At 61.3% G+C, this 106,475-nt stretch carries 99 protein-coding genes, 4 pseudogenes and 1 riboswitch; of the genes and pseudogenes, 53 read left to right on the forward strand and 50 right to left on the reverse strand.

Translation table 11 applies throughout. The features are described from left to right. Positions 1 to 273 precede the first annotated feature (273 nt). The 4 genes from FNU79_RS19790 to FNU79_RS09670 all read right to left on the reverse strand — a co-directional run bounded on the left by FNU79_RS19790 (position 274) and on the right by FNU79_RS09670 (position 3,448). A complete protein-coding gene (locus FNU79_RS19790) occupies positions 274 to 762 on the reverse strand; it encodes a transposase family protein (RefSeq protein WP_143720649.1) in 489 nt (162 codons plus the stop codon). Positions 763 to 956: 194 nt separating this feature from the next. Continuing rightward, positions 957 to 1,868 carry a diacylglycerol/lipid kinase family protein gene (locus FNU79_RS09660; RefSeq protein WP_185974661.1) on the reverse strand — a complete coding sequence of 304 codons (912 nt, stop codon included), beginning with the start codon at positions 1,866 to 1,868 and terminating at the stop codon, positions 957 to 959. 243 nt (positions 1,869 to 2,111) lie between these two features. Next, complete coding sequence (locus tag FNU79_RS09665) at positions 2,112 to 2,561, reverse strand: phosphatase PAP2 family protein (RefSeq protein WP_185974662.1); 450 nt, start codon at positions 2,559 to 2,561, stop codon at positions 2,112 to 2,114. 206 nt (positions 2,562 to 2,767) lie between these two features. After that, positions 2,768 to 3,448, reverse strand: coding sequence for a PHP-associated domain-containing protein (locus FNU79_RS09670; RefSeq protein ID WP_143720652.1), 681 nt, complete (start codon positions 3,446 to 3,448; stop codon positions 2,768 to 2,770). A 705-nt stretch (positions 3,449 to 4,153) separates the two neighbouring features. On the opposite strand from FNU79_RS09670, the gene FNU79_RS09675 reads away from it, so the two are divergent. From FNU79_RS09675 to FNU79_RS19795, 3 genes and pseudogenes are all read left to right on the forward strand, one after another. Then, the gene (locus FNU79_RS09675) at positions 4,154 to 4,675 is read left to right on the forward strand and encodes an IS5 family transposase (RefSeq protein ID WP_225430012.1); all 522 of its coding nucleotides are present in this window, start codon (positions 4,154 to 4,156) and stop codon (positions 4,673 to 4,675) included. A 60-nt stretch (positions 4,676 to 4,735) separates the two neighbouring features. After that, positions 4,736 to 6,169 (forward strand): ISL3 family transposase, encoded by a 1,434-nt coding sequence (locus FNU79_RS09680; protein ID WP_143720653.1) that lies wholly within the window; start codon positions 4,736 to 4,738, stop codon positions 6,167 to 6,169. A gap of 90 nt (positions 6,170 to 6,259) precedes the next feature. Further along, positions 6,260 to 6,382: pseudogene (locus FNU79_RS19795) on the forward strand (transposase); the annotation flags it as partial. Here the strand turns inward: FNU79_RS19795 and FNU79_RS09690 are convergent. Continuing rightward, complete coding sequence (locus FNU79_RS09690) at positions 6,341 to 6,715, reverse strand: HAD family hydrolase (protein ID WP_225430002.1); 375 nt, start codon at positions 6,713 to 6,715, stop codon at positions 6,341 to 6,343. The pseudogene FNU79_RS19795 and the gene FNU79_RS09690 overlap by 42 nt on opposite strands. Before the next feature lie 421 nt (positions 6,716 to 7,136). Between FNU79_RS09690 and FNU79_RS09695 the strand changes: the two genes are divergently transcribed. Beyond that, positions 7,137 to 7,646 carry a universal stress protein gene (locus FNU79_RS09695; RefSeq protein ID WP_143720656.1) on the forward strand — a complete coding sequence of 170 codons (510 nt, stop codon included), beginning with the start codon at positions 7,137 to 7,139 and terminating at the stop codon, positions 7,644 to 7,646. A gap of 57 nt (positions 7,647 to 7,703) precedes the next feature. Here FNU79_RS09695 and FNU79_RS09700 read toward each other — a convergent pair. Beyond that, positions 7,704 to 7,808 (reverse strand): annotated as a pseudogene (locus FNU79_RS09700) (IS6 family transposase); the annotation flags it as partial. Between the two features lie 116 nt (positions 7,809 to 7,924). Here FNU79_RS09700 and FNU79_RS09705 point away from each other — a divergent pair. Together FNU79_RS09705 and FNU79_RS19660 are read left to right on the forward strand one after the other, a co-directional pair. Then, a complete protein-coding gene (locus tag FNU79_RS09705) occupies positions 7,925 to 8,239 on the forward strand; it encodes a DsrE/DsrF/DrsH-like family protein (RefSeq protein ID WP_143720657.1) in 315 nt (104 codons plus the stop codon). Beyond that, positions 8,194 to 8,340 carry a DsrE/DsrF/DrsH-like family protein gene (locus tag FNU79_RS19660; RefSeq protein ID WP_263862370.1) on the forward strand — a complete coding sequence of 49 codons (147 nt, stop codon included), beginning with the start codon at positions 8,194 to 8,196 and terminating at the stop codon, positions 8,338 to 8,340. Before FNU79_RS09705 ends, FNU79_RS19660 begins: the two co-directional genes overlap by 46 nt. 449 nt (positions 8,341 to 8,789) lie before the next feature. Here FNU79_RS19660 and FNU79_RS09715 read toward each other — a convergent pair whose 3' ends face one another. Beyond that, complete coding sequence (locus FNU79_RS09715) at positions 8,790 to 9,341, reverse strand: PadR family transcriptional regulator (RefSeq protein WP_143720659.1); 552 nt, start codon at positions 9,339 to 9,341, stop codon at positions 8,790 to 8,792. Positions 9,342 to 9,400: 59 nt separating this feature from the next. On the opposite strand from FNU79_RS09715, the gene FNU79_RS09720 reads away from it, so the two are divergent. Next, positions 9,401 to 9,718, forward strand: coding sequence for an antibiotic biosynthesis monooxygenase family protein (locus FNU79_RS09720; protein WP_143720660.1), 318 nt, complete (start codon positions 9,401 to 9,403; stop codon positions 9,716 to 9,718). A gap of 598 nt (positions 9,719 to 10,316) precedes the next feature. Beyond that, positions 10,317 to 10,772: a pyridoxamine 5'-phosphate oxidase family protein gene (locus FNU79_RS09725; protein WP_143720661.1), complete on the forward strand. Its 456-nt coding sequence runs from the start codon at positions 10,317 to 10,319 to the stop codon at positions 10,770 to 10,772. Positions 10,773 to 10,790: 18 nt separating this feature from the next. Here FNU79_RS09725 and FNU79_RS09730 read toward each other — a convergent pair whose 3' ends face one another. From FNU79_RS09730 to FNU79_RS09745, 4 genes are read right to left on the reverse strand one after another with little or no spacing between them, the layout of a single operon-like run. Beyond that, the gene (locus FNU79_RS09730; RefSeq protein ID WP_143720662.1) at positions 10,791 to 10,994 is read right to left on the reverse strand and encodes a rhodanese-like domain-containing protein; all 204 of its coding nucleotides are present in this window, start codon (positions 10,992 to 10,994) and stop codon (positions 10,791 to 10,793) included. Positions 10,995 to 10,996: 2 nt separating this feature from the next. Next, positions 10,997 to 11,344, reverse strand: coding sequence for a rhodanese-like domain-containing protein (locus tag FNU79_RS09735; RefSeq protein WP_143720663.1), 348 nt, complete (start codon positions 11,342 to 11,344; stop codon positions 10,997 to 10,999). 1 nt (position 11,345) lies between these two features. Next, complete coding sequence (locus FNU79_RS09740) at positions 11,346 to 11,552, reverse strand: rhodanese-like domain-containing protein (protein ID WP_143720664.1); 207 nt, start codon at positions 11,550 to 11,552, stop codon at positions 11,346 to 11,348. Beyond that, positions 11,516 to 11,698 carry a hypothetical protein gene (locus tag FNU79_RS09745; protein WP_143720665.1) on the reverse strand — a complete coding sequence of 61 codons (183 nt, stop codon included), beginning with the start codon at positions 11,696 to 11,698 and terminating at the stop codon, positions 11,516 to 11,518. The genes FNU79_RS09740 and FNU79_RS09745 overlap by 37 nt, the downstream gene beginning before the upstream one ends. Positions 11,699 to 12,022: 324 nt before the next feature. On the opposite strand from FNU79_RS09745, the gene FNU79_RS09750 reads away from it, so the two are divergent. Further along, complete coding sequence (locus FNU79_RS09750; RefSeq protein ID WP_143720666.1) at positions 12,023 to 14,878, forward strand: cation-translocating P-type ATPase; 2,856 nt, start codon at positions 12,023 to 12,025, stop codon at positions 14,876 to 14,878. 52 nt (positions 14,879 to 14,930) lie between these two features. Here the strand turns inward: FNU79_RS09750 and FNU79_RS09755 are convergent, their stop codons facing one another. The 3 genes from FNU79_RS09755 to istA all read right to left on the reverse strand — a co-directional run bounded on the left by FNU79_RS09755 (position 14,931) and on the right by istA (position 18,001). Further along, a complete protein-coding gene (locus FNU79_RS09755; RefSeq protein ID WP_143720667.1) occupies positions 14,931 to 15,698 on the reverse strand; it encodes an SDR family NAD(P)-dependent oxidoreductase in 768 nt (255 codons plus the stop codon). 244 nt (positions 15,699 to 15,942) lie between these two features. After that, the gene (locus tag FNU79_RS09760; protein ID WP_124873566.1) at positions 15,943 to 16,326 is read right to left on the reverse strand and encodes a CBS domain-containing protein; all 384 of its coding nucleotides are present in this window, start codon (positions 16,324 to 16,326) and stop codon (positions 15,943 to 15,945) included. After that, positions 16,313 to 18,001: an IS21 family transposase gene (gene istA, locus FNU79_RS09765; protein WP_143720669.1), complete on the reverse strand. Its 1,689-nt coding sequence runs from the start codon at positions 17,999 to 18,001 to the stop codon at positions 16,313 to 16,315. The genes FNU79_RS09760 and istA overlap by 14 nt, the downstream gene beginning before the upstream one ends. Positions 18,002 to 18,043: 42 nt before the next feature. Here istA and FNU79_RS09770 point away from each other — a divergent pair, with 42 nt between their 5' ends. The 3 genes from FNU79_RS09770 to FNU79_RS09780 all read left to right on the forward strand — a co-directional run bounded on the left by FNU79_RS09770 (position 18,044) and on the right by FNU79_RS09780 (position 19,645). Further along, positions 18,044 to 18,754, forward strand: coding sequence for an IS6 family transposase (locus FNU79_RS09770; RefSeq protein WP_143720670.1), 711 nt, complete (start codon positions 18,044 to 18,046; stop codon positions 18,752 to 18,754). Between the two features lie 65 nt (positions 18,755 to 18,819). Next, on the forward strand, positions 18,820 to 19,038 hold the full coding sequence (locus FNU79_RS09775; RefSeq protein WP_143720671.1) for an integrase core domain-containing protein: 219 nt from the start codon (positions 18,820 to 18,822) through the stop codon (positions 19,036 to 19,038). A gap of 7 nt (positions 19,039 to 19,045) precedes the next feature. Continuing rightward, positions 19,046 to 19,645, forward strand: a complete 600-nt coding sequence (locus FNU79_RS09780) for an aldo/keto reductase (RefSeq protein ID WP_225430003.1) — start codon at positions 19,046 to 19,048, stop codon at positions 19,643 to 19,645. A gap of 252 nt (positions 19,646 to 19,897) precedes the next feature. Here the strand turns inward: FNU79_RS09780 and FNU79_RS09785 are convergent, their stop codons facing one another. Beyond that, complete coding sequence (locus FNU79_RS09785) at positions 19,898 to 21,301, reverse strand: transposase (RefSeq protein WP_143720672.1); 1,404 nt, start codon at positions 21,299 to 21,301, stop codon at positions 19,898 to 19,900. 94 nt (positions 21,302 to 21,395) lie between these two features. On the opposite strand from FNU79_RS09785, the gene FNU79_RS09790 reads away from it, so the two are divergent. Together FNU79_RS09790 and FNU79_RS09795 are read left to right on the forward strand one after the other, a co-directional pair. Continuing rightward, entirely contained in the window at positions 21,396 to 21,689 is a 294-nt protein-coding gene (locus FNU79_RS09790; protein WP_143720673.1) for a hypothetical protein, read from the forward strand. A 27-nt stretch (positions 21,690 to 21,716) separates the two neighbouring features. Then, entirely contained in the window at positions 21,717 to 22,364 is a 648-nt protein-coding gene (locus FNU79_RS09795) for a tyrosine-type recombinase/integrase (protein WP_143720674.1), read from the forward strand. Positions 22,365 to 22,466: 102 nt separating this feature from the next. On the opposite strand, the gene FNU79_RS09800 is transcribed toward FNU79_RS09795, so the two are convergent. The 3 genes from FNU79_RS09800 to FNU79_RS09810 all read right to left on the reverse strand — a co-directional run bounded on the left by FNU79_RS09800 (position 22,467) and on the right by FNU79_RS09810 (position 26,195). Next, entirely contained in the window at positions 22,467 to 22,814 is a 348-nt protein-coding gene (locus tag FNU79_RS09800; RefSeq protein ID WP_143720675.1) for a hypothetical protein, read from the reverse strand. After that, positions 22,811 to 23,404, reverse strand: coding sequence for a ParA family protein (locus FNU79_RS09805; protein ID WP_143720676.1), 594 nt, complete (start codon positions 23,402 to 23,404; stop codon positions 22,811 to 22,813). The genes FNU79_RS09800 and FNU79_RS09805 overlap by 4 nt, the downstream gene beginning before the upstream one ends. A gap of 895 nt (positions 23,405 to 24,299) precedes the next feature. Further along, entirely contained in the window at positions 24,300 to 26,195 is a 1,896-nt protein-coding gene (locus tag FNU79_RS09810; protein ID WP_185974664.1) for a transposase, read from the reverse strand. A gap of 27 nt (positions 26,196 to 26,222) precedes the next feature. Here FNU79_RS09810 and FNU79_RS19100 point away from each other — a divergent pair, with 27 nt between their 5' ends. From FNU79_RS19100 to hsdR, 5 genes are all read left to right on the forward strand, one after another. Next, on the forward strand, positions 26,223 to 27,587 hold the full coding sequence (locus FNU79_RS19100) for a hypothetical protein (protein WP_185974665.1): 1,365 nt from the start codon (positions 26,223 to 26,225) through the stop codon (positions 27,585 to 27,587). Between the two features lie 234 nt (positions 27,588 to 27,821). Further along, entirely contained in the window at positions 27,822 to 28,061 is a 240-nt protein-coding gene (gene mazE, locus FNU79_RS09820; protein WP_143720679.1) for a type II toxin-antitoxin system MazE family antitoxin, read from the forward strand. Beyond that, positions 28,058 to 28,477 (forward strand): type II toxin-antitoxin system VapC family toxin, encoded by a 420-nt coding sequence (locus tag FNU79_RS09825; RefSeq protein ID WP_143720680.1) that lies wholly within the window; start codon positions 28,058 to 28,060, stop codon positions 28,475 to 28,477. The genes mazE and FNU79_RS09825 overlap by 4 nt, the downstream gene beginning before the upstream one ends. Before the next feature lie 689 nt (positions 28,478 to 29,166). Next, positions 29,167 to 30,561: a replication initiator protein A gene (locus FNU79_RS09830; RefSeq protein ID WP_143720681.1), complete on the forward strand. Its 1,395-nt coding sequence runs from the start codon at positions 29,167 to 29,169 to the stop codon at positions 30,559 to 30,561. 406 nt (positions 30,562 to 30,967) lie between these two features. Beyond that, on the forward strand, positions 30,968 to 34,204 hold the full coding sequence (gene hsdR / locus FNU79_RS09835) for a type I restriction-modification system endonuclease (RefSeq protein WP_143720682.1): 3,237 nt from the start codon (positions 30,968 to 30,970) through the stop codon (positions 34,202 to 34,204). A gap of 21 nt (positions 34,205 to 34,225) precedes the next feature. On the opposite strand, the gene FNU79_RS09840 is transcribed toward hsdR, so the two are convergent. Beyond that, positions 34,226 to 37,609 carry an ATP-binding protein gene (locus FNU79_RS09840; RefSeq protein ID WP_143720683.1) on the reverse strand — a complete coding sequence of 1,128 codons (3,384 nt, stop codon included), beginning with the start codon at positions 37,607 to 37,609 and terminating at the stop codon, positions 34,226 to 34,228. Between the two features lie 149 nt (positions 37,610 to 37,758). On the opposite strand from FNU79_RS09840, the gene FNU79_RS09845 reads away from it, so the two are divergent. Further along, entirely contained in the window at positions 37,759 to 37,974 is a 216-nt protein-coding gene (locus FNU79_RS09845; RefSeq protein ID WP_143720684.1) for a hypothetical protein, read from the forward strand. Positions 37,975 to 38,052: 78 nt separating this feature from the next. On the opposite strand, the gene FNU79_RS09850 is transcribed toward FNU79_RS09845, so the two are convergent. From FNU79_RS09850 to FNU79_RS09860, 3 genes are read right to left on the reverse strand one after another with little or no spacing between them, the layout of a single operon-like run. Next, positions 38,053 to 40,056, reverse strand: a complete 2,004-nt coding sequence (locus FNU79_RS09850; protein WP_143720685.1) for a hypothetical protein — start codon at positions 40,054 to 40,056, stop codon at positions 38,053 to 38,055. A 57-nt stretch (positions 40,057 to 40,113) separates the two neighbouring features. Continuing rightward, positions 40,114 to 46,950 carry a PKD domain-containing protein gene (locus tag FNU79_RS09855; protein ID WP_185974666.1) on the reverse strand — a complete coding sequence of 2,279 codons (6,837 nt, stop codon included), beginning with the start codon at positions 46,948 to 46,950 and terminating at the stop codon, positions 40,114 to 40,116. Between the two features lie 44 nt (positions 46,951 to 46,994). Next, entirely contained in the window at positions 46,995 to 48,350 is a 1,356-nt protein-coding gene (locus tag FNU79_RS09860) for a hypothetical protein (protein WP_143720687.1), read from the reverse strand. A gap of 291 nt (positions 48,351 to 48,641) precedes the next feature. Here FNU79_RS09860 and FNU79_RS09865 point away from each other — a divergent pair, with 291 nt between their 5' ends. The 5 genes from FNU79_RS09865 (at position 48,642) to FNU79_RS09885 (ending at position 54,521) form a co-directional block, all read left to right on the forward strand. Continuing rightward, complete coding sequence (locus FNU79_RS09865; protein ID WP_143720688.1) at positions 48,642 to 50,117, forward strand: class I SAM-dependent DNA methyltransferase; 1,476 nt, start codon at positions 48,642 to 48,644, stop codon at positions 50,115 to 50,117. Then, on the forward strand, positions 50,114 to 51,133 hold the full coding sequence (locus FNU79_RS09870; protein ID WP_143720689.1) for a PDDEXK nuclease domain-containing protein: 1,020 nt from the start codon (positions 50,114 to 50,116) through the stop codon (positions 51,131 to 51,133). The genes FNU79_RS09865 and FNU79_RS09870 overlap by 4 nt, the downstream gene beginning before the upstream one ends. After that, entirely contained in the window at positions 51,123 to 52,775 is a 1,653-nt protein-coding gene (locus FNU79_RS09875) for a restriction endonuclease subunit S (RefSeq protein WP_143720690.1), read from the forward strand. Before FNU79_RS09870 ends, FNU79_RS09875 begins: the two co-directional genes overlap by 11 nt. Before the next feature lie 73 nt (positions 52,776 to 52,848). Beyond that, on the forward strand, positions 52,849 to 53,619 hold the full coding sequence (locus FNU79_RS09880; RefSeq protein WP_143720691.1) for a ParA family protein: 771 nt from the start codon (positions 52,849 to 52,851) through the stop codon (positions 53,617 to 53,619). Continuing rightward, positions 53,616 to 54,521 carry a ParB/RepB/Spo0J family partition protein gene (locus FNU79_RS09885; RefSeq protein WP_143720692.1) on the forward strand — a complete coding sequence of 302 codons (906 nt, stop codon included), beginning with the start codon at positions 53,616 to 53,618 and terminating at the stop codon, positions 54,519 to 54,521. Before FNU79_RS09880 ends, FNU79_RS09885 begins: the two co-directional genes overlap by 4 nt. A 317-nt stretch (positions 54,522 to 54,838) precedes the next feature. Here FNU79_RS09885 and FNU79_RS09890 read toward each other — a convergent pair whose 3' ends face one another. Both FNU79_RS09890 and FNU79_RS09900 read right to left on the reverse strand, forming a co-directional pair. Beyond that, positions 54,839 to 57,364, reverse strand: coding sequence for an ATP-dependent helicase (locus tag FNU79_RS09890; protein ID WP_225430004.1), 2,526 nt, complete (start codon positions 57,362 to 57,364; stop codon positions 54,839 to 54,841). 714 nt (positions 57,365 to 58,078) lie between these two features. After that, positions 58,079 to 58,819 carry a ZIP family metal transporter gene (locus FNU79_RS09900; RefSeq protein ID WP_143720693.1) on the reverse strand — a complete coding sequence of 247 codons (741 nt, stop codon included), beginning with the start codon at positions 58,817 to 58,819 and terminating at the stop codon, positions 58,079 to 58,081. Positions 58,820 to 59,257: 438 nt separating this feature from the next. Here FNU79_RS09900 and FNU79_RS09905 point away from each other — a divergent pair, with 438 nt between their 5' ends. Both FNU79_RS09905 and FNU79_RS09910 read left to right on the forward strand, forming a co-directional pair. Further along, the gene (locus FNU79_RS09905; protein ID WP_185974667.1) at positions 59,258 to 60,250 is read left to right on the forward strand and encodes a GGDEF domain-containing protein; all 993 of its coding nucleotides are present in this window, start codon (positions 59,258 to 59,260) and stop codon (positions 60,248 to 60,250) included. Positions 60,251 to 60,504: 254 nt separating this feature from the next. Beyond that, positions 60,505 to 60,942, forward strand: coding sequence for a cupin domain-containing protein (locus FNU79_RS09910; RefSeq protein WP_143720694.1), 438 nt, complete (start codon positions 60,505 to 60,507; stop codon positions 60,940 to 60,942). A gap of 38 nt (positions 60,943 to 60,980) precedes the next feature. Here FNU79_RS09910 and FNU79_RS09915 read toward each other — a convergent pair whose 3' ends face one another. Beyond that, positions 60,981 to 61,286 carry a non-heme iron oxygenase ferredoxin subunit gene (locus FNU79_RS09915; RefSeq protein WP_143720695.1) on the reverse strand — a complete coding sequence of 102 codons (306 nt, stop codon included), beginning with the start codon at positions 61,284 to 61,286 and terminating at the stop codon, positions 60,981 to 60,983. 166 nt (positions 61,287 to 61,452) lie between these two features. Here FNU79_RS09915 and FNU79_RS09920 point away from each other — a divergent pair, with 166 nt between their 5' ends. Then, on the forward strand, positions 61,453 to 62,925 hold the full coding sequence (locus FNU79_RS09920) for an outer membrane protein assembly factor BamB family protein (RefSeq protein WP_185974668.1): 1,473 nt from the start codon (positions 61,453 to 61,455) through the stop codon (positions 62,923 to 62,925). Between the two features lie 74 nt (positions 62,926 to 62,999). On the opposite strand, the gene FNU79_RS09925 is transcribed toward FNU79_RS09920, so the two are convergent. Then, the gene (locus FNU79_RS09925; RefSeq protein WP_143720697.1) at positions 63,000 to 64,661 is read right to left on the reverse strand and encodes a molybdopterin-dependent oxidoreductase; all 1,662 of its coding nucleotides are present in this window, start codon (positions 64,659 to 64,661) and stop codon (positions 63,000 to 63,002) included. Between the two features lie 417 nt (positions 64,662 to 65,078). Between FNU79_RS09925 and FNU79_RS09930 the strand changes: the two genes are divergently transcribed. Further along, positions 65,079 to 65,246 (forward strand): hypothetical protein, encoded by a 168-nt coding sequence (locus FNU79_RS09930; RefSeq protein ID WP_185974669.1) that lies wholly within the window; start codon positions 65,079 to 65,081, stop codon positions 65,244 to 65,246. Between the two features lie 481 nt (positions 65,247 to 65,727). Here FNU79_RS09930 and FNU79_RS09935 read toward each other — a convergent pair whose 3' ends face one another. Further along, positions 65,728 to 66,237: a polysaccharide deacetylase family protein gene (locus FNU79_RS09935; protein WP_143720699.1), complete on the reverse strand. Its 510-nt coding sequence runs from the start codon at positions 66,235 to 66,237 to the stop codon at positions 65,728 to 65,730. Between the two features lie 135 nt (positions 66,238 to 66,372). Further along, positions 66,373 to 66,579 carry a hypothetical protein gene (locus FNU79_RS09940; RefSeq protein WP_143720700.1) on the reverse strand — a complete coding sequence of 69 codons (207 nt, stop codon included), beginning with the start codon at positions 66,577 to 66,579 and terminating at the stop codon, positions 66,373 to 66,375. Between the two features lie 646 nt (positions 66,580 to 67,225). Between FNU79_RS09940 and FNU79_RS09945 the strand changes: the two genes are divergently transcribed. The 10 genes from FNU79_RS09945 (at position 67,226) to FNU79_RS09990 (ending at position 76,771) form a co-directional block, all read left to right on the forward strand. Continuing rightward, positions 67,226 to 67,648, forward strand: a complete 423-nt coding sequence (locus FNU79_RS09945; RefSeq protein WP_225430005.1) for a DUF305 domain-containing protein — start codon at positions 67,226 to 67,228, stop codon at positions 67,646 to 67,648. Positions 67,649 to 67,794: 146 nt separating this feature from the next. Further along, positions 67,795 to 68,232, forward strand: a complete 438-nt coding sequence (locus FNU79_RS09950) for a four-helix bundle copper-binding protein (RefSeq protein ID WP_143720701.1) — start codon at positions 67,795 to 67,797, stop codon at positions 68,230 to 68,232. A 686-nt stretch (positions 68,233 to 68,918) separates the two neighbouring features. Next, complete coding sequence (locus FNU79_RS09955) at positions 68,919 to 69,281, forward strand: hypothetical protein (RefSeq protein ID WP_143720702.1); 363 nt, start codon at positions 68,919 to 68,921, stop codon at positions 69,279 to 69,281. 36 nt (positions 69,282 to 69,317) lie between these two features. Next, positions 69,318 to 69,635, forward strand: a complete 318-nt coding sequence (locus tag FNU79_RS09960) for an NADH-quinone oxidoreductase subunit A (protein ID WP_143720703.1) — start codon at positions 69,318 to 69,320, stop codon at positions 69,633 to 69,635. Positions 69,636 to 69,664: 29 nt separating this feature from the next. Continuing rightward, on the forward strand, positions 69,665 to 70,519 hold the full coding sequence (locus FNU79_RS09965) for a complex I subunit 1/NuoH family protein (protein WP_225430006.1): 855 nt from the start codon (positions 69,665 to 69,667) through the stop codon (positions 70,517 to 70,519). After that, entirely contained in the window at positions 70,516 to 71,604 is a 1,089-nt protein-coding gene (locus tag FNU79_RS09970; RefSeq protein ID WP_225430007.1) for an NADH-quinone oxidoreductase subunit J family protein, read from the forward strand. The genes FNU79_RS09965 and FNU79_RS09970 overlap by 4 nt, the downstream gene beginning before the upstream one ends. Beyond that, positions 71,601 to 71,912, forward strand: coding sequence for an NADH-quinone oxidoreductase subunit NuoK (gene nuoK / locus FNU79_RS09975; protein ID WP_143720705.1), 312 nt, complete (start codon positions 71,601 to 71,603; stop codon positions 71,910 to 71,912). Before FNU79_RS09970 ends, nuoK begins: the two co-directional genes overlap by 4 nt. After that, entirely contained in the window at positions 71,909 to 73,810 is a 1,902-nt protein-coding gene (locus tag FNU79_RS09980; RefSeq protein ID WP_143720706.1) for an NADH-quinone oxidoreductase subunit 5 family protein, read from the forward strand. Before nuoK ends, FNU79_RS09980 begins: the two co-directional genes overlap by 4 nt. A gap of 37 nt (positions 73,811 to 73,847) precedes the next feature. Then, positions 73,848 to 75,335 (forward strand): complex I subunit 4 family protein, encoded by a 1,488-nt coding sequence (locus FNU79_RS09985; RefSeq protein WP_143720707.1) that lies wholly within the window; start codon positions 73,848 to 73,850, stop codon positions 75,333 to 75,335. A 2-nt stretch (positions 75,336 to 75,337) separates the two neighbouring features. After that, the gene (locus FNU79_RS09990) at positions 75,338 to 76,771 is read left to right on the forward strand and encodes an NADH-quinone oxidoreductase subunit N (RefSeq protein WP_143720708.1); all 1,434 of its coding nucleotides are present in this window, start codon (positions 75,338 to 75,340) and stop codon (positions 76,769 to 76,771) included. 9 nt (positions 76,772 to 76,780) lie between these two features. Here FNU79_RS09990 and FNU79_RS09995 read toward each other — a convergent pair whose 3' ends face one another. The 5 genes from FNU79_RS09995 to FNU79_RS10015 all read right to left on the reverse strand — a co-directional run bounded on the left by FNU79_RS09995 (position 76,781) and on the right by FNU79_RS10015 (position 79,788). After that, positions 76,781 to 77,869: a sensor histidine kinase gene (locus FNU79_RS09995; protein ID WP_143720709.1), complete on the reverse strand. Its 1,089-nt coding sequence runs from the start codon at positions 77,867 to 77,869 to the stop codon at positions 76,781 to 76,783. A 4-nt stretch (positions 77,870 to 77,873) separates the two neighbouring features. Further along, positions 77,874 to 78,545, reverse strand: coding sequence for a winged helix-turn-helix domain-containing protein (locus FNU79_RS10000; protein WP_143720710.1), 672 nt, complete (start codon positions 78,543 to 78,545; stop codon positions 77,874 to 77,876). 19 nt (positions 78,546 to 78,564) lie between these two features. Continuing rightward, positions 78,565 to 79,146: a DUF305 domain-containing protein gene (locus tag FNU79_RS10005; RefSeq protein ID WP_143720711.1), complete on the reverse strand. Its 582-nt coding sequence runs from the start codon at positions 79,144 to 79,146 to the stop codon at positions 78,565 to 78,567. 137 nt (positions 79,147 to 79,283) lie between these two features. Further along, positions 79,284 to 79,547, reverse strand: coding sequence for a metal-sensitive transcriptional regulator (locus FNU79_RS10010; protein WP_143720712.1), 264 nt, complete (start codon positions 79,545 to 79,547; stop codon positions 79,284 to 79,286). Positions 79,548 to 79,584: 37 nt separating this feature from the next. Continuing rightward, positions 79,585 to 79,788, reverse strand: coding sequence for a CopZ family metallochaperone (locus tag FNU79_RS10015; protein WP_143720713.1), 204 nt, complete (start codon positions 79,786 to 79,788; stop codon positions 79,585 to 79,587). 141 nt (positions 79,789 to 79,929) lie between these two features. On the opposite strand from FNU79_RS10015, the gene FNU79_RS10020 reads away from it, so the two are divergent. After that, on the forward strand, positions 79,930 to 82,467 hold the full coding sequence (locus tag FNU79_RS10020; protein ID WP_143720714.1) for a heavy metal translocating P-type ATPase: 2,538 nt from the start codon (positions 79,930 to 79,932) through the stop codon (positions 82,465 to 82,467). 181 nt (positions 82,468 to 82,648) lie between these two features. Here the strand turns inward: FNU79_RS10020 and FNU79_RS10025 are convergent, their stop codons facing one another. From FNU79_RS10025 to FNU79_RS10040, 4 genes and pseudogenes are all read right to left on the reverse strand, one after another. Continuing rightward, the gene (locus FNU79_RS10025; protein WP_143720715.1) at positions 82,649 to 82,894 is read right to left on the reverse strand and encodes an SHOCT domain-containing protein; all 246 of its coding nucleotides are present in this window, start codon (positions 82,892 to 82,894) and stop codon (positions 82,649 to 82,651) included. A gap of 163 nt (positions 82,895 to 83,057) precedes the next feature. Continuing rightward, positions 83,058 to 83,348: a hypothetical protein gene (locus tag FNU79_RS10030; protein ID WP_143720716.1), complete on the reverse strand. Its 291-nt coding sequence runs from the start codon at positions 83,346 to 83,348 to the stop codon at positions 83,058 to 83,060. 24 nt (positions 83,349 to 83,372) lie between these two features. Continuing rightward, entirely contained in the window at positions 83,373 to 84,080 is a 708-nt protein-coding gene (locus FNU79_RS10035) for a hypothetical protein (RefSeq protein ID WP_225430008.1), read from the reverse strand. A gap of 143 nt (positions 84,081 to 84,223) precedes the next feature. Then, positions 84,224 to 84,325, reverse strand: a pseudogene (locus FNU79_RS10040) (IS6 family transposase); the annotation flags it as partial. A gap of 187 nt (positions 84,326 to 84,512) precedes the next feature. Here FNU79_RS10040 and FNU79_RS19105 point away from each other — a divergent pair. From FNU79_RS19105 to FNU79_RS10055, 4 genes are all read left to right on the forward strand, one after another. Continuing rightward, positions 84,513 to 84,680 carry a hypothetical protein gene (locus FNU79_RS19105; RefSeq protein WP_185974670.1) on the forward strand — a complete coding sequence of 56 codons (168 nt, stop codon included), beginning with the start codon at positions 84,513 to 84,515 and terminating at the stop codon, positions 84,678 to 84,680. 61 nt (positions 84,681 to 84,741) lie between these two features. After that, positions 84,742 to 84,806, forward strand: a riboswitch (Fluoride riboswitch). A gap of 18 nt (positions 84,807 to 84,824) precedes the next feature. Further along, positions 84,825 to 85,220 carry a fluoride efflux transporter CrcB gene (gene crcB, locus FNU79_RS10045; protein ID WP_143720717.1) on the forward strand — a complete coding sequence of 132 codons (396 nt, stop codon included), beginning with the start codon at positions 84,825 to 84,827 and terminating at the stop codon, positions 85,218 to 85,220. After that, positions 85,217 to 85,555, forward strand: a complete 339-nt coding sequence (locus FNU79_RS10050) for a DUF190 domain-containing protein (RefSeq protein WP_143720718.1) — start codon at positions 85,217 to 85,219, stop codon at positions 85,553 to 85,555. The genes crcB and FNU79_RS10050 overlap by 4 nt, the downstream gene beginning before the upstream one ends. Further along, a complete protein-coding gene (locus tag FNU79_RS10055) occupies positions 85,552 to 85,881 on the forward strand; it encodes a DUF190 domain-containing protein (protein WP_143720719.1) in 330 nt (109 codons plus the stop codon). The genes FNU79_RS10050 and FNU79_RS10055 overlap by 4 nt, the downstream gene beginning before the upstream one ends. 316 nt (positions 85,882 to 86,197) lie before the next feature. On the opposite strand, the pseudogene FNU79_RS10060 reads toward FNU79_RS10055, so the two are convergent. Beyond that, positions 86,198 to 86,683, reverse strand: a pseudogene (locus FNU79_RS10060) (DDE-type integrase/transposase/recombinase); the annotation flags it as partial. Between the two features lie 156 nt (positions 86,684 to 86,839). Between FNU79_RS10060 and FNU79_RS19110 the strand changes: the two are divergent. Continuing rightward, positions 86,840 to 87,214: a hypothetical protein gene (locus FNU79_RS19110; RefSeq protein WP_185974672.1), complete on the forward strand. Its 375-nt coding sequence runs from the start codon at positions 86,840 to 86,842 to the stop codon at positions 87,212 to 87,214. A 253-nt stretch (positions 87,215 to 87,467) separates the two neighbouring features. Here FNU79_RS19110 and FNU79_RS10065 read toward each other — a convergent pair whose 3' ends face one another. Then, positions 87,468 to 87,659 carry a hypothetical protein gene (locus tag FNU79_RS10065; RefSeq protein ID WP_143720721.1) on the reverse strand — a complete coding sequence of 64 codons (192 nt, stop codon included), beginning with the start codon at positions 87,657 to 87,659 and terminating at the stop codon, positions 87,468 to 87,470. Between the two features lie 182 nt (positions 87,660 to 87,841). Here FNU79_RS10065 and FNU79_RS10070 point away from each other — a divergent pair, with 182 nt between their 5' ends. From FNU79_RS10070 to FNU79_RS10095, 6 genes are all read left to right on the forward strand, one after another. Beyond that, on the forward strand, positions 87,842 to 90,781 hold the full coding sequence (locus FNU79_RS10070; protein ID WP_185974673.1) for an ATP-binding protein: 2,940 nt from the start codon (positions 87,842 to 87,844) through the stop codon (positions 90,779 to 90,781). 207 nt (positions 90,782 to 90,988) lie between these two features. After that, positions 90,989 to 91,309 carry an antibiotic biosynthesis monooxygenase family protein gene (locus tag FNU79_RS10075; protein WP_143720723.1) on the forward strand — a complete coding sequence of 107 codons (321 nt, stop codon included), beginning with the start codon at positions 90,989 to 90,991 and terminating at the stop codon, positions 91,307 to 91,309. 183 nt (positions 91,310 to 91,492) lie between these two features. Then, positions 91,493 to 93,052: a serine hydrolase gene (locus FNU79_RS10080; RefSeq protein WP_143720724.1), complete on the forward strand. Its 1,560-nt coding sequence runs from the start codon at positions 91,493 to 91,495 to the stop codon at positions 93,050 to 93,052. 101 nt (positions 93,053 to 93,153) lie between these two features. After that, complete coding sequence (locus tag FNU79_RS10085; RefSeq protein WP_143720725.1) at positions 93,154 to 94,269, forward strand: serine hydrolase domain-containing protein; 1,116 nt, start codon at positions 93,154 to 93,156, stop codon at positions 94,267 to 94,269. 222 nt (positions 94,270 to 94,491) lie between these two features. Next, a complete protein-coding gene (locus FNU79_RS10090; RefSeq protein WP_143720726.1) occupies positions 94,492 to 96,024 on the forward strand; it encodes a serine hydrolase in 1,533 nt (510 codons plus the stop codon). 66 nt (positions 96,025 to 96,090) lie between these two features. Next, positions 96,091 to 96,489, forward strand: coding sequence for a hypothetical protein (locus FNU79_RS10095; RefSeq protein ID WP_143720727.1), 399 nt, complete (start codon positions 96,091 to 96,093; stop codon positions 96,487 to 96,489). A gap of 8 nt (positions 96,490 to 96,497) precedes the next feature. Here the strand turns inward: FNU79_RS10095 and FNU79_RS10100 are convergent, their stop codons facing one another. From FNU79_RS10100 to trxA, 5 genes are all read right to left on the reverse strand, one after another. Further along, entirely contained in the window at positions 96,498 to 97,304 is an 807-nt protein-coding gene (locus FNU79_RS10100) for a sulfite exporter TauE/SafE family protein (RefSeq protein WP_143720728.1), read from the reverse strand. Positions 97,305 to 97,384: 80 nt separating this feature from the next. Continuing rightward, positions 97,385 to 97,684, reverse strand: coding sequence for a rhodanese-like domain-containing protein (locus FNU79_RS10105; RefSeq protein ID WP_143720729.1), 300 nt, complete (start codon positions 97,682 to 97,684; stop codon positions 97,385 to 97,387). A 45-nt stretch (positions 97,685 to 97,729) separates the two neighbouring features. Next, positions 97,730 to 99,106 (reverse strand): MBL fold metallo-hydrolase, encoded by a 1,377-nt coding sequence (locus FNU79_RS10110; protein WP_143720730.1) that lies wholly within the window; start codon positions 99,104 to 99,106, stop codon positions 97,730 to 97,732. A 162-nt stretch (positions 99,107 to 99,268) separates the two neighbouring features. Further along, on the reverse strand, positions 99,269 to 100,549 hold the full coding sequence (locus tag FNU79_RS10115; protein WP_143720731.1) for a bifunctional metallophosphatase/5'-nucleotidase: 1,281 nt from the start codon (positions 100,547 to 100,549) through the stop codon (positions 99,269 to 99,271). A 51-nt stretch (positions 100,550 to 100,600) separates the two neighbouring features. Then, the gene (gene trxA / locus FNU79_RS10120) at positions 100,601 to 101,020 is read right to left on the reverse strand and encodes a thioredoxin (RefSeq protein ID WP_143720732.1); all 420 of its coding nucleotides are present in this window, start codon (positions 101,018 to 101,020) and stop codon (positions 100,601 to 100,603) included. Positions 101,021 to 101,110: 90 nt separating this feature from the next. Here trxA and FNU79_RS10125 point away from each other — a divergent pair, with 90 nt between their 5' ends. Next, entirely contained in the window at positions 101,111 to 101,386 is a 276-nt protein-coding gene (locus FNU79_RS10125) for a metal-sensitive transcriptional regulator (protein ID WP_143720733.1), read from the forward strand. Between the two features lie 24 nt (positions 101,387 to 101,410). Here the strand turns inward: FNU79_RS10125 and FNU79_RS10130 are convergent, their stop codons facing one another. The 6 genes from FNU79_RS10130 to FNU79_RS10155 form a co-directional block, all read right to left on the reverse strand. Further along, the gene (locus tag FNU79_RS10130; protein WP_225430009.1) at positions 101,411 to 101,632 is read right to left on the reverse strand and encodes a YgaP-like transmembrane domain; all 222 of its coding nucleotides are present in this window, start codon (positions 101,630 to 101,632) and stop codon (positions 101,411 to 101,413) included. A 21-nt stretch (positions 101,633 to 101,653) separates the two neighbouring features. Further along, on the reverse strand, positions 101,654 to 102,100 hold the full coding sequence (locus tag FNU79_RS10135) for a hypothetical protein (RefSeq protein WP_143720734.1): 447 nt from the start codon (positions 102,098 to 102,100) through the stop codon (positions 101,654 to 101,656). 115 nt (positions 102,101 to 102,215) lie between these two features. Further along, a complete protein-coding gene (locus FNU79_RS10140; RefSeq protein WP_143720735.1) occupies positions 102,216 to 102,461 on the reverse strand; it encodes an SHOCT domain-containing protein in 246 nt (81 codons plus the stop codon). Positions 102,462 to 102,593: 132 nt separating this feature from the next. Beyond that, positions 102,594 to 103,685 carry a multicopper oxidase family protein gene (locus tag FNU79_RS10145; RefSeq protein WP_225430010.1) on the reverse strand — a complete coding sequence of 364 codons (1,092 nt, stop codon included), beginning with the start codon at positions 103,683 to 103,685 and terminating at the stop codon, positions 102,594 to 102,596. A 239-nt stretch (positions 103,686 to 103,924) separates the two neighbouring features. Further along, positions 103,925 to 104,314, reverse strand: a complete 390-nt coding sequence (locus FNU79_RS10150; protein ID WP_143720737.1) for a DUF302 domain-containing protein — start codon at positions 104,312 to 104,314, stop codon at positions 103,925 to 103,927. 24 nt (positions 104,315 to 104,338) lie between these two features. Continuing rightward, positions 104,339 to 105,139 carry a hypothetical protein gene (locus FNU79_RS10155; protein ID WP_225430011.1) on the reverse strand — a complete coding sequence of 267 codons (801 nt, stop codon included), beginning with the start codon at positions 105,137 to 105,139 and terminating at the stop codon, positions 104,339 to 104,341. Positions 105,140 to 105,987: 848 nt separating this feature from the next. Here FNU79_RS10155 and FNU79_RS10160 point away from each other — a divergent pair. Continuing rightward, on the forward strand, positions 105,988 to 106,209 hold the full coding sequence (locus FNU79_RS10160; protein ID WP_143720738.1) for a hypothetical protein: 222 nt from the start codon (positions 105,988 to 105,990) through the stop codon (positions 106,207 to 106,209). The last annotated feature ends 266 nt before the right edge of the window (positions 106,210 to 106,475 follow it).

Here is a 106,475-nt window from a genome sequence, read left to right on the forward strand (position 1 = left end):
TCCTGGCATGAATGCTCCTTCGCGCTGTGATCAGCCTAACGGCTGGTCGGGGCGAAGTGGCTTGGCCGTTGGTCCTCTCTAGGGGGTTCATTCCACTGTACAGATCGGCGTATAGCACACGTTTCCGTTCGAGCGCTTCCTGACTGGATTGCTCTGCTGACGTTGGGCGCAGGGGGCTGTACGATCAGGCAGCATCTCAATGGGCTTTCCTGTGTCCATGTCAATGATCAGCGTGCCGTAGAGCGAGCCCTGTTTCAACGCAAAATCATCGACTCACACATGCTTGACGACCGTCGGCGGTTGAATAGCGGTCATGCAACGCATGACCCGGAGGTCGATGGTTCGGGATCGCTCAACCCCCCAGATCTGACCGACACGCCAACCGGCGCTGGCACCAACCTCGAGGGCCATGTCGTTGAGCGCCGTAATCAGTCGTTGCGTCATACGCGCTGAGCGTGGGGCAATATCGTCAATCCGTTCACAGAAGATATGTTTGGGACATGTTTCTTCTCGGCAGCGAAATCGCCGGACAGACAGCTGAAGGTGAACCACTCGACCCAGGCATGGCAGATCAGTCAACGTACGGTGGTAGTGGCTATGCAGGCTGGACGATGGCGTGTGGCAGCAAGGACATTGAGCCTGTCGCTCGGCTGGCCTTGCGAGGACGATTACCTTTTGTTGCTCTGGGCCGCACTGGAGGTCAGTGATTTCAAGTGTGCCACCTGGGAACAGGACATCGGCGAGTAGAACAGGTTGAGTCATGGTGCTTTAGAACAGCACAGTCAGGTGGCGGTGCACCAAAAGCGTGCAAGAGCCACAAAACCGTAGCAAGATCAAACAGCACAGAGCCATGGGGGAGGGTCTGAACGGGCAGACGTTGAACCCGACAATGACTGCGGCTCCCTGCATGATCAGCAGCAGCAGGAGAAACGTTGGCCATCGGCGCGAGGCTCGGTTCATTTTACGGCACTGTCTGAGGTAGGCACCCAGATTTCCAGAGCCCCCGGCCGTACCTCGATCTCTACAGCCGATTCTCCGAACCTCGGCGCTGTGTCTTCAGAAGGCCAGATTTCTGCGTCCAGATGCACGGGTGTTCCGTCCCAAACGATCCGAAGGTGGGTCACCGGTTGGGAAATTACATTTTTTCGCCGCTCCAGTTGCCCGGCGGCCAAGGCGACCAGGTCGGCGGCCACTGAACCGGCCCCGATGCCTTCGACGATCACCAGTTGCAGGACGCCACTTGACGGAGACGCTTCGGGCGCGAGACGTACGCCGTTGCTGATCGTCGGTGTGTTGACCACTTCAAGGATCAGGCAGTCGGCGTTCAGGGGAGTTTCGCTGAGACCTTCGATCTGACAGGGCACGGCGTGGCGGAGCAGAGTAGCGCCAGTAATGGCGGCCACGCCACGAAGCACACTTTTTGGAGCGTCGGGATCATACCGGTCGAGGAGGTCGGCCAGCATTCCTATGCCGAAGGATTCGAGGAACAGCCGTTCACCCCACGGTCCACGGGCCAGGCCGACATCAAACGGAATCCGTCGTGGCGTGCTGAGGCTCCGAGCGATGTCCAGGGGCGAATAGCCGGTGAGTCCCATTGACCGGGCAATGTTGTTGGATGTTCCTAACGGAATCAAAGCGAGGGCTGGTGCTTTGTCCGGTCGGTTGAGAATCGTACAGGCGACTGCGCGAACCGTTCCATCACCGCCCGCGACCACCACCAGGTCTCCCGGATGCTCTAGGGCAGTGGCCAAGTCTTTTTCACTGTGGGTCACGTGATACTCGGCGTCAAAACCTAGGCCGTGCAAGGCTTCGAGGATGACCTCTGGCGTGACATGCTTGGCTCCGCCTGCCAAACCATTATGAATCAAAGTCGCACGCATGCTCGATCATAGCTGACATAAAACTCTTGAAGCGCATGACTGAACATCGGAATTAGGTACAGGCTGAACACTGTCACGTCAGCGACTGGAAACTGGAAGGAAAATCTCTAGTCAACCGCTAGTTGAATCTGGATACACGGAATTTTCCGTGTATCTACCTTTTTAATCGCGTTCCTATCTATAAGATCAGTTTTCACAGTTAAAATTGAGATCAGTATCTTTTCAGATTTCTCAGGCCCGGTGACGCCCACAGGAAGCTTCTCGTCCTGGGCGTACAATCAGTAAGACCGCGCCGGCCCATTCTGCACCCATCAACCAGCCGCCTAGGACATCGCTAGGATAATGCACTCCCAGGTACAGCCGCGAGAGGCCGACCAGCACCAGGAAGCAGGCACCAGCCACAAGGACCACACGTCGCCACTTGGTCGGCCAGGCCAGCCAGATGCAAGCGGTGATGACCGTAAGCGAAATCAATGCGTGTCCGCTGGGATAACTGAAGTCGGTCTCTGGCGTCAGCACCTTCCACAATTGGGGACGAGCGCGGTGCACGAGCAGTTTGATGAGCGTACTCAGTCCATAAGCGCCGAAAGTCAGTGCAAGGATGATCCAAAAGTCCTGATGTCGCCAGGGCGACCGGCATCTCGGTGCGCTCCACGCGATGATGCCGGTCAGGGGGATCATGCCTCCGAGTCCTCCCAGCACCGTGAAGAGGAGCGCCAACGGGTGCAAACTCGAGGGGGCCAGCGTATGCAGAGTGAGCAGGATCGCATGGTCTACCGGATCCGTTCGGTAAAGACAGACCATCATGGTCAAAACACCTGCCGCCCCGAGCAGCATGGCCAGGACGGCAACAGATTGCCAGGCTCTCCACGGCCGCCGCGTCTGTGTCACTCCCGGGAGGCCACCATGAATCGCTCAGCCCAGACTTTGTTCAGAAAACTGGGAACGGGATGAACCCATCTTCCAGCTACCTCACCCGACCACAACGCTTCCATGAGGTCGTCGGGTCGCTGAATAAGACGGTCAACTGTTTCGATCCAGCCGTCCCCGATCTGCGTGAGAGTATGGGCATCTGAACCCCCCGACACTGGCAGGCGATGCTGCGTCGCCCAAACGGCCGCCACTCGGTTCCAGTGAGGAGCAGAGATTCGGGCGTTGAAGCTCTCTACGATATCGATGTGGTCTGCCAAGCGTTCACGGGCTTCAGAGCGCAATCGGTGCCGTTTGAGTGGGTCGAATCCATGCGGTAAAAGTACCAGTCCTCCCTGGGCATGAATGATCTCGGCGGTTTCTTCGGCGGACAACCCCGCTGGCACCACTTCCTGAAGGAAAAGGCCGATGATTTCTCCTTGGCGGGTACTGATCTCCTCTCCCACGATGATGGAGAGGGTGGCTTCCAGACCTTGATCGCGCACGCTCGCCCGAAGCTGCTGCGCGCCCCAGATCACGTTGTGATCGGTGATGGCCTGCACCCGGACGTTCTGTGATCGGCAACGGTCGGGCATGTCCGTGAGGCGCGTCTGACAGTCGTCGGACGCCTCGGTGTGGCAGTGCAAATCAACGCGCATGAATCTATTCTCCCAGAGGTTCTGACAAGGGTTATGTGGTTGTGTTGCCTTAACTTGGCCTGTGGCAGACGGAGGGCAGGGATGAGTGAAGTTCAGGCCACCCCTGCCGCGACGGTCAACCATGTCTGGAACGCTCGCCGCTGATTGCTTCTTGGGCAGAACGGACGCCCGTGAGGACACCTGCCCGCTTCTTCTTGCTGCAGCGGCAACACTGGTGCGGGAATGCTGGTGGAGATTGGTGATCCGGGCGTGCAACCTCAGGCCAAATTAAGGCAACACAACCCTAGGCATTCAGTGAGCGCACCATATATTCGTGGTTACCATCATGTCTACCCTCACTCGTGCCACGTTCTGCCAAGTAGTGTAGGCCCTCCTTATCGTCGAAGATTTGATACTGCGCTTGCTGGTCAGCAGATGAAACGCCGTGCTTAACAATCCTAACGTTGGTTCCTATTGTAAGCGTCGGGCATTCGGACTCTAGGACTGTGCCAGATCCCAAATCCGTGCCATCGTGAATCTTTACAAGTACGTATTCCATGAATAAATATACTCCTATTTAACCTGACGGCCTGAACCTGGTATGTCAAGTCAGTCAAGAAAAAGATCGTATCTGATTAAAGTGCGTCTGAAAACTCTGTCAGGAGGTCTAGCGCTGTCCTAGCAGTGCGCTGAAGGATGAACAGACAAGCGTACGACACCGACCTAATGGACACCAAATGGCTCATACTTGAATCCTTGTTTCCAGCCCCACAACATATGGGGTGCCCTCGAAGATGGTGGCTGCGAGACATCCTGGACGGCATTTTGTGTGTCATTCATGGTGGAAACGCCTGGCGACTTATGCCACATGATCTGCCGCTTTGGTCGACGGTGTATCACTACCACCGGGTCTGGCGACTCTGGGGTCTTTGGGAGCGTGTTCATACCGTGCTGCGGGAAGATGTAGATGTTCGCACCAGCGCTGGGCGTGATTCCACGCCCAGCGCCACCATCATTAATAGTCAGTCCGTACGGACGACGGGGGCGGAAGGCCCACGAGGGTATGACGGCGGGAAAAAGATTAGTGGGCGCAAGCAGTATACCCTCGTCGATACCTTGGGCTTGGTCATGGGGATCGTAGTGCATCCAGCTGATATTCAAGACCGCGCACGCGTGGTCTTTCTCTCCGACAGGATTCGTAATCGCTTTCCTCGGATGAAGCATGTTTGGGCAGACGCAGTGGAGTGAACCCAAAGCGCAGACCGTCACTTTTGATGATCGTTTCAGAAACCTAGCCTCCAATGGGGTATGGAAAACGAAGTACTTGTAGCGCTCTTTCTGACACATTTCCCTGGATTTCGGCTGGATCACGTGCAAGTCGAAGCCACGGTCGCGGTCGTGGCCACCAGCATCCAACCGACCTCGGGTTATCCAAAGTGTGGCACCTGCAGCTATCGAATTCACAGTCGCTATCGCCGGCATCTGACTGACCTCCCAGTGTGTGGAGCGGCGGTGACGCTAGAACTGGCCGTTCGCCGCTTCGTGTGTCAGAAGCCGCTGTGTCATCGACAGATCTTTTGTGAGCGATTTGTCGATGGCCTCACTGCTTACATCCGTCGGAGTCAACGGGCACGCGCGACCATTCAGCACGTGTCGGTCGTACTCGGCGGTAATGCGGGTGCTGCACTCCTGACCCGGATGCAGCATGACGTCAGTGCGTCCACCGTGCTGCGTGCAGCACGTCTGCTCTCTCCGATTGTGCCACAGGTGCCTGAGGTCATCGGTGTGGATGATTTTGCGTTCCGGCGTGGTCATGTCTACGGAACGGTCATTTTCAGTCTTGAAACATGCAGGCCTATCGATCTCCTTCCGGATCGAAGGGCGAGCACGCTGGCCACCTGGCTCAAACAGCACCCGCACATTAAAATCATCAGTAGAGGCCGTTCGTTGGAGTATGAAAAGGGGATTCGCGAGGGCGCACCGACGGCCCAGCATGTCCTGGATCGTTGGCATGTCCTGAAAAACTGCCGAGAAGCTCTGGAGCGTCAATTAGGCCGCGACCGTACGGCCATTCTTGAGATCTGCCAAGACCAAGTTCCGATGCCGCCGCCCCCACGAACCCAGAGTGAACAGCTTTGCAGGACAGAACATCAGCAACAACGCCAGAAGGTGTTTGGCCAGATTCATGCGCTTTCCAAAGGTGGCCGCAGTCAACGCGCTATTAGCCGAACACTTCACCTGAGTCGGGGCCGGGTTCGAGGTGCCCTGGCGGCCAAGATGCCACCACCGATCGATCGGCGGCAGCGCCTCCCAGGGATCTTGGAGCCATTCTTACCTTACCTTCAACAACGTTTTGGGGAAGGTGAGCAAAACGCCGGGCAACTCCTGCGGGAGTTGCGCGAGCAGGGGTTTCCTGGCTCGCGCAAACGTGTTGCGCAGTGGATACAGATACGCCGTACCACAGCAGCAAAGATTACGCCAGGCCCGTACATCGCGACCGCAGTGAAGAACGGGCCGATCCCACCGTTCGCTGAGACAATGAGCGGTGAGTCAGATCGGGCGTGGACGTTCCAGCACTTGATCTGGGTCATGCTCCGAGATCAGACCAAGCTCGACACCCAAAATCAACATGTGCTCGCGGCCATCAAAGCTCGGTGTGAGGTCGTGAGCATGGCTCACGACCTCACACAAGCGTTCACGCTGTTGATGCGTGAACGCCAGCTGCAGGCAGTCGAACCCTAGTTCCAATCGGTGAAGATGTGCGGTCTGCCAGACTTCGTGACGTTCGCCTGAGGCCTTGAACGCGATGTTGTGGCGCTGAAAGCGGCTCTCCTCCTGCGGTGGTCCAATGGCCCAGTCGAGGGAATTGTCAACAAGATCAAATTAATTAAACGACAGGCGTATGGCCGGGCCTCATTTCAACTCCTGCGACAGCGTGTGTTGATGGCCGTGTGACGAGCGATCATCAAAAGTGACGGTGAACCCCTCTGGGGGGTTCATTCCAGCCTGCGCATTGCGGACGGGGAAGAAGGAGGTGTTTTGCGTCCGTGCTGCCGTCACCACTGCCTGTGCGATGGGGTGTGCGCTGTGGCTTTCCAGCCCGGCGGCCCTGGCCGTTGCCCCCACCTCGTCGTCGGCCACCACACGGGCCACCGTCATCTTCGCCTGTGTCAGCGTGCCGGTCTTGTCGAAGGCGATAGTGTTCACACGGGCCAGGGCGTCCATTGCCGCGCTGCTCTTGAACAGCACGCCGCCGCGCGCCGCCGCCATCGCGCTGAGGCTTTTCATGGGGGACGTCTGATCGCCCCTCGGCGCGCCTGATTCGCTGACCACGCCTACACCCCTGTCCAAGGAGTTCAGACATGACCAGACCACCTGCGGCATCCTGACGCCTCTGCTGATCACTCTGCTCCTGGGGCCTCTACACCATCTGTTCGGCTAAACGCCCGTGCCCGCCTCGCTGGTGGACTGGTCGAAGGAGGTGTCGGAGAAGGCTGGCGGTAATGCTTTGGAAACAGGGGAAAGTCAGGCTGCGGGGTAAGGGCAAGCACCGTCTGAGCTTAAGGCAACGCGTCAGTGCCGCGCCCTGACGGTTCAGGTTCTGACTGGCGTGCTGGCCGAGCGTCTGGAGGCGCAGTTCAGTGGCCCAGCGGGGGTGCTGCGCACCTGATACACACCGCTTGATCTACCCCTGTCCAAGGAGACCCTCATGTTTGACCATATTCTTGTCCCGATTGACGGCAGTCCGCTCAGTGCGCTCGCCCTGCCGGTGGCTGCCGAAATGGCCCGTTGCCATCACAGTACCTTGACCGTGCTGTACGTCGTGCCCCCACCCCCCACGATCTACGGCGAATCCACCTACACTTTCGATAATACGAAAGCCAGCGCACACGCCAAAGCCGAGGGTCAGCGCCTGCTCGAAGACGCCCGCATGTCGATGGGATCGCCTAACATCCGGCTGCTGTGCCTGCAGGGCGGCAACCCACGAACCGCCCAGGCCATCGCCGATGTGGCCGAGCAGCAGCACTGCTCGCTGGTGGTGATGGGCACCCACGGCCGCAGCGGGCTGGATCGTTTCTTCTTAGGCAGCGTCGCCGAGGGCGTCATGCGCCGGGTCGGCGTGCCGGTGCTGCTGGTACGGGAACCGAAGACCACCGCCGCCGCACCGGATAAAGCAGACGAGTCGCACCGCGCCGCCGCCCCGGAGGTGAGCGCATGACCAGTCACCTCCTTCAGCCGATCACGCCCGGCCTGATCCGTGAACCCAACCTGTCCATTCCTGGACATCTCGGTAGCTCAGTGGAAAGCGATGGTATAGCCAGACAGCGTGCTGGATGATGGTTATCGGGAATTGGTGGCGATAGGGCCTGCGGTCAGTCACTGGCCACCACCATACCGACTAACCTGACAGAACCAGGATGACTGCCTGGCTGGCCGGCACCTCAAGAACAACGACCAGAACGTCTCGGTTTGCCTCCCTGCGCCTAACCGCGTGAATTGGCCGACAGTATCCACATCTTCTCCACGTTCTGGGGCCTGGACATCATCAACAAGAAGACCAGCGAGCACCTGAAATTCAGCATGCTGGGTAACACCGCCATGCACATGCCCGAGCTGGGCTACCTTCGCCCGGGCCTGGAACACATGAGCATGCCGCAGGTTATGGCCCAACTGCCCGGCATGACCGCCGTGACCACCAAGATGATGAAAAGCAGATCGCCGATCTGGACATCCCCACCGTGCCGGAATTCCTCGACCTATTGCAGGTGGCAGGCGTTCATATGTGGGCCTGCAAGATGTCCTTTGACATGATGAAAACCATCGAGGCCGACCTACACCCCGGCGTAAAAGCCGTGATCAGCGCCACCGACTTTATGGAAATCAGCGACGGCGCGCAGATGATGTTTATCTGAGACCCTGTCTGAAGCAGGGGTGACCTCCAGCGCCGGGGGGACTTGCCGCAGACCGAACTGGATGGTCACCTTTCAAGCCACTACCGTCAGGCGGCTGAGGCGCTGCTCCCCATGGAAGAGGCCCTCGCTACGCACGCCCCGTTCAGCGGCGACGTCATGTCGGCCGTGTTCCGGGCGTTCTACCGTGCCAGCGAACTCGCCCAGCTCAAGTCTGGAGAACTGGCTATGTTCCGCACCATCGAATGTTCCGCCCCGGCAGTTGGGAGAGGATCCGTGACGCCCTACCGGGCTGGAGCGCTCGACAGCGCCCGCCAGTGGACCGACCTGAACCCCGAGGAACGCCGGCACCGGGCTGTTGTCGCCCCCCAGCACCTCGACGCGGTCGCCCTGTGGTCTCTGGCGGAAGCACACGCGTACCTGTATGGCCTGGGTGTACCGAGAGGGCGTGATCAGGGCGGCGGGTGTGCGGCTTCCAGCTGGATGATGGCCTTGGCCAGCCAATCGCGGTCGGCCCGGGTGAGGACCGCGGCGCGGGCGTGGGCCAGGGTCACGCCCGCGTTGTGCGGATGATCCGGTGGGTGCTGCTGTCGGGCCAGGCGGTCGTTCAGCTCCTTCAGGCGGGCCCGCAGAGCGATCAGCAGGGCCAGCGGCGGCAGGTGATCCATGAACATCAGGGCGATGTTCCCCGGGGCGTACAGCGGGTCGTCCTGGGCCAGTGAGCGGGTCAGCAGGTGCTGAAAGGCGCTGCGGCCAGCGGGGGTCAGGCTGTAGACCTTGCGGCTGGGCCGCTGGCCATGCTGTTCGAGTCGGCTGTGTACCAGCTGGTGCTGTTCCAGCCGGTCGAGCAGCTGGTACGCGGTGGCTTTCTTCAGTTCGATGATGCGGTGGAAGTTGTTTTCGATAAAGTCGTGCAGTTCGTAGCCGTGCCGGTCCTGGGCATGGAGCAGGCCCAGCAGCAGCAGAGCGCGTTCATCGTCGGGGGGAGCGGCAGCCTTGACCATCACCTTCCATCCTACTATAGTAATGATTGACTAATCAGGAATAATTATCAGGAGGTCTTATGTACGTCGTCATGAACCGTCTTCCGATTCCCGCCGGGCACGCGCCTGCCTTCGAACAGATGTTCACTGCCAGCTTCGAGCACATGAAAGGTGTGCCCGGCCTGCAGCGGATCACCCTGCAGCGCCCCAGCAAGCCGGACCAGCCCTACGTCTCCACTATGGAATTTGAGAATGCCGACGCCTTCAGGGCCTGGATGGGCAGCCCCAGCTTCCGCGCCTCCCACGCCGTGCCGGACGGCACGCCTGAAGGAGCCATGGGCCGGGGCAGCGTCATAGAAACTTTCGACACCATCGCCGACCTGAACTTCACCAGCTAACAAACTCGAGTGCTAGGGGGTCGGAGAAGAAGCAAGAAGGCGTACGCTCAGGTATGGGTGGTGCTCTACAGTTGACGTCCAGAAGCTGTCCCTTACAAAGCAAGGGACGAGCACCCTTAGAAGCGGCGGAAGTCCTGGATCACCAACGTCAAAGAAGTGACCCTCTTGCGCGTTTTAGCCTCGAACGCCCGGGAAACCCCGTTTAGAGTTCGCACCTAACGGATGACCACGAACTACTCGCGCGAAATCAATATTTTCAGGTTGTAGCGATGAACCTTGGTGCTCATAATATCGCGGTGGGGTACTCCTGCGAACTCGTCCCAGACAGTAAAATTTCCAGGGTGTATGCGGGCGCTTGAGGCTGCAACGCGCAGAACGAACCAGCATCAAGCGTTTCAGACGTGGTTCGCCGTTGCGGCAAGGATAGTCTGAAGGGTTGTATTGCTTTAACCGGTGAGCGCCACATGGCCGTGACCATTCCGGAAGGGTCGGCACGGCCTCCCTCTGGCGCACAGATGCGGGGGATAGATATCAAACGCCGCATCCATTCCCTGCCTGTCCGCACCGGTCAGCACAGGATGAACAGGAGGAAACGAGTATGATCGGGACGCTGAACGGGCCGCAGATTGAGCGGCTGCTCCACTCGGAAATGATTGGTAGGATCGGCTGCCACGCGCAGGGGCGCACTTACGTCGTTCCCGTCACGTACGTGTATGAGGACGGCGTCATCTACGGCCACACGCGAGAGGGCCAGAAAGTCCAGATGATGCGAGAGAACCCTGAGGTTTGCTTCGAGGTCGACCACCTGGACGGCCTCTCGAACTGGCAGAGTGTCATCTGCCAGGGGCACTTCGAGGAACTGGCGGGCGAGGACGCGGCCCACGCCATGCAACGCCTGCTCGACCGCCTGATGCCGGTGGTCGTGAACGAGAGCAGCCACCCGCATGGATCGCTGGCCGCCGGTTCCACCAGCGGTCACGGCGCTCCTGGGACGGGTGCTGTAAGGTACGGCATCCGTGTGGCAGAAATGACTGGCCGCTATGAGAAGACCTGACGGTGGGATTGTGTTGCCTTAACTGGCTCCATGACAGAACGGGGCAGAGGTGTCCTGTGGTTCGGTACATCTCAGGTCTACACCAAGTCCGAGCTCGCCGAGGGGAATATTGACCGGGCCGGGAAGATGTCCTCCTAGGTACTCCTGCGGCTCACGAACGTCAATGATCCGTGCGCCGCGTTTGAGCCACTCGCCGACTTCATTGGGAAAGATGTCGTGCATGCTCAGCCCTGCTTCACGGGAAGGCCCGCACTCTTCCAGGCGGTGATGCCGCCGGACAGGTTCCGGGCGTCGTAGCCCTGGGTCTTAAGCTGCCGGGCCGCGATTCCCGAACGGTGGCCGCTGGCGCACTGGCAGACGATGACCTGATCCATCGGCAGGCTGTCGAGCTGACCCGCCAGCTGCTCAACGGGGAGGTGCTTGCTGCCGGGGACCCAGAGGGTCTGCCGCTCCGCCTTCGAGCGCACGTCCAGCAGCAGTGCGCCGCTGCTCAGCAGCTTGTGTGTCTCGGCGGCAGACACGGTGGTGCTGCCGGTCCCACCACCCAGCAGCCCTCTCAACCAGGCCACCATGTCAGGCCACCGCCCCGGACTGACAGGCCCAGGCGTCGTAGCCACCGTCCAGTTCGGCGACGTTCTCAAAGCCCTCGGCCCGCAGCAGGCTCACGGCGGCGGCACTCCTGCTGCCATCCTGGCAATACACCAGCACCGGCTGGTCACGGGGCAGTTCCGAGACGTGGGTCATCAGGCGGCCCGCGTGCAGTTGGTGGGCGTCCGGCAGATGCCCGGTGTCGTATTCGCCCGAACGTCGAGAAGATACGCCCGGTCCAGGTCAGGCCGCTGCTCCACCGGAACCGCCGCGTGTGGTTCCAGACTCAGCCCTTCGAACGAGGCCACGAAGCCCACCACCCGGTCCACGCCGACCATCTAGAGGCAGCGTCTCAACGCCTCCGCCTGCTCCGCGCTCCGGGCATAAAGGACGTCGCCTTGATGTCACTTCTCACGGATCACCCGACCTGCGCCGGACCAGCCCAGTTTTTGGAGAACCTATGCCGCCCACAGCCCTTGTCCGCCCGACCGCCGACGACACGCTTCAGCTGATTCAGAGCGACCACGTTGGTGGCCCAGAGCTGAGACCTGCTGAGCGCCGTCCAAGCGCGAAGAACGTCAGCAGCGTCCGGTTGAAACCCGCCCCGAGGGCGACTCATCCAGATGTTGCTTTACCGCTGCGCCCTAAGTGGCCGGACCGACATGACTGACCGTGGTACTCCGAGGGTGGCCAGCAGGCCTGAACAGCAGCTTGTTGATCCCTCCCGCCTGACCACCGAACAGGTGGGCCAGGCACAGCACGTCGACCCGGCACAGGGTCTCAGTGATGCTGAGGCGCTGATTCGGCTGGCTCGGCTCGGCCCCAACGAACTGGAGGCCGAGCCGCCCATTCCCGCGTGGCGGCGCGTCTTGGCGCAGTTCCAGGACGCGCTGGTGATCCTGCTGCTGGTCGCCACAGCCATCTCGGTCGGTGTGTGGCTGTACGAGCGCGGCACCGCCTTGCCCTACGAGGCGCTGGCGATCTTCGCCATCGTGCTGATCAACGCTGTGCTGGGCTACGTGCAGGAGGGGCGGGCCGAGCAGGCAGTGGCGGCCCTGCGCACCATGTCGGCGGCGAACGCGCGGGTGCTGCGCAGCGGTGAGCTCCGCTCGGTGCCCGCCCGCGAGGTGGTGCCCGGCGACGTGCTGTCGCTGGAGGAGGGCGACACGCTGCCCGCCGACGCCCGACTGACGCAGGCGGTGGCCCTGCGGACGCTGGAAGCGGCGCTGACGGGTGAGAGTCTGCCCACAGAGAAGGACACCCAGCCACTAGAAGAGGCCGTGAGCGCGCTAGGCGACCGTCACAACATGGTGTTCTCAGGCACCGCCGTGAGTAGCGGCAGAGGCCGGGCTATCGTGACTGCCACGGGCATGGACACTGAAATAGGACGAATCGCCGGATTGCTGAAACGCACCGCAGCCGAAGCGACTCCACTGCAACAGGAGCTCGACCGTACCGGCCGGACGCTGGGACTGGCCGTGCTGGTGATCGCCGTGGTGATGATCGTGACCATAGGGCTGGTTGACGGTGTGCGCGACTTCTCCGGCTTCGTGGACGTGCTGATCCTGGGCGTGGCTCTGGCCGTCGCAGCGGTGCCCGAGGGCCTGCCCGCCATCACGTCGGTGGTGCTGGCCCTCGGCACCCAGCGCATGGCCAAGCACCACGCCATCGTGCGTCGCCTGCCAGCCGTCGAGACCCTCGGGTCGGCCAGTGTGATTGCCTCGGACAAGACCGGCACGCTGACCCGCAACGAAATGACGGTCCGGGTGGTCGTGACGGCCAGCGGCGTGACCGACCTCTCCGGCAGCGGCTATGGGCCGAAAGGCGACCTGAGCACCACTGGGAGGCCACTGGGCCGGGGCTTCCAGCGCGAGGAAGTGGAGCGGGTGCTGGTCGGGGCCGCCCTCGCCAACAACGCGGCGGTGCAGCAGCAAGGCGGACGCTGGAGTATTCAGGGTGACCCCACTGAGGGGGCCCTGATCGTGGCGGCGCACAAGGCGGGCTTCACCTCGGAGAGGCTCCAGGCCCGCTTCGTCCGGGTGGCCGAGGTGCCCTTCTCCTCCGAGCGTAAACGGATAAGCACCGTGCATACGGACGCCAGACAGCCCGGCAAGCTGACCCTGTTCAGCAAAGGAGCGCCCAACGTGCTGCTGGAGCGCTGCACAGCCGAACTGATCGGCACTAGAGCACACCCACTGAGTGAAAAGCGCCGCGCGGCCATCCGCGCCGCAAACGAGGCACTGGCGGCCCAGGCACTGCGGACGCTCGGCGTGGCGACCCGCACGCTGCCGGGGAACGCCCTTCACCGCGAGGCCACCGAAGCCCTGGAGAGCGAACTGGTGTTCCTTGGCCTGATCGGCATGATCGACCCGCCGCGCACCGAAGCCAGAGACGCTGTGGCCCGGGCACGCCAGGCTGGCATCCGCCCAATGATGATCACCGGCGACCATCCCAGCACGGCGGTGGCCATCGCTACCGAACTGGGTATCGTGCAGGCAGGCGCGCAGGCCATGACCGGCGCGGAACTCTCGCAGCTATCCGATCTCGAGTTGGAACGGGTGGTGCAAGAGATCAGCGTCTACGCGCGGGTCGATCCTGAGCACAAACTGCGGATTGTGCAGGCCCTGCAACGCGGCGGGGAGGTCGTGGCCATGACTGGCGACGGCGTCAACGACGCGCCCGCCCTTCGGGCAGCCGATATCGGCGTGGCCATGGGAATCACCGGTACCGACGTGTCCAAGGAAGCCGCCGACATGGTGCTGACCGACGATAACTTCGCCACCATCGTTGCGGCAATCGAGGAGGGACGCGGCATCTTTGACAACATCCAAAAATTCCTGCGCTATCTGCTGTCATCGAACCTGGGCGAGGTCATGACCATGTTCTTCGGCGTGGTCTTCGCCTCCCTTCTCGGGCTGGTGGGCGGGCCGGGCGAGGTCGCGCTGCCGCTGCTGGCGACCCAGCTCCTCTGGATCAACTTGGTGACCGACGGTGCCCCCGCTCTGGCGCTGGGCCTCGGTCACGCCGACCCTGACGTGATGACTCGCCCGCCACGCCCCAAAGCCCAGGGGGTGATCACCCCCGAGATGTGGCGCGGCATCGTCTTTGTTGGCCTCATCGTTGCGGTGGGCACCTTGGGCGTGCTTGACGCCTCGCTACCTGGCGGGTTGATCACGGGCACAGGTACGCTGACCTTTGCCCGCACCATGGCCTTCACCACCCTGATGCTCTTCCAGCTCTTCAACGTTTTCAGTGCCCGCTCGGACACCCGCAGCGCCTTTCATGGCCTGTTCCGCAACCGCTGGCTGTGGGGCGCGGTGGCGCTCTCGTTGGGGCTGCACGCGCTGGTTCTGTATCTTCACCCGCTGCAACAGGCCTTCGGGACGACCGCCCTAGGTTGGAATGATTGGCTGGTGTGCACGGCCGTGGCCTCATCGGTGCTGTGGCTGCGTGAACTGACCAAACTCGTCAAGCGCAGCTGGACGCGGGGAGTGCTCGCCATTCGTCAGCAAGGGTGAGCAGGATGCGTTCAAGCATCTCTTCTCACCCTTGCTGATGCCCGAGTTCCGACTATTGCGCGGTGTACCCGCCGTCCACGACGACCTCAGATCCTGTCATGAAAGATGCGTCGTCGGAGGCCAAGAAAGCGATCACGGCGGCGACCTCCTCGCTGCGGCCCAGGCGGCCAATCGGGTGCAGGGCAACGAGTCCGGCGAGCACCTGATCGTGCTGTCCTGACCGGTCAGCATAGTCTTGCACCAGCGGCGTGTCGATGAAACCCGGATGCACCGAGTTCACCCGGATTCCCAGTTTCGCTACCTGGAGGGCAGTCGCTTTGGTCAGCAGCCGTACCGCCCCCTTGCTGGCATGGTAGGCCGCCGCGTCCGCCGACCCGACCAGGCCGTAAATACTGGAGATGTTCACGATCGCGCCGCCGCCGGTCGCCTTCATGAGGCGCAGGGCCTCGCGCGTACACAGGAAGACCCCGTCGAGGTTCACGGCCAGCAGCGCACGCCAGTCGGCTAGGGCGATGTTCTCGATAGGGCCGCTCGGCCCACTTGTACCCGCGTTGTTCACCAGTACGTCGATGCGCCCGTGGTGGGTCTCAATCTGCGCGAAGACGTCGCGCACGGCGGCCTCGTCCGCAACGTCGCAGGCGTAGGCTTGCGCAAATCCGCCCGCTCCGATGAGCTGATCAGCGGCCGCCTGCGCTTCCTCGTATTTGAGGTCCAGGATCATGACGGCTCCGCCCTCGGCCGCCATCCGGCGCGCGGTGGCCTCACCGATGCCCTTTGCACCGCCAGTCACGACACAGACCTTGTCCTTGAAACGGGTCATACGCGTCCTCCTGCTCCGTCTGGAGCTGTTGAAACTGCGGGATGTGATTTCAACCGTCAATGCCCCAATTTACTCAGGGTGTCCGTGATGACCACCACTTCCGGCAGGGTGGTGTGTTCCGAAACGGTGATGGTGCAGCCGTGCGTGCATGGCGTCTTTCACGAGCATGGTGGCCCTCCGTGCTGCCAGCCTGTGCCCGCGCCATTACTGCCGCGTTACGGGTCAGGACAGACGGTCATCGGCGTCATTTCCAGAGCACCACCGGCGGTGCCTCGACCAGCGTTTTGAGCAGATCCTTGACAGTCACGACCCCGACCAGCCGGTCCTGAGCGTCGATCACCGGTAAGCCGCGCACGTCATGTTGCAGCATCAGGAAAGCGGCCCGCTCAATGGGCATGTCGGGCCGGATCTGCTCGGTGGTGGGCACTGCGTACTCGCTGACCTGAGCATCGGGAGGTGCCGTGCCCAGGCGCAGATCGGAGGCCAGTAATAATCCCAGCAGCCGCTGACCGTCCACGACCGGCAAGCAGCGCAGGCCACTGGACTCCATCAGAAGCAGCGCCGGGCCAAGCGGCGTCTGCGCTTCTACCGAAATGATGGCGGTACTCATCTGTTCACGAACGCGCATGAGGAACTCCTTCCGGGTGGCGTCCGAACCCATTCAAGCTGAGAGGACTGTCCAGCGCGACCCATCTGAGAGCAATGTCGGGCGGCGGGCTTACCAAGCCATTACCGCTGCCGGAATGCGCTGGAAATTCCCCTGCATCTCCAGACGCAGAAGGTCCACTCAACAGGCGCAGATTGACCTGCTGCGCGAGGTGGCCGGACGGAACCGCCGCCGGCAAAGTGACGTCAGCAAACGTGGTCATCCTTGATTCAGGATGATTACCGTATGCTTGCCGATGAGGTTGACAGGTTGAGCGAAACAGGCGCACAGTCACTATTCTCAGACTCGGTGCGGCACTGGAGCCGGTCTGGGCATCCAGGCAACCCCCCCACAGAGCTGCCAGCTCCGTGAGCACCACGACGCCGAGGCCGAGCAACAGATGAGGGACTTCCACGACCCAGGGGGCATCACCGTGCAACAGCTGCTGCTGCATGGTCCCGATCGTGAGCAGGGCCAGCAGCGGCAGCCTAGCACCCGCCAAGTGGCCAGGATGTACAACGGCGAACCGAAACCGACCGCCCCGGCCAGCAGAAAACTGGTGCTGGGAAAACCTCCGAAAAAGGCCACCAGGAACGAGAAGGCGGCGGCATTGGGCATCGCCACATGCTGAATGAACCAGGCGTAGCCGACGTGCACGTCTGGGTGGGGGAGATCCCGCCATTCTTGGCCAGGGCTTTTCAGGAAGCCCGTGACGGCCATGCCCGCTTTGTCGACCACCCAGATGCACGTCGGATTGTTGACCTTCCCCCAACCTACGATCAACCACTCGTGGCCCACATACAGGCGCAGCGGCGGCAGGTCGGTTGAGATCATGCAGCAGATCCCAGATCGCCTCGTTGGCTTCGGGAACACTGAAAAAGGCGCGGTTGCGTAAGGGAGCTAGAATGCGCCGTTCAACGATCTGGACATGAACTTCCACCAGGGCTTTATCTCTGGGTTTGCGGACGCGGGTGGGAATGACGGCAACATCGTAATGCTGAGCGAATTCCTGATAACTGCGGTTGAGTTCCGGTTCGTAGCGGCTGGCGTGCGTAACGCCAGCCTTGAGATTGTCCGGCACGATCACCTCAGGAACACCGCCGAAAGATGCCAGCGCCCGGATGTGCGACGAGATCCAGTCGTCACTGTTTTGCGTTCGGGTGACTTCGGCGTAGGTGTAGTTGCTGGCCCCCAAGGTGGCCACGAAAACCTGTGCTGGATGGATAATTCCAGTACCTGGATGGGTAAGCGGGAGTGTGAGACCCGCATAATCGACGAATAGCTTCTCGCCTGCCCGGTGCGTCTGACGCATGGTCAGCCCCTGGGTGCCCTTCCACTTTCGGTAATTGTCGTTGAAGGTCGCGTACTGCCAACCATCGGGATGTTTCTGTCTGTACTCTTCCCAGAGCAGTTGCCGGGTCACACCTTTGCGGCGTAATTCCTGATCGATCTGTAACCAGTCCGGCTCGTGGGCGAGCCGGGTTACGGACTGATCCCGGCGGCAAAACAGGAGATCTTCGAGCTGGACATCGTCCAGCTCTGGGGGGAGAGGCCAAATGACATTCACCTGCTGGGCACGGATCACGTAATCCTGCACGGTACTTCGGGCCAGCCCCACACTTTGCCCGATCAGGCGGTCACTCAGACCCAGTTCCAACGGTTGTGTTGCCTTAATCGGGTCGGGCTAAGCTGACTCGCCATGACCGACCCGAAGCCCTACCGCCACCGTTTCACAATGACCATCATCCAGCACGCCGTCTGGCTCTACCACCGCTTTCCGCTCAGCTACAGAGATGTTCAAGAATTGCTGCACCAGCGTGGCATCCAGGTCAGCCACGAGACAATCCGCGAATGGTGCATTAAGTTTGGTCCCCTCTTCGCTGAACATCTTCGCCACCGGGAACCCCGGCGGGGTTCCCGGTGGTACTTGGACGAGGTCTGTACGAAGGTGGATGGTGTTCGACACTGGCTCTGGAGGGCCGTGGACGAATATGGCTTCGTGCTCGACATTTTGCTCCAGCGACACCGGGACACTGAAGCTGCAAAGACCTTCCTGATAAGGCTATTGGGTGAATATAACGTTCCAGAGGTCATTCATACCGATCAGCTTCAGAGCTACGGAGCTGCGATTCGTCAGGTCCCGAGCCTGGCTGACGTCGACCATCAGGAGGTGATCTCCAAGGCCCGTTGTAACAATATCGTCGAGCAGGAACATCGATCCACACGGCGACAAGAGCGCAATCAGCAGGGGTTCAGACGACGGAAACGCGCTCAAGAGTTCCTGAGTTTGCATGCCCGAATCACCAACCTCCACCATCATTCCCGCACCAGTGTTTGCGCCGTAGTGAGAACAAGTAATCAGAAACGAGCGTTCCAGACATGGTCAACCGTCGCGGCAGGGGTGGCCTGAACCTCAGGCTACCCCTGCCCTTCGTCTGCCGCAGGCCAAGTTAAGGCAACACAACCACGCCAAGTATGTCCAGAAGAGGCAATCCCTACGACAACGCTCGCATGGAAAGTTTCTACAAAACTCTCAAAACAGAGGAGGTCGATCTTCAAGATTATGCTGATCTGGACGATGCACAGCGCCATGTGAACCACTTCATCGGTAAGCTTTACAACCAAGAACGCCTGCATTCCAGTCTCGGCTACGTCCCACCTGCCGAGTTCGCCGCCCGCTATCATCCAGCCTAGAAGTGACTTGCCTGCTGGTCCTGCGCTTTGGGTTCACTCCAAGACGCTCGAAGCGTTGCACGATCTGGTCAAGCTCGGCATGGTGCGCTACATCGGTGCGTCCAATCACTTTGCGTATCAAATTGCACGGGCACAGTACTTGGCCGACTTCAAGGGTTGGACGCGGTTTGTGAGCGTGCAAGACCAGTACAACCTGCTTTACCGGGAAGAAGAGCGGGAGATGTTGCCACTGTGCCGTGAGGAAGGCATTGGATTCCTGCCGTGGAGTCCACTGGCACGGGGCTATCTGGCGGGTAATCGCCGGGGCAGTGAGGGACGAACCACCCGTGGGAGCAGCGACACCATGAGTAAGGCGTTGTTCGGCAGCGAAACCGACGAAGCGGTGATGAGCGCGGTGGAGGTTGTGGCCCAGGCGCACGGTGTGCGGCCCTCACAGGTGGCGTTGGCTTGGACCCTGCATCAAGAAGGAGTGACTGCGCCGATTATCGGGGCCAGCAAGATGAATCACTTGGAAGAAGCGGTGGCAGCCGAAGCGCTTAGTCTCAGCGCTGAGGAACTTCAGGAGTTGGCTGCCCCGTACCGGCCCCGCTCTAGCACCCTCTCGTGAAGAACAGCACCGTTTGATAAGAGTTCTTATCAAAAAATGAATATATAAAAGATGTAAGTCGTTTACTCGCCCAGTTCACGGCGGAGTTTCATCTCGGCCTTCTCGCGTTTGAGTTCCGCGACTTTACGAGCTACCTGCTTGCTGTAGGTATCGTCAGCAAGTAGCATCAAACAGGCTTCAACCAGATCCTGCATCTGAATCTTTTGGCCTGCAACAGCCCGTTGGTATAGAAACTCATCAGCGTAATCGGCTTCACGCGGTTAGGCACAGAGAGGCAAACCGAGACGTCCTGGTCGTTATTCTTGGGGTGTCAGCCAGCCAGGCAGTCACCCTCACCACATTGATTGCTGCGGCGACGGTGGCATGTTGAAGTGCTGTTTTTGCCAGTCCCACATAGCGGGTACGCCGGAGTCCAAACGCTCGAATCCCCTGAGAAAGCGTGCCCTCGATCCCTGCACGCACGTGATACCGGGCCAACCAAGTCGCGGACTGCTCCTCTTGTCGTGCCCAGAGCAGCGCTTCGTGCTGCTCCCTAGGATGCAGCACAATATGGCGTGGCGAGCTTTTTGCTCGTGTGCACAACGACCGAGCAGCACACGAGGAACAGTCGGATCGGCTGAATTGCAGTTGGATGATCTCGTTTCCGAAAGCGTCCTTTCCAGGACGCCATTTTGTCGAAGATTTGCCCTCTGGGCAGGTGGCCCGCTGCCGATCCCAATCGATCGAAAAATGCGGCAGATCATAACCCTGACCGGCTTTGGCTTGCCAACTGCTATTGACCCTCATTGGACCAATCAGGGTAATTTGCTGCTGCTGACTGGTGACCAGCAGTTCGGCATCGGTGTACCCGGCATCCACCAGATGCTCCTGAGGGCATAACTCTTTCTTGGCGAGTTTTTGTTGAATGGCATGTGTACTGGCCACATCGGGAATCTCGGCAAAGCAGGTCTCACTGTCCACAATCAAATGAACGCCGTCCTGATCGCAGGTCTCTGTGTAATGCACTTTGTATCCCAGCCATTTCACGCCCCGCTTATCGCTGAAATGGGCTTCCGGATCGTACGGCGAATGAACGCACTCACCCGTCGGCAGCCATTCCCCAGGCTCTTTCCAACGGCAAGCTTCCGCTTGCCGTTCAAAGTGGTGCTCCCAAACCCGTCGCAGTATCTGTACAGCACGACGTTCCCACAAGATGTTCAGCGACGGATCGGTGTCATACGCCCGAATCGCATCCAGCAAGGTGAAGCCGTCCTGACCCACCTGAAGGAGATAGGTCGTGCGAGCCGACGGGGCGTGTGGCAGGTGTTTTTCTTCGATCCGCCACGAATACCGGTCAAACCAGGCGGAAAAGAGCTTTCGCACGCTGAGCCGGTTGCCGCCGCTCAGCGTTTTCAGGCTCTCAGCGTCCAGTCGTGCGTTCCCCGCTTCGGCGCATGCTGCCACCCGCTTACCCCAGATGAGTGCGCCCAGGCGCTCGCGGTCTCCGTCATTCGCCAGATACTTGGGGCTTACCGTCTCGGAGAGGTCTCCGAGAATAGTCATTAATATTTCGCTGTATGTTCCTTCGCCGGTGCCGGCCTCCCCGTAGAGCCAGAGCAGCAAGCGCAGCGAAGCCGCGCCCGAGAGGGCGTATCCTGCCACGTCTTGCAAGGTCAAGACGAGGTCGCTATCACCGGCATAATCGATACTTTTATGACGCACTCAGGCGAACTGCCGCCGACTTTCACAAGTAACCTGTTAGCCTGAGCACATGACCATGGAGATCATGGCCGCACGACTGGATCTGAGTGGCCGCGCCGAACGTCTGGCCCGTTTGGATCCCGATGCCCTACGCAAAGACGCTCTACGCTGGGCACGGGACACGGATGAAGAGGGTTTGTGGTCATTGACCGAGTCTTTCCTGGTAACGCGGGGCAGTCGGGGAGCGCGGGTCAGCCCCCATACCCTGACGAGTTATCGCCAGGGCTTGCGAACCTTTCTGGCTTGGGCGGTGCCGGGTGGCGTGAGTTTACTGCGACCCCGACCTAACGACGGCTACTCTTAAGCCCGGCATCTGGAAGACAGAGGGTTAATGCCGGGCAGCGTCAAGATCAGGCTGGCCGCCGCGCGAGCGTTGTACGGAGCACTCCGCTGGGCCGGGGCCAGCGACGCCGCGCCGCTGACCGACGTACGGGCGGCGCGTGATCCGGTACCGGCCTGGGAAAAACGCAAGCCTTATAGTCAGGCGGACATAAAGAAATTACTGATACGAGCTGATCCACAGCAGACCGTTATCTTGCTGCTGGACGCGCACTGCGGCCTGAGGGTCTCCGAGATGCTGGCACTGACCCACACCGACGTGCACCTGGACGGCGAGCGGCCCTACCTCAGTGTGATGAGCAAACGGCAAAAACGTCAGGAGGTGCCGCTGAGTCAATCTACTGAGCAGGCGCTACGGCAGTGGCTGACCATGGCCCCACAACTTGGGATACAGGTGCTGACCCTGAAAACCCGCAAAGGCGTCAGTGATCAACTCCGCAAGCTGTGCGCAGTTTCTGAAGTCCGTTACGATGGGCGGCACGTTCATGGCCTGCGCCACACGGCGGGGACGGAGATTTACCGCCAGACCCGCGATCTGCTGGAAGTGCGCGACCACCTGCGCCACGCCAGCATGGACACCAGCGCCATCTACGTCAACCACGTCCGCACCCAGGACAAGGCAATCAACCGTGACTGGTAACCGCAGACCACTTCAGGTACTGCCAGCACACGCTGAACCAGCGGGCAGGCTGGGCAGGAAGCATCCAGATCGCCGATGCTGAAAAAACCAAAAATATGTAGATCAGCGGCGTACTCTCAACTCGGCAATGGCATCGATCCACTGCTCACGGGCATCCTGATACGTGGTCACCAGATACAGCAGTGCGCCGATGGCTTCTTCCTGCGTGACCTCCTCAACGAAGTGATCTTGCAGATCGAGCAGCGCTTGCAAGAATTGCTTGCGGGTCTGAAGATCCACGCGGGCATGCACCAATTTGGTGGGCCGAACACTCGGCTCGGCTTGCTGCTGTGACGCCAATCGTCGCGGGCGCGCTGGCGACTGAATACTCTCAGCACTGACCACTTCCGGGGTCAATGCCGCTTTGAGACCGCTGCCGACTTTGCCAAGCTCAGAGAACTTGCCGCTCACGCCAGCCCCCGGAAGACTTCCTCGCAGTCCTGCCAGCAGCTCTTGGCCAGGCGGTTTCCTCTGACGTCACGTACCAGTACCCCCTGTTCCGTTGCGTCCCTGAACGCTTCTGAGTAGCGCACTGTGGCCTGAATCGGTGCAGGACCAACATCTGCCAGGGCGGTACGGGCATCTTCGAGTTTGCGGCCTGGCCGGGTCATGGTGAGCACGACTCTGGCCTTCCCAAGTGCTGGGTCCACGTCTCTCAGAACATCCAGGGTCTGAACCAGCGTGGTCATCGTCATGAACTCGGCCGCCACCGGGATCACCACGACGTCGCTGCTCTTGTACAGATCTCGCATGGACGCCTGATCCATGCCGCCGCGTGAGTCAATGACCACATGCTCATGCCTCGGCGCTTCCCTGGCCAGTTCCATGACTCCGGCCACGGTAAAGGGCATCTTCCCACTACGGCTCCAGGTCGTGGCGTTGCGGGTTTCATCTTCATCCACCAGAAGAGTCTTTCCCTGTCTGGCAAGCATTGCGGCCAGATGAACAGCCAACGTTGTTTTTCCAACACCACCTTTACGACTCAACACGCCAATGATCATGTTGCAATCTTGACATAAATTGAGCTGAACAGTTGAAGATAGAATTTACTTGATAAGTGACAAATCAACAAACGAACAAAGTTACAACTTGGACTGAGTATAAAAATGGAAGTGATGGCACCTCATCAGGAAAGGTGGCATCTCTCGCGTATATATTCTTTGCTCTCCATCCCTCACTTCGTCCAACCAAATCCCTCACTTCGTCCAACTTTACGCCTCACTTCGTCCAACTTTGGAGACCAACTTCCCTCACTTCGTCCAACTTCTACTCCGGTTCAAGCCACGAACCTGTGGATAACTGCCCCAAATCTAGCCAAAACCCCGTTAGACCCACTCCAAAACTTGGACGAAGTGAGGGAAGTTTTTGGACGAAGTGAGGGATACCCTTGGACGAAGTGAGGCATATTCACCTTGGATCTCCCAAAAACACAGCGCATATACCACGCATACTTCTCCCTTGATTGATCAATCAATATCTTTAGTAGTACTTGATATGATCAATCAAGCATGCTGGACCCTCCACGAACCAACACTGAACCGATACGGGTCAATGAACTGGACCTAACCCGCGCTGGAATCATAAGTGTGCAAAAAGTGATGCCAAGCGGGTTTTGCATCAGCGGGCATAATCTTTGATTCAGAAATACCCTCTGAGTCATCATTCCTTTCACTGATTTCTGGAGAATGCTCACTAAAAACTCATATACTCTTGACATACCTCCACTGCCACGATTGAGCCGCCTGCATGCCACCTCCAACCTCTTTTCAGTCCAAGTAAGAACCATCTCCCATCTGAATCATGGGTCTGTCAAGAGTTTTTACAACACATCAGGCGACAGCAGTGATCCCAGAGGTCATCTGTGGCCCAGTATTTCTGAGGCACATGCCGGTACATCTACTCTCGCAGTTCGAGGTCACTTACCAGAGAATGCCAAGTCACGACCTGAATCATGATCTGCTCGTCTTCAGGCGACAGCACCAAGGATTCCACAGTTGCCAGCCTCCGATAGAGGTCTCCCACTGCCCGGTGAAGATCCGGACAGCGGGAGACCAGATCATCCACCCTCAGATCCATCAGAGTGACCTGGCGCTGCGCCTCACTGGGATCAAGGCGCTCCAACTGGGTCACCACGTAGCGGTGATGGACCACTGCGCGCCACCGCTCCAACTGGCTGATCGAGACGGTGAAATCGGGAATCCCTTCTGGTTGCCCGGAGTTGCAGAGCTGCCAGGCCGTCCGCTCAGCGGCAGGCAGACACTTGACGATTTCGTGTAACCAGCGCTCCCCTGCCCGGCGACGCGGATCTTGGGGACGGTGCAGCCACGCCCAGACGGGCACGGTCAGTTCAAGCAGTGGAGACTGCCGGGGCAAATTCCGGTCAGCCCTGGTGATCTCGGCAGACCATTTCTGCGGACTGGCTTCCAATGCCACCACCTGAGACACCGGACGTGCTTTCCAGATGACTGGAGCGGGAGGTTGAAGCGGTGGAGCGCGCCGAGCGTCCGCTGTCTGGTTGACGAGCTGAACCAGCGACTCAGGCACAAACCGGTGGCCCCGCCGCAGATTGCGCCGGATCTGAGCATTCACCAGTTCGGTATCGGCGTTGGTCGTTTTGGTTGTGGCGTAGGCCAGACAAGCGTCCCAGTATTGACGCAGCGCCCAAAGGATCCGTCCGAGCGGGGCTGAAACACCTGTGCTTGGGTCTTTGACCCGCTGGCTCCACTGCCGCACATCCTCTCTCCAGAGTTCCAAGCCACGCTTGAAGTCGCTCGGTGGACGGGTCACGTCGTACAGCTCATAAAGCGCTTCCCGGAAGAGATACGCCCTCCAGAGGAGCTGGGGCGGTGACGTCGCACTTTCTCCCCCCTCCACTTTCAGGAGCGCCCAGAATGCCAGGTCCGCTGGCGTCAAGTTTCGCCAGCGGCGCAGCACCAGGGTCCGCAGACTCAGGTACGGGTAGGCCGCCGCACCGAACTGGCGCAACGCCTGGGCCTGCCCGATCGCGTCATCCTCCCAGCGCTCCAGCATCACCCGCGCCGCCAGCGTCAGCACGTCCCGGTCCACCACCTGCAGAACATGCCGTTTGTCCACGACGAAAATGGCAGACGGCCACCGCGCCTTGGCTGCCTGAAACTGCTCGACGTTCATATCGAGTGCCACCTGCTTGGTCTCCGGCAGGTCAGTCATAAATCCTGGTAAATCCACCTGGTCGGCTTTGCCCTGGATGATGCTACTCACCTTCCGGAGGGCCAGGATGCGCCCGGTATCGAGATCGACCGCCACCAGAAAACGTGATTTGGCGATGTAGATATCATCAAGTCCGAGCCGTTCAATGCGGCTGACCTCGGGTTCAGGCACGGTCCGGGGAGACTGGTCTGCCGGTGAAGAAAGCCGCCGCCGGGCTGCGTCATGGAGCCGCTGGACTGCCGATGGGGAAAGCAGCAGCCGAGCCGCCAGGCCCCGCTGAGGTTCGAGTCCCCGTCGGCGAACAATGTAGCGGGCCAAAGCACCGGTCACTCTGCCCTGACGGTCCGGCAACTCGCACATCACCAGCAACCCGGTGTCCGGACAGGTCGCTCGCCCCTCGGTGATCGTCAATCGCACCGGATGGTCTCCGAATGGCAGGTGCAGCACGGTGATCGGTGGATCATGCCGCACGGCGTGCCTGCCCTGGCAGTGCGGACACAGCACGGTCTCGACTGCACGTACGACAACGTCGTATGGCCCGGTCTCGTCCCCCTCAGCGGGCAACAGCACCTCAACCAGAGTGAGTTGATCGCCCAGCGGCATGAATGGGATAGCATCCACCCACCCAATATGACGCAGCTGTATCCCGCCTTCACCGCCCTCCTCTACCTTCAGGAGTTGACCCGCACACTGAGCACAGAGCCGGTGGACTCCACGAACAACGCCCCACGGTCGTTTGCTCGCTGGATGCTGCCGGAACAGCAACTGCTGGCGGCCCTGACCGTTCACGGCGTGAGCGCGGACGCCATCGCCAAGGTGGTGCAACGCACCCGGAACGCCATCGAACGCCGGAATCAGGATATTGAGGCAGGAAAGACCCGGGCTGCGTCCATCAAGGATCTGCCGCTCAGTCCCCTGAAACTCAGCGAGCGCGACGTGGAACTGCTGATCCGCTGGGCTGAGCCGCCGCTGCGTAACCCACTCGGCTGGCAATACGGTGCGCCCTGGGTCACCGATGTGCTGGCTCCGTCGACGCACCCGGTTCTGCGGATCGTCGAAGTGCATCCGGATCAGTCGCCGCTGAAGACCACCGGACGGGAACCGAGGGACGCGGCGTATGAGGAGATGGCGGCGCGGGTCACCTGGGTCGATGTGGCTACCCGCCTGACGCATCAGTCCGGCCAGATCCTGCTGCCCTGGCCAGATGATCACCAGACCCAGCAGCTGGCCATCCGGGAGGCCCTGCGGCGCGCCAAGGGCAAATCACCGCCGAAACGAACCGTCCTCGAGTTCCCCTTCCGTGACCCCCGGCAACAGCAACAGGCGACGGTCCTGATCGACCGCCCAGAAGCCTGGTTCCTGGCGGACATCGCCAAAGTGCAGGCCCAGGTCGTCGTCCTGGTGATCCCGGCGCTGCTGGCTCCGGCGGACCCACGTCCACCGCCAGTCCCTCCGACCCAGAGACCTGTATGGCCTCACCTCCTGACGAAAGCGGAACTGCCCGCTCTGCTACGGGCTGTATCGCCAGCCGCCGCCAAAGTGAACTGGGCGAACCGGGAGCACCTGATCGAGCGTTGGAGTGAGAAGCGGCGAGTCGAGGTCATCCAGCAGCACGGCGTTCCCAATACGACCCACATACCTGCGAGACTGGACTGGCCAGCCCTGCGGATTCTTCCACCCAGCGGTCAGGTGGTGGCCCACCGAAAGGAATTGCTCGTCCGGGCTGCCGTCTGGTACAGCCTGACGCAGCAGCGGACAGCCCATTTGCCTGAAGACCTGACGCAGCACCTGGATACGCTACTGCCCCGTCATGCCTCAGACCATGTCTCGCTGATCTGTGACGCCTTGACCGGTCCCGGTCCAACATCCGTTCCCACATCTGAGGCCGTGCTGGCCCGGATCTGGGCAGATGTCCGACACCTCAGTGACCCAGGCCCAAGTGACCTTCAGTTCGCCGTCGGCACCCACGAGATCATGGACTACATCGGTCACTGACAGGTCAATACGGAGCGAAGAGCACAGGAGGAGCGCTCAAAGAACATCGAACTTCCTCAGACATGAAGAGAATTCCTTTCGAAAACGAATTTCCGCCCCATTGCCTGACGATTCTTTCGGCAAAAAGCTCACCAAATACGACTGTAGAAATTTTCAGCAATGGCTTCAGGTGAGCAATCTACCTACGTGACTTCTAGCCGCCTTACCATTATAGTCTTTCGTAAGGAGGAAGCCATGCGTGTAATTGCGACGATGACCAGCAAGGGGCAAGTCACGGTGCCCCGTGAGGTGCGCGAAAAATTGGGACTGAAACAGGGCGACGGCCTGGTCTTTGAGATCGAAGGGAACACCATCACCCTGCTCACGCCCCAGGAGGACAACCCGTTCGACGCCTTCATCGGCACCCTCCCGCCACTGCCTCAAGACGCCAGAAGTTTCTGGCGAGAGCGGCGTGATGGAGACGCCGAGGAGTGAGTCACTGCATCGACACCAACGTACTCAGCGCGCTGCTCAGTGCCGAACCCAACGCCCACCGCATTTCCAGTGCCCTGAATGTCCTACGTGCCGCCGGACCGCTGATCATTCACGGCAGCGTCTACGCTGAGTTGCTGGCCGCTCCAGGCAATACGCCGAATCACCTGGACGGCTTCCTGAAGCGGGGCCAGATTCAAGTCGATTGGGACACGGGTGAATCCATCTGGCAGGCGAGTGGCCGGGCCTACAGCGCATATGCCAAAAGAAGGAGCAAATCTGGCGGCGGTAAGCCCAGACGCATCCTGGCCGATTTTCTGATCGGTGCACATGCGCTCTCACTCGGAGCCGGTCTGGTGACGCTCGACGAGACCCACTACCGCAGCGCTTACCCGAACTTGCCGCTGGTGCTGCCCTAAATGATCGCATCAAATAAGATGAATAGCTACTTTGGAGAAAGCCTGTGCTCAAAGGAGATCTGGAGTGCGGGCCATCCATCTCGGAAGTGCCGAAGCTGTTTACTCGCTGACAGTCATTCTCACTCTTGGCTCTCAGAAATCGGACAGTCTTTGTCAGTCTTAAATTTGGCTCGTCTTCAGACCCATATCACCGTTTGCCAATAGCGATACCTTTGCGGGGAAAATGACCCATAAAGCCAATTTTGAGCGCTTGGACATCGACTGGAGAGTAGCGATACCTTTGCGGGATTTTTGTATTGAAATTCAATAACTACTGGCCTAGACAGGGTTGAGCCTGCTTTCACCCTGTAGCGATACCTTTGCGGGATTTGGGAAAAGAATAGCGATACCTTTGCGGGATTTGGGAAAGCTTCCCATAGCGATACCTTTGCGGGGAAAATGGCTGATACCCGTTCTGGACGTTATTTACACATTTCTTGAAGCCACAGGACTCCATTCAGACCATTAGCGATACCTTTGCGGGGAAACATTCCAAAACTAGCGATACCTTTGCGGGATTTGGAGACAAAATAGCGATACCTTTGCGGGGAAAAACTGGAAAAAGCCGTCTGGGACGCTCGTCAGATTTGTCCTTGTTGTTGTTTTTTTATATCTTTTAAAGTAGTTAAAGAACAACAACAGGAGCACGGATGCCGAACAAGCCAAAAACTCCAAATTTGCATGATGAGCTGAATTTTGCTCGCTTTGGCGTGATCAGCATGCACTCCCGAATCGATCAGCAAATCACCAGTTGGCAAACCGAGTTCACCGTCAACGGTCGAACATTCAGAATTGAGGCGATAACGCCAGTCGGACGTCCCCACGGAATCGATACCGATACATTGGTATCTCTGGAAACGCTCTTTGTCGCCAACGGCTGTCCTGAGGACAACTGGGTGCACACCACGGCTTATGAAGTTCGGGAGTTGATGGGGCTTGCCAACAACGGCGAGAACTATCACCGCCTGAGACAGAGTATCCGGCGGTTGTATTTCACCAGCATCCTGGTGGGTCGAAAGACTACCCTAACCAGATCCCAGAAGGTAGCCTGGGACAACGTCGGGGTGCGCTTTCTGGATGGACTGCGCTACAGAGATAGCGAGGATGATGGTGAACTGAGTACGCTTGACAGTGACGCGACTCTCAGTATCCGGCTGGGTGAGCAACTTGCCGCCAGTATCCGGGCCGGTATCTCACAGGTGCTAGACGGCCAACTGCTCTATCAGCTGGAGCAGCCGCCCGCTCGGGCGCTTTACCGCACCATGCAGGCGCACCGCCGTCAAGACGACGGTACTTTGCTGAGTGAGCTGCGTGTGCCCCTTACAGAGTGGCGACAAGCCACTGGACTGACTGCTGACCGTAGTGATCTGGTGCGCCGCGCTCTGGAGGCGGCGCACCAGGAGCTGATCGCCAACCGATATCTGGAAAGCGCAGTGATCGAAGGACGCGGTAAGAAGGCGGTCGCACATTACACCTTTGCGGACGTCAATGCCGCAGATCCGGTGCTGGTGGTGTTGCTGCGGCAGGCTGGTGTGGCTGTCACGCGGGCAACGATTCTGGCTAGCCGTTATCCTGACCGAGTGGAAACTGCCCTGCAATTTCTAGCCTCTCGTCAGCGCACTGTTGGGAGCGTCCGTAATCCGGGTGGATTGGTGGCCGATTTTCTGGAGCGTCCGGACAAGTACGAGATTCTTCAAGAAGTTGTTTCGCCTGAATCGCAGCTTCAAGAGCGCCGACAGCTTCTAAAACAACAGAAAGTAGCCGCTGAGCATTTGGTTCAGCAGCAAGCTGACGCACACCTTGAGCAGCTAAGAGCCGCTTCACCTACAGAACAGTGGGTGGCCCAGCGCTCGACTCTGCAATTGATGCTCAAAAAGCATTTAAGTGCCGCACAGTGGCAAGAGCTTGAGGCTTTAGCTCAGCGCGGTGACATCTTGGCGGTTGACCTGTCCAGTTCGCTCATTGAGGCGACGGCGAAGTCCTGTCTGTCAGACCGGATTGAACAGCTCAAGCGCCATCTCAGTCCCCTGCTGGCATTCCAATGACTGTGAGGATGGATGGAGAGGGACAGTGCATATGCTTGAATTGCCCTTGGGCCTCCCCGTTAGTGAGGGTGACCCAGTTTTGCGCTTCTTCCAGCATTTCCGTGCAATGGTGAGGGCTGAGTCTTTGTCCCAGTTTCAAAACCCGAAAACATGACGTCGAAGACGGTGTTGCACCACCTGAGTTCAGCGAACTTACCTCTGAAATGGTCTACTGCACAGAATCAGCGGAAGAACCGCAGAATCGGGGCAGGCCCATCGCTCAGGTGTGTCGTCGGCAGTAGATCCAAATTTCGGATGTGAGACTGAAGCTTGTTACTCGCTGGAGTTCCTGTGCTCGCGGCGTTCATTTCAGTCGATATCCCGTACCCTGTAAAGATGCACCGTTGTGTGAAGGACACTGGCCACCATGTCTGAGGGGAATTTCAGTTTTCTGGCCCTGCAGGAGCCGCAACTGGCGCTGGTGGGCGGTCTGGCTGAAAAGTACTGGCTTGACGACGCCAACACCGCCCTGATGAAGACCCGTCAGTTCGCTGAACTGCTGGCGCAGAACGTGGCGGCCCGCACCGGTCTGCTGTTGGTGCCCGGCGAGTCGCAGTTGGCCCTTCTCGAGCGGCTCACGCGGGAAGCGGTGGTGCCGCCGGAAGCGGCCCGCCTCTTTCACGAGATCCGCAAATCAGGAAACCGGGCCAACCACACTCTGGAGGGCGACTCGGCCCAGGCGCTCTCTGAGCTTCGGTCGGCCTGGATTCTGAGTCTGTGGTACTGGCGCACCTTCTTTGAACCGGACTATCCGGTCGGGGCCTTCGTGCCTCCCGAGCCTTCCCTCACTGCCGCCGAACTGCAACGCCAGCTGCTGGACGCTGAAGACGCCATCCGGCGTCAAGCCGAGCAGGTGACGCAGTTGCTTGCCGAGCGCCAGGCCAGTGGTCTTCAGCACATTGAACAGGTTGTGATCGCTGCCGGACTGGCCGCTTCCAGGATCGAGCTGACTGAATCACAGACCCGCGAGCGGATTGACGAGCAGTTGCGAACCGCTGGCTGGGAAGTGGATACTGTTCAGTTGCGTTACAGCAAAGGCACGCGGCCACAGAAAGGCCGCAACCTCGCCATCGCCGAGTGGCCCACCTCCAGCGGCCCCGCCGATTACGCTCTGTTCATGGGCACGACGCCCACCGCTGTGGTGGAGGCCAAGCGTAAGAACAAAGCAGTCGTGGGGAGCTTGGAGCAATCAGCCCGCTACAGCCGCACCTTCCGCCTGGACACGCCCGGACTGACGCTGCCCTATGGCCCCTGGGGAGAAGGACAGAACGCTTACCGGGTTCCTTTTCTGTATGCCACCAACGGACGCGCTTATCTGGCGCAGCTCCAGGCCGAGAGCGGGATCTGGTTTAGAGACGCGCGGCGCGGTGTCAATCCAGCCCATCCCCTCCCCGGCTGGCATTCCCCGGCGGAACTCTCAGCGATGCTGGAGCAGGACACTGAGGCGGCGGACAGCGTCCTGACCACCGAGCCGCTGGATTACACCGTCGGGTTGCGTCCTTACCAGAAAGACGCCATCAAAGCGGTCGAGCAGGCCGTCGCGGTCGGTAAGCGAGAGATGCTGTTGGCGATGGCTACCGGCACCGGCAAGACCAAAACGGCCATCGCCCTGATTTACCGGCTGCTGAAGGCCGGGCGCTTCCGACGCGTGCTGTTTCTGGTGGACCGCGAAACGCTGGGTGAGCAGGCGGGCAACGACTTCAAAACCACCCGCCTGGAAGGTACACGAACCTTTGCCGAAACATTTAACCTCACGGCCATCGACGACGGCTCCATCGATACTGCCACCAGCGTCCACGTCGCCACCGTGCAGGGTCTGGTACGACGCGTGCTGGGGGATTCTCCGCCGTCAGTGGGCACCTATGACCTGATCGTCGTGGACGAGGCGCACCGGGGCTACACTTTGGACAAGGAGCTGAGTGAGGCCGAACTGGGCTGGCGCAGTGAGGCCGATTACGTCAACAAATACCGGCAGGTGCTGGAACACTTCGACGCCGTGAAGGTGGCCCTGACCGCCACGCCGGCCCTGCACACCACCCAGATTTTCGGCCTGCCGGTGTTTGCTTACACCTACCGTGAGGCGGTGCTGGACGGCTACCTGATCGACCATGACCCGCCCATCTTGATCAAAACCGAGTTGAGTGAAAACGGCATCCACTGGAAACGCGGCGAGGAGATTGCCACTTACACGCCCGGCGCTGATGTGACTGAGCTGTACCAGGCCCCAGACGACATTGGCCTGGAAGTGCAGGACTTTAACCGCAAGGTCATCGCGCAGGGCTTTAACCGGGCGGTGGCCGCCGAGCTGGCCCAGCAACTCAATCCGCACGGCCCCGAAAAGACCCTGATCTTCTGCGCCACTGACCGGCACGCCGACGAAGTGGTGCAGCTCCTGAAAGACGCCTTCCGCGAGGTGTACGGCGAACTCGACGACAGTGCGGTGGTCAAGATCACTGGGGCCAGCGACCGCCCGCTGGAGCTGACCCGCCGCTACCGCAACGAGCTGCTTCCTACCGTGGCCGTCACGGTGGACCTGCTGACCACTGGCATCGACGTTCCGCGCATCAGCAACCTGGTCTTCTTGAGACGGGTGGGCAGCCGCATTCTGTTCGAGCAGATGCTGGGCCGCGCCACGCGCCGCTGCGATGAGATCGGCAAGACCACCTTCCGCATTTACGATGCGGTGCGGGCGTACGAGGCCATTGTCGACTTCAGCACCATGCAGCCGGTGGTGACGCAGCCCAAGCGCAGCTTTTCCACCTTGCTGGGCGACATTGCCAGTGCGCCTACCCGCGAAGCCCGCGCCCTGCTGCGCGACGAGCTGAGCGCCAAGCTGGGGCGCATCAAGAACCGACTGACGCCCGCCGCTCTCGACACCTTCGAGGGCGAGACGGGGCAGACCGTGGAAGCGTACTTGGCTGGCCTGCGCCAACTGGAGCCAGACGCCTTGCCCGCCTTGGTGGCCAAGCAGCAGACCGTCATGGAGATTTTGGACGGCGGGCGCATGCGGGGCGGCCAGCCGATCTTTATCAGCGACCACGAAGACCGCGTAACCGCTGTGGTGCAGGAGTATCCCGGCGGCGTGCGGGCCGAGGATTACCTCAGCGGCTTCACGCGCTATGTGCAGGACAACCGTGACCGCGTGCCCGCTCTGCTGACGGTGCTGACCAAGCCCGGCAGTCTGACCCGCAGCAGTCTGCATGAGCTGAGACGAGCGTTCGATCACGAGGGGTTCAGCGAGATCAGCCTGCAACGCGCCTTTGCCAGCGTAAAGCAGGTGGACGCCGCCGCCAGCATCATCGGCTTTATTCGCGCCGCCGCCGGGAACGAAGCGCCCCAGCCCTTCGATGCCCGCGTGGACGCAGCGCTGGCCCGCTTGCTGGGATCAAGGAGCTGGACGCAGCCGCAGCAGCAGTGGCTAAAAAAACTGGCCGGTCAACTCAAAGCCAACGGTGTGGTTGATCAGGAATCGCTTGATCAGCCCAGCAATCCGGTGGTCTTGCAGATGGGCGGCTTTGAGCGGCTCAGCAAAGTGATCTTTGGCGGTGAGCTGCCGCTGATTCTGACGCAGTTGCAGGAAGGGGTCTGGGAACGGGGAGCGTAATACGGTTGCTGTCCAAGAGCCCTACGCCAGCAGGCGGCTCAGGCTCAGGCGCTCAAGCCGTCCTTCCAGGCTGCCCAGCAGCAGATTGGCGCGGCGTCTGGCTTCCTTCACATCGTCCGGCTGCCCGTTGCGGGCCAGTTCGGCAGCGAGGAACGCCGCTTCCAGGGCCACGGTCGCAGGGGCCACCAGCCAGTGACGGGCATCGGCTACTACTTCGGCGCGGCCCTCATCGGTACTCTGACAGTGGACGATTTCTCTCAGCAAACGCAGGCGCAGGCGAGTGCGCCAAGCACCGGGCGGGGCCTTGGCGATCCAGCGGGCCGCATCATCAAAGTCGCCCGCGTGAAAGCAGGCTTCCGCCAAGAGCAAGGTATGAGATTCTTGCTCGTCGTCCGGGCCTGAGGTTTGTATCAGGGCGTGGGCGTACGTCTCAATCTCCTCCCCCGTCCCGCACAGCAGTGCCCGGCGCAGGGCCACCGTTGCCAGCAGATGTTCCATCTCACCTAGGTTGAGTTGTGCAGCTTCTATTTGTATTGCCGTCACTTCTCCAGCGTCCACTGGCTGGCCGCATAGCAAGTGGATGTTGGCCAGGAATGCTCGGCGGCGCAAAACCGTGCTGGGTAGACCGCGCTTCTGGGCGCTGACCAGGGCCTGCTCACAGTAGGTCAGCGCCTGTCCCAGATCACCTATGTCCAGACTGATCGCGCCCAGGTTCCAGGTTGCCGATTCATGTATTTCCGGCGGAAGATACTGGCTGGCGGCGGCAATTTTGAAGGCTTCACTGGCCTCGTCACGGTGCCGGATTTTCCAGAGTGCCGTTCCCAGATTGAGCGTGATCATGTCGGCCACGCTCAATGGACTGTGCAGTCTGGCGAGTTGCTGGGCCTCTCGCAACAGCGGCACGGCCTCAGCGGGTTTGCCGTGGGCAATGGCGGCCACGCCCCGGCCCAGCAGACCCCGCGCGATGGTCTGGGGATCGCCCAGCACACGGGCAACGGCCTCAGCCTGACCCGCATGATATTCGGCCTCACTGAAACGCCCCTGTGGAAAGTAGAGTTGGGTCAATGTGAAATGCACCTGGAAGCTCCAGCGGGTACGCTGCAAGGTGCCCAGGCGCAAGACCTCTTGCAGATGCATCTCAGCCTCCGTAAAACGGGCCAGGCGAATCAGTGACATCCCCCGTACCAGGTGCATCTGTGCGCCCAGCGGTCCCAGCAACGGCGCGTCCAGCAGCCGGTCGGTGATGGCAATCACTTGCTGAAACTCGCTTTTCTGGATGTTCAGCGCGGCGAGATGCACTTCGGCCTCGAGTTCAAGGGCCTCGTCGCGTTGCTGATCGGCCAATCGCCGCAGGGTGTCCAGGTGAGATTCAGCTTCTACCAGGTTCCCCAGGCCCAGGTGAAGCTGAAACGCCAGGGCGTGGGCGCGTGCCTGCACTTCCTTGGTCAGTTGCAGGGCCAGCGCCTCATCCAAAAAGCCCAGCCCTTCTGTGTGCGCGGCAATCGACTCCGCTTCCCTGGCTGCCCGCAGCAGCCACTCACCTGCTTGCTGGGGCTGCCCGGCAGCCAGCCAGTGTCCGGCCACCTCACGCGCCGCCGCTGGAGCCTCGGCCAGCGTGAGTGCGGCCTGGCGGTGTAGCAGTTGCTGGCGCTCGGAAGTCAGGCCTGCCGCGACACCGACCCGGTAGAGATCGTGGGCCAGGGCATATCCCCCGGAACGCAGCACCATCAAAGAGGCCTCTCTGGCCGCGCCAATAGCCGAGGCCAGCGCCCACGCGTCCAGCCCGGTCAGTACTTCCAGCATATCCAGCGGCACCGGACGGGCCATGATCGCCAGCGCTTCCAGCACCCGCTGCACTTCGTCGCCCAGCAGTTTGACTCGCGCTTTCACAGCACTCAGCACGCTGCCGGGCAAGTCCAGTTCGGCGTAGAACTCGGTGTGCTCGTCATGACGGGTCTGCCACTGGCCCCCTGCGTCATCGGTCAGATCGCCCCTCTCGCGCAGGTGACGCAAGGTTTCGAGGACAAACAGCGGATTACCCGCCGTGGCCGCGTGCAGCCGCGCCGCGAAACGGGTGCCGCCCTCGGTCCGTCCTAGCGTTCTGACCAGCGCCAGCACGTCGGTTTCTAGCAGGGGGGCCACCGTCAATCGGCGCAGTTCGCCGCGCCCTTCAAGTTCATCTACCAGAGCCGTCGCCGCCGCATTGTGGGCCAGTTCTGGGACGCGGGCGCTCAGCAGCACGCGGGCGCGGTCGCCGGGCGGCACCCGGAGCAGTTCGGCCAGCAAATACCGAACTGCTTCCAGGCTCAGATCATCGAAATCGTGCAGGTCATCGAGCACCAACAGGCCGCGCCTCAGACCCGGCAGGACGGCCCGTGACAGCGCTGCGAAAAGAGCCTGACGCTGCTCTGGGCTGGCTCCGGTCAGTGGGGAGGCCGCTGCGGGATCAGCATGCAGTTCGGGAATCAGCCGCGAGAGTAACCCTTGGTCCGTTTGGGCCAACGTGGGCAGGCGGCCCCGCTCCGAGAGGGAGCGGAGCGCCGCCGTCACCGCCCCCAGCGGCCACCACCGCGCTTCGGCAAGGCCGCGCACGATCAGGCGCGGGCGATGCTGAGCGCTGAACTCGTCCGCCAGGCGCGATTTGCCCACTCCCGGTTCGCCCAGCAGCAGCGCCGGAAGGTGGCTGCTCCGCAGTTCTCGCCACAGGGCCTCGCGTCCGATCAGCGGGGCCTGCAAGGTTTGTTCCGAGGTCTGTGTTGACACCTCGGTCCAGCGGCGCACCTCTGCACTTGGCTCAGCGTCCAGCTCCCGGCGCAGCCGCTCGGCATAAGCCTGGTAAGTGGCGCGGGCCATCTGTGTTTCACCTGCCTGAACCAAGAGCCGCAACCACTGGGCCTGGGCAGCTTCGTCCAGTGGATCCAGTTCAGTGATGGCCTGCGCCGCCCGCGCTGCGCCCTTCAGATCACCCTCGGCCTCATGTCGGCTCACTGAGGCGCTCAGGCGAAAGCGGACCGCCGTTCGGCGGGTTTCCCGAATGCTCTCCAGCCACTCGCCCAATTCGTCCGACTCGGCCACCTCACCGGACAGCAGCTCGGTTCCATTCAGATCGTGTGCCGGATCAAGTGCATCGATCTGCCAGATTCCGGCTTGCTCGACGGCGCTGCGCTCCAGGTGCAGGTACGCGCCAGCAGCCGTGTGGTTTAACCGGTAGAGTTCTACCCGCAGGTTCTGGCGGGCCGTGGAAGAGTCCGACAAAGGCCACAGCAGCGAGGCCAGTTCGGCGCGGGTCGTTCGGCCTTCAAGGCCCACCCGTGCCAGCAGCAGCAAGCTCTTGTGGGTGGCGAGTTTGACAGCTTGCCCATCCACCGTGACGCGCGGCGTGCCCAGCAAGGTCAGTTCCAGCATCCAAGAGCCTCCGCTTCATGAGAATTTGTCCAGAATAGCGTGGTGATCTGCTCTCAGTATGCGCCCTCATCGCGGCGGCTTTAGCCTTACCTCGCCTTGTCACGCCCTTGCCACGCTTGCGCCGTTACCCTTCGGCAAAGAGGTGAACCATGTCTTTAGCAGACGAGTCCAGCAGTTGGGAGGTCCACACCGACACGCAGTATCACCTGAGCGTTCGTAACCAAGCGGGACGCCTCACGGTACGGGTGAGCGCTGAACCGGACGACGCCGGACACGTCTTTTCCAGTCTTCTGCTGGCTTTTGATTACATTGAGCGCGATCTGGCTCCGTCCCAGCACTCACGCAAGGGAGCAGGACTCAGGTGAAAGTTCGCCGAACAGAGCATAAGCAAGGGAGGCAGCGGGACAATCACATCCGCTGCCTCCCCACCTGTCGTGCCTGCACTATTTGAAGGTGATGCTCGCTTCCTGGCCCTCAATGCCGCTGCCTTCGAGGGGAACGACTCGGTACAGATCTCCAGTCTTGGCTTGAACGTCGGTATATTTCGGTGAGGTCACCACGCTCAGGCGCTCCTGCCGATTCCCGCGCGTGCGGTACACGGCGTAAGAGGCCGCACCTTTGTCCGCCTTCCAGCTCAATACTGCGCCTCCACTCCCCGCACTGACGGTCAAAGCCTGCACCTGCGGCGTGGCCGCGATGTTGAGTGGCACACCCCCGGCCACGTTGGACGGATCGCTGCGCTTGCCCTTCGCGTCCAGCGCCGCCACCAGATAAGCATAGGCGAAGGGGGCCGCCACGTTGCGGTCGGTGAACGTTTTGGTCGCGCCGGGCAGCCGGGCCACCAGCACCAGATCACCTTTTGGATTCTGCCGGAAGACTTCTACTTGCGCTGGAACGGCGTCCGAGTAGGTCCAGCTGACTTTCAGGGCGCTGTTCTGGGCTTCCACACCCACCAGGGTGGGCGCGTCACCGCCAATGCGCGGCGTGATCACCGTCACCGGTTCGCCGGGTTTGCCGCTGACCCCCGAGGCGCTGACCGTGATGACCCGGAAGGTCATCCCGGTGCCGGGCGAGGCGTCCAGCCGCAGTTTGAGGGTGGTGGCGCTGATGGGCCGGGGCGTGACACTGACCAGTTGCTCGCTGGGCGTATCCGCCGCCGCGCCGCGCACCACCAGGTAACCAATGGGCCGCCCCGCTGCGGGTTTCCAGCTGAGGGTCAGGGTGTTGGCGTCTTCCAATTTGGCGCTCAGTCCGCTGGGGGGCGCGGGCAGAGCGGGATTGAGCGGCTGCGCTCCCCGGATGCTCAGCGGCCCGGTGACGCCAGCGGCCAGCTTGTAGCCCAGCCCGTATACGTAGCTTTTGGCTTCCTCAGTGGTGGTGTCGGTGTAAGTGCTGCTGCCCGCTGCCGCCTCGCCTATTGGTTTGAGGGTGTCGGGCGTGTCGCCCCGGTAAACTGTCAAGCCCAGAATACGGGCGTCCTTGACGGCGTTCCAGTTCAGTTTCACGCTGACGCGCCCGTCCGCGCTGAAGGTGATGATGGGTTCCACCAAACTGGCACGCGGGAAAGGTTCGGCGTCGCCCGTATCGGCCACCAGCACCGCCGTTCGGGCGCTCTCGCGTCCGAACAGATCGAGTGCGGCCACCTGATAGCTGTATTTGGTCTTGGGCTTGAGGGGCAGGGCGTCGTCTTTGAAGGTCACGCGGTCGGGCTGAGCGGGGTCTTTGGTGGGAAAGTAGGGCGAGGGTTGCAGCAGTTGCGGCGCTGCACCGTTCTCAGCGCGGTAAACGCGGTAAGCCATGACCTGCCCACCGGAGCGCTGCCAAGCCACCGTGACGCGGGTGCGCTCCGGCGTGGCGCTCAGCTTGCCCGGCGGCGTCACGGCGGGCGGCGCACCGGGCGTAACCGTGGCTGTTCCCACCAGCGTTTCCTTGCCGCCGCGCAGGGCTACGACGCGGTAGCTGTACGGGGTACCGTCCTTGAGGCCCGTTTCGGTGATCAGCAGGTTAAGGGTGCGGGCGATGCCGGGACTCGCTAGGGTTTGGAGTTGCAGGGCCAGCTTTTCAAAAGGATCGCTGACCGGGGCGGCGAACTTGGCTTTCAGGAAGTCGTACTGCTGGGCCGTGACCCACTCGTTTTTGATGGCGTCGGCCTTGGGAGCGATGCCGGGCAGGTCGCGGCTGACTTTGCCGCCGCCGCCCTCACGGGTCAGGCGGTAAGCGTCAGGCAGCTGATTGCCGGGCAACGTCCAGCGCAACAACGCGCCGCCGGGCTGGGGAAGGGCTGCCACGCCGGTTTTGGCCGGGTCGGGAGCGAGGCCGCCTTTTGGTTCGGTGACGGTCTGGGCACTGGCGGCTCCCAGCAGGAGGAGTGAGGCGGCCAGCAGGTGACGGGTTTTTAGTGAGGGAACAGCGTCGCGGCGCAGTTCAGGATGGCTCAAGGTCTTCATGGCGCTCCTTGTGCGGGCCTCTGGTCTGACTTGATCCAGAGGCCCGGTGCTGTGGGTCTAGAGGCCGAGGTGAACGTGTGTCTTGAAGTCCACGTCTGGTAGGCCGGGCAACGCGATCTGGACATGGGCTGTGCCGTCTACGTTGCTGCCGTTGCCGAGTTGGAAGTTGGCGTCTAAGCTGACCGAGGCGCTGATGGAGCCACCAAAGACGCAGAGGTGGGCGCTGACCGAGGCCCCGGCATACAGGCCCACATGCCCGTAAATGTATGGGTTGGGAAGCAAGACGATTGCGCCGTCCACGGCGGCAAACAGCCGGGCATCGAAGCTCCAACTGTAATTGCACAGCAGTAGGCTGCCGCTGTCTCCGGCATGGTAAATGTTCTCGATGGACGCCCCAGCCGCCAGACCGAACGAGCCAGGATCCACGAAGCTGGGGGCGCGGCCATCCAGAATGCCGGTCATCACGTAGCCGTCGATGGTGGACTTGATGATTGCCAGGTCCACCGTGACCGACACGCGCCCGGTGCGGTACAGCGCGGCGCACGCGGCGTCGTCGGTGGGATTGCAGTAGGCCGCGCCAATCTGGCTCTTGGGCCGGAAAGTGCCGATGTAGATATGCGAAGTCTTGGACAGCTCGATGCTGGCCGCGCCCTGAACCGTGACCACGCCGCCCGCCAGTGACAGCGGCTTGAGGTCAGAGCATCTCAGGTCGCCCACTTCGGCTGGCCCCACGCACAGGTCGACAAACAGGCCGTTTGCGTTCACCGTTGCAGCGAAGCGGGCCTGGGGATGGCCGCCACCGAAGTAGCCCCCAGCCGAGTTGATGCCCCCGGTCAGCAGGTAGCCGTCGCCGCCGAAGCTCAGTTTCAACGGGCTGCCGCTCAGCTCCGCGACGATGGCCGCGTGGAAGGTAGCGTCGTCCACGCCAGTAAATGAGGCCACCACGCCCGCCGCCAGGTGCAGCCCCGTGGCGTCATTGGGGCGTTTGTTCAGATCGCTGAAATAGATCTGGCCCTTGCCCCACTGCATGTTGTAGGCCAGCCCGCCGGTGATCTGGTAGATGGTGATAATTGACAGCGGAATGCCGTCGGCGGCCTTGCCGGTGGCCAGCAGATACCAGTAGCTCTTGCTGCCTTTGTGCCCGAACAGGCCCTTGACCTGCATGGAGAGCTTATCGCTGACGCCCACCGTGCCGCTGTCAAAGCTGATTTCCTGGGACGCGCTGCCTGCCGGGCCTGCGCCAAAGGCCTGTGCGCCCACGCCGGTCAGATTGGTCTGGCTGCCTTTGAGGGTGATATCGATCGGATTGCCTGTTGTCGAGCTGATTTGCTGCGCCATGTCGTCTACCTTCAGCTTCAGGCTGTAGGTCTGCGCATCGGCGCTCAGGACGAAACGTGCCGGGGCGGTGATGTTATTGCTGTTCTCGTCGGCGTTGCCCAGCGCCACCGAACCCGACAGAATCATCTGCCCGTCTGCGGGACTTCCACCCTTGAATGTCACGCTGTCCAGGGTGAGGGGCGTGCCCGCGACGGTGGGACTCGGGCCCTGAATCGAGGCGCAGGTGCTAAGAGACAACTGGGCCAGCCCACCGTCGATCAGTAGCGGCGAGCAGTTCACCTTGAGGCCGCTGCCGACGCGCGACAGATCGAAGGTACTTCCAAGTAGGGTGAAGCTCAGGAAGCCTTCCCTACCATTCACTGGGATGAAGCCTCCAGTCACCTCTTTGGCCGTGAAGCTGCCGTCGGGGCCGTAGGCACGGGTTAGGCCCGTTTTATCGAGGGTCACTGTTCCGGTTCCGCTGGGATTCATGTCCCAGCTTCCGGTCAACTTGCCGCCGCCCACGAAAGGCAGTGGCCCGAAGGCACCAGTCACCAGACTGCGGATCAAGTTGGTCTTGACCATGACCACCACGACTTCACTGGCGTCCATGGGAATGCCGCCTGAGAGCCGGGTCGAGCCGGGTACCACCTGGCCGTTCGGCCCCTCGATGTCCAGATTCCAGCCGCGTGTGCCGTAGCTAACTGGCACCTTCTTGACCAGTTGCACCGATAGTTTCTGCTCTTTTCCGACATCCTCCTCGCTGTCACCTTTGGTGGCGTCTTTGTTGTACACGGTGTCGATGGTGAGCTGGTTGGACAGCCACAGCAGCCCCTGCCACTTCGGCTCCACGTCCGGCACCAGCACGGCGCTGGGCGCTCCGCCGTAAGTTGTTCGCAACAACTCGGCCTGTGAAGATACCGAGGGGTTCACGGCGGCCAACAGGCCTCTTTTGGCCTCGCTCAAGCTCACCGATGAGTTTTGTGCTGCGCCCTGAGAACCGTTCGCAGCATATCCATCGGGTTCCACACTGCGCGAGCTGCTGAGATCCAGATAAACCGTCTGCATGCCGAAGACGTCCATAGACACGCCCGAATCACCCAGTTTCAGAACGCCTCCTAGAACATCCAGGAGTGCTGACTTGCTGATCGCTGCACTTGGGAAGGAGGCCACGCTCTTGCCGCCCACGATCCGCGCCGAGACAACGTCGCCGTTGTTGCTGAGGTACAGCTCCGGGAAGACCAGGAAATCGACCTGCTTACTCGACAGCACTTCCTGAAGCTGCTCGACGGTTTTTGCGGTGACCACGGGCACAATCGGAGCAGCGAAAGTCAGATCACCCACGCCGTTGCCTGTATAAACGCCCTTGCTGGCCGCCTGATCCAGTATCGTCCGGCCTTTCTCGGTGACGTACCCAATGCCTGCGCCGGTGCTGGTGGGCAGTTGCCCCGTCTGGGTGTATTTCAGAAACGGGCTGGGCGCACTCACGTCGCTGACGCTTCCGTCCTTGCTCTGGCCCTGGGCATACACGGTGCTGAGCATCCCCAGGCGCTGGTTGTTGACCGGGGTGGCGACGGGAATGCCCCCCGGAGTCAGCGTCAGGCTGATGGCCGGATCGAAGATCTGATTGATCAGCCCCTGCATGATTTCCTGCGGGCCTTTGGGGCCAGGGACGCCTGGTGTGGTGTAGTTCGGCGGCTTTTTGAAGACCGTCACCTGTTCAAGGTCCGGTGAAGTGACCACGGCTCCGTTCAGCACTGCGCCGCTGGGTGAGAAGGTCACCCGGCCCACACGCAGCCGCATGGGTGAGAAGGCGGGGAATTCGGTATAGACGGTGGAGAGTACGTAGGGACTGTCGTTGGCGGTCTTTGGCTGGGCCGTAAAGCTGCCCGACAGCAGGTAGGCGGTGTCGCCGTCCATCTTGACCTTGAGGTCAGACGCCGTAATCGGTCGCAGCGCCACCGGGGTCAGCCCGACGACAAAGGGAGAGTCGGCAGCAACTTTCAAGAAGGGCGAGAAATGGTCAGGATTGAACGGCGGGCCAGTTTGCGGCTTGTTGGCTCCGGTGATCTCGAACCTGAACTGATCCTCACCCTCGCCGACCACCAGGAACTTGGGCAGGCCGGGTTCAGTCAGATTGACGGTCTGGAGACTGATCTGACCGGGAAAGGCGGCCTTGCTGTCGCCAGTGACGCCCAGCACCTCGACGCGCAGCAGGTAGCGCCCGCTCTTGCCGGTGGGCAGTTTCAGCGCAGCGCTGTTCTGGCCGACTTGCAGCGGCACTTGCCGGGTTTCCAGGGTTAGCGGCTGGCCGTCGGGCTGATCCTTCACGTTCAGCGGCGTCCAAGTCCAGCGTAAGTTCACGGTGCCGCTGCCGGTCACGTTGAGCAGAGCCACCGAATCGGCGGGCGTCCCGACCTGAAGCTCGGCAGGCGTGGGAGCAGGAATGGCCGCCTTGGCCTGGGGCCGCACCTCAGTGCCGAAATCTTCGATTCCCACGGCGGCGTCAATCACGGCGACGACCACCACGGTTCGCTCGGCGGCCTGATCTGCTTTGAGCGTCAGCTTGACGGTGTAGACCCCGCTGACGGCGAAAATGTGCGGCACATCGGCGTCGGCCTTGACGCTCTGTTTGGGCGTGCCGTCACCGAAATCGAGGGTGTAGACGTACTGCGGATAACTCTGGATGTTGCCCACGTTGACGGTGCTGGGCGTTCCAGCACGGGCCGGGGTCACCGAGAGGGTGGGCAGCGGCACGCCAACCACCACGGGCAAAATTCCGAGCGGCTCACCCGTCTGGGCCAGACTGACCTTGACGATGAAGGTGGCGTCCTTGAGGTAGGCGTGTGTGCCCAGCGGTGAGTTACCATCCTTAACAGCGCCGCTTACATTGAGATTCTGAACGGTGCCGTCGCCCCAGTCGACTTTCAATGCCGTTCCGGTATTCAAATCGCCTACGCTGAGCGTCACCAGCTGATCCACCACCGGATTGGCCGGGTCAACAGCGAGGGCAACATTGCCGAGGGTCACCGTGATGGGCTGCACGCACGTCACACCCTGCGCTGATCCCTTGATAACGAAAGTGCCGACTTTGGCGTAGCTGTGCTGCTGGAGATTGGCCTTGGCCCCGTCGCCCGTGTTGGTCACGGCGCTGGACACTCCGGAAGTAGTGGTGCCGTCGCCCCAGTCGAGGCTGTAAGCCAGATTGGCGGGCAGGCCGTTCACCTTAATGCTCACCGGCTTCGAGAGGAGGGGTGAAACCGTCAGCACCTCCACTGAGCAGATAACGGGCAGTGCGGTCACGGTAACCGGCACAGGCGCAATACCGCTGACCGGTGCGCCGCCGCGTAGCAGGCGGACGATGTAAACTTCGGCTTTGCTGTAGCTGTGGCTCAGGCTGGCCGCCGCTGAAACCACCGAAGTGTCGCCCCAGTCGAGCTGATCGCCGGGCTGAAAGTCCGTGAGGGTTGCTGTGACCTGCTCCCCGACTTGCACGGCGTTGGGAGTAACGCTTAGGGTCGGTATGGGCAAGCTGACCACCACTGGCACCGGCGCAACTCCGACCACTGGTTGTCCGCTACGCAACAAGCGCACAGCAAATGTTCCAGCTCTGTTGTAGGAATGACTGAGACTGGCTGCCGCTTGAACGGTGGCGCTGTCGCCCCAGTCGAGCTGATCGCTCGGCTGAAGATTGGTCAGGGTCGCCGTGACTTTTTCGTCTATCTGCACGGCATTGGGAGAGACACTCAGGTTCGGTATGGGCAAACTGACCACCACGGGCACAGGTGCAACACCCGCTACGGGTTGTCCACCGCGCAACAAACGCACAGCAAATGTTCCAGCCTTGGTATAAGCGTGCTGAAGACTTGTTTCTGCTGGCACCACCGCGCCGTCACCCCAGTCGAGCTGATCGCCCGGCTGAAGATTGGTCAGGGTCGCCGTGACTTTCTCACCGGTCTGCACGGCATTGGGACTGACATTCAAGGTGGCCAGAGGCAAGCTGACCACCACCGGCACGGGCGCGGTGGCCGGATAGGGCCTGGCATTGGCGTCCAGCAGACGCGCTAGGAATGTTCCAGCCTTGCCGTAGGTATGGGTCAGGCTGCCCACTGCCGGAACCTTCGTGCCGTCACCCCAGTCGAGCTGATCGCCCGGCTGGAAGCCCGTCAGGGTCGCCGTGACTTTCTCGCCGGTCTGCACAGCGCTGGGAGAGACATTCAGCGTCGGAGTGGGCAGCGGGGCCGTGACCGTGACGATGGCGGGCGGCAGACCAGACAGAGGCGTGCCTGCTCTTAGCAGCCGTACGGTGAACACTCCAGCTTTGGCGTAGGCATGGTTTAGGCTTGGAGCCGCCGCAACCACCGCGCCATCGCCCCAGTCAAGCTGATCGCCGGTCTGGAGATTGGTCAGGAGCGCTGTTACATTTTCGCCGGTCTGTACAGCATTGGGTGAAACACTCAAGGTTGGGGTGGGCAAGCTGACCACCACTGGCACAGGTGCGACCTCGGAGTTGGGCTTCCCACCATACAGCAGGCGCACGATAAACGTTCCCGCTTTGCCATACGCGTGCGTGAGGCTCGCGGCGGCGGCCACAACCGTGTCATCGCCCCAGTCCAGGGTGGAGGGGAGCGGGATGCTCGTACAGGGATTGCAGGTGGGCAGATTGCCAAGCGCCGCCGTGATTTTTTCGCCGACCAAAGCGGCAGTGGGTGACACGGTCAGGGTGGTAGTAGGGACTGGATCTGTGACCGTCACGGTCACCGGGGGAACATTGAGAACGCTCTCTTTTGCCAAGAGTTGCACCGTGAATGTTCCCGCTTTGCTATAGGCGTGGGTCAGGGTGGCTTCTGCCAGCACCTGCGTTCCATCGCCCCAATCCAAAACATACGTGGGAACAGATGTCGTTCCCGTACTCACTGGCAAAGAGATGATCGCTGTCACTGCCTGGCCGGTCTGTACCGCCGTCGGCACCACCTTCAGAGTAATGATCGGCGCAGCAGTCACGGTGACGACAGCGGGTGGGACAGAGGGAATGGAACTCTGATTCCGGTCCGTTAAACGTATGGTGAAAGCTCCCGCCTTACTGTAGATATGGTTCAGGCTGGTCTCTGCCGAAACTGACATGCCGTCGCCCCAATCAAGGTGACTGCCAGGCACGATGTTGGTTAATGTTGCCGTGACCTTCTCGCCGACCTGCACGGCGCTGGGAGAGACGGCAAGTGTGGGAGCGGGAAGGCTAATGACCACCGGGATAGGTGCAACGGAAGTGACAGGGTTCCCATTGCGCAGCAGGCGCACCGTGAATGTTCCAGCCCTGCTGTAAACGTGCGTGAGACTCGCGGCAGCACCCACAACCGTGCCGTCACCCCAGTCCAGAAAATAAAAAGGACCGTCAACATTAGGAGGGACATAAGTCCCTGTCAGGGTAGCTGTGATTTTTTCGCCCACCAGAGCAGCAGTGGGAGAAACGCTCAATGTCGGGTTACCAAACGGAGACTGTGCTGAGGCCGGACTTCCCAGTCCCGTCAGACACAGCAGCGCTGCCAACAGGGCAAGCAGCCGGAAGATAAATTTCATAGAGAACCTCCCCACCACGGGCGGGCCGGACGCTGGCCCGCCCATCAGAAGGTGAACCGCAGGCCCACGCCCGCCTGGTAAGAGTTGACGGTGCCGGGCCGGAAACGTAGGTTGCCCGACACCTGAAGCGGCGCTGACACCTTGTAGAGCGCCTGCACGCCGATGTCCCCCGTCCAGCGTTCGGTGCCGGAGGGGGCGTAATTCAGGTTGCTGTTCAGGCTCACGGTGAGTGGGTCACGGGTATAGCCGACGGTGCCGCTCAGGCTGCCGCCTATTCCTAACCGCTGCGCTCCAGCAGCGTCTGGGAAAGGCGCGGCGTTGAGTGAGAGTTGCAGCTGGCTGTTCCAGGAGTCGCTGCTCAGGCTCAGGCCCAGGCTGGAGCGGTAGCTGGCCAGCCAGGCGGGCACCACTTGACCGCCCTGTGCGGTGACGCTCTGGCGCTGCCAGGTGGCTCCCGCACCCGCCTGAATGCTTAGCGCCTGGCCAGCCGGACGCGGCGGCGCGTAAGACAAGCTGGCGTTCAAGGTATGGGCAGGCGTCAGGCCGCCGCTGCCGGTATAGCCCACCTGCTCCGACCAGGGCGTGCCAGTCCGGCTGAGATTGACCCGCCAGGCCAGCGCCGCCGGGGTAGCGACACTGACGCCGAAAGCCGCCTTGCCCGCAACGGTCACGCCCACCTCGCCTGTCCAGTCCGGTAAGCGGGTGGTCGTGAGGCCGCTGTCGAGGGAGTAGCTGCCCGCACTGTCGAGCTTGGCCGCAGCCGATACTTTCTCGGTGGCGCTCAGGCTGGTGGTGCCGGAAGCATTCAGGCCGTAACGGGTGCTGGCCGGGACCACCTTACCCAGCGAGAGCCGCAACGTTTCGGTGTGGTCGGCGGTGGCCCCCAGCGTGACATTGCCGGGTCTCGGTCCCCCGAACTGCCCGGCCACCGATATTCTGGCCCGCGCCGCCAGATTGCGTGAGCTGAAGGTGGTGCTTCCTTCCACATCGGCGCTGACATTGGTCAGGGTGCCGCCCGTGCCCGCCGTCCAGGTCCAGGTCGGTGAAAAGGCCCCGCTGGCCGCCAGGTCGCCGCTCACCACCCGGTAAGTGGTATCCGACGAATCACCGTCGGCGTACACCAGCGTCGAAGTGATGCTGCGAAGCCCCCGCGTGGGCGCAGTGAAGCCCTGCTGCGCCAGCAAGACCGCCGTGCGTGACCCAGTGGTCAGGGTCCTTGAGGCGTCGTACTGGGTATAGAGCGTCCGCTGCCCTTGAGTGGAGGTCACGCTGAAGCTCTGGTGTTCTGGGCCGGCCCAACTGGCACTGGCTGAGAGTTGCCCGCCCAGCGCTTCACCGCTCCAGTCACCGTCGAAGCTCAGGCCATTCCAAAACGGCGTGGCGGGCAGAAAGTACCTCACCTGAAAGCTACCCTCGGCCCGCGCCGCACCGGCTAAAGCGCAGGCTAGAAACAGGACAACTCTTCTCCGTCGCCAGGCCGTCATGGTCCGCTCACCGCTGAATGTCCGCAAATCCCAGGCTGCTCCTGATCGCCGTTTTGCTGTGACGGCCTTCTAAGATGTCCACGCTCCGATTTCACATTCACCTCCGCACGGTGACCTTAAATGCAGGAGCGTGATATGAGCGTTGCAAACCGAGCGGGCGTCGAGCAAGGATGATCGCCGCGACCATGCGGCACAATAGACCCACCCATGACCCGAACCATCGACATTGTCCAGAAGCTCTGGAACCTCTGCAACGACCTGCGCGACGACGGCGTGACCTACCACCAATACGTCACCGAGCTGACCTACCTGCTGTTTCTCAAGATGGCCAAGGAGACCGGCCAGGAAGGTCAGTTGCCGGAAGGTCGGCGCTGGGATGACCTGAAAGCCAGAAGCGCCCCGGAGCGCCTCGACCACTACCGCCAGACGCTGCTCGACCTGGGCAAGCACACCGAGCCGCTGGTGCGGATGATCTACACCGACGCCAGCAGCTTTGTACGCAAGCCCGCCACCCTCAGCAAGCTGGTGACGGACATTGACGCGCTCGACTGGTACAGCGCCAAGGAAGAGGGGCTGGGCGACCTCTACGAAGGGTTGCTGGCCAAGAACGCCAACGAGAAGAAAAGTGGGGCCGGTCAGTACTTCACGCCCAGACCGCTGATCGACGCCATTGTGGCCGTGATGCAGCCCAGCAGTGACGACGTGATTCAGGATCCGGCGGCAGGCACGGGCGGCTTCTTGATCGCTGCCGACCATTATGTCCGTGAGCACGAGGACGTTTATGGCTGGCCGGAAGCCAAGCAGCGCGAATACTTCGAGAGCACCTTTCACGGCATGGAGCTGGTGCCCGACACCCACCGCCTGGCGCTGATGAACTTGATGCTGCACGGTCTGGCCAACGACCCAGAGCGCAGCGGCATCCGGCTTGGCGATACCCTCAGCAACGATTACACCAAGCTCGGCAAGGCCAGCTTGATCCTGAGCAACCCGCCGTTCGGGACCAAGAAGGGCGGCGGCACACCCACCCGCGACGACCTGACGTTTGTGACTAGCAACAAGCAGTTCGCCTTCCTGCAACATATCTACCGCGCTCTGAAGGTGCATGGCCGCGCCGCCGTGATCCTGCCGGACAACGTGCTGTTCGAGAGCGGGATCGGCAAGCAGATCCGGGCCGACTTGATGGACAAGTGCAGCTTGCACACCATCCTGCGGCTGCCCACCGGCATTTTCTACGCGCAGGGCGTCAAAACCAACGTGCTGTTCCTGACGCGCACGCCCGGCGAGAAGGGTGGCACCAAGGAAGTCTGGGTGTACGACCTGCGGGCCAACATGCCGCAGTTCGGCAAGCGCACTCCGTTTACCCGCGACTACTTCGCCGACTTCGAGGCGGCGTTCGGCGACGATCCCACCGGGGGGCCAGACGCCTTGGCCCAGCGGGTGGATACGGGCGAGGCAGGGCGCTTCCGCAAGTTCACCCGCGAGCAGATCAAAGAGCGCGGCGACAGCCTGGACATTTCGTGGCTCAAGGACGACAGCGCCGATCAAGGCGAGCTGCCCGAACCCGCTCAACTGGCCCAGGAAACGCTGACCGAACTGAGCGGCGCGATGGAAGAGCTGCGGGCCATTTTGCTGGAGCTGGGTGAGGATGAAACGGCGCTGGAGGAAGCCGGGGTGCTGTCTTGACCCAGGCGGGCGGGGCGGCAGGTGAGGACGACTTTGCCCCCGTCCTGACGCTGATCCGGCAGGCGCAGTCCCGCGCCCTACACAGCGTCAACCGCGAGTTGATCGGACTGTACTGGCAAATCGGCGAGCATCTTCAGCACAAGACCGAGGCGGACGGCTGGGGGCGCGGCACGGTCACGGCGCTGGCCGAGTGGATTGCGCGGCAGCAACCCGATTCGCGCGGTTTCTCGGCTTCCAACCTGTGGCGAATGCGGCAGTTTTACGAGACGTACCGCCAGCATCCGAAACTCGCGCCACTGGTGCGAGAACTGAGCTGGACGAACAACCTCACCATCCTGGGCCGGGCGGGCAGCGAGCAGGAGCGCGAATTTTACCTGCAAGCCGCCATTCGGGGCCGCTGGACCAAGCGTGAGTTGGAGAGGCAGATGGACGGCAGCTCGTATGCGCGTGCCCTGCTGAGTCCGGCGCAGCTCTCGCCCGTGTTGCAGGAACAGCAGCCCGCTGCCCCCGGCATCTTCAAGGACAGCTACCTGCTGGACTTTCTGAACCTGCCGCAGCCGCACAGCGAACAGGACTTGCAGCGCGGGCTGGTTAGCCACCTGAAAGACTTCCTGCTGGAGCTTGGCCCGGACTTCGCCTTTATGGGTGAGGAATACCGATTGCAAGTGGGCCAGCAGGACTTTTTCATTGACCTGCTGATGTACCACCGCCGTCTGCAAGCGCTGGTGGCCTTTGAGCTGAAGATCACGGCCTTTTCGCCCTCCATGATGGGTCAGCTCGACTTTTATCTGGAGGCGCTGGACCGGGATCACCGGCTGGCGCACGAGAATCCCAGCATTGGCGTGCTGCTGTCTCGCAGCGCCGACACGCAGGTGGTGGAGTACGCCCTAGCCCGCAGCGCCAGCCCCGCGCTGGTGGCCCGCTACCTGACCGAGCTGCCCGACAAGACCCTGCTGGAAGCCAAACTGAGCGAGTTCTACGCCCTGGAAGAAGGAGACAAGCCCGATGACCACTGATCCGATGAATGACGAGAGAGAAGGACTGCCGGAAGGGTGGGTGGAGACGACTTTGGGCGAAATGGTCGCAGGCGTAGAGGCGGGGCTGAATGTCAAATGCGAGGAACGGCCACCTGAAAGTAACGAACGAGGCTTAGTCAAAATCAGTGCTGTCACATGGGGCAGATTTCAGGAAGATCAAAGTAAAACGTTGTCAGTCAGTACAATAGTTCCCGAAAACAGAAGAATTGAGCCAGGAGATTTTCTGATTTCGCGAGCTAACACAATAGAACTGGTGGGCGCTTGTGTCATTGTGAATCACATCACACGAAATCTTTATCTATCCGACAAGGTGTTGAGGCTGAGATTCAAAGTAGAAAATCAAAAGTCTTGGATACTTCACTTTTTGCGCTCTAAAGAAGGACGTAACCAAATTGAAAGTCTATCTAGTGGAAACCAACTCTCAATGCGGAATCTTTCTCAGAATGCTTTGCTTTCAATTTTACTTCCCCTTCCCCCTCTCCCCGAGCAAACTCGCATTGCCGACAAGCTCGATGCCCTCCTCTCCCGCGTGGAGTCTGGCCGGGAGCGGCTGGAGCGTGTGCCGAAGCTGCTGAAACGCTTCCGCCGGAGCGTGCTGAGCGCGGCAGTGAGTGGGGAACTGACGCGGGAGTGGCGCGGGGGCGGGGATGCGGAGTGGGAGGAAATTGCTGTTGGAGACGTTGTAACCGCACTTAATGGCCGTCCATTTCCCAGTGCTGAATACACAACTGCGGGTGTCCGGTTGATACGTCCTGGCAATTTGCACATCTCAGGAAAAGTGGTTTGGACAGAGAAAAATACTAGCTATCTGCCCGAATCATGGCTAACTGATAATGCGTCCTTCCTCATGCATCAAGGTGACCTGCTAATGAATCTTACGGCGCAGTCACTGAAAGACGAATTCTTGGGCAGAGTATGCGTGAAAGAAGATAACATCCCAGCGTTACTCAATCAGCGTATTTGTGCTTTTAAACCGAAGACTAAATACGATGTGCGTCCGTATCTATGGGTTTACTTCAAATCACCGCAATTTAGATTATTTGTTGATACGTTAGATACTGGAACTTTAATTAAGCATATCCATAGCAGGCAGGTTTTGGCACATGAAATGCTATTTCCAAAATCCGTAGAACAAACCGAAATCGTGCGCCGTGTCGAAGCCCTCTTCGCCATTGCAGACCGCATTGAGGCCCGCTATCAATCGGCCCTGACCACCTTCAATCGCCTCACGCCTGCGCTGCTGGCGAAGGCATTCCGGGGCGAGCTGGTGCCACAAGATCCCAACGACGAATCGGCCTCGGTGTTGCTGGAACGCATCCGGTTAGCGCGGGCCACGTCGGGCGACAAGCCCAAGCGGGGGCGCGGGGCGGCGAAGGAAACGGGCAGCGTAAAGCCAGACCGCCCAGCGCCAGACAACACCGCGCCGAAACGCCGGGGCAGGCCGCCCAAAGCGCAGGCGGAAGCGCCGGGCATTGCTCAGGCCAGCAGCTACGAGGACGCCGTGCGGCAACTGGAAGCCCAGAAGGCGGCCAGGGCAGCGGCGGGCAAGCTGGAGGGAGCGCAGGTCGAACGCGGCACCCGGCAAGGCGAGCTGTTTGGGAACACGGAGATCAACTCATGATCCGTCTTCAGATACTGAGCGTCCGGATTGTTCTTACCGGTAAGAACAGCCCGACACGCTAACCTGAAGACAGATGAAAACAGTCACCCTCTTCAACCATGCCGGTGGCGCGGGCAAAACCAGCATCACCCTGAATGCCGGGTACGAACTCGCCCGCTCGGGTCTGCGAGTCTTACTGATTGATCTCGACCCGCAGGCCAACCTCACCACCTGGCTGGGCGTCGAAGACCCTGAACTCAGCGAAACGGTTCACCCAGTCGCCACTGAGGGCCGTCCTCTGCCTCAGCCGCGCCGGGTGCATGGTCTGGACCTCATTCCCTCACGGGTAGACCTCGCGCTGGCCGAGGCGATCATGCCTGGCCGGATCGCTGCCGAACTCTCGCTCCACCAAGCTCTTCAGCCGATTCAGGAGCGTTACGACGTCGTCCTGATCGACAGCCCGCCCAGTGTCGGCAAGCTGGCGGCGCTGGGGGCTTTGGCGTCCGACAACTTGATCGTCCCCATCCAGACCCGCAACAAGGGAATCAACGCCCTGCCGGGCCTGAGCGCGGTGATGCACATGTACCACGGTCTGCGACCCAACCTGAACGTGGCCCTCTACGTGCCCACCATGTACGACGCCCGGCGCAGCCATGACCGCGACATGCTCGAACTGATCCGGTCCCAGCTCGCTCCGGTTGCCGAACCGCTGGCGCAGCGCGAATCGGTCTGGATGGACAGCGGCCTCGCTGGAGTTCCCGTCGGTGTGTTCGCGCCAAGTAGCAAGGTCGCCGACGACGTCCGGCAGTTGACCCGGCAGATCGCTGCGGCACTTCAACTGCCCTACCCGCAGGAAACCGTATGACCCGGCCAAAACGCGACGTCAACAAGCTGGCCGGACTCCTCACCATTGCCGCCGAGGCTGGTCGTCCGGTTAGCACGGTCGTCACGTCCCTGCCGGTCACGCTGCTCGGTCCCGGCGCGGGTCAGCCGAGACGTGATTTCGATCCAGTGAAGCTCGAACAACTGACCAGCAGCATCCGCGAACACGGCGTGCTGCAACCACTCCTGGTCCGTTCGGTGGGAGATCGTTATGAGATCGTGGCTGGTGAGCGGCGCTGGCGGGCGGCCCAGGCAGCGGGCCTCCAGGACGTGCCTGTTCTTGTGCGGGAGATTGACGCTGAGCAGGCGCAGCAGTTCGCCCTGATCGAGAACCTGCAACGCGAAAACCTCAACGCGATTGACGAGGTGGACGCCAAACTGGCACTGGTGGCTCTCACGCTGGGCCTGTCGCCTGTCGCCGCCCGCAACCGGCTGACCCAGATGCTCCGGGAACGGCGCAGTGAGCAGCCCAGTGAGCAGCACGAAGCGCTAGAGCAGCTTTTCTCGGTTCTCGGCGAGACGTGGACCTCTTTCACTAAGAACAAGCTGCGGATTCTCAATTGGCCACCCGCTGTCCTTAAAGCGGTGCGGGCCGGTCTCCCGTTCACAGTAGCCGGTGTTATCGTCACGGCCACGCCGGGGATGCAGGCCGATCTGATTGAACAGGCGCAAGCGGGGGCGGGCCGTGAGGCTCTGCGCAAAATCGTCAGGGAAACGCGAGTCAAATCATCTGCCCTCAAGATTGAACGCAGTCGTGTGGCGAGCGTACTCCTGTCCGAGGCCTGGTTCCGTCGGCTGGACGCCAAACGGCAGCAGGCCCTGCAAGACTGGCTTGACCGGATGCCAGAGAGCCTGAAGGAAGCCCTTGCAGAGGGTGACCTTTGAAGTTCGCGTAAGATCTCACGACGCTGCGCCGCTGTCGGGGCCGGTGGATGCGGATACCCTGATCGTCCTCCACACTCTGGCTTGAAATGTTCTTACCGGTAAGAACAGCCGAACCCATCATTTTGGAAACAGACGCTCGTCTTTTCATCTCTCACGCTGGAGAGGCTTTGAAGTGCCTGTGTTCGCTGGCTCTGTCTCTGGGTCCTGTCACCGCCGCGCCGTTGCTTGGAGCCACCGACTCGTTTTCTGTCGCCCGCACCGGTCGACTGGTGCAAGAGCGAGTCGGTGCGGAGAATGGCAATCAGTGGAGGCTCAGGTCATCCTGAGGGAAAGGCCTTCAGAAACGCGTAAATCACCCGGAGCTTTTTGACGCCTGCGGTGTCGAACCGGACCTCAACGTCGGTGCTTTCGCCCGCATTTTCAATCCCGATGATGATGCCCCGTCCACATTTCGGATGCGAAACCGTCATCCCAACCCGCACCTCTGCTGGACTCAGCGCGCTGCCGCTCCGGCTCTGAGTGCGGCCCAGCGCATCTTTCAGACCAGAAGGCTTGGCGGGCACTGGTTTGGGCGTGTGCCGCTCACTCTGTTCCCGTATGAGATCCGGCAGATCAGGGAACAGCAGGAGTGCTGGGTCGTCCGCCAGCACGACCTGACCGTGATGGGCATACCGCTCCAGACTGAGCTGATTGATGGTTTCACGCTGGCCCTGGAATGGCCCGGCTTGCTCAATGAGCTGACTCAATGCGGCGAAACGTTGCTGGAGACGTGAGCGCTGCTGCTCGCCAAACCACAGTTGAATGAACTGCTGATGCTGATAGAACTGCAAGGTTTCACTGGCCTCGAACGTTTCACGGGCGCTCAGGGTCGCCGGGTCACGGACCAGCAAGCCGTGGAGCCGTGCGTGGGCGGCCACCAAGCGCTCATGCGACACAGCCGTCAGAAAGGTTGTGGGTTCCGAGGAATCCACAATCAGATGAAGTTCCCGCTTGGCCCGCGTCAGCGCGACGTAAAACACCCGGCGTTCTTCCTCCGCAGCGGCTTGGTCAGGATTTTCGCGGATTTTGTACAGCGACGCTTTGCAGTCTGGGATCAACACCACCGGGAATTCCAGGCCCTTGGCCCGGAACGCGGTCATGATGACGACGCGCGGCACGTCGCCTTCCTCGCGGATCAGTTTGGCCTCATGCCGTGCCTGCTGACTGAGGTGAGCGATGTACGTCACCAATTCTCCCAAAGAGCGCTGCTGGGCCATTTCCGCCAGCGCCCGCACGCTACCGGTGCGTTCTTCCCCAAACTCTCTGGTGGGAGCGGAATCGATCAGGTGCTGGGTGTATCCGATCGCCTCCGCAAAATCCAGTAACGGCTCTTTGCCTTCACTCATGCCCAGACTGTCGGTCAGGTCGCCGAGGGCGCTGCTGAGCTTCTTGACTTCTTTGAGTTCGTAGTGGCGCAGACTACTTGACAGGTCACCGAGTACGTCCGGTAGGCGTTGACCACCTTTCCACAGCCGCTTGCTGATGTCTTCCACCAGTTGACCTCGCAAATAGCGGTTGGGAACGTTGGCCACCATGCGCCAGTCTTTGAGCAGCGTCAACCGGCGCTCACTTTCAATCTCCAGGCCGCGCTGCACATCGAAGTCGGCCATTGCCAGACGCAGATAAGCCAGCAAGACACCGACCTCCTGGCGCTGATAGAAGGGCTGGCCACCCACAATCAGGTAAGGGACACCTTTTTCAAGAAACACCTGCTCGAGTTCACCCGTCTGGGCGTATGTCCGAATCAGGATGGCGATGTCCGGCGCTGTCACGCCCTCAGCCAACTTTTCAATGGCCAGGTGAGCCGCCGCGCCAGTGCGGTGCTCGTGGAGAAACACGCCATTGCCCAACCGGGAGGCTTGCAAACGTTTGTACTCACGGACCGTGTTGCAGTTGATCACCTGATCCGCCAGGGCAATCACGCCCATCGGGCAACGGAAATTGGTGGACAGGGTAAATTTTTGGGCGCGGTACCGCTCGGCGAACTCCAGGATGTAACGTGGATTCGCGCCTCGCCACTGATAGATGGTCTGGTCGTCATCGCCAATGGCGGTGTAGCTGCGGCAAGTCGAGGCGATCAGATCGAGCATTTCGCTCTGAGCAAGATTGACGTCCTGGAATTCATCCACGTGAACGTAATCCCATCTGCCCGCCATCGCCTCTTGCAACTGAGGAAAGCGGGCCATCAGCAGCCAGGCCTCGACCAGCGAGTCGTCGTAATCAATGGTCCCTTGCTTGCGCCTCAACTCATCGTGTCTGGCATACAGATCGGCGTACAGGCCGACGCTTTTATCAGGTGGGGAAATCAATGCCTTGGCTTGGTCGGGCAGGTCGCTGGGAAGATAAGGCAGTTGCAGATTGGCTTTCTGAACAGAGAGGTACGTGGCAAAATCATCGAACTTGACGTTGAAATAAGCTGTGCGCTGCGTCTCATCAGCGGCAATCAGTTGCGCTCTGGCCTCATTAAAAAGTTTGCGTGAGAAGTGCTCCTCGCCGAGGTGGAGTTCGGTCAGCCCGAGCCGTTTGGCCTCCTGTACGACGCGGTAAGCCAGAGCGTGCAGCGTCAGGGAGGTCACGCCCTGCGTTTCCGGGTGCTTCTTGAGGCGCTCTTCGATGGTTCGGGCGGCTTCTCTGGAAAAGGTGCAGGCCAGGATGCGTTTGGGCTGCACCTGTGCCTGCCTCACCAGGTAGAGGATGCGTTCGATCATGGTCGTCGTTTTGCCTGATCCGGCCACGGCGAAAACGAGGGTGTGACCCTGAGTGTACTCGATGATGCGTTGCTGCTCGGAGGTGAGGTTCATCATTCGTCCTTTTGGAACAATGCCGAAATCGGTGAGTGACCCGGCTCAGTGTTTGCTTCTGAATTTTTTCTACGCGAATTCTGTTCGTCATCAGCCATGAGCCCCGCCTTGCTTTCCCTGGGCGCTCCAGGTTCCATTTCGTCGCGCCGCTGAAACCGGGTCACGCACTTCATTGGTTACGTCCTGCGCTCTGGAAAAATGTGTCAACCGCACAAAGTGTAGATATGCAGCGCCAAACGAGCCAGCCACCCACACTTTGAGTGAGGAGTGTAGATGGCCGCTCTCGAATACGGACAAGCGATGACAGGATGTACAGCCTGATGCACCTGAATACGTAGATACGTAGCGACTCGATCACATCTATTTCGGCCAGACGAGGATGTGGATGGCGCTATGCATGGCCGTGATCATGATGGGGCACATGCTCGACATCTACAGAAAACGCCGGGTCCTGAGTATCTTCATGGGCAGCCCTGTGGTGTTTGCCGGATCGTTGTAGCTGATGCGCTCGCAGGATACGGTGGGCGACGGGGCGCACATGAAGGCCATGCTCTCGCACCATTCGATGGCCATCTTGAACAGTGAACGTGCGCAGATTAAGAGTCCCCGCGTCCGTCGGCTGATCGATGGCTCAAAGCCCAAGTTCGTGAGATCGCCGAGATGAAAGCGCTGATTGCCGCCTTGGAGAGCAGAAAGTAAGTGGGTCTGCCGTCCCGGTCATGATCCCAACTCGATCAGGTACAGGGCGATGAAGCCCAGGAAAAAAGCGCTGGTGATCCACGGCGTTTCCTTGATCTCGTGCGCCTCCACCAACAGCTCTTCAGTGACCAAGTACAGCAGCGCTGCCGCGCCGAAGGACAGCACGATTTCCAGCGGCAGCCCCGTGAGGCCTTGCAGCAGTGTGCCGCCCAGCGTGGCTCCTACGATCACCAGCATGCTCAGGCCACTGACCGTCAGGATGCTCCTGCTTTTGGACGCCCCGCGCTGACCCAGGCTGGCGGCCACCGAGAGGCCCAGGAACAGCAGTTCTAGGGTCAGCGCCACCACCAGCAGCGTTCCCACTCGCTCGCCCGCCGCGAAACCCACGCCGATCAGCAGGCCATCAATCAGGACGTCGATGCCTACTGCCGCCAGCAGCCCCGTGGCGGCGCGCGGTGCGGCTTCGCCGTCCGTCTCTTCCGCTTCTTCCGGATCGAGCCGTCCCACCAGCGCCCGAACGGCCAGCATGACGCCCACGCCGAGTGCGAAGCCGATCACCACGCCCAGGGGCTGATGGCCTTTTGTGATCTGGGGCAACAGCTCTCCGGCGACGGCGGCGAAAACCACGCCTGCCGCGAAGTGCTGCACGAAGCTGCGCACACGCGGACTGGGCGGGCGGAAACTCGCCACCACGCCGCCCAGGATGGTGGCGGTCACCGGGATCAACGTCAGCAGCAGAAGTTGGCTCAGGGCGATCATAGACTGACGGTAGAGGACGCCGGACGCGGGCAGGTCAGAATGGCACTGTCACTTTCTTGGCCATCTCATGCGCTGGTCTAGTTGCCGCAACAGCCTGTTGACCGTTCCAAAGCCAGTGGTCTCCTGTCAACCAGAAGAAAAAGGACCTGTGAACTGAAAATTTCTCAGTGAGGGCGGGCTTCCAGCAGTTTCAGGGTGAAGACGCAGATCCAAAAACAGTTCGCCGTATGCCAGCACGGTGTAGCAAAGCGCGTACACGGGTCATCACTGCGCGTAGGGTGAAGTGCTTGATCACGTATCGTCAATCCCCAAGTTCAAGCCGCGTAGCTTGTCCTCTTGCTTGCTGCGCGTTGAGCAGCAAGAGGGACAAGTTCATGTTCGTGCACCTCGCCTCACGGGCGTGATAAACATGTCAGGCGGCTTGACCTAGTCTCAAGCATGCCAAACACGCCGTCACCTGAGGGCGAGTTGTTGCGTCCCATTGATCTCCAAGGTCCCAATCCAGATGCGCAAGCGCCTTCCCTCTTTACCGCCCATCTCCTGCCGAGTGATCAGCCTGCGTGGTTGTCGATGCTCGTCGCCGCGCTGACCAACGCCACCAATGGAATTGTCATCAGTGCCAACGTCAAGGGACGCCCCATTGTCTACTGCAACCCGGCGTTTGAACAGCTGACCGGCTACACCCGCAGCGAAATCGTAGGCCACAACTGCCGCTTCCTTCAGGGTGAGGGCACCGATCCTGAGGCCATCCATCAGATGCGGACGGCCTTCGACGCTGGAGCAGCGACTGAACTCGTGGTTCTGAATTACAAGAAAAGCGGAATGCCCTTCTGGAATGCCCTCAATATCGGACCGATCCACAATGCTCAGGGAACCTTGACGCATTTCATCGGTGTTCAGACCGATGTGACCGAGCGCATCGACCTTCAAAAGCAACTGGAGCAACGCGCCTTCACCGATGTGCTCACCGGCCTGCCCAACCGGGCGCAGTTCATGCATGAGCTGGAACGCGAGCTTGGTCTGGTCGACCGGCAAGGGCACCTCGCGCTGGGCTTCGTGGATCTGGACGACTTCAAGTCGGTCAATGACACTTACGGTCACAAGGCCGGAGACGAGCTGCTGATCCAGGTGGCTGCACGCTTGAGGGGCGTCGTCCGGGGAGCCGATCTGGTCGCGCGGCTGGCCGGGGACGAGTTCGTGCTGCTGCTAAGGCAAACCGCGTCCCGAGATGTTCTTGAACAGATCGGGTCCCGCACGCTGGACACGTTTCAGCGGCCATTCGTGCTGGACGCCGCGACCGTAACCGTCCACGCCAGTCTCGGTTTCGTCCAGCACGTCGCTGGAGAGCATGCAGCCGCCTTGCTGGAACGTGCGGACCACTGCATGTACGCTGCCAAACACCAGGGGAAAAACAGTTTCGTGACGGATTGAGCCTCGGACATTTCAAACGGAATCCGTATCACTACTCCAGAAGGTGTTGATCTGGCGTCAAGGGTATGCCGACAAGGGAATCAGCCGTAGAAATGTGGACACGCTAATGCTCCTCCCTAATGGGCTGGCCTTTGCCGAGCGCAGCACCGAGTGCTTTGCAACCGAGTGCCTTGCAGGCTCTGGCAGGGGTGATAGGGTTCGGTCAGAGCAGAAGCCGCCACCTATTGGGGTACGGTAGAGCCAGGGAGGCCGTTATGTCTGAAGGACGCCAGGATCGACCACAGCACATCGCCCTCAACCGCTATGACCTGAAGGGTCAACTCGCCCGCCTTCGCGGGGACGCGCCCCTCGCTCAATATGGACGCGATTCACTCACGCTCGTCCGTGACTCGAGCTTCACGCTCCTACTGGTCGCCCTGAAAGCGGGAACCGGTCTGCCGAACCACACGGCCCCCGGCCCGATCAGCGTTCTCGTACTTGATGGCCGCGTCGCGTTCACCTCGAAGGGCGAACGGTGTGACCTCGGCCCGCATGAACTGGTCACTCTGCCCGCCCGCATTCCGCATGAGGTGATGGCCTTGGAGGACAGCGCCATCCTGATTACCATCGCCGACCCTGTCACTCATACGGATCCAGTCGGTCTTGAGAGCGAACGAGAGGTGAAGGCTGAGGAGTCTTCTCAGGAGAGCTGAAGACCATAGCACCTTCTGGATGTCCTGCGCTCCGACCCTCAGCGCGGTAAGACGTAAAGTGCGCCCGCGTCCACGCTGGTCTGATACACCGCGACAGGCTTCACGGCGGGCAGCACTTTCGCCTTGCCAGTGGTCAGTTCGAACTGCGAGCCGTGTCGCTCGCACTTGATCCGTCCCAGGCTCACCGCCCCACCCAGTAGCGGGTAATCCTGATGGGTACAGTTGTTGCGTAGGGCGTAGAACTGCCCCTCGTAGTTCACCACCACGACGCTTTTCCCATCCACCTCGACCGCTGTCTGGCTCCCCTCAGGGAACGCCGCCGCCTGACCCACAAGAACGCGCATGTCTTGCATTGTACGTCGTCGGTGTGGGCGTGCTCCAGAATCCAGGGAACCCTGATCTTGGCTTGATGGCGTTGAGCCGTCATCAGCTTCCGGGCCCGCCCCTGTCTGCATCAACTCTCAATATTTTCGTTTCGGCGACCATATGGGGCGCAAGCGGAGAAAGCCCATGCGAACGTTAGCTTCCAGCCTGCTTGCCGTCTCCCTGTTGATGGTCGCCAGAACGACAGGTGCTCCGTCCATCACTGAGCCTCGACTCGCCTTTCTATTGATCGAGGGCAATGCCCCTGCTCATTTCCTGGGCCTTCCGGATGGCACGGTCGTCGTGAGACAACAAGGCACGCTCACCCTTCAGCTCAAGTTGAGCGCAGGGACGCCACTGTCTTCAAAGGCTCAAGCTTGCACCAGCCAGTTAGCGCTGAGCGTGAGTGCTCTGGACAGCCAGGCCCGTTTTACCCTGACGGCCCGTCACTTCACGGCCAACCATGCCGACGTATGGATCAGCACCAATGGCAACTGCAACGATGCGGGCAGCGCACTGGGGAAACGAACGCTCCGTGCGGAAGGCTCAGTCAAGTGGACGTTTGCCACAAGCAACCGGGTGGACTCCTCGCCTGCAATTGCGGGAGGGAGCACGGTCTATATCGGTTCAGGAGATGCCAACGTCTATGCACTCGGTGCTGCGACGGGCCAGCTTCGGTGGAAGTTTAAAACGGGCGGTTACGTCTTTGCCTCACCTGTTCTGGGTACAGATGGCGTGATCTATATCGGGTCTACTGATCACAACATCTACGCTATCAAGCCTGATGGCAAGCTTCAGTGGAAGTTCAGAACGGGCGGTTACGTCATCGCCTCGGCGGCCCTGGGGGTAGACGGCACCGTCTATGTCGGTTCCGATGACCGCAATGTCTACGCCCTCAATCCCTTGACGGGGAAACCCAAGTGGGTGTTTGGCACCGGCAAGGCGGTCGAGTCTTCACCTGCCATTGGTGCAGATGGCACGGTGTATGTCGGTTCAGCAGATACCAGCGTCTACGCCCTCAATCCCAGAACGGGTCGGCCCAGATGGACGTTCAGCACGAACGGTGCCGTCCTCTTTTCACCCGCGTTGGGTCAGAACAATGCGGTCTACATCGGTTCTAACGACGGGAACGTGTACGCCCTGGACGCCGCGACAGGCCAGCTCAGGTGGAAATTTGGGACGGGCAGCCTGGTGACCTCGTCACCTGCGGTTGGTGTAGATGGCACGGTCTACATCGGCTCCAATGACGGCAACCTGTACGCCCTGAACTCCCTGGATGGGCAACCCAGATGGACGTTTGCCACCGGCAACTTTGTCGCTTCTTCACCGGCTCTGAGTGCAGACGGCACGCTCTATGTCGGTGCTCATAACGGGAACGTCTATGCCATCAACTCCCAAACGGGTCGGCCTCAGTGGAACTACCGTACGAACAGCCTGGTCATATCCTCGCCAGCGATAGGTACGGACGGTACGGTCTATGTGGGTACAGGACGCAACGTTTCTGCCCTGTACTCGCTTTCACCTGGACTGGCGACCAGCAGTTGGCCCAAGCTCCATCAGAACAACAACAATACGGGACGCCCAGAGAAGGTCGCTCCTTCCCAGAAAGCTCACCTGTAACGGTTTCAAGAGTGGAGAAGGCGTGACAGGGCGGGCAGGCACGGCAGAGCCAACATCCCCTGATGCAGTGAACCTCAGATATTGGGCACGAGGTCAAAGTATTCGTGATCCTCGTTCGCGCCGCCAAAACCCTGGCCCACCTCCTTTTCGCTGGCAACGAACTCGATGCTGCTGATCCACTTGATCATCTTGTAACCCAGTTGATTCTCGGCCCGGAGTCTCAGTGGCGCACCGTGGTTGGCTCCCAGCCGCTCGCCGTTCATCTCGTAGGCCAGCAGACATTGCGGGTGCAGGGCGTCTCTCAGCGAGAGGGTCTCGTAATATTCGCCCCCGTACAGGCCCTCACCGAACGAATGGAACACCATGACTTTCGCTTCAGGTTGGGGCCGCACCAGTTCGCTCAGGGCGCTCATGGACAGGCCGCCCCATTCGGCCACGCCGGACCAACCCTGGATGCAGTGGTGCAGGGTGATGTGATTTTCTTGACCCAGCGCTATGATCTCGCCGAGTGAGAGTTCGACTGGATGGTCCACCAGGCCCGACACGCGCAGCCTAAACCCTTGAAAGTCTTCGGCGAGCAGCGTCTGCCACTCCTCGGAAGTTGGCAGTTTGCCGTTTGACCAGAAGTGCGGCGAGATGTCGTCTCTGCTGAATTCGGTGCTGGGTGTCAAGGGATCAAGTGTCCGCAGGGTCAATGCGCCGACGGTGCGCCGGGCCGCGAGTTGCAGGGCGCGCGGACGATGCCACGACACCCAGTGGGCTGCAAATAGAACGGCGAGAGCGGCGGCGATGCCGATCAGGCCAAGTATCCAGCCGGTGGCGCTGCTGGTGTCATTGCCCATGACGATGTGGTTCATATTCCGGACGAAGCCGGTGGCGATCACCAGAGATACATGAATCACCAGGAACACCGAGAAGCCCACCATCAGTAGAAAATGCAGTGACCTGGCTCCCTGTCGCCCGCCAAACAAACGCGGGTACCACGAAAAGCGGCCATCCAGCGCGGGTGACATGGCCAGCCCGCTCAGGATGGACAGCGGAGCCATCACGAATACGACGGAAAAATAGGCGAGCTGCTGCAAGGCCTGATACGCATAAAAGCCGTCCGGTTCGGCGGGCAGGTGGAAGGTCGCGTAATGAACGAAGATGTTCCAGGATTCGGGGAGGATGCCCCAGTACGTCGGCACCAGCCGCGCCCAGTGCCCCTGCACGAATAGCAGCACGACGTAAATCACGCCAGTCAGCACCCAGAACAGCACCGAGAGAAAATGCCAGTGCCGGGCCACGCCAACGGTATGGCGGTAGCCCGGTAGGCTCCACAGCGGCGAGATGTAGCGGGCATCGTCTTTGGCTGTCCAGAGGCGGTCTGTAGGAACCTTCAGTGGCGTAAAGCGAATCCATTCCGAATTGGGGGTACAGTCGCGGTCGCGGTACAGGCGAGGGTGATCGGCCAGGATGGATAGGCCACTGCGAATCAGCAGCAGCGTCAACACGAAGCTGATGTAGTGGGCGGTCCGCAGCCAGAGCGGGAAACCTGACGAGGACGAGCCGGAAAAGGTGCGAACCGGGTCAGTCACAGCAGGCAGACCGAAAAGCCCGTACTGAATCCAGGCGATGATGATCGGCAGCGCCACCAGCGCTGTCAGACCGATCAGCAATTCTGGCCGGATCCACAGGCCCGGACGGCGATCTACCGGGAAGTGAACACTATTTTCCTTTGGACGTGATGAATGCATGAATCTAGATTTTCCTTTGGACGTAATGAGTGCATGAATCTAGCGCCTCCAGGTTTGCCCCCCCCGTCGACTACCGAGGGTGCGTCGAAAGCAGAGTGACCGCATCATGCTCGCGGGCTAGAAAGCGGCCAGGCGAGTCGAGGGCTACCCTGACGGGTTCAGAGTCTGGCTTTAAAGAATCTCGTCTTCAGGGATACCCGGCAGGTTGTGGGAAGCAGAGGGGCAACGCTCCGCTCCAAAAAACCCTTCGGGCAGCGTGGCGAGACTGCTCCGTCTCCAGCAGCTTACTCTCCTCAGAGCGTCGCGGCTCACACACTCAGCAGTCCTGTTCGCCATCCTGAAGTTGCAGGACGCCCACCTGCCAGCGGCTAAGCAGATGATTTGTCGCTGTTAGCGGTGACTGGGGCGGACAGCGGGATGAAACTGACGATGTTGCGGGCAAAGAACATTGAGGTGGTCTGGGCCGAGTACTTCCGGGTGGGCTGGCGGCTGACACTGCCAGTCCTGCTGGCAAACTTCACCGCGCTGGCCGTTCTCAACGCGAAGACTAGACAAGCGAAGCTGTCAACCTGGGATACACCCTAAATGGATGTCAGGCCAGAGCGCCCAAGACATGATGAATACGGCATTTTCCTGGCCTATTTCAGTACTCGTCTCAAGGTCCAAGAATCTATCTGAACATTTTGGCCTGACGCCTTGTGCAATTGCCCGGCTTGAACAAGTAACGCACCGACTCACTTAGTGTGGATCTAGTAGAGTGGCCTCCCCTCCAGTTACCGAGGGCGCTGCTCGCCTTCAGACTTTGGGCAAACTGCCCCGAGCTGACCCTGCCTCACTGCGGCGGCATGAAGGCGACACCGTCCACTCAACCGGTCTCTGCCAGCTCAGCGACCGTTTCGAGCTTGATCCGCTGACCCGCCGCCACCGCGATGAATCTCGGTAGCACCCGCAGACTCTCGAGCACATTGTCGTACAACAGGACGATGCCGCCAGCACGCAGCTTTCTGACCAGCCGACTTTTCAGGATTGTCTGGCTGGTCTTGTCGAAGTCTGCCGGGTCGTCGGTTCAGAAGGCGGTCGTCAGCCCAAGTGACCCGGCCACCGCCAGTGTTTCTGGGGAACAGCGCCCGCCCGGAGGCCGGAAGTATTTCACTGCCTTGCCAGTGATGGCGCTCAGTATCTGATTGCACTGCTGAAGTTCGTCTTTCACCGTCTGGAGTGGCAGCCCTGTCAACCGGACGTGATGGAAGGTATGGTTGCCGATCTCGTGGCCGTGCGCTTGAATGTCACAAATGTAGTAAGGGTAGGCCCGCACGTTGCGTCCGATGCAGAAGAAAGTCGCCTTCACGTTGGCCCGCTGCAAGATTTCAAGCAGCAGCGGTGCGTAGATCGGATGCGGCGCATCATCAAAAGACAGAGCAGCGTTCCGGTGATGTGGACTGCCATGAAAGAAGACGCCTTTGTGGACGCCACCATTGAGCTGATCGGCGAGCTGGCGTACCCGTTGAGCGGCCAGCCCCTGGGGTGTTCCGACATACACCGGGACCTTCTCAAATTCGTGGGAAGCGGGCCGCACGGCGGCGGGAACCTGGTCCGGATTGACCTACATCTGGTCGTAGACCCGCCCCGGCTGGGCGAAGGCGGCGATGAATTCGCCCAGCCGGGCACGCGGCACTGAGACGGTTAGCAGCGGTGCGGGACCGCCGAAGCCCTAATAGTTTCCGGCCCGGTAAGCGCTGACGGCCACCTCCGCGCGAGAAGTGCGCACGGCCAGGGTCTGCTCGACCGCCCTGCGGGTCAGCGCCTGGACATGACTGGGCTGAACCTCGGCGTCGGGAATCAGCAGCACCGTGTGGGCCGCTTCCGACACGCCGTTGGTGGCGTACTCGCAACGATGAACTTCCGGAAAGTTGGGCAAGGTCAGTCTCGGCAGGGCCGGGGCCCGCCGTTGCCGGATACGTGAACGGCTCGACCAGGGGGAGGGGAAGAGGGTCAGGGTGACTGACGGGCGCAGCCTGCACGCGGCCCAGGCCAAGAGCGAGCGTTGTCCTGGTGAGCCAGGAGAGAAATTGACAGCGTGAGGGAAGCGTCATCTTCAGTTGGTTATTGTGATCCGGGCTGACAGGGCCGGAGATGAAATGACACGACTACCGATGCTGTCGAATACGGATTCCGCTGCTTGATTCGCTTGTATATGCAGCCATCAAGTAGGAACGTGAGCAAACGCCAGGTGAAGGTGTCGTCAACTCCTCCGCCCTGCTCGACCTTCGCATAATGATCTTGCGATCACGTGAGGGCAGAGAGAAAAACTCCCACGCCACTCCTCCACAACTCAGCTTGATTTGGGGAGGAACAGGGCGCTCGTTCTTTGTCGTTGAGCCGCGCTACATCTTGAGGATACCTTGAACGGTCATTAAGGCAACCATCAACTTTACAAGAGCTTAACATGGCCCGTGCCAACTGCGGGGATGAGCATTCCGCAACCAGCGCAAAATCATTCAGATTCCCCGACTGGCAAACAACCCATGAACAAAGCAATGGGGGGTTATGGCCGTTTCGCAGCCATGATCGCCACCTCCACCGTCGTCATGTTTGGCCTGATGTATCTCAACACCTACCAGCTTGACCATGTCTACTTCAGCCAGACGCGGATGTGGATGGCCCTCTACATGGGCGCGGTGATGGCGGTCATCATGCTGGCTTACATGATGAGCATGTACAAGAGCAGGAGCGCCAATATTGGCATCGTCATGGGCAGCACCGTTCTTTTCGCGCTTGCCCTGTGGCTGGTGCGCTCGCAAGCCACCGTGGGCGACGTGGCCTGGATGAAAGCTATGATCCCGCATCACTCCATCGCCATTCTGACCAGTGAGCGGGCCAATATCACTGATCCCCGCGTACGGAAGCTGGCTGACGGCATCATCGAAACGCAGCGCCGCGAGATTGCCGAGATGAAAGCGCTGATTGCCGATCTGGAAAGCAAGTAAATACGGCGACCAATTCGTCATTTTGGAAGGAGGTGGCCAGCATCCCGTCACCTGCGGCGCTCGTCAGGAGGTAGAAACGATGTAAACCCCGTGCCTGCCCTCTCTGAACCACTCCGCCATCTCTTCTGTTTGCCCGAGGTAACACCATGACCCAGTCTGCCACCCAGTTCATTCAGCGCATGCTGCAAACCCACCCCCAGTCCGGCCAGTCGCCATTCGAGATGAGTGCTCTAGTGGAATGCATCAGCGCCTGCTTCGAGTGTGCCCAGGTTTGTACAAGCTGTGCCGACGCCTGCCTAGGCGAGACCGAACACCTCTCGCACCTAGCCCACTGCATCCGGCTCAACTCGGACTGCGCCGACATCTGTGACACCACCGGGCGGATACTGATCCGTCAGACCCAGCCTGAACTGAGTGTCATTCGCGCTCAAGTGCAGTCCTGCCTAGCGGCCTGCAAAGCCTGCGGCGACGAGTGCAAGCAGCATGCCGAAAAGATGAATATGAAGCACTGCGAACTCTGCGCCGAGTCCTGCCGCCGCTGCGAGCAGGCGTGTCAAGCACTGCTGAATGGAATGCAAGCTTAGTCTAAGAGAGTAAACGTTTTGACTCATCTCGGAGCTCAACGAAAGGTGGATGGATGAATCCATCCAAATGGACGCGGTGATGGGTTATAAGACGCTGCTCGCCGTTGGGGCTTAGCTGCAGCCTGCCATTCACACCTTCTGGCCCTGAGATTGAGAGCTGCTGATCAGGAAGGGTTGGGAGCATGGCGTGGAGTGAGCGGCGGCCACGCTACGGGGAGGCGAAGAAGATGACCGAGCGAGAGCAGAAACAAGACGGGGATCAGATTTCAGCAGGCCGATTGCAAGATCAGCCGTCCACTGGGCAGCATTCAAACTGCCAAGACGCTAAGGGCTGGAGGCTGGCAGGCTCCTTGCTGGCGATTTCAGCGCTGGGGCTGACAGGCTTCAGCTGCCTATTCCCGCTGGCAGCGGCCCAAGAGAACAGGCCTGTCACCGAAGTCCGAGTCAGTGCCGTTCGCTCTTTGTCGCCTCCACCATTCCAGAAACCGCCGAGTATCACTCCGCTCAAGCAAACTCCAGCCGCCAGCTTGCAACAAGGCTTGCGGCGTGCTTTGGATGGCCTTCAAAGCACGCCGCAGAGCCAACAGCAACGAATCACAACAATCAAAGCTGCCTGTCAGGCCGCTCAGGTTGGAGCGTTCGCGTTGGGTGGAAGTTATAAAGAGGTCTTGCAGCATTTAGGAGCTGTGCTCCAGGAACTTCAATTCGGGCAGAGAAAAGCTCTGGTAGACGAGCAGCTCAGCACCGCCCTGAAAGCACTGGGCAGCGTCCCGGTCGGCTACGCCAAAGCTCCCACTTCGCTGATCGCCTACCGTGGCGCGGCAGTGATCAACGCTCAAGGTGTCCGGATCAGCACGCTTGAACGGATTGACAAGATGACCGGCGAAGCCCCGATCACCCTGACCTTGACTGCCCGCTCAGGGGTTCACGCCACCGCCAAGCAGCAGACACACCTTCTGGCGCGAGACCTGATCTTCGGGCCGCGCAGCACTTACGGTGAAACGCTGGTGTTGACGCCGGTATCAAGCACCATACCTAATCGGAAGTAGGGAAGGGGAAGATAACTTGACTGGGAAGGGGAACCTATGCTGCTCAATCTTTACTCCGTTATCGCCCTGGCTGCTCTGTTCATCTTCGGGCTGGCGCTGCTCGCTGCTGCCGCCTGGCGTCCCAACGTCAAAAAGCTGAGCCAGCTGGGCGCTTGGAAGCAGTACCGTTTCGGCTTCCCCACTTACGCCCTGATCTTCCTCGCTTTTGATATGGAAATGATCTTTATGTACCCTTGGGCTGTCGTGTTCCGGGGCATCGGGCTGGAAGCGTTTCTGGATATGCTGGTGTTCATCGCCATTTTGCTCTCTGGGCTCTTTTACGCTTGGCGAATGGGCGGGCTGGAATGGGAGTAGTCGGCGGTGCATTCTTTACCCTGTTGGCCTTGGTTGTAGGCGTGGCATTCACCTTCTGGCTGGAACGGGCCTTGACTCTGGCGGTAGGGGCGGCGCAGTCTCTCAAGCTTAGCGAAGACGTTGTGCTCACACACGCCGACCGCTGGATGTACCCGGCGGGGCCAATCTCGGCACTGTTCGGCGTGACGGTCGCGGCGGCGGTCTTGCCGTTTGGTCCAAGACTCATCGGCGCTGACTTGGGCATCGGGGCGTTCTACTTCATTGTGGTGGTGGATTTTGTGGTGCTGGGCGTGGCACTGAGCGGCTGGGGCGCGGGCACGAGAAATGCCGTGGAGAGTTTTTACCGCATCACCGCGCAGCTCGTCTCCTACGTAATACCCCTGGGACTCGCTTATGTCGGAGCGTTAATGATGGCCGCGTCCCTCTCAACGACACAGATCGTGGAGGCGCAGCGTGACGTGTGGTTCATCGTGCTTCAACCGCTGGGCTTCATCCTGTACCTCGTCACGGGATTGATGCAGGCCTACCGCGCTCCCTTTTACGAGCCGCTCTCAGAACACCTCGGCGGCGGATTTTTGAACTTTGTTGGCGGCTGGAAAGCGCTGATGTGGCGCGCTGCGCTGGCTGGGCTGCTGTTCGTGATCTCAGCGATGGGCGCGGTGCTGTACCTGGGCGGGTGGCTCGGTCCCTGGCTGCCGCCGCCCGTCTGGATGCTGCTCAAAACCTTCGCGCTGATGACATTGATGCTGTGGCTGGGGCGACGCTTCAAGCCGCTCAGCACCGCGCAGATGCTCTCACTCTCCTGGCGCATTCTGATTCCTGCCGGACTCCTCAACGTCCTGGTTGTCGGCGGTCTGATTCTCGCAGGGGTGGGGCCGCAATGATGTTAGGTGAAACAGCGCAGTGGGTCGCCTTCATTCTGTTCACGCTGCTGACGGTGCTGGGCGCACTCGGCATGTCCACCACCATGAGCATGTTCCGCAGCGGCATCTTCCTGATGGCCTCGTTCATCGGCGTGGCAGGCCTGTTTATCTTGCTCTCCGCTGATCTGCTCGGCCTGTTGCAAATCATGATGTACATCGGCGGGATGCTGGTGATGATCCTCTTCATGCTGCTGTTCTCAATGGACCCTGGCGGAGCAATGATGGCAGGCATGGACATGTCGCCGGTTGAGCGGCTATTCAGCCGGGGGCTGAAACCACAGGACAAGGGCGAGGAGCATTCAGGCCAGGACGACATGGCCGGAGAGGAAGACTCAGACGGGGAAAAGCCTCACGATCACGCCGCAATGCAACATTCCGGGATGAAGATAGACGGGGAACACGATCACCATGCCATGCACAACAGTGACGACCAAGAAGGCCTGTCCGAACAAGCTCAACCGCAAAGTCACGGCGAGATGGCCGACATGGACATGGGCGACGAGGACGCGGCCCACAAGCCACACGACTACGCCGCCATAAATCACTCGGGCATGAACCACGGTGCCGCCGAGCAGCAGATGGGGGAGAACCATGCCATGACGCACGGCGATGCCGGGAACAGTCCGACGAGTGGAGAAAAGGACTGTGAGCACGGCCAGATGGATCATTCCAGCATGGATCACGGCGACATGGACATGGGCAACATGGATATGGACATGAGCATGGTCACACCCGCCCGGCCCTGGGCAGCGGCAATCGGTATTGCCTTCAGCGCCGTGCTGGTGGGTTTGCTGCTGTGGCGTCCCACCTGGCCCGTCACGAGTGCCGCCTTCAGCACCGATTCGCCCCGAGAGATCGGCATGCTGCTGATGGGCAAATACATGATGGCTTTCGAGGGCGTAGGCCTGCTGATCTTGCTGGGCATCTTCGGAGCCGTGTTTTTGCAGCGCCCTGGTTCGCACCCCTCGGATCAGGGTCGTGAGGCTTACGTCACCGCCGACAAGAATCCAGTTTCAATTGAGCTGGAGCCGGAGGACGAATCGTGACCATTCCCCTCAGTGCTTACCTGATCGTGGCGGCTCTCTTATTTGGCATCGGCATCTACACGGTGGTGGCGCAGCGCTCCGCCGTGATGGTGCTGATGGGCGTGGAAGTGCTGCTCAACGCCATAGGCCTCAATCTCATCGCCTTCTGGCGCTACGTGCATCCGCAGGACTACTCCGGTCAGATCTTCACCATCCTGATCGTGACGGTGGGAGCGATTGAAATGGCGGTCGGCCTCGCCATCATGATGCTGCTCTACCGCAACCGCCAGACGCAGCAAGTGGACGATTATCAGGAGTTGAAAGGATGACAGCCCTGCTACTGGCCGTGCCGCTCGCGCCGTTGGCCATTTCGCTGCTGATCGGTATATCGCAAAGCAAATATGCGGGCTGGCTGAACCTTGTGGGCGTCGTCCTGTCATTGCTGGCCCTGCTGCTGATCGGTGGGGCGAGTCCGGCGCTGTCAGGCCTCTGGTTTGAAAGCGGGGCATTTCGGATAACGGTGGGCCTCTCGCTGGACGGCCTCTCCAAGCTGCTGGCTTACCTGGTGGCGGGCGTCGGCCTGCTGGTCAGCGTCTACGCAGTGGGCTACATGCGGGGGGAAAAGGGGCAGCCTAGATTCTTCGCCACCTTTTCCTTCTTCATCGGCGCGATGCTCACCCTGGTGCTGTCCGACTCCTTCGCACTGCTGTTCGCTGCCTGGGAGGGCGTGGGGCTGGCCTCGTACCTGCTGATCGGCTTCCACTACACCGAGGAAAAAGCGCACAAAGCGGCATTCCGGGCTTTTCTGATGACGCGAGTGGGCGACGTGGGGCTGCTACTCGGCTGGCTGCTGGCGCTGAATCTGACCGGAACGAGCGACATCGCCACGTTTCTGACTCGGGTGAACACGCTTCCCGCCACGCTGCTGGCCGCCCTGTTCCTGATCGGGGCCATTGGCAAGAGTGCCCAACTCCCGCTGACCGCCTGGCTGCCCGACGCGATGGCTGGCCCCACACCAGTCTCAGCGCTGCTGCACTCGGCGACGATGGTGGCGGCGGGCGTGTACCTGCTGCTGAGGCTAGAACCGCTGTTTGCCGCTGCGCCCGCCGTCCTGCTGGCGGTGGCCATCGTGGGCGGCCTGACGGCGCTCTTCTCGGCCCTTGTCGCTACCGCCCAGACGGATCTCAAACGGGTGCTGGCGTGGTCAACAGTGTCGCAACTTGGAGAGATGTTTTTCGCTTATGGGCTGGGCGGGCCGTTTGCTGCCGCCTCCCATCTGGGGGTCCACGCGCTGTTCAAGTCGGCGCTGTTTCTGAGCGCGGGGGCCGTGCAGCATGCGGCGGACACGCTGGACATGCGGCGGCTGGGCGGCCTGTGGCGATTAATGCCGCTGAGCGCCCTTACCTTCACCCTGGCAGGCCTGACGCTGGCTGGAGTGCCCCCCTTCGGCGCGTTCTGGAGCGAGGAGGCCATTCTGGGCACGGCGGTTCAGGCCGGAACGTTCGTCGGCGCGTTTATGCTGCTGCTGATCTTTCTGGCGGGCGTCTACATCTCGCGGGCGGGCGTGGCGACCTTCTGGCCGAGGAGAGAGAACGCGAAAGCGCATGAAGTCGGTGCGTTGATGGCCTGGCCCGGTCTGATTCTGGCCGTTGCCGCGCTGTTCGGCGGCGTTCTGGGTGAAGTGCTGCGCGGCCTGTTGCCCTTCACTCCGTCGCCGGAAGTGACGCTGGGCTGGCGGATTGCGGCCATCTCTGCGAGTGTTCTGGGCCTCGCCTGGGGCGGTGTGTGGGCCGTTCGTTTGAGTGCTACTCCCGCTCTCGGCGACTGGCCGCGTGTGCTGGGAACGGCGCTGGAAGGCCTGATGGTGGGCATGGCGCGGGGCACCTGGGCACTCTCACTCGGGTTGCAGCGGCTGGAAGGGGGACTGAACGGCGCGGCACGATCTACCGCTCACGCGGCGCTGGGCAGCAGTCTCGGCGTTCAGCGGGCGGAGTCCAGCTTTGATACTTCCGGGCGGGTAGTCGCCGACTTTACACTGTCGGGCGCGAATCTGACTGCCCGCGCCGAGGAAGGCGGCTTCGCACAGGGAGCTGACAACCTGGCCCGAAGTCTGGGCAACCTGGGCACCCGGCTACGCGGTCTGGAAACCGGAAAGATTTACCTCTACACCCTGATTCTCTTCGGCTGGGTGCTGGTCATGGCCGTGGGGGCCGTGCTGTGGCACTGAGCGGCCCGTTCAATTCGCACCTCATTGGAGAATTCTTGTGCTGAACCTCATTATCTTCCTGCCCCTGCTGACTGGGTTGCTGATTCTGGCCCTCCCCGCCTCGCGTCCCGCTTTGCTGCGCTGGGCGTCACTGGGCGGCGCTGGTTTGACACTGCTTGGCAGCTTGTGGCTGTGGTTCAGCTTTGATGGCAGGGCGGGCGGCATTCAGTCGCGCACGGTCACGAATTGGGTTCCCTCCATCGGCGCGAGTTACGACGTGGGCCTGAGCGGGCTGGGCCTCGCCATAATCGTTCTCACGGCCCTACTGCTGACCTTGGTCATGGTCTACGTCTTATCGGAACGGGAGCGAGTCAAGGAACACGCCTTCCTCTTTTTGCTGATGGGCACCGGCCTGATTGGTCTGTTCTCGGCTCAGGATTTGCTGCTGTTCTACCTGTTCTTTGAGGTCGCACTGGTGCCGATGTATTTCATCGTGGGCATCTGGGGCGGCGAGGGCAGGCGGTATGCGGCCATGAAGTTTTTTCTCTACACGCGGGCGGGCAGCCTGGCGATGCTGCTGAGTTTTCTGGCGCTGTATCTCGGCACGCCGGGCACGGGCGGCGCGGCCCACAGCTTCTCCATCGCGGCAGTCGCGGCGGCGCAGCCTTACGCCGGGACCACTGCCGCCTTCTGGGTGATGCTGGGGTTGCTGCTGGGCTTCGGTGTCAAACTGCCCACCTTTCCACTCCACAACTGGCTGCCCGACGCGCACGTGGAAGCGCCCACCGAGGGCAGCGTGATGCTGGCGGGCGCTCAACTCAAGATGGGCGCGTACGGGCTGCTGTTTATCCTGTTGCCGCTGATGCCGCAAACGGTGCAGCGCTACGCCTGGTTGCTGGCCGCGCTGGGCATCATCTCGCTGGTGTACGGCGCACTGGCGGCCCTGGCGCAGCGCGATCTCAAGCGGCTGATCGCTTACACCTCCATCAACCACATGGGTTACGTGATGTTAGCGGCGGGCATCTGGGGACTCACCAGTAATTTGGCAGTGCGCGAGCTGACCTTAAACGGTGCGGCCTTCCAGATGGTCAGTCACGGCCTGCTGACTGGCGGGATGTTCTTTCTGGTGGGCATTCTGGGCCACCGCGCCGGAACGCGCAATATTGACGCGTTCGGCGGGCTGATGTCGCTGCCGCGCTTCGCCGGACTGCTGGGCCTGCTGGCCTTCGGTTCGCTGGGTCTGCCGGGGCTGTCGGGCTTTGTGGCCGAGTTTCAGGTGATCGGGGCCACGGTGGGCGTGAACATATGGCTGGCAGTGCTGACGGTTCTTGGGCTGCTTATTTCCACTGGCCTGTATCTGCGCGTTTTGGCAGGGGTGCTGATGGGTCAGAAACCCGCAGAATTGAATATTCAGGACTTGAACGGGCGTGAGTTGTGGGCGATTGTTCCGCTGGCGGTTCTCTCGCTGTTGCTGGGCATTTTACCTGCTGTGCTGCTGGAGCCACTGTCCAATGCCGTGCGCTCCCTCGCGGCACTGGGACGCTGAACATGAACTGCCTTGATCTGTGGGCCATCGGGCCGGAACTGGCTCTGGCGCTGACCTGCCTGCTGCTCGTTCCGTTGGCCGGATTGGTGCGCGGCAAATGGCGGGCGCTGCCGTCCATCTTCGCGGGATTCGGCATGGTCGTGGCGCTGTTCCTGAACATTCAAACCCTCAACTTCCCCCAGCAAGCCGTCTTCTGCGGCACCTACGCGCTGGACGGCTTCGGCAGCGTCTTCAAGCTGCTGATCATCGGCTCGGCTTTACTGGCTCTGCTGCCCATCGCCGCTTACTTTCATGGACGCGACGCCGAACCGCACGCCCCCGTCGCGCTGATGTTTGCCGTGCTGGGCGGGGTGGCGCTGGCGGGCAGCTTAGATCTGGGATTGATCGTGCTGTTCCTCCAGATGCTCAGCACCGCCTCTTACCTGCTGGTCAGCGTGACGCGCGGCGGTAAGCGGGCCAACGAGGCCACGCTCAAATACTTCATCTACGGCGCGGTGGCGCTGGCAGTCATGGCCTACGGCCTGAGTTTTCTCTACGGCCTGACCGGAAGTCTGTCGCTGAGCAGCATCGGTGCGGCGCTGGGCGGAGCTGATCCGGTGTGGGTCTGGGTGGCGCTGACGCTCATTCTGGTGGGCTACGCTTTCGAGATCACCGCCGTGCCTTTTCACTTCTGGGCACCGGATGTCTACGCCGGAGCGAGTGCGCCGGTCACGGGTTTCATCTCGGTGCTGCCCAAGATCGCCGGATTCGCCGGACTGCTTCGGCTGCTATTGATCGCCTTTCCAAACGGGCTTTCGGGCTGGCCCATCCTGATCGCCGTCCTGGCCGCCCTGACTATGCTGCTGGGCAACCTGGCGGCGCTGCGCCAAACCCGGCTCAAGCGGCTGCTGGCTTACTCCAGCATCGCGCAGGCGGGCTACGTGCTGATGGCAGTGGCGGTGGCCGGAACAGTGCCAGGAGCACTGAGCGCAGCAGGCTACTATCTGGCGGCGTATGCCTTCATGAATCTGGCAGCATTTACGGTGGTGGCGCAGTTCGAACGGAAAAGTGGGCAAGACCAGCTCACCAGTCTGCGTGGACTTTCAAAAACTGCCCCCGGTACGGCGGCGCTGCTGACGCTGGCGTTACTCTCGCTGGCTGGAATTCCCCCGCTGGCCGGGTTTCTGGGCAAGGTCTTGCTGCTGCAAATGGCCTTGTCGGGTGGGCTGACCTGGCTGGCGGTGTTCGCGGCGCTGAATATGGTGCTGGGGCTGTACTACTACCTTCGGCCCGTCGTGGAGATGTATTTGCGCTCCCCCGAAGGTGAGACTGAGCTGCACCGTGAGCCGGGGTACGGCTGGGCGCTGGGCCTGACCACCTTCGGTACGCTGCTGCTGGGGATCTGGCCTGCACCCGCGCTGGCGTTACTGTCTGGGCTGGCGCGGATGCTGCATTGAATGTCGGCTCTACCCGTGATGCGCCGCCAGCAAGGTGAAAGTAAACACGCTCCCGGCGGCGCTGGACTCGACCTTGAGACTGCCGCCCATGCGCTCGACCAGCCCTTTGGCGATCGTCAGGCCTACGCCGCTGCCGTCACTGCGCGTGCGAGCCGCATCCACCCGGTAAAAACGCTCAAAAATACGGCTTAAGTGTTCCGGCGGGATGCCAACGCCGGTATCCCGCACTTCAAAAATGACAACTCCGCCCTGCTGACGGGCGCTAAGGCTGACCTGACCGCCGCTGGGCGTATGGCGCACGGCGTTACTCAGCAGATTGGCCAGCACCTGCGAGGTGCGCTCCTCATCCCCGGTCACGGCAGGGAAGGGGTGGGGCAAATCAAGTTCAAGACGCAACCCCTGCTCCTCGGCTGCGCCTTCAAAGCGTGCGATTGCCGCCTGCATGACCTCTTGCGGCTGGAAGTTGCTGAGGCGCAACTCCACCGCGCCCGCCTCCACCCTTGACACCAGGCTAAGGTCTCTGGCCAGCCGTTCCAGGGCGCGGGTTTCGCGGATGATGGCCTGCGACGCAGCGGCAGAATTCATAACCTGATCTTCCAGCGCCTCAGCGTAACCCCGCAGGGCACTGAGCGGCGTGCGGAGTTCGTGAGCCACATTGGTGATCAGCTCAATGCGGCCCCTTTCTACTTGCTCCAGGGCGCTGGCCATGCGGTTGAAATGGCGGGCCAGATCGGTGAGTTCGTCCTGACCCTGTTCGGGGAGGCGGCGGGTGTACTCACCTGCGGCGATGGCGTGGCTCCCGTCGCGCAGCAGGGCCACGCTGTGCATCATCCGCCGGGCCGAAAAAAGCGCCGTGAGCGCCGCCACCGTCAATGACAGCGGCACCGAGGCGATCAGCGCGGAGGTGAGAGTGCCGCGCACGCCGCGCTCCAGGTCTGGGCGCAGGGAAGCGCCGTTCGGGCCAATCAGCGCCACCATCTGCTCAACATGGTGGCGGATGAAGGCAGGGGCGAGCAGTTCGGCAATCAGCAGGAGTGCGCCCAGCGCTACGATGATGACCAGCAGATGCGATAAAAACAGTCGAGGAAAGAGTTTCATCCTCTCATACCAGCTCGTCTTTGAAGCGGTAGCCCACACCCCGCACCGTCTCGATGTAGCGCGGGTGCTCCGGATCGTCGCTCAACTTCTTTCGGAGGCTGGTGATATGCACGTCGACCACGCGGGACGATCCCGGCAGCGAATTGTCCCACAAGCGCTCCAGCAATCTCTCGCGGCTCCAGACCAGTCCGGGGTGCTGCGCCAGTGTGATGAGCAGATCGTATTCCAGTCGCGACAGCTCGATGACCTCGCCGCTGAGCGTCACCCGGCGGCTGCGCGCATCAAGTGACAGCTCACCGCTGCGCGTTTCATGCCGCACGCCCACCCGGCGCAGCAACACGCGCACGCGGGCCAGCACTTCACGCGGACTGAAGGGCTTGACCACGTAATCGTCAATGCCGATGGCCAGTCCGCGCAACTTGTCTTCCTCCTCGCTGCGGGCGCTCAGCATCAGGATGGGCAGTTCCAATCCGCGTGCACGGGCCTCGGCGGCGACTTCCAGTCCGCTGAAGCCCGGCAGCATCCAGTCGAGAATGGCGAGGTCAGCACTGCCCATCAGTGGCAAGGCGGCGTCACCGCTGACAGCGCTCAGTACCGTGTGTCCTTCCGTCGCCAGGTAGGCGGCCAGGATTTCCTGAATGGCCGGGTCATCGTCGACGATCAGGATGCGGGCCATACGCCTCCTTGAACCAATCTCAAATGCCGCGCTTGATCAGCCACTGGCGGTAGAGGTACATCTCGTCGGCTTGGGTGCGGATAATCTCGCGGGCCAGCTTGGTCACGCGGGCGTCGCTGCTCTTTTGCAGGGCCAACGTGGCCATCTCAATGGCGCTGGCGTGGTGCGGGAGCATCCCGGTGACAAATCCGGCGTCGCTGTCTTTATTGGTTTTCAGTGCCGCCAGCATCCCGTCCATCTCCTTGGCCATGCCGGTTTGCCAGGATTTGTCTACCCCACCGAGGCTACCCAGCCAACTGGTCATATCTTTAATTTCTTTTTGCTGGGCGCTGATAACGGCTTTCGTCCAGGTCTTGACCTGCGCGTCCTTGACGTTGTTGATCACGGCCTTGCTCATGTCGATGGCCCCTTGGTGGTGGACGATCATCATGGAGAGGAAAGCGCGATCAAAGGCCTTGCCACTGAGGCTGGACAGGTTCTTGTCTGCCTGGACAGTGTGGGTCATCCCCGGCATGCTGTCCATCTTCTGCGCTGGGGCCAGGCCTAACATGGCCAGGGAAAGGGCGGATATCAGCGAAACAGTCTTGAGTTTATTTTTCATAGGTGTAACCTCACCGACCACGCTAGAGCGGTCCTGTTAAGTTCGCGTAAAGGAAACTGTGATGTGGGAGGTGGAGTAGAAAAAACCTCCCGTCAGCCGTCGGGCCAGCAGGAGGAGCGCTTCGGAGTACGCCTGATTCAGGTGTATTTGAGCGCTTCCATCAGTTCCTCGACGATCTCGATACTGTCGCCGCGCTGATGCGATGTGGCCACGTGCGCTTCCAAGTGGCCGCGCAGCACCACCTCGCCCGCACCCGATAAGGCCCCCTGCACCGCTTTAATCTGCCTCAGCACGTCCACGCAGTAAGCGTCGGGGTCATCCAGCATTCTCACGATGGCGTCAAGGTGGCCGCGTGCGATCTTCAGGCGGCGCGAGGCGCGTTTGCGGGAGTCTTCCGGCATACACAACCTGCCGGAAGACTCGCAGGGAGTTCCCGGCTTACTGGCGGAGCTGGGCACCGTAGCCCTCTTCCTTGACAGCAGCCATGAGTGCTTGGGGATCAGCCTGGCCCTGCACTTGAGCGGTGCCGCCTTGCAGATCAACGTTCACGTCCTGCACGCCTGAAACGGACTTGAGGGCTTTGGTCACGGCAGTCTGGCAATGCCCGCAGGTCATGCCGCTGATGTTCAGTTCTGTAGTCATGGCGTTATTTTATATCCTCCCCAACAGGGTGTCAAGTTAAACAGGTAAGATCAAAGATGTTTTTATCGTCTCCTAGTTTGATTTTAAGCTTCTGCTTCCTCTATACTTAACTAAACCCCCCTGGGGGGATAAGGAGATCAGATGACAGCAAACGAATCGGCAACACTGGAGATTGGTGTGCAGGGGATGACCTGCGCGAGCTGCGTGGGCCGGGTGGAGCGCGGGCTGAAGAAGGTGGACGGCGTTGAGGACGCTACCGTCAACCTCGCCACCGAGCGGGCCACCGTGCGCTTTGACGCGGCCCAGACTGATGCCAAGACACTGATCGCCAAAGTGCGCGATGTGGGGTACGAACCTATCACCGCCGAGCTTGATCTCCCGATCACTGGGATGACCTGCGCCAACTGCGTGGGGCGCGTAGAGCGTGCCCTAAGTAAGGTAGACGGCGTGCTGAGCGCCAGCGTCAATCTGGCCAGCGAACGCGCCCACATTCAGTATTTGCCTGCCAGCACCACGCCGGGCCAGCTCAAGACCGCTGTGCGTGAAGCAGGCTACGGTGTGCTGGAAACAGAGGCCGGAGAAGCAGGCGTGGACACCCAGCGGGCGGCCCGTGAAGCGGAAGTCTCGCACCTGCGCTCGCAAGTCGTCTTCAGTGCCGTGTTTGCCGTCCCGCTGCTGCTACTGGCCATGCTGCCGATGCTGGTTCCGGCGCTGGATGCCGCATTGATGAGGGCAGTCCCAATGACGGCCCTCAACTGGATCATGCTGGCGCTGGCGGCCCCCGTGCAGTTCGGCCCCGGACGCCGCTTTTACCGCCTAGGCTGGGCCAGCCTCAAGCACCGCAGCCCCGATATGAACGCGCTGGTAATGATCGGCACTTCCGCCGCCTTCTTCTACAGTCTGGCCGTGACCCTCGCGCCGCAACTCTTCCCAGCGGGCACGGCGCACGTGTATTACGAAGCGTCGGGCGTGGTCATCACCCTGATTTTGCTAGGCAAGTATTTTGAGGCGCTAGCAAAGGGGCGCAGCAGCGAAGCGATGAAGACCCTACTCTCCTTGCAACCCAAAGAGGCGCGGGTCTTGCGGGGCGATATAGAAAGCCTGATTTCTGTAGACGAAGTGCAAGTCAGCGACACCTTGCGCGTCTTGCCCGGCGAGAGTATTCCGCTGGATGCCGAAGTTTTGGCGGGTCAGAGTTACGTCAACGAGAGCATGATTACCGGGGAGAGCGTGCCCATTCAAAAGACACAGGGTGCGGCCGTCATCGGCGGCACCCTCAACGGCAACGGAGCACTGACTTTGCGCGTGACCCGCGTGGGCAATGACACGGCTTTAGCGCAGATCATCAAGCTGGTCGAGACGGCCCAAGGCAGCAAGCCGCCGATTCAGGGGCTGGCCGACAAGGTGGTGGCGGTGTTCGTGCCTATCGTGCTGGTCATCGCCGCCGTGACCTTTGCCGCGTGGTTCTTTTTGGGTGGCGAGGGGGCGCTCAGTCAGGCGCTCATCAACATGGTCGCGGTCTTGATTATCGCCTGCCCCTGCGCGATGGGCCTGGCCACTCCAGTCAGCGTGATGGTCGGCACTGGCAAGGCCGCCGAACTGGGGGTGCTGTTCAAGAGTGGCACGGCGCTGGAAGGCTTACAGGCGGCGCAGGTCATCGCTCTGGACAAGACTGGCACACTGACAAAGGGCCAGCCGGAACTGACCGATCTGGAATTGACCGCTGGATTTGAACGTGAGCAGGTGCTGCGTCTTGTCGCCAGCGCCGAGCAAGACAGTGAACATCCCATCGCCCGCGCCATCGTGGACGCGGCCAAACGGGAGAGCCTAAGCCTGTCCGCGCCGCAGTCATCTCAGGCGGTGCCGGGCTTTGGACTGGAAGCCAGCGTGAACGGTGTGCGGGTTCAAGTCGGCGCAGACCGCTACATGGCGCAGTTGAACTTGAGTCCAGACGTGTTCGCCGCGCAAGCTGAGCAACTCGGCAATGAAGGCAAGAGTCCGCTTTACGTGGCCCTAGACGGTCAGTTGGCCGCGATTCTGGCAGTGGCCGACCCGGTCAAGGAGGGTAGTCGGGAAGCGGTGGCGGCCTTGCACAGTCAAGGATTGAAGGTGGCGATGATCACCGGGGACAATGCCCGCACCGCTCAGGCGATTGCTCGGCAACTTGGCATTGACCAAGTGCAGGCCGAGGTGTTGCCCGGCGACAAAGCTGAGGCGGTCAAGGCGTTGCAGGCGGGTGGTCAGAAGGTGGCCTTTGTCGGCGACGGCATCAATGACGCGCCCGCCCTGGCTCAAGCCGATGTGGGCATCGCGATTGGCACAGGTACGGACGTGGCCGTGGAGACGGCGGACGTGGTGCTGATGTCGGGCGACTTGCGCGGCGTGCCCAATGCACTGGCCCTCTCCAGGGCGACGCTGCGGAACATCCGGTTGAATCTCTTCTGGGCTTTTGGCTATAACATTCTGCTGATTCCGGTGGCGGCGGGCGTGCTGATTCCGGCCTTCGGGATTCGGCTCAGCCCAGTGCTGGCCGCCGCCGCGATGGGCTTTTCGAGCGTCTTCGTGCTGAGCAATGCCTTGCGTCTGCGGCGATTCAAGCCGCCACTGCCGCCTAGCAGCCCTGCTTCCCCCTCACCTGAGCGGCCGCCCGCTCCTGAAGCGCAAGGACGCCTCACATAACCAAACTTACCGTCGGCCCGTGGGTCGCTGCCCAGAAACTTCCCAGTACACACTGGATTCTGTCATCGTACTCTCCCCTCGAATTCCTGGCCGACTGGCGCTGTGCCGTGTTCAAGACCATTACCGCGTCTCTTTCGCCCGGACAGTGACGCCAGCGTCGCCCAGGCCAAGCGCCAGCCAATCAGTGTCCAAGGTCGCGCTTGAGGGTCTCGAACTGCTCTTTGGTCAGTTCGCCTCTGGCAAACCGTTCGCGGGCAATCTGAAGGGCGCGGTCCGTATCGAATACGCTTCCCGCGTGACCTCCGTGCGGCCCTGGATTGAGGGCGCGGACCAGAACCACCAGCCCAACGATGACCACCACCATAAACAGCATCATGCCGATCCATCCAAACGCTCCCGAATTCATCCCGTAACCGTAGCCGTTCATATTGACTCCTCTGTTCTTCTATTGATTGCCTATTGAACGCTGACGCTGTTTCCGGCAGGTTGAACTCTGGGCCTGCCAGATCTTGACGTGGATAAAGGGAAATGGCTCATGGATTCACTCCTTGCGTTCAGGGCGTGGTTGAAAGGATCAGCAGCTTGCCGCGTCACACCTCGGCCAGCACCCGTTGAAATATCCCCCTGGCCTGGTTCCCGAGTGGACCGAGCGCCTCGTTGCCCGTCCGCCCGATAGCCAGGGCCGGGTCGAGAAAGCCCATCTCGGTGCCGGTCTGCGTGCCGATCACGAACGCGCCACAGGGCAGCAGGGCGGCGATGCTCGGGTCGAATTCGAGGGTGTAGAGCACTCCCAGACCCTCTGCCGTAAGTGCGGTCTTCAGCCATTCGAGAACGGCGTCCACATCGGCCTCGACGGTTCGCTTAAGGGCAAAATCGGTCATATCAACCTTCTGATGGGTACGGGTCTACTTGACCTCGCCGAGATAAGCACCGTGCCAGCCATGCACCCAGACCTCTCCGGTGAAGGCATTGACCGACAGCATGCCTTCGATGGTCTTGCGGCCGTAATCGAAGGTGTAGTACCCGGGAAACGGCATCCCTTCGATCACCTTCCCTCCGGGCAGGTACCCGGCCAGGAAGGTGTTGGCGAGCTTCTGGGCCGCTACCTTCATGTACCGAACCGGGGTCGAAGGACCCGAACGGCCCTGACTGACACTTCCGCCCATCATGCCGTTGTCAAACTGGCCACCCTGCATGCCGAAGCGGGTGTTCCAGAGCATGTCCGGTCCGGGTTCCGGCTGGACGATTCCGGTATAGCGGTCGACGAGCACTTCGGCCAGGCCCGCGCCGGTCGTGGTGTCCAACACCTGAACGTAGTAATTCTCAGCGAAGACCATGAAGTCCCTGGTCTTGACCTGCGATCCATAGCGACCCACAAACCCTTGTGCGCGCCTCCGGGCCTCGTCTTGCGAGATGGGACGCGACGAGGGAGCGTAGAGGCTCATCATTCCGCCGCCCATGCCATTGCCGCCCATCATGCCCTGCCCATTTCCCTGTCCTGCTCCAGCACTTCCAGGTTGATCCATCATGCTCTGGGCAAGCACGCTTCCCAGGAGTCCGAATAGGAGCAGCCCGGCACCAATCAGCAGTTGATTGCTCGTCTTCTTCATCATTGACCTCGCTTGATCCTGCACCCAGTTCTGTCCTCTGAATCTAGGTGCAGGACGTTACCAGGCCGTTACCGGAGATGGTTCTGGCAATTTAATTGGGGAGGCGACTGATAAGGTCAGTGGCCGTCTGAACCTCAGACGGCCACTTCAACTGCACGCTGGCTGAGGGAGAAGCTGTGGTAGAGCCAGAGAGCGTACTGGATGATGCTCAGCGGAAGACGGTGGCGGTAGGGCTTGCGGTCAGTCACGGACGCTCAGCCTACCGCGCTTAACTTGCCAGAACCCTCGCGGGCTAGAAAGCGGCCAGGCGAGTCGAGGGCTACCCTGACGGGTTCAGGATCTGGCTTTAAAGAATCTCGTCTTCAGGGACCCCCGGCAGGTTGTGGGAAGCGAAGCAGGGAACAACGCTCCGCTCCAGAAAACCCTTCGGGCGGCGTGGCGAGACTGCTCCGTCTCCAGCAGCTTACTCTCCTCGGAGCGTCGCGGCTGACACACTCAGCAGTCCTGTTCGCCACCTTGGAGTTGCAGGACGCCCACCTGTCAGCGGCCAAGCAGATGACTGCCAAGCCGATTATCATTGTCCAGCGTGTCAGTCGTGTCTGACCAGGTGAAGGCAACGTGACTGTCTGAGCAGCTGACGGAAGCGGGTGTGTCTTGCTAGACTCTGGGTACAGGCGATGGCATGCGCCTTGAACCGCCCAGCGTCCAGCTGATTCTGCCTACCTTCCCAGGACGCAGGGAGTTCTCATGCCAATCTGGACCGGAATTTCACTCGGCGGCGCGCTCGGCGCACTGTCTCGGTATTACTTCAACCTCTTCATCCAGGGGCGGCTCGGTCAGAGTCACTGGGCGTCTTTCCCACTCGGCACGCTGGTCATCAACGTGATTGGCAGTTTCCTGCTCGGTCTGGTCATCGCCCTCAGCGCCAGGGATCTGGTCAGCCCAGAACTGCGGCTGGCATTCGGCACCGGCTTCGTGGGGGCCTTCACCACCTTCAGCACCTTCGAATGGGAGAGTGACCTGCTGCTCCGGAGTGGCGAGTCGGGCCGGGCCGCTCTGTACATTCTCGGCAATCTGCTGAGTGGCTACGTGGCGGTGCTGTTCGGTCGCTGGGTGGCGTCCCGAATCGGCGGCCTCGTATGACTTGGACAGATGCTGCCCTCCTCAAGATTCACCTCGGCGCGACCGATCAGGTGCGCGGCGAATCGACCTTTGACTGGCTGATCCAGGCTGCCAGACAGGCTGGTCTGAAAGGCGCGACCGTCACCCAGGGCAGCATGGGTTTCGGACTGGACGGCGAACTCCGGCACGCCTCGCTCTTCCACTTCGCGCAAAACCTTCCGGTGGTGGTTGAGATAGTTGACGAGGAGGACAAGATCCAGCGCTTTCTGGAGGGTGTCCAGGCCGAGCTAACCGCCTCGGCTCTAATTACCGTGCAGCGCGTGCGGCTTCTTGCTCGCAGTGAGGTGGTCCCGTGAACGCAGTTCTGCGGCTGTACGTGTTGGCTGGCGACCGGCTGGGAGGTCAACCGCTGGAGAGGGTAATTGTGGACACGGCCAAGTCTCTGCATCTGCCCTGGGCCTTTTCCCGACCTGGAATCGCAGGGTATGGGCGGCATGGGCTGGAGGTTGACCTGATGCTGCTGGAGATCAGACCGGACCGCATGCCAATAACGGTTCAGGTGTTCGGCGCGGAAGAACAACTGACGTCACTGCTTCTTCAGTTGCAGGAACGCCAGATGCCAGACCGGACGGTGGTGCTTGAACCGATCGAAATGTCCACCGTAGGCCACCGTACGGGTTGACTTCAAGCGTCAGCAGGGAGGGCCAATTCGCACAGCCCGCCGCCCATGTTTGGTAGGTCTCCTGTCCCAGATTTTGACCATTCGACTGAATTTTACGCTCGAGTGGTCAATTTGAAGGGCAATTCGGCGTTTGATGCAGCGAAATGGGGTTGAAAACCGACGAAATCACGGGATTCGGCAGCTTAAGCTGAGGCACAAAGGCACACAAACGCCGGCTCCTGAGTGGTTATGCCTGGCCCACTGATCCGGCGCTGCAAAACGGTTGTGTTGCCTTAACTTGGTTCACGGCAGTCGGAGGGCGGGGGTAGCCTGAACCTCAGGCCACCCCCGCCGCAACGGTTGACCACGTCTGGAACGCTCGTTTCTGATCACTTCTCCTCACTGCGGCGGAGACACTGGTGCGGGAATGATGGTGGAGATTGGTGATCCAGGCGTGCAAACTCAGGAATTCTTGAGCGCGTTTCTGTCGTCTGAACCCCTGTTGACTTCGCTCTTGTCGCCGTGTCGATCGATGTTCCTGCTCGACGATATTGTTACAACGGGCCTTGGAGATCACTTCTTGGTGGTCGACGTCAGCCAGGCTTGGGATCTGCCGAATCGCAGCTCCGTAACTCTGGAGCTGATCGGTACGAATGACCTCTGGAACGTCATATTCACCCAAAAGCCTTGTCAGGAAGGTCTTCGCCGCCTTGGTATTCCTGTGCCGCTGAAGGAGAATATCGAGTACGAAGCCATACTCATCCACGGCCCTCCAGAGCCAGTGTCGAACACCATCCACCGTCGTATAGACCTCATCCCGGTGCGGCTGTACCTGCTTGAGCGCGTCGAAGCCGCAGAACGAACGGCAGACTTTGCCCAAATGCAGGCTCGGCGGCAAAGGCACCAAACGGCGGGTGGCCAGATCATGCCGGAGCTTGCCGCGCCTGCGCCAAGTCAAGTCATGCAAGAAACCGAAGCATTGACCATCAAGCTTCAGCATCTCACGCTGCCGGAGCTGATTAGGTGGGCTTGCGAACATCATACTGTCTGGGCAAAGGCGCAGAAACGCCTGGTAAAGCCGATCAGGGCAGACAGCCTGGCGAACGATCTAAACCGGGTGAGCGTTCATTACCTCTTTTCCAGCCAGCAGACGCCTGAGTATCAGGATCTGTACGCGCGTCTTATGCAACTCCCGGAGACCCGGGAAGCCCGGCAGCGACTCAAGGAGCGGGTCTATCAGGCCATCGCTCAGCTCTACCCGCATCTGGCACTGGAATGCGAACAACAGAATGGACGTTCCCTGACGCTGCAGGCTCCCAGCAACAGGAAAGCGGTCTCGAATCGATCTTCTTGAAATGAATGCTGGTGCCGCTGAAGGTGATGTGGAGGGATGACAGGGGCGGCGTCTGCGCCGAAATGTCCAAATGTCCGCTCGGCCACCCCACACACCACCGACGTCGCGCAGGCAGCCCCCGCAAGCAGCGCCGTCCCTAATCTGGCTGCGACCATAGCCCCCACCCAAGCACTCCAGGACAGGTGCCCCTCTGATCGAGAGGTTCTGTCCCTACACGCGTGACCCCGATTAGGAGGCCACCAAAATCCGGGGGCTAGAGGTTGATGAACCGAACGGCCTGCTGATATGCGGCGTCCACGGCGTCAAGCGACAGGTGCTGGTAGACCTCCAGACTCTTCTTGCTGGCATGGCCGCTGAGGAGCTGGATCTGTGCATCCGAGAGCTTCTGACCGGTCAGAAACGTCAGCATCTGGTAGCGGAACAGGTGAGATTTTGACTGCGCCACCAGTACCAACTGCTGTCAGACGGTTACACTGGAAGGGCAACCGGAAGACAGCTAGAATTACGAGAAAAGACGTGAGGGTCTTTACAACCATGTCAGACGCTAAGGTCTATCTCTTGGGCAATGCTCGCTTGGAGAGTGAATATACTTCATGGTCCTTCCACCTAGACCAGCGTCTCCAACTCATGGCCTATCTGGCCCTTCAACAAGTTTGGGTACCGCGCGCACAACTCCAGACGCTTCTCTGGCCAGATTGTCCTGCGCCACTGATTCAGAACAGGTTCCGGCAGTTGCTCAGCCGCATTCGTAAGTTGACCCAGTTGCCTCCTCTTGAGATAGAGCGCATCCGCTTGCGCTGGCACATTCGCACCGACATGTCGGAATTCGAGGAGGCAGTCCATCAAGGGCGCTGGCAGGAGGCGCTCGACCACTACGGCGGACCGTTCCTGGAAGGCATGGACGCAGACGGTGAATACAGTTCCTGGCTGGAACGGGAACGTGCGCGGCTGGCGGGACTCTGTCGGGTTGCCGTTATCAAGCGTGCGGAACAGTTCGGGCAGCAGGGTGCCCACCTGGCGGCAGCCGACCTGCTCAGCCCGCTACTAGACGGCGATGAGTTGGACGAGGAGGCGTTGAGTCTGCAGGTGGACGCCTTCCTCCAAGCGGGTGGTCATCAACGTGCGCTGCAAGCATGCCGGAGCTTCGTTGAGCGGCTGGACTACGAATATCATCTTGCCCCGTCGGCCGAGTTGGCCGCTTTACAGCAGCGGATCCAGAGTGGCCCTCAGAACACGTCTGAACAGCTCTGGATGCGGGCCTCCACCCCTGCAGCGACCACTTTTCGCTTCCCAGATCTTCCCATGCGTCCTGGCCCTTGCATCGGGCGGGATATGGAGATCGCAGAGATCACCGTGTACCTGTCCCGGCCAGAGTGCCGGATGTTGACCTTGACGGGACCCGGCGGAATCGGCAAGACCAGATTGGCACTGGAAGCCGCCCACCTGGCCGCCGAGGAGGCTTCGGAGTGCGTCTGCTTCGTGAGACTGGAAGCACTCACGACCAGCGCTCAGATTGTACCGGCAGTGGCCGAGGCTCTGCGTCTTCCACTGGCCGGTCCAGCAGACGCGGCCGAGCAGGTCACACGCGTCTTTGCTGACAACCAGACGCTGCTGGTGTTAGACAATTTTGAACACCTTCTTGACGGTGCCGGAGTGGTCCTGACTCTGTTACAGGCATGCCCGCGCCTGCGCCTCCTCATCACCTCCCGCGAGTCGCTTGACCTGGAACCCGAATGGCTGGTTCCGATCAATGGCCTGGACTGCCCGGACGCCGGGACCACCGACCACACCACAGGCCAGTACTACGACGCCGTTCTGATGTTTCTTGACCGTGCCCGGCGGACCTGGCCGGCCTTTGCCCCCGGCCCCGCCGAGTTTCCGCATCTGGCAACCATCTGTCAGCTGGTGGGCGGCTCGCCGCTCGGCCTGGAACTTGCAGCCGCGTGGGTCCGGTTCCTTCCGCTGCATGAGATCGTGGTGGAACTTCAGCAGAACCTGGATTTCCTGGATTCGGCCCGGCGCGGCGTGAACGAACGTCACCGCAGCCTGCGCGGCGTCTTCACCCACTCATGGCGGCTCCTGAGCCCGGCACAGCAACAGGTGCTGTGCCATCTCTCGGTCTTCCGGGCTGGCTTCCGACTTCCGGGGGCACGCCAGGTGGCGACTGCCTCTGCGAAAGTCTTGGCAGATCTGGTGAGCAAGTCCCTGGTCCAGTTGGGACCAGACGGCCGCTATCAAGTGCATACCCTAATTCGGCAGTATCTGGCCGAACACCTTCAGGCCTCTCCGGAAGATTGGCGCAGAGTCCATAACCTTCACAGCGATCACTACTTCAGCCTGCTGTTCAAAGAAGGAAAGACTGTCGAGGAACGTGGCGAGCCGTACACCCTTGGCGCACTTGATGAGGAGCTGGAAAACCTACGGGCCGCGTGGAGCTGGGCCCTCACGGCCGGCTCCCCGGGCGAACTCCGGCCGTCGCTGACTCGCTGGGCTCAGTTCTGTGAGTGGCAGGCCGGCTTTCAGGAGGGAGTCCGGTCATTCACCGAGGCGGTCCACCTCCTCACGCGGCGTGGCCACGACGTTCAAGAGGTGCTAGGTGACGCCCTGATGCAGCAGGCCTGGTTCACCCTGCACCAGGGGCAGACGGTTGCCGCCCAGGCCCTGGCCCTTCAGGGCCTGGCCTTTACTGCTCCTGGAGATCAGACGCCCATGAGCGCACACCGTGTGCTGGGCATTGTGGACCACGCCATCGGTCAGTACGAAGAGTCGGCCACACACTACAGGCGGGCAGCTGAGCTGGCGAGCGCGCCTGCACTGGCGTCTCAGCGCGCCGCGTTCCTCACCAACCTGTCAGGTGAAGTGGCGGCGCTCGGCCGGTATGACGAGGCCAGGAAATACGTTGTGGAGGCGCAAAAGCTCTACCGCACCTTGGACATGAAGGCTGGACTGGCGTCCACTCTCGCCATGCAGGGTCACCTGGCAACCCTGGCTGGGCAGCTGGATCAGGCGCAGGCTGTCCTGGAAGAGGGTCTGACGCTGGCCCGCAAGTATGACGGCTACGTCCGCGTGCTTCACGTCCTGCATTGCTTGGCCGAGGTGGCGTTCTGCCGCAGCGACTATGCGCAGGCCCGCCGGCTCTGTGAAGAACAACTGGCCTTGGTGCAGTCCCAGGACAATGAGGTGTTCAGCGTGGCCGCCCTGCTGCTGCTCTCCAGGATCAGTGGGGCGCTGAGGGCCGACCTGAAGGCCCGGGCCTTCTTTGACCGTGGCCTCCGGCTGGCGCTGTCCAGCGGCAAATGGCCGAGGGTGTTGGAGGGGCTGGTCTACCTTGCGGAGTGGCGCGTCAACCAAGGCCAGCCGCTGGAAGCTGTGTTGTACTGCCGCGCCGCCCTCGACCATCCGGCCACCGAGGACCGCTTCAGACGCCTCGCTGCGCACCTGCTGGCCAGCATAGAGGACTATGAAGTAGCGCAAACCCCATCTGAAACTCGCGTCACCACTCAGGTGTTGACGTTGGAATCGCTGATTGCTCAGGCGCTGTTCCACCTGGGCCAGACTACCTCCTGAACCGAAGATCGTCCGCCCTGCATTCGCGCGCCTGGCCTTCCGTTACGCAGCCGTCCGGTGGCGGCCGTACTGCGTAACGCTGCCATAACGGGTCCTTTCTATGCTGATGGTGAGTCAGATGAGTGCCTACCGAAGTTCCCCTGAACGTGCGTTTGGCAAGTGGGAAGACCGGCGAACGATGCTCGCTGACCATGAAGGTGGTGAGGAATGCACGCCAAGGTGATTGAGGCGCAGATCCGTCCGGGAAAGATGGAGGGGGCCATCGAAATATTCAAAGACATGTTTGGCACCATCCCGACGCAGGAACGTAGCCTGGTCAGCGCCCAGCTGCTGACCAATTCAGGCACCGGCCGGATCCTGATGCTGCTGGTCTGGGAACACGGCAGCGACCTGACCGCGATGGAAGCGCGCGGCTATTTCCAGACGCAGATTGCCCGGTTCCAGCCGGTCCTTGCGGCACCGGCACACGTCGAACGCTACGAGGTGAGCGTACCGCAGCCCAGGAGAGGTGCTGAAGATCCCGGATGAACGGCGGGGAGTTGAGCAGGCCTCAAGGAGGGGACTGCGGCAGGCATGGATGGTGGCGGTTCACCTCGCACCCAGCCAGCCCCTGAAGGCAGGACACATCATCCAGGGTCAGTGGCTGCCCGCCCGGCTACCCCAGTCACCCACGCATTCCACGGCACCCTACTCATGAAACCAGGAGGTTCCATGTTCAGTTCCCGCACGTTCCGCTGGAGACAGTCCCTGATCACCCTGGCCCTGGTCACCGCAGGCGCCCCGCTGGCGCGCGCTGCGGAAATCACGCCCGCCCGGCTCAGCGCCGCCCTCGCGCAACTGGACACGCTGACCCCGAGCGTGCTACAGAAATCTGGCGTACCGGGAGTGGCCATCGTGGTCGTTTACAACGATCAGGTGGTGTACATGAAGGGCTTTGGCGTCCGCGAGGCTGGGCGGCCGGATGCCGTTGACCCCGACACGGTCTTCCAGCTCGCCTCAATGTCAAAACCCATCGCCTCGACCATAGTGTCGTCCCTCGTCAGCGACGGGACGGTGGGCTGGAACGATCCGGCTGCCAGTCACATGCCGCAACTCCAGATGTTTGATCCCTGGGTCACGCGTCAGGTGACCATTGCGGACCTGTTCTCCCACCGCAGCGGACTGCCCGGCGGGGCGGGCGACGACCTGGAGAGCGTCGGGTTTGGCCGCACCGAGATCCTGCGCCGCCTGCGTTTTCTGGAACCCGCCAGCAGCCTGCGCTCAGCGTACGCCTATTCGAATTTTGGTCTTACTGCGGGCGCTCAGGCCGCCGCACAGGCGGCGGGGAAGGCCTGGGAGGACCTCGCCGCCCAGCGGCTATATCAGCCGCTGGGCATGCGCAACACCAGTTCCCGCTACGCCGACTACGCCGCCGCATCCAACCGCGCGGTCCTGCATGTCTGGGAACAAGGCCGCTGGGCACCCACCTTCAAGCGTCAGCCAGACGCCCAATCTCCCGCTGGCGGCGTGAGTTCCACCGCGCGGGACCTCGCGCAGTGGATGCGCCTCGAACTGGGGAACGGAATGGTGGACGGGCGGCGCCTGATCGCGGCGGACGCGCTCGCCCAGACGCACCAGCCGATGATCGCCCGCGGCCCGAACCCCGTCACGGGAGACACCTCCTTTTACGGCCTGGGATGGAACGTGGACATCGACGCGCGAGGACGTGTGCACTGGACGCACGCAGGAGCCTTCTCGCAAGGCGCGCAGACTGTCGTGAACCTGCTCCCGGCGGAACATCTGGGCATTACCGTCCTGACGAACGCGTTCCCCAGCGGCGTGCCGGACGGCCTGGTTAACAGCTTCTATGACGTCGCGCTGAACGGTAGCCTCACACAGGACTGGGTGGCCCTCTGGACCAAAGCCTACGACGGGCTGACGGCGAGTTTCGCCTCGGTGGGTGCTGCGTACGTCACCGGGCCTACCGCGCCGCTCCCCGCTCTGCCGCTCGGCGCGTACGCTGGCACCTACACCAACGATTACTTCGGTCTCTTGGAGATCACGCAGGAAAATGACCACCTGATCTTGCAGCTCGGCCCACAGCACAAGTCATTTCACCTGACGCACTTCGATCAAAACATCTTCACTTACCTTCCGGAACCTGAGCCGCCCGCCGCGCTCGGAGGCGTGACCTTCACCGTCGGTCCGGACCGCTTGGCGCAGTCGGTGGTCCTCGAGAATTACAACGGCGATGGTCAGGGCACGTTCACCCGCGTTCAGCCGCCCAAATAACAAAGGGACCCTTTTCGGGGACGAAGAAGCCGGTGGCGGGGAGCTGCCACGGAAGAATCTGGACCGCCATCGAAACCCAAGCGAATTCTGGTGGAGCTGATATGAATGTGATTCAACCCGCCTGGTGTCCCCCGGTCCTCCTCGCCCTGAGTCTGGCGTCCTTCACCGCTGCCGCCCCGTTGCCTGCCGCCACCGTGGCGCAGATAGACTCCATCGTTCGGGACACCATGCGGGAGCGGAACCTGCCGAGCGTGGCCGTGGGGGTATGGATTCCCGGTCAGGGGGAGTACAGGGCGGCCTTCGGAACCGCCAACCTGCAAACGGGCCGCATGCGGCAGGTGAGCGACGCTTTTCGCATCGCAAGCATCAGCAAGACCTTCACGGCGACGGCCATCCTGCAGCTCGCGGAACAAGGGCAGCTCAGCACCAGTGACCTGCTTTCAAAATGGTTTCCGGACTTCCCGAACGCGGGCCGCATCACGGTAAAAGACCTCCTAATGATGCGCAGCGGCGTCGCGGAGTATGCGGACGCGGACCTGCTGGCCGCGTACTACCGCCGTCCGCTGGCGCCCTTCACAGCGCAGGACGCGGTGCGCCTCGCGGCCGCCAGAGCGGCGTCGTTCACCGCGCCGGCTGAACAGACCGTGTATACCAACACGAACTACGTGCTGCTGGAAAGAATCGTGGAGCGTGTCAGCGGGCAGGACATGGACGCGTACCTGCAGGCACATGTGATGATGCCCCTGGGGTTGCGCGGCACCTTCTACGCCACAGGTCCAGTGCTGCCCAGCCTGTTGCACGGGTACAGCCTGGACGCGGACACGGGAACCTTCCGGGACATGACGTGGCTGAACCCACAGCTGGCGGGCGGGGCGGGCGCGGTGGTCTCCACGCTGGACGACCTGCACATCTACGTGCGTGCGCTCTGCCAGGGCACGCTGCTGCGGCCCGCCACGCAGACGGAGCGCCTCGCAGGGCAGCCTGGGGCGGGCAGCCCATCCTTCATCCGGTACGGCGAGGGAGTGCTCCTCTTCGGACCGTTCTGCGGGCACAACGGCACCATCTTCGGGTTCAGCAGCGAGGCCTTTTACCTTCCCTCGAAGGACGCGGTCATCGTCATCAATGTCAACCGCATCGACCTCAACGACCAGAGCCAGTCCAGCGAGCTGTTCCTGCGACTCACGAAGGCTCTCTTCCCGCAGGACGTGCCTTGGTGAGCCGGGGAACCCGGAGCTGGACGCATGCCGCCGCGCTCCTAAGTCTGGCTTGTCTGGGCGCGGGCCGGAGCGGGACACCGACAGCGACTTGGTGGGACGCCCACGTCACGCCCCCTTGACTGGTTCACGAAGCCACCTGAACCCTGAGATGTGCGGTGCATCAGAGGGCTGACTGAAGTTGGTTCAACTTCCCCACGTTTCACGCCCAGAAAAGAGGTTCACATGAATGCCATTCGCTGGTCTACTGGTCTGCTTCCCTGTGCGTTGGGGTGTGTTCTCCTGGTCTCGTTTCCAGCCTCCGCCCAGGCGCCACAGGGAGACTTTGGCGCATTCATCGAGCAGGCGCGCCGCGACTGGGACGTGCCCGGAGTCGCGGTCGCCGTGGTGAAGGACGATAAGGTTGTGTTCGTCCAGGGCTACGGCGTGCGGACTCAGGGCCAGCCAGGAGCGGTGGACGCCGATACGGCTTTTCAGCTTGCCTCGGTGACGAAGATTTTCACCGCTGCCGCTCTGGGAGCGTTGGTGGACGAGGGCAAGCTCGGCTGGGACGACCCAGTCCTCGGCCATCTGCCGGGCTTCGCCATGTCTGATCCCTACGCCACCCTCCACACGACCGCCCGCGACCTGCTCGCTCACCGCAGCGGCCTCCCGGCCTTCGGGGGCGAACTCCTAAACGAACTCGGCTACACCCGGTCAGAGGTGCTGCGCCGCCTGCAGTACGTCAAATCAGTGGGCAGCTTCCGTGAGAAGGCCGGGTACTCGAACCTGGGCTACGCCCTGGCTGGAACGCTCGCCGGGCAGGTGGACGGGGCAAGCTGGGAGGCCGTGGTGCGCTCACGGCTTCTCGGGCCGCTGGGTATGAAACGCACCCAGGTGGTGGTTGCGGATCTGGACCGTGACCCGAATGCTGCCTCCGCCTACCTGAGCCGCCTGGCTGGCCTGACCCTGGTAACGACGCGGGAGAGTGACGGCGCCTTCGCGCCGGCCGGGGCCATGAGTTCCTCGGCCAATGACATGGCCATCTGGATGCGTATGCTCCTGGCGGGCGGAAGCTTTGAGGGCAAGCAGGTGCTGCAGGCGAAGACGGTGCAGGAGCTTTTCCGGCCAGCCATGGCTTCGAGTCCTGGCTTCGCCGAGGCGCCGCCGATCAATGTGGAGACGGGATTTGATTACGCTCTGGGATGGAACATCTATCACTACAACGGGCACAAGATCGTCGAGAAGGGCGGCGCGCTCGCCGGGGTCCGCGCCGTGGTGACGCTGGTACCGTCCGAACACTTGGGGGTGGTCGTGCTAGCCAACCTCAACCTTACCCTGCTGCCGGAGGTGATCCGCGCGCGGGTGCTGGAGGACTACCTCGGCCCCTCAGGACAGGACCTTTCTACCGAATTCAGGCAACAGCGTGACGCTCTGGCCCAGCTCGTCGCCACCGTCGACGCGCCACCGAAACTGCCCCTTGGGCCGCTGCCCCGCCCGCTCAATGTCTACGTCGGGGTCTACGAGAACGAGTTATACGGACGGCTGGCCGTGGTCCGGGAGGGCGAGGGGATCGCCGTGAAGGCCGGCCCCGCCTGCTACCGGGGGAGCCTGCGGCACGAGGGGCAGGACGCCTTCGACTTGGCCTGGCCCCGGCCGAACTCGCTGCCTGGAACAGCGGCCTTCACGCTCGACGCTGCAGGCCAGGCCATAAGGTTCGAGACGGAGGACTACGGCGTATTCGTCCGTGTGGAGAGAACCGCCAGAGACTGCTCGTAAGCTCAGAGGAGCACAGGATCAAGAACAACGGTGCGGTGACACGCCGTAATACCGTGGAGGTAGCGCATGAAACGTCTAGTCGCATCCGTCGGCCTCGCTCTCGCACTCGTCATGGCCGGGTGCGCTCAGCGCCCCACTGCAATGGAGCCGCCCTCTGACACGGTCAATGCCCTGGTCGAGGGCCCCGTCGAGAGTGCCTTCCTCGAACCGCTCAGATCCACAGTGAAGCTGGTTCAGTACGACGGCAGCCAGAAGTCTGGAGACTATGACCTCGTCATCCTCGACGGCGACCATCACACGCCCGCTGCCCTCAGGGAGGACGCGCTGGTGAAGGAGGCGCTGGGCGCTGGCAAGTGGGTGCTGGGGACGGGCTGGCTGCATACCTCCCAGATACCTGACCGGCCGCTTTTTGACTACCCCACGCTGTTCTGTGGTGCTACCAGGTGGTCGAGAGACTCAGTGTAAAACCGGAATCAGTGGCGAAGGACCGTGACCGGGGCAGACGCGCCTGACCGGGCCTGTTGCCAGTGGCTCAGCGCACTGGGCACATTGGTATAGAGGATATAGCCTCCCAGCACCACCAGAAAGGCTGCAAACGAACGCCTGAGGGCCTGCTGCGAGAGAAAACGCGACAGGTAGTTGCCCGCGAAGCTCCCCAGGATGCCGATGCCGCCCAGCAGCCCGATCAGGTTCCAGTGCAGCGCCTGTGTCCCGCTGAGCGCGTGCATGGTAAAGCCCATGGCCGAGTTCAGGGCGATGATCACCAGGCTGGTACCGACCGCCACCGTCATGGGCAGGCCGAGCAGCAGCACCAGGGCTGGCAAGATCAGAAAACCGCCGCCCACCCCGACCACGCCGGTCAGTACGCCCACGCCGAGCCCCGCTGCCAGCACCTGCCACCAGGGGCGGGCCTGATGATCCTGAGCGTTCTGGGCCGGTTTGAACATGCGCGAGGCGGCCATCAGCATCACCACCGCGAAGATCAGCAGTTGCAGGGCGGCAGGCAGAGCGTGGCTGAGGAGTGTGCCCAGAAAGGTTCCGGCCAGACCGGGCAAGCCAAAGAGCAGGACCGCCCGCCAGTTGGTGCAGCGCTTCCAGGCACAGGGCAACGCGCCGAACAGGGCGATCAGACCCACCACCGCCAGACTCTCGGTGATGGCGAGCTTGGGCTCCTCGCCGACGAGGTAGACCAGCACCGGCACGGTGAGAATGCTGCCGCCGGAGCCCAGCAGCCCCAGACTGAGGCCGATCAGCACCGCGCCGAGCCAGGCCAGCATCATTGGAAAAATCCTTTGAAACAGGCCAGTCTGAAAACAGAGCTCAGCTCACTCAGCATAAACAACTTCCAGACGGGGCTTCATTACTTGGTGGGTAGGCCCGAGCTGATCCAGCCCCCAGTGCCGCCTAGCAGGTTGGAAACATTCTGCACGCCGTTCTCAGCCAGGTACTGGGCCGCGTTGGCCGAGCGTCCGCCGCTGGCACACACGACGATGACCGGGCCATGAAGGCCGCCGAGTTGCCCTGGCAGCTTGCCCAGCGGAATGTTGCGTGCGCCTGGAATGTGGCCGCTGCCGTACTCCCAGTCCTCGCGGACGTCGATGACCTGGGTGCCCTGGGCCTGAAGCTGCTGAAGTTCTTGTGGGGTGATGTCTTGGTACATGCTGATCTCCTCGAATGGCTTGCTCTGACCTACGTGGGCCGCTGCTCAGGCCCCGACTTGCGATTTGGCGGCGGCGTAGCCACCTTCAAGGTCAATGATGTTGTCAAAGCCCTCAGCGCGGAGCACGCTCACAGCGGCGGCGCTGCGGGCACCTCCCTGGCAATGCACGATCACCGGGCGGTCGCGGGGAATCAGGCCGAGGTTGTGGGTCAGTCGGCCCGCGTGAAGCTGGGTAGCGCCCTCGATGTGACCAGCCTCATATTCACTTTTGGCCCGCACGTCGAGCACGAAGGCTCTACTCAAGTCACCGAGTTCGGCGGCGGGCACGGGGGCTTGCGGCTGGGTGTCCAGCCTGTCCAGCGTGCTGATAAAGCCGGTGACATGGTCGATGCCGGTCATCCATAGGCGGCGGCGCAGTTCGTCGGCCTGCTCCGGCGCGGCCAGCAGCACGTACTCCTGAGCAGGGTTCAGCAGCCAGCCGGACCAGGTTTCGAAGGTCTTTCCGGCAGGCAGGTGCAGGCTGCCGGGTACGGCTCCAGCCTGGTACGCTTCGCGGGGCCGGGTATCGATCAGGCGCACGCCGCGCTCTAGGGCAGCGGAAATGTCCTGGCTGGACAGCTGGGTCAGGGGCTGCACTTCGCCGAGCAGGGCCGGTCCAGCTTTGTTGTGACGCTTCATGCGGCCGTAGTAGGTAGGCGCGTCCGGCTGGCCTTCCAGCAAAGCGTCGGTAAAGGCGGCCTCGTTGCCGTCGGCCAGGTAATCGGCCCACCAGGCAAAGTTGCGCTCGTAGCCTACGGTGGTGCTCTCCACCGCGCCCAGGGCCTTGCCGCAGGCGCTGCCTGAACCGTGACCGGGCCAGATTTGCAGGTAGTCGGGGAGGGGCTGGAACTTGTGGGTCAGGCTCTCAAACATCTGCCGCGCACCGGCAAAACGGGTATCCACTCCGCCAGCCGCTTCGTCCAGCAGATCGGGGCGGCCCAGGTCGCCGACGAACACAAAATCTCCCGTCAGCAGGATCACCGACTGGTCGGTGCGGGCACCGTCGATGACCAGAAAGCTGAGATGCTCGGGGGTATGTCCGGGTGTATGCACCGCCCGGAGCACGACGTTGCCCAGGCGAATTTCGCTGCCGTCGTGCAGGCTTTCGTGATCAAAGCCGTACTGCCAGTCGGGGCCACCCTCGTCGCTGAGATAGAGCGCCGCGCCGGTCCGGGCCGCGAGTTCACGGCTGCCGCTGAGGTAGTCGGCGTGAATATGCGTCTCGGTCACGGCGACGATCCTCAGCCCTTCCTGCCCGGCAAGATCGAGGTAACGCTGAATGTCGCGCACCGGATCGACCACGACGGCCGTGCCGTTTTGCTGACAACCAATCAGATACGAGGCCTGGGCCAGGTCAGTGTCGTACAGACGTTTAAAGAACATGTTTTTCCTCCGTGGGCGCATCCTGATTGTGACAGGACACGTTCTTGATGGCTCTATATTATACCCCCAGGGGATATGAGTCAAATACCCCACGGGGTATACCTGCTTCAGGTATGGTGTCCGCTGACCGCAGGAAATGAACCGTGCGGGCCGCTTTTCTGCTCAGATCAGGTGGACACTCGCTGAGGCGGCCACGATGGGACCACACTCTTGCAGGTAAGTGAGCATGGCTTGCACCGCGCTCACGGGCAATTCACGCCGCTGCTGCCCGAAGCGGGCCGGGACGGCCTGATTGGTCAGAAACGCCACCTGATACTGCCTCTCCGGTTCGAGAGGCTCACCGGCAAAGACCGCCTTCAGATTGTCCTCAATCATCTGGACGAGTTCCGCGCCGCTCACTTGCACCTGACTCACCGGAGGATCATGAGGTACCAAGTTCCAGACGGCCATCCGGGTGACGGGTTCCGGCGCGATGGGCGCACCGTAACGCCAGCCGTTCGAAAAGGCGATAGAGGTACTGGCAGCGTGGGCAACGGCGGCGGTCAGGAAGTCGTCGGCAGGCGCACTGAGGGTCGTGCCCCGGTGGAGTAGGAGTTCGGTGTGTCCGACGATTTCTTCCTCAGCGGCGCGGAAGGGCAGCAGATGCCCGGAGATCTGTTCAGCCAGCGGCAGGTCGAGCGGCTGGGCCGAGTGCATCTCGACCAGCTCATGGTGCAGCAACTCCACCTTGTCCGCCGTGACCGCCAGGCCCAGCTGGGTCACGAAGCTGCTGTAACAGCCCGCCTGGGTGATCAGGGTGCGGCCCACCCGCTGCGGCGCGGTCAGGTCGATGCCCTCTACTTCCCCGGCCAGCGCGCAGTCTTGCGGAAACCCCAGGTGTGACAAGGCCACCACGACGTCGACCCGCTCCACTTGCCGCAGGTGCCGCACGAATTCGCGGATTTCCGCCCGGCCATCGGTGAAGCGCAGCCCCTTACCAAAGCGCGGGGGCATGTCGCCGATGATATTGGAGGCCAGACCCAGCACGCCCACCCGAATGCCGCGCTCAATGATCCGGAACGGTGCGAACGGACGCTCGGACGTTCCCTCGACGTCGATGTTGGCGGCCAGCAGGGGGTAGTTCAGGCCGGTCGCCAGATGCTCAAGTTGTTCAGGGCCGTAACCGAAATCCCAGTGGGCGGTCATGCCGTCAAAGGCCAACTCGTTGAGAAATTCCGGCATGAATTCGCCCCGTGTGGCGACGACCGGGCCTGTACCGTGAAAGGTATTGCCGTTGTCCAGGGCGATACCAGTGCCGGGATACTCGGTGCGGACCTGATCGAAATAAGCCTTGATGCCTCCCGTTCCCCGCGTCACAGGACGGCCTCCTTCCCAGAAGAGCTCCGGATGGGGTTCGAGGTAGGCGTGCAGATCGTTGAGTTGCAGCAGGGTCAGCCGGTGCATGAACGTTCCTCCTGAAGGTGAAGGCGCGGGCGAGGAACCTACCAGGGCCGCTCAGCCATAAGCTACGAGCCGCTGGAGTAGGACCGGTTTCTGAATCACACCGACCATGGAGTCCACCTGCTTGCCCTCATGAAAGAGCAGCAACGTCGGAATGCTGCGGACATTAAATATGGCGGCGCTCTGGGGATTCTCGTCCACGTTGACTTTGACTACCCGGACCTTCCCAGCCCGCTCGCGGGCAATCTCTTCCAGAATCGGCCCCATCACTCGGCACGGCCCGCACCAGGGAGCCCAGAAATCCACCAGCACCGGCACGCTGGCCTGAATGTCACTGCTAAAGCTGGCGTCGGTGCCGTTATGGAGCCACGGCAGGACAGCCTGACAGCGCGCACAGACGGGAACCTGCCCGTCAGGCACCTGACGGACCCGGTTCTTGCTGTGGCAGACGGTACAGAGCAGGACATCATTCATGGTGACCTCGCGGGGCGGTGTGTATATCCAAGAGGGGTATTATTGAGAAAGCAAGGCCACGGACAGTGGCGGCCCTAGAGGAAGGTGAGGATGACGAGCGCTCCCGTAACCATAGAAAAACAGCCGGATAAACAGCGTGTTCTCAACCGCCTGCGTCGCCTGGAAGGCCAGGTGCGCGGCCTGCAGAAGATGGTGGACGAGGAGCGTTCCTGTCAGGAACTCCTAACCCTGCTCAGCGGTATCCGCAGCGCCCTGGACGCCACGGGTGACGTGATCTTCGAGGAGTATATCAACAGTTGCGTGATGGACGATGGGGCTCCCCTTTCGCCAAAAGAGATCGTCAAAACCGCACGCCTGCTGCGCTGAAGGTCTGCCAAATCAAACTCGCGGTCAGGTTTGACGTCGCAGCTCGTCACCGTGAAAAGGCAGCTTGACCAGAGGAGCCAGCAGGCAGACGTCGAACACCCCGGCCAGCAGCGGCACAAGGCCGAGGGCTGTGGTCGCCGGTTTGCCCTTTGTCAGCCCCCAACCCATTAAGGCGAGACCTGCGCCAACTCTGAGTGCGCGGCCCTGCGGCGCGGCCATGAAGCCCATAAACTGTTTCCTGATCATAATGCATACCTCCTTTAGGGTTTAGGGCCGAACGGCATTGACGGTCACCTGCACACTATTGCCGCCTTCGAGTTCAAAGGTGTGCTGGTAAGCGCCGACCTGATTGCCGATGGTAAGGCGGACAGGCAACAGGCCAGCTACCGGGACCGTCGTGCCGTAGCCATTGAGTTGTCCGGACAGCAGCGGTTCGCCGTCCACGCCGAGGGGACTGAGGGCTGATTGTCCCTTTGCGCCCTCAGGAGCCTTGCCGATGATGCCGCCCACCACTTCATCTCCGGGCAGTTCGAGGATCTGATTACCGTTGGCGTCACGGACGAGCAGCCCGCCGGTGAAGTTCGGGTACTGGGCGAGGTTGGTGGGCAGAATGCCGACGCCGTTGAGCGGCTGGCCGCCGCGCCACAGGCAGCGTAGGGGCGGGGCGGTTGAGCGCAGCCAGACCATCACCGCGTACACACTAGACTCTGTCATCTTACCCTCCCCCCGAATTCCTGGCCGACTGGCGCTGTGCCGTGTTCAAGACCACTGCCGCGTCTCTTTCTCCTGGGCGGTGACGCCAGTGTCGCCCAGGTTAAACGCCAGCCAATCAGTGTCCAAGGTCGCGCTTGAGAGTCTCGAACTGCTCTTTGGTCAGGTCACCCCGGGCAAACCGTTCCCGGGCAATTTGAAGGGTGCGGTCCGTATCGAATACGCTTCCCGCGTGACCCCCGTGCGGCCCTGGGTTGAGGGCGCGGACCAGAACCACCAGCCCAACGATGACTACCACCATAAACAGCACCATACCGATCCATCCAAACCCTCCCGAATCCATCCCGTAACCGTAACCGTTCATAATGACTCCTCTGTTGCTCTCTTTATTACCTGTTTCTAGATTGAAGATCGGAAGGGTCGTGACCAGGCCACATCCTGCACGACCCCGATGACCAGAACACAGACGACCCTTCGGCAGCGTTCTGAACAGCCCTTAAGACTTGACGTTGATCGCCATGGTGAGGCCGCCGCCACCTTTGACCTCGACGTTGTCGTTGGTGATGTGGTGCGGGATGTGGCAGTGGATTAGCCACACTCCTTTGGCACGCGCCGTCCAGATCACGTCGTAGCGCTGGCCTGGTCCGATGTTGAGGGTGTCGGCCTGGAAGCGGGCACCCGCCGGCAGTGTCACGCCGTCACGAGCCACCACCGTGAACGGGCCGCCGTGAATGTGCATCGGGTGAATGAAGTTGTTGTTGCTGCCGATAAAGCGCAGTTGGATGGTCTGCCCGACCTTCATCTGGACGACGTCCGTCGATAGATAGGCCTTGCCATTGATGGTGAAGTAATTCGGCAGCAGCCCCTCCATGATCATTGACGGGAAGGTATAGCCGGATTTGAAAGTCCACTCCTGAAGCTGCAGGGTGTAGTCGAGGTCGGTGCGCGGCATGCCGGACGAACTGCGGGGGTCCACGATCAGGGCACCATATAGCCCCAGGCCCTGCTGACGGTCGACGGAGGTGTGCGAGTGGTAGAAGAACGTCCCGGCCTGCCGGACGGTGAATTCGTACGTGAAGCTGCCCCCGGGTGGGAAGCTGCCCCCGGATGGGATGGGCTTCTGGGTGACGCTTCCGGCCCCGTCCATGCTGTTGGGCACAGCCAGGCCGTGCCAGTGGATGGTGGTGGCTTCAGGTAGGACGTTCTTTACCACGAACCGGACCCGGTCGCCTTCGGTGAGGTGGATTCGTGGTCCGGGCACCTGATGGTTGACCGCGTAGGCCGCCACCTGAACGCCCGGCAAGATGTTCCAGTTGATCAGCGAGGTTTCGAGCGTGAAGACTTTGACGCCGTTCAGGAGGTGCGGCGTGAGCGGCTGGTCTCCGCGGGCCGTCGCCGGGGCCGTGTAGGTGACCTTGCTCAGGTCCACTGCCGCCATGTCTTGCATGGCCTCCAGAGAGGTGCCGCTGGTCATGATCATGCCCGGAGGCATCACCAGGCCGCCCATCCTGGTAGGCGTCTGCACCGGGGTACTGGAGAGTTTCGAGAGGGGGATACGGGTGGGGAGGCCCATGTTCATGCCGGGCATCTGGCCACTCTGAGAGGGAAGAGCAGGAGACTTTGACGCACCCGCGGTCAGCCAGGTCGAGAAGACCAGGCACCCGGCCAGCGTGATGAGAACCGAGATGGAAACGGACGAGAGGCGCAGGCCCGGAACTGAAACAGTGATCCCTGCAGATTGAGCCCGGAGCCTGCCGGACGTTGGCGTGGATGAAGAGACATGGCGCACAGAGTTACTCCTCGCGTTCAAGGTGTGGTTGGGCGGCGTCATACCGCTGCCAGCACCCGTTGGAACATCGTCTTGGCCTGGTCCCCGAGTGGACCGAGCGCCTCGTTACCCGTCAGCCCGAGGGCCAGAGCCGGGTCGAGAAAGCCCACCTCGGTGCCGTTCTGCGTGCCGATCACGAACGCTCCACAGGGCAGCAGGGCGGCGATGCTCGGGTCGAATTCGAGGGCCTGTCGGGCCAGATCGGGTGAGCAGACCCCGAACCCAACCACACGGTTCGGAAGCTGGTGGCCGGTCTTCTCAGCGATGATGTCGCTGAATTCGAGGCTGTACAGCACGCCTAGGCCCTCTGCCAGCAGCGCTGTCTTCAGCCGTTCGAGAACGGCGTCCACATCGGCCTCGACGGTTCGCTTAAGGGCAAAATCGGTCATATCAACCTTCTGATGGGTACGGGTCTACTTGACCTCGCCGAGATAAGCACCGTGCCAGCCGTGCACCCAGACCTCTCCGGTGAAGGCGTTGACCGACAGCATGCCTTCGATGGCCTTGCGGCCGTAATCGAAGGTGTAGTACCCGGGAAACGTCATCCCTTCGATCACCTTCCCTCCGGGCAGGTACCCGGCCAGGAAGGTGTCGGCGAGCTTCTGGGCCGCTACCTTCGTGTACCGAACCGGGGTCGAAGGAACCGAACGGCCCTGACTGACACTTCCGCCCATCATGCCGTTGTCAACCTGTCCACCCTGCATGCCGAAGCGGGTGTTCCAGAGCATGTCCGGTCCGGGTTCCGGCTGGACGATTCCGGTGTAGCGGTCGACGAGCACTTCGGCCAGGCCCGCGCCGGTCGTGGCGTCCACCACCTGAACGTAGTAGTTCTCGGCGAAGACCATGAAGTCCCTGGTCTTGACCTGCGATCCGTAGCGACCCACGAACCCTTGTGCGCGCCTCCGGGCCTCGTCTTGCGAGATGGGACGCGACGAGGGAGCGTAGAGGCTCATCATTCCGCTGCCCATTGCGCCGCCTCCCATCATTCCGCCACCGACGCCATTGCCGCCCATCATGCCCTGGCCGTACCCCTGCCCATTTCCCTGTCCTGCTCCAGCATTTCCAGGCTGATCCATCATGCTCTGGGCGAACACGCTTCCCAGGAGTCCGAATAGGAGCAGCCCGGCACCAATCAGCAGTTGATTGCTCGTCTTCTTCATCATTGACCTCGCTTGATCCTGAACGCGGTGATCACGTTCAGGTGTGTCCAGCACGGTTTTGAAGTGGACTTCATCGTCCTGAACCCAGTTCTGTCCTCTGAACCTAGGTGCAGGACGTTACCAGGCCGTTACCGGAGATGCAGGGTGCACGCCTCTACGAAACCCTCCGCCAATGGAACTGGGGTTCAGTCGATTTTTCGCAGGTGAAGTTAAGATTCCAGCTTGACCGCACTATACGAAGCTTGTGGCGTACAAAAGCGGAAGCATTCAAAAGTCGTACTGCTCTCCAGAAATGCGGAAACGAAGGTAGAAAGTCCAAAAAGAGCTCATAGCAACGCAGATGTTTTCAACCGCACGAGTTCACGTTCAAGTCAGAATTTAAGTGACGCCGTCAGTTGCTTCAGGTGCCCTTCGGTCACCCGGTCGCCGTCCCGGTATTCCAGAACGTAGGTGGTGCAGGCCCCTTTCCTGACACTGTAGATCGTCCGCTGGTAAAACACCTTGCCATTTCTCAGCCCACTAGACGCGAAGAAGCCGGGGCGAAAGAGCCTAAGTGACCATCCACTCTGCTTTGCCACCCTCGGCAGGCCCACCCCGCGTCACGATCCAGTCCCGCAAACGTGAACCCACATCCCATCCCATTGTTCCCAGACCCGCAGCGTCACCCTAGCGTCTAAGCTCAAAAACACCTGACCGTTATGGGCGTCGGCTTTGCCCTAAGGATACAGAGCGGATGGTGCTGTGATGCAGTAGCCGGGTTCTGCGGGAGCAGGTCACGGGGCGGCTTCACCAATTGGATGAAGGCAATGCACCCCAACGGGATTGGGTGGTGGGCCCGTCGATCTAGACCTCCTTCGGGCCGGTAATGGTGCGGTAACAGCGCCGGGGCAGCTTGAATCTCAATGGACCTGACTGCGGATCTGCCCGCTTACTGTGCAGTCTCCACCGGTCAGGCGGCCCTGGAGCACTTGCTGGCTCTGACCGAATCCCAGGCCAGGATGGTCTTGAGCCGCTGCGCCGCCGCGCTCAGCCTGTACCCGGCCTGGGAACGGCACGACTGGGTCATGCCGGAACCCAAATGGGCGCTGCATGCTTACGGTGTCCAGCTGCTGTCATCCACCTGATCCGAAGTTACTCGCTGGCTGGTGATCCCATTCCCTCCCTGGGAACCGGTTGGCTGCACGCTGCCGTGGTCGGTGAACATCTGTGGCTCCCCGGTCGCCTGGGGTGCCTCCGGTGCGGTACGCCACCAACCACGGCCAGATCTATTCGCATCTGGCCGCCCATCTCCGGGCCCAGTGGCCTGACTTGCCCAATGCCACCCCAGGCTTCTGAAGCCCAGGACCGTCCATGCTCCATGCTGCTGACCAGTGCGGGATCATCCAGACCT

Origin of the sequence: Deinococcus detaillensis (assembly GCF_007280555.1) — a bacterium.
GTDB lineage: Bacteria > Deinococcota > Deinococci > Deinococcales > Deinococcaceae > Deinococcus > Deinococcus detaillensis.

What these genes read in the sequence shown, in the direction of transcription:
- FNU79_RS19790 (WP_143720649.1), bottom strand. Translation starts at nt 762, where the DNA reads ATGACTCAACCTGTTCTACTCGCCGATGTCCTGTTCCCAGGTGGCACA.
- FNU79_RS09665 (WP_185974662.1), bottom strand. Translation starts at nt 2,561, where the DNA reads ATGATCCCCCTGACCGGCATCATCGCGTGGAGCGCACCGAGATGCCGG.
- FNU79_RS09670 (WP_143720652.1), bottom strand. Translation starts at nt 3,448, where the DNA reads ATGCGCGTTGATTTGCACTGCCACACCGAGGCGTCCGACGACTGTCAG.
- FNU79_RS09675 (WP_225430012.1), top strand. Translation starts at nt 4,154, where the DNA reads ATGGACACCAAATGGCTCATACTTGAATCCTTGTTTCCAGCCCCACAA.
- FNU79_RS09680 (WP_143720653.1), top strand. Translation starts at nt 4,736, where the DNA reads ATGGAAAACGAAGTACTTGTAGCGCTCTTTCTGACACATTTCCCTGGA.
- FNU79_RS09690 (WP_225430002.1), bottom strand. Translation starts at nt 6,715, where the DNA reads ATGAAAAGCCTCAGCGCGATGGCGGCGGCGCGCGGCGGCGTGCTGTTC.
- FNU79_RS09695 (WP_143720656.1), top strand. Translation starts at nt 7,137, where the DNA reads ATGTTTGACCATATTCTTGTCCCGATTGACGGCAGTCCGCTCAGTGCG.
- FNU79_RS09715 (WP_143720659.1), bottom strand. Translation starts at nt 9,341, where the DNA reads ATGGTCAAGGCTGCCGCTCCCCCCGACGATGAACGCGCTCTGCTGCTG.
- FNU79_RS09720 (WP_143720660.1), top strand. Translation starts at nt 9,401, where the DNA reads ATGTACGTCGTCATGAACCGTCTTCCGATTCCCGCCGGGCACGCGCCT.
- FNU79_RS09725 (WP_143720661.1), top strand. Translation starts at nt 10,317, where the DNA reads ATGATCGGGACGCTGAACGGGCCGCAGATTGAGCGGCTGCTCCACTCG.
- FNU79_RS09730 (WP_143720662.1), bottom strand. Translation starts at nt 10,994, where the DNA reads ATGCACGACATCTTTCCCAATGAAGTCGGCGAGTGGCTCAAACGCGGC.
- FNU79_RS09735 (WP_143720663.1), bottom strand. Translation starts at nt 11,344, where the DNA reads ATGGTGGCCTGGTTGAGAGGGCTGCTGGGTGGTGGGACCGGCAGCACC.
- FNU79_RS09745 (WP_143720665.1), bottom strand. Translation starts at nt 11,698, where the DNA reads ATGGTCGGCGTGGACCGGGTGGTGGGCTTCGTGGCCTCGTTCGAAGGG.
- FNU79_RS09750 (WP_143720666.1), top strand. Translation starts at nt 12,023, where the DNA reads ATGACTGACCGTGGTACTCCGAGGGTGGCCAGCAGGCCTGAACAGCAG.
- FNU79_RS09755 (WP_143720667.1), bottom strand. Translation starts at nt 15,698, where the DNA reads ATGACCCGTTTCAAGGACAAGGTCTGTGTCGTGACTGGCGGTGCAAAG.
- FNU79_RS09760 (WP_124873566.1), bottom strand. Translation starts at nt 16,326, where the DNA reads ATGCGCGTTCGTGAACAGATGAGTACCGCCATCATTTCGGTAGAAGCG.
- FNU79_RS09770 (WP_143720670.1), top strand. Translation starts at nt 18,044, where the DNA reads ATGACCGACCCGAAGCCCTACCGCCACCGTTTCACAATGACCATCATC.
- FNU79_RS09775 (WP_143720671.1), top strand. Translation starts at nt 18,820, where the DNA reads ATGTCCAGAAGAGGCAATCCCTACGACAACGCTCGCATGGAAAGTTTC.
- FNU79_RS09790 (WP_143720673.1), top strand. Translation starts at nt 21,396, where the DNA reads ATGACCATGGAGATCATGGCCGCACGACTGGATCTGAGTGGCCGCGCC.
- FNU79_RS09795 (WP_143720674.1), top strand. Translation starts at nt 21,717, where the DNA reads ATGCCGGGCAGCGTCAAGATCAGGCTGGCCGCCGCGCGAGCGTTGTAC.
- FNU79_RS09805 (WP_143720676.1), bottom strand. Translation starts at nt 23,404, where the DNA reads ATGATCATTGGCGTGTTGAGTCGTAAAGGTGGTGTTGGAAAAACAACG.
- FNU79_RS09810 (WP_185974664.1), bottom strand. Translation starts at nt 26,195, where the DNA reads ATGCCGCTGGGCGATCAACTCACTCTGGTTGAGGTGCTGTTGCCCGCT.
- FNU79_RS19100 (WP_185974665.1), top strand. Translation starts at nt 26,223, where the DNA reads ATGACGCAGCTGTATCCCGCCTTCACCGCCCTCCTCTACCTTCAGGAG.
- mazE (WP_143720679.1), top strand. Translation starts at nt 27,822, where the DNA reads ATGCGTGTAATTGCGACGATGACCAGCAAGGGGCAAGTCACGGTGCCC.
- FNU79_RS09830 (WP_143720681.1), top strand. Translation starts at nt 29,167, where the DNA reads ATGCCGAACAAGCCAAAAACTCCAAATTTGCATGATGAGCTGAATTTT.
- hsdR (WP_143720682.1), top strand. Translation starts at nt 30,968, where the DNA reads ATGTCTGAGGGGAATTTCAGTTTTCTGGCCCTGCAGGAGCCGCAACTG.
- FNU79_RS09840 (WP_143720683.1), bottom strand. Translation starts at nt 37,609, where the DNA reads ATGCTGGAACTGACCTTGCTGGGCACGCCGCGCGTCACGGTGGATGGG.
- FNU79_RS09845 (WP_143720684.1), top strand. Translation starts at nt 37,759, where the DNA reads ATGTCTTTAGCAGACGAGTCCAGCAGTTGGGAGGTCCACACCGACACG.
- FNU79_RS09850 (WP_143720685.1), bottom strand. Translation starts at nt 40,056, where the DNA reads ATGAAGACCTTGAGCCATCCTGAACTGCGCCGCGACGCTGTTCCCTCA.
- FNU79_RS09855 (WP_185974666.1), bottom strand. Translation starts at nt 46,950, where the DNA reads ATGAAATTTATCTTCCGGCTGCTTGCCCTGTTGGCAGCGCTGCTGTGT.
- FNU79_RS09865 (WP_143720688.1), top strand. Translation starts at nt 48,642, where the DNA reads ATGACCCGAACCATCGACATTGTCCAGAAGCTCTGGAACCTCTGCAAC.
- FNU79_RS09875 (WP_143720690.1), top strand. Translation starts at nt 51,123, where the DNA reads ATGACCACTGATCCGATGAATGACGAGAGAGAAGGACTGCCGGAAGGG.
- FNU79_RS09880 (WP_143720691.1), top strand. Translation starts at nt 52,849, where the DNA reads ATGAAAACAGTCACCCTCTTCAACCATGCCGGTGGCGCGGGCAAAACC.
- FNU79_RS09885 (WP_143720692.1), top strand. Translation starts at nt 53,616, where the DNA reads ATGACCCGGCCAAAACGCGACGTCAACAAGCTGGCCGGACTCCTCACC.
- FNU79_RS09890 (WP_225430004.1), bottom strand. Translation starts at nt 57,364, where the DNA reads ATGATGAACCTCACCTCCGAGCAGCAACGCATCATCGAGTACACTCAG.
- FNU79_RS09900 (WP_143720693.1), bottom strand. Translation starts at nt 58,819, where the DNA reads ATGATCGCCCTGAGCCAACTTCTGCTGCTGACGTTGATCCCGGTGACC.
- FNU79_RS09905 (WP_185974667.1), top strand. Translation starts at nt 59,258, where the DNA reads ATGCCAAACACGCCGTCACCTGAGGGCGAGTTGTTGCGTCCCATTGAT.
- FNU79_RS09910 (WP_143720694.1), top strand. Translation starts at nt 60,505, where the DNA reads ATGTCTGAAGGACGCCAGGATCGACCACAGCACATCGCCCTCAACCGC.
- FNU79_RS09915 (WP_143720695.1), bottom strand. Translation starts at nt 61,286, where the DNA reads ATGCGCGTTCTTGTGGGTCAGGCGGCGGCGTTCCCTGAGGGGAGCCAG.
- FNU79_RS09920 (WP_185974668.1), top strand. Translation starts at nt 61,453, where the DNA reads ATGCGAACGTTAGCTTCCAGCCTGCTTGCCGTCTCCCTGTTGATGGTC.
- FNU79_RS09925 (WP_143720697.1), bottom strand. Translation starts at nt 64,661, where the DNA reads ATGCATTCATCACGTCCAAAGGAAAATAGTGTTCACTTCCCGGTAGAT.
- FNU79_RS09930 (WP_185974669.1), top strand. Translation starts at nt 65,079, where the DNA reads ATGAAACTGACGATGTTGCGGGCAAAGAACATTGAGGTGGTCTGGGCC.
- FNU79_RS09945 (WP_225430005.1), top strand. Translation starts at nt 67,226, where the DNA reads ATGATCGCCACCTCCACCGTCGTCATGTTTGGCCTGATGTATCTCAAC.
- FNU79_RS09950 (WP_143720701.1), top strand. Translation starts at nt 67,795, where the DNA reads ATGACCCAGTCTGCCACCCAGTTCATTCAGCGCATGCTGCAAACCCAC.
- FNU79_RS09960 (WP_143720703.1), top strand. Translation starts at nt 69,318, where the DNA reads ATGCTGCTCAATCTTTACTCCGTTATCGCCCTGGCTGCTCTGTTCATC.
- FNU79_RS09970 (WP_225430007.1), top strand. Translation starts at nt 70,516, where the DNA reads ATGATGTTAGGTGAAACAGCGCAGTGGGTCGCCTTCATTCTGTTCACG.
- FNU79_RS09980 (WP_143720706.1), top strand. Translation starts at nt 71,909, where the DNA reads ATGACAGCCCTGCTACTGGCCGTGCCGCTCGCGCCGTTGGCCATTTCG.
- FNU79_RS09990 (WP_143720708.1), top strand. Translation starts at nt 75,338, where the DNA reads ATGAACTGCCTTGATCTGTGGGCCATCGGGCCGGAACTGGCTCTGGCG.
- FNU79_RS09995 (WP_143720709.1), bottom strand. Translation starts at nt 77,869, where the DNA reads ATGAAACTCTTTCCTCGACTGTTTTTATCGCATCTGCTGGTCATCATC.
- FNU79_RS10000 (WP_143720710.1), bottom strand. Translation starts at nt 78,545, where the DNA reads ATGGCCCGCATCCTGATCGTCGACGATGACCCGGCCATTCAGGAAATC.
- FNU79_RS10005 (WP_143720711.1), bottom strand. Translation starts at nt 79,146, where the DNA reads ATGAAAAATAAACTCAAGACTGTTTCGCTGATATCCGCCCTTTCCCTG.
- FNU79_RS10010 (WP_143720712.1), bottom strand. Translation starts at nt 79,547, where the DNA reads ATGCCGGAAGACTCCCGCAAACGCGCCTCGCGCCGCCTGAAGATCGCA.
- FNU79_RS10015 (WP_143720713.1), bottom strand. Translation starts at nt 79,788, where the DNA reads ATGACTACAGAACTGAACATCAGCGGCATGACCTGCGGGCATTGCCAG.
- FNU79_RS10020 (WP_143720714.1), top strand. Translation starts at nt 79,930, where the DNA reads ATGACAGCAAACGAATCGGCAACACTGGAGATTGGTGTGCAGGGGATG.
- FNU79_RS10025 (WP_143720715.1), bottom strand. Translation starts at nt 82,894, where the DNA reads ATGAACGGCTACGGTTACGGGATGAATTCGGGAGCGTTTGGATGGATC.
- FNU79_RS10030 (WP_143720716.1), bottom strand. Translation starts at nt 83,348, where the DNA reads ATGACCGATTTTGCCCTTAAGCGAACCGTCGAGGCCGATGTGGACGCC.
- FNU79_RS10035 (WP_225430008.1), bottom strand. Translation starts at nt 84,080, where the DNA reads ATGATGAAGAAGACGAGCAATCAACTGCTGATTGGTGCCGGGCTGCTC.
- crcB (WP_143720717.1), top strand. Translation starts at nt 84,825, where the DNA reads ATGCCAATCTGGACCGGAATTTCACTCGGCGGCGCGCTCGGCGCACTG.
- FNU79_RS10050 (WP_143720718.1), top strand. Translation starts at nt 85,217, where the DNA reads ATGACTTGGACAGATGCTGCCCTCCTCAAGATTCACCTCGGCGCGACC.
- FNU79_RS10070 (WP_185974673.1), top strand. Translation starts at nt 87,842, where the DNA reads ATGGCCTATCTGGCCCTTCAACAAGTTTGGGTACCGCGCGCACAACTC.
- FNU79_RS10075 (WP_143720723.1), top strand. Translation starts at nt 90,989, where the DNA reads ATGCACGCCAAGGTGATTGAGGCGCAGATCCGTCCGGGAAAGATGGAG.
- FNU79_RS10080 (WP_143720724.1), top strand. Translation starts at nt 91,493, where the DNA reads ATGTTCAGTTCCCGCACGTTCCGCTGGAGACAGTCCCTGATCACCCTG.
- FNU79_RS10085 (WP_143720725.1), top strand. Translation starts at nt 93,154, where the DNA reads ATGAATGTGATTCAACCCGCCTGGTGTCCCCCGGTCCTCCTCGCCCTG.
- FNU79_RS10090 (WP_143720726.1), top strand. Translation starts at nt 94,492, where the DNA reads ATGAATGCCATTCGCTGGTCTACTGGTCTGCTTCCCTGTGCGTTGGGG.
- FNU79_RS10095 (WP_143720727.1), top strand. Translation starts at nt 96,091, where the DNA reads ATGAAACGTCTAGTCGCATCCGTCGGCCTCGCTCTCGCACTCGTCATG.
- FNU79_RS10100 (WP_143720728.1), bottom strand. Translation starts at nt 97,304, where the DNA reads ATGATGCTGGCCTGGCTCGGCGCGGTGCTGATCGGCCTCAGTCTGGGG.
- FNU79_RS10105 (WP_143720729.1), bottom strand. Translation starts at nt 97,684, where the DNA reads ATGTACCAAGACATCACCCCACAAGAACTTCAGCAGCTTCAGGCCCAG.
- FNU79_RS10110 (WP_143720730.1), bottom strand. Translation starts at nt 99,106, where the DNA reads ATGTTCTTTAAACGTCTGTACGACACTGACCTGGCCCAGGCCTCGTAT.
- FNU79_RS10115 (WP_143720731.1), bottom strand. Translation starts at nt 100,549, where the DNA reads ATGCACCGGCTGACCCTGCTGCAACTCAACGATCTGCACGCCTACCTC.
- trxA (WP_143720732.1), bottom strand. Translation starts at nt 101,020, where the DNA reads ATGAATGATGTCCTGCTCTGTACCGTCTGCCACAGCAAGAACCGGGTC.
- FNU79_RS10125 (WP_143720733.1), top strand. Translation starts at nt 101,111, where the DNA reads ATGACGAGCGCTCCCGTAACCATAGAAAAACAGCCGGATAAACAGCGT.
- FNU79_RS10130 (WP_225430009.1), bottom strand. Translation starts at nt 101,632, where the DNA reads ATGATCAGGAAACAGTTTATGGGCTTCATGGCCGCGCCGCAGGGCCGC.
- FNU79_RS10135 (WP_143720734.1), bottom strand. Translation starts at nt 102,100, where the DNA reads ATGACAGAGTCTAGTGTGTACGCGGTGATGGTCTGGCTGCGCTCAACC.
- FNU79_RS10140 (WP_143720735.1), bottom strand. Translation starts at nt 102,461, where the DNA reads ATGAACGGTTACGGTTACGGGATGGATTCGGGAGGGTTTGGATGGATC.
- FNU79_RS10145 (WP_225430010.1), bottom strand. Translation starts at nt 103,685, where the DNA reads ATGCCCGGCATGAACATGGGCCTCCCCACCCGTATCCCCCTCTCGAAA.
- FNU79_RS10150 (WP_143720737.1), bottom strand. Translation starts at nt 104,314, where the DNA reads ATGACCGATTTTGCCCTTAAGCGAACCGTCGAGGCCGATGTGGACGCC.
- FNU79_RS10160 (WP_143720738.1), top strand. Translation starts at nt 105,988, where the DNA reads ATGGACCTGACTGCGGATCTGCCCGCTTACTGTGCAGTCTCCACCGGT.